Raw genomic sequence first — 115,343 nt, forward strand, 5'->3', positions numbered from 1 at the left:
CATTTATACACTTTTTAAATATATGGTTTTATATTTTTGCTTTGTGGCTTTATTTATATGGAAAATATAAAGTTGCGCTGTTTTTGGGAAATAACATTTATAAAATAAAAGTTAATTCAATAATAAATAAAACGGAGTTTATATTGAAGAATTCATATATCGCATTAGTCATTGGAAGTTTAATTTCTAGCAATGTTGCCCATGCAGCAAAACCAGGTGTGCCAACTATCGAGTGGGGTGAGTATAAATATATGCTTACCGAAATTGATAGCGAAGCGACAAGCTATAAAAATATCGTTAAAGCGCGTCATGATCATATAAATGCAACGGTTAACTGGGATGTATGGAGTGGCGAAGTTACGCACTCTAAACTATTACTAGATGGTCGTGTCGTTTGGGAAGGTCAGGGTAATACAGCAACCTTTGAACTATCAAAAGGTGGCACGTATGAAATGACAGTCCAAGCATGTAACGATGACGGCTGTAGTACCAGTGCACCTAAACAGTTGATGGTAGCGGATACTGACGGTAGTCACTTAAAGCCATTAAATGCGCCGCTTAAAGAAAATAACAAACCGCATACGAATACCACTGGAAAAGTAGTGGGAAGTTATTTTGTTGAGTGGGGCGTGTATGGCCGTAAATTCACCGTTGATGATATTCCAGCGCAAAACCTTACCCATATCCTTTATGGCTTTACTCCTATTTGTGGTGGGGATGGCATTAATGACAGTTTAAAATCTATTGCTGGCAGCTTTAACGCGTTACAAAAAGCGTGTGTTGGTCAAAAAGATTTTGAGGTATCTATTCATGACCCATGGGCTGCAATATCAAAACCACAGCAAGGAGTGAGTGAACACTCAGATCCTTACCGTGGTAACTTTGGTCAATTGATGGCGTTGAAAAAAGCGCATCCGGATTTGAAGATCCTTCCTTCTGTTGGGGGCTGGACGCTTTCCGATCCTTTCTTCTTCTTAGACGATCCTGCAAAACGTAAAGTGTTTGTCGATTCAGTAAAAGAGTTTCTTCAAACTTGGAAGTTCTTCGATGGTGTTGATATTGATTGGGAATTCCCTGGCGGTGATGGTGCAAACCCAGCATTAGGTAATCCAGAAAAAGACGGACAAACCTATGTAACCTTGATGAAAGAGTTACGCGCAATGCTTGATGAGCTATCGGCGGAAACTGGTCGTCAATATGAACTATCGTCAGCGATTGGTGCGTCAGAAAAAGGTATTAATCGTGTTGACTATAACCAAGCTCAGCAATACATGGATCATATCTTCTTGATGAGTTATGACATGTTTGGTGCTTGGAACAATGACAACCTAGGTCACCAGTCTGGTCTGTATAACGGCAGCCACCAACCAGAAATTAAACACACAGTTGATTTAGCGGTGAAAACGCTGCTAAACCAAGGCGTTGAACCCAAGAAGATCATCGTGGGCACACCATTTTATGGTCGTGGTTGGAAAGGTGTTCATGACGTTCAAGGCAATAACCCAATGACAGGAAAAGGAACTGGGCCTGTTAAAGGGACGTGGGAAGACGGTGTGGTTGATTACCGTGATATCGTCAATAACCGTTCTACCAATGGTTGGGAAAGCCATTACGATGCTCAAGCTGAAGCCTCTTACCAGTGGAATCCAACTACCGGTGAGTTGATCACCTACGACACGCCTCGCGCAGTGAAGGCCAAAGCACAGTATGTCTTACAACATAACTTGGGCGGCTTATTCTCATGGGAGATTGACTCTGATAATGGTGACTTGTTGAATGCTGTGCATGAAGGTTTAGGACATGGTGGCGATACACCACCAGTAAACCGTCCACCGATTGCCAACGCAGGTGCAGATCAAAAAGTCGTTGGCCCTGTTTATGTTGAGCTAGATGCTGGTAAATCTTACGATCCTGAACGTGAAGATATTACCTATACATGGACACAAATTAGTGGCCCAACAGTAAGCATTTTAAATAACAAAACAGTAGCGCCAACCATTGATGTTCCTGTTACTGACGTTGATACCAGCTATCAATTCCAGCTAACAGTTACAGATCCAGAAGGTCTGAGTGCAACCGATACGGTTACGGTTGAAAACAAGGTTCAGCATCAAAACCATGCACCAACTGTAACTATGGTGAAAAAGCTGAAAGTAGACAGTGGTGAGCAGTTTACGTTAACCGCAAACGCCAATGATCAAGATAATGATGCCCTGACGTATTCGTGGAGCATTCCTTATAACTTTGATGTGGTATCAGGTTTAGGTTCGTCTGAACTGACACTCAAAGCACCTATCATGGATAAGAAAACAACAGAAACGATTTCTGTCTTAGTCTCTGATGGTTCACTTGATGCGCATGCGGCTACTGAAGTGACAGTGAAAAAATATACTGACAATGACAACAATAATGGTGGCGATGATAATAACGGCGGTGACGACAATGGCAATGGCAGTTGCGATGTAATAACCGATCCGGATGCGGCGAATCATTCAGCATGGAGCGCGGCAATTATCTACAACACAGGTGACAAAGTTAGCCACAATAACCTTGTTTGGGAAGCGAAGTACTGGACGCAAAATAATGCGCCAAGTCAAACTGCGGATCAATGGAAGTTAGTGTCTGATATTGTTATGCCATGGAACCAAGACGTTGCCTACAGTGGTGGTGCGAAAGCGAGCTACGATGGCGCAATGTGGCAATCTCAATACTGGAGCAAAGGGCTTGTACCGGGTCAGGATCCAGTATGGGTGAACATCGGCTCATCGGATTGTAAGTAACCTTCAAGGGCTCACTCTGCGCTAGGGTGAGCCCTTTCTCAATAAACACCTTTTCATATTATTACAGTGCGCATGTAGCTGTGATAAGGACAAACACATCTAGTTATTAATTTAAGGAATATAAGAGGGATCTTATGAAATTAAAACTACTTACCATTTCCACCTTATTCGCATTAAGTGCTTCGGCATTTAGTGCTGAGATTTACGATCATACATCTACCTATCAGGCGGGCGAACAAGTGACATTTAATGGTCACCTTTATGAAGCCAAGTGGTGGGTTGCAGCAGGAGATGCACCGAACAAGAAAGTTGACCATGAATGGGAAAGTCCATGGAAACTGATTGCTGAAGGTGATGGTGTGACGCCACCACCGACTCCGGAACCAGATCCAACCCCTGAACCGGGGCCTGATATTTCTGGAGATTATGAACCGTATGTTGCGGGTAAAGCCTATAAAGCTGGTGACGTTGTTATAAACGATAACCAGTTGTATCGCTGTAAAGAAGGGCCAACCGCACCGTGGTGTTCAGGTGCGGCATGGGCGTATGAGCCGGGTAAAGGAACGGCATGGTTTGATGCTTGGAAAGCGATTTCGGAAGATGAAGTCGAACCGAACCCAAATCCGACACCAGAACCAACCCCAGATCCTGATCCGACACCGAATCCCGATCCCACTCCAAACCCTGATGGCTACACGGTGACGCAAGCACAGCTTGATGCGAAAGAAGCAGAGCTAACCAGTGATCCGCTATTAGAACAAGTTAAGCAGTCAATTCGTACCCGTGATAATACGATTGTTGAAGCTATTATGCCGGGTGCTAGTAACAACCCAGAAAACGTTAAGCGTGTAGAACACCTCATCGATGCTCATACTTGGGAATACTTATTCCCTAAGCGTGCACCTGAATACACTTATCGTCATTTTCTGCAAGCGGTGGGTAAATTCCCTGCATTTTGTGGTGAGTATAATGATGGTCGAGATTCTGATGCGATCTGTCGCAAATCATTGGCAACCATTTTCGCTCACTTTGCCCAAGAAACGGGAGGGCATACAGCGCATTGGGATGTACCTGAATGGCGCCAAGCCTTAGTTCATGTGCGTGAAATGGGCTGGGATGAAACCATGCGAGGGGGATATAACGGTGAGTGTAATCCAGAGATCTGGCAAGGTAAGCGTTGGCCTTGTGGTACGTTTGAAAATGGAGAATTCAAATCATACTTTGGCCGTGGTGCGAAACAGTTAAGTTATAACTACAACTATGGTCCGTTTTCTGAAGCCATGTTTGGCACGGTGAGAACCTTGCTTGATAAGCCCGAAATGGTGGCGGATACATGGTTGAACTTAGCTTCTGCACTATTTTTCTTTGTTTACCCTCAACCACCAAAACCTTCAATGTTGCATGTCATTGATGGCACTTGGCAGCCCAATGAGCAGGACAAAAAAGATGGTTTAGTGCCGGGATTCGGAGTGACAACGCAGATCATCAATGGTGGTGTGGAATGTGGTGGTGCAACGGAAATTCAGCAATCTTTAAATCGTATTGATTATTACGAAAACTTTACGCAGTTCCTACATGTACCGATTGCACCTGATGAAGTACTGGGTTGTAAAAATATGAAGCAATTCTCTGAAGCAGGGGCAGGGGCGACACTGACGTACTGGGAGCAAGACTGGGGCTGGTCATCAGAAACGCCAGATGGAAAATCGTATGCTTGTAAGCTGGTCGGTTACCAAACACCTTATTCAGCACTAAAACAAGGTGACTACACCTTGTGTGTCAAGGAGCATTTCCCTGACATTAATATTGTTGACTAATGGAGATAAATATTCGACAAATAACACTATTAAAAAACAGGTTAAGTAGCTAAATTTTAATTTTAAACGAACTCATTTTTAAGTTGAGTTCGTTTTTTTTTAAAGAAAAATTGGCGCTTATATTCGCTCTTATAATGGCAGTAAGCAGCGATTTTTTACTTTCCAATCCTAGTTTTCAATAGGTTAAGTGTGACTCTTGTCACTCTTTTTTAAATAAATATAAGGTTAAAATGAAAACTTATTCGCATTAGTTAATCTAATGCTAATTTGGTATTTTTCTCGTTTTTAAATTAAGTCTGCCTGATTATAATTCCCCACATAGCAACAAGGTCGAAGCTTATAAAACCTGACTTTGTGTGCTGTTTTAACTTTCTTAATACTTAATTTTCTGAGGAATTAACCATGTCTACAATCATGAATAAAATTATCAAACTATACGTACCTGTTTTCTCACCAATGTACAAAAGCAACAACATGGTGAAATAATTTGATAGGACTATTAGTAAATAACAATACTTAAAGGGCTTTGAAGATGAATTCAAAGCCCTTTTTATATTAATTATTTATTCAATGCGTTGGCGATGTCACGCCAGTCTGCAATTTTGAAGTTTTGATTTTGATCGTCATACGAGGCATCAACGTTATAGCCATCTTGAACAAGGAATAATCCTTTCGGGAAACGATCACTAATAGTGGTAGAAACAGCATGAATACCATCGGTTTCACTTGCACCATCTAAGCCATTATCATCATCGGCGGTGAGTGCAAAGCTGCCTTTGTATTGGTAGTTATTATCAAGATCGTAAACAGCATAAGTGTGGTTACCTTGGCTTGATATAATCAGTTCATTCACCGTACCGTCGTTGTAAATTGTTAGCCCTTCTGCGTCTGCAACAATCTGTTTGCCATCTATTTCAATAATGAATTCTCTGTCAGTTGAGCCTGCTTCACATTTGCCTAGAATTGGCGGTGGGTCTCTCAAGTTCAATGAATATTACAGATGATAAGTCTGTATTTTTCAGGATTCTATCGGCTTAACGTAATTGATTAAGCTCTTATTAAATATTCAGATGACACAATAAAAGTGTGTCATTATTTAATTTAACTTTATGGTAAAAAGTGCGAGCGTACTTTTAATCTTTCGATGTAAATAGCACCAAAAGCTTTTCTGTATGAGTATTTACGATGAGCTTTTTTTAGTCAAAGTAGAGATGGATTTACCGCTACTCGATAAAACTTGGTTCAATAGTGACAAAGAGGGAGCCACACTTTAGAACCTTTAATAAATGTCAGGAATTCAAACAGTATGAAGATCTACCCTCTAATTATAGTTTTCCTATGCGCAATAAGCCTTCAGGGCTGCGGAGGAGGAGGTGGCGGAGGCTCAAGTACCCCTATACCTCCTTCCCCAGAACCAGCGCCTTCTAAAATCACTCATTTAGATTTAGAACGGACATCGACGCCTGTGGTTTTAGGTGATGGAGACATAGTTTATGGTGAACAAATTACTTTTGCACTATGGGCTCAAGTCAGCGATGGTAACTCCCGTCATGTGGTCGATAATGTTGTTTGGTCTATCTCAGACCCTTCGCTTCTAGCTCCTACAAAAAAAGATGGGAGGGTAGTGTTCGGTAGTTTTACGGCATCTACAACGGCAAAAAATGGTGGAAAAGTCACATTGACAGCGACCGTGACAAATCCGGATGGTACGACGGTTGAAACCCATGTAATTCTAAACGTTATAGAGCTCGAACCTTTTAATATTGATATTATCAAAATGAATGATACTTCTGTAGATTCTGAAGATGATGTACCAGAGGGCTTTAAGAGTTCTGTTATGGCTAGGATCCAATGGAATAATGGCGTTTACACAACAGACAAAACTAAAGTGGAATGGGTGTTGACGGGATCGGCGTTTAAAAAAGCTGATAACACAAAAAGCGAGCATGGTTTTACTTATGAACCCCAAGACTCAGACAATACCCAAATAGGAGATACATCGGAATTGACAGCGAGTTTTCGAGGTGTGACTAGTGACTCCTTAACGTTGAGAGTCGCTAGCCCTACTTTAAAGAAAATTGTTATTGCTGCTAGTAGTCCCAATATTGGAAGAGACGTTGATTTACCCACTCGCACTGACTTATCCACCTCGGTACCTCGTGGACTAACTGTGTCATTTAGTGCGAGGGCTTTTTTTGATGGTGATTGGTCTGACAGAGATGTTACAGATCAAGTGAAATGGGAATCTACTAATTCTAAGGATTTTGTGGAAAACAAAAATGCTTTCCATGCGGTTGGTAATCCAACTAAACAAACGGACATCACGGCTCACCTCGATAGATACCCAGAAATTAAATCTAATTCTTATAATCTTAAAATAACAAACGCTCAGTTAACGAAGATAAAAGTCGATTTAAAACAAGGTGATAGCGAAGATGTTCCGCGATATATAAGCCGTACGTTAAAGGTCACGGGTACATTTAAAGGGGATGATACTGATGGTAATGCACAAAGTTTTGAGGAAGATATATCCGGTTCGGTAAAGTGCGCAAGTAGTTATGGCGACGTCTTTACGAACATTGATGAAGATACACCAACCCGTTTTCGAGCTGTCGGTGATCCCAATCAGTTTAGTATTATTACATGCCATCTACCGTCGTCTGAAATGAAAGGTAGCATTGAGTTAACTGTTGGTCCTGAAGATGTTACTAATGTGGAGGTTAAGGCTGATTATTTGCTAGATGTACCTAAAGGTCAGGAGCGATCTTTTAAGGTTCTTGCGAAATATCATGATGATAGTGATAAACTTCAGACGGAAGATGTCACTAATAATGCAGCGATAACTGCGATACCAGATGATTATAATTGGAGTTGGTGGGAGGGGCACAAAGTTGTAGCTGTTGGTGCTATCGGAAGCAAAACATCGGTTAGTGCTAGTTATCTCGGTATAGGTTCTTCCAACAACCTCACATTAACAATTAAAGAGGCGGAGGCCAGCCAAATTCCATATAACAATCTGTTATATATTGCACCACCTGGTCAATTAAAGACTTGGTCTGAGGCTAAGGATTATTGTAAAAAAGCCGGTGGAAGGCTTCCAACAGTGGATGAGTTGGAGACTCTCTCGACTTTGCATGTCGGTCCCAATTATGGTTGGCCTTATAACAAAGATGCTAATGGTTATAATGGGAAAGATGAGGGGGGTATGTATTGGAGTAGTGAAGTGGATAAGTCTCAAGATATCCCTCTTTATACAGCTGTGAACATTGCGACCGGAGCTAAAGGCGCAGGATATGACGGAGGACATGGCAATGATGTTAAGTACTCAGTCACTTGTGTGGAGCCCTAAGTTACTTATTCATAGCCTTTAAGTTAATGCGTATAAGATTTCTACATGACTCTCAGTTGTGTATATAGCTTAACAGCTAAATGACCGCCCACTGTGGCGGTCTTTTTTGTTTTAAAAAATACGTTATGTAGCAATTATCGCCGTGCAATCCGGCGTTGGAAGACAAGTTAAACAATCAAATTATATATAATGCTAAATAATATAGATTACGGTGTATTAATTTCACGACAAATTAAATATAAGCATTAATTAACAATCATCAATATTGATAATTAAGATTTCATTATCAATTAAATTAATCATTTTAAAAAAGTGAGTTTGTTTTCTATAAATTTAATATCTTTTTGATATTCAATTAAAAAATAAAATAGAGAAAATTTATATGTTATTTAATGCTCATACATTTAGTAATAATAAATTGTCATTAATTAATTAATACTGCTTCTTTCAGATATATTCGAACTATTAAAAATAAAGAAATGTTATAACATAACAATCCTGAGTTATTCACTCGGGATTAATAATGTCATGATTAGGAATAGATCGATGAAAAAGAAGTCTTCATTTGTAGCATTGATGACAACGCTGTGCGTCTTGTTTTCAGTATCAAAAGCAATGGCTGCAGAAGCGCCTATTGATGTAACAGTAAGTATTGCCCCACAAAAGTATTTTGTGAAAGAAATTGGCGGTCAAAATGTTGATGTCAATGTAATGGTGCCAGCGGGTGCTGAGCCAGATGATTACGAGCCAACACCAAACCAAGTTGTGTTACTTAACAAGAGTAAACTTTACTTTTCTATCGGTGTGCCATTTGAAAAAAGCTGGTTAAACAAATTCAAAAGCTCAGCAAAAGATCTAACGATTGTTGATACCCAGCAAGGCATTGAGCGTATGCCAATGGCTTATAACGACGATGGTGAGCGTATTCCTGCAACATCAGGCATTAAAGACCCACACATTTGGTTATCGCCAGCACTTGTGCGCATTCAAGCAATGAACATTCGTGATGCATTAATTAAGGTTGATCCTCAGCATCAGCAAGAATATCGCGAAAATTACCTGAAGTTCTCTAAAAAGATCAATCAAATTGATGATGCTCTAATTGCTATTACGGCGAAGATCCCAGCAGCACACAATCAATTTATGACTTACCACCCAGCGTGGGGTTACTTCGCGACAGATTACGGCTTACGTCAGCTTCCTATCCAAGATGAAGGTAAAGAAGCCAGTGCTCAACGTCTAAAATCACTGATTGATACAGCAAAGAAACAGCACATTAAAGTTATCTTTATTGAGCCGCAATTCTCGAAAGAGCAAGCAAAAGTTATTGCGAATGCAATTGGCGGCAAAGTGGTAGCAATTAACCCACTTGCAGAAGATTGGGGTAATAACTTGCTAACTGTTGCGAACGCGTTTGAATCTAACGTGAATCACTAAGAGTTAATAAATGAAAAAGATTGTAGATGTACAGAATGTCAGTTTTGCTTATAAGAACCATCAAGCATTAATTGACATAAACTTCGAGCTTTACGAAGGTCAACGTTGTGCATTACTTGGACCCAATGGCGGTGGTAAAACGACATTAGTCAAACTACTACTGGGTATATTATCGGGTTATCAGGGCAATCTAGCACTGTTTGGCGACCATCCCGGTCGCCATCCAGCGCTTATTGGGTATGTTCCTCAACAATATAAATTGAATCCAATATTACCTGTCACCGTAAAAGACGTTGTATTAATGGGGGCAAATGCTGCGCAGCTAAAAGATAAGAAATTGCTGTCAGCCTTATTAACCCAAGCATTACAACAAATGCATATCGAGCATATAGAGAATACGCTGTTTAAAGATCTTTCAGGCGGACAGCGTCAACGTGTGTTAGTAGCTAGAGCGTTAATTGCTCAACCTAAGTTATTAATACTTGATGAGCCAACCAGTAATGTTGATCCAAGCATGACAGCACAGTTTTTTGCCTTGTTATCAGCGCTGCCCAAAGATGTTGCGGTATTGGTGGTAAGTCATGACATGAGTATTTTAGAGTATCAGATTGATGTGATTTTAGGGCTAAACCAAACTATGAAAGTGCAGCAGAGTAAGGCATTAACGTCTGATATGTTGCAACACTTATACGGCGTGAACAGCCATTTTATTAAAGATCTTGTTCAGTCAACCACATCCAATAACGAACCAAGTCCTGCTTTAGTATGATCGAGCTCTTACAATATAACTTTATTCAACATGCATTAATTGCAGCAGTGCTTGTTAGCATTGTTGCCGGCATTATTGGCGTATTAGTCGTAACCAATCGATTAGTATTTCTCTCAGGTGGTATTGTTCACACGGCATACGGTGGTGTGGGATTAGCTTTCTATGCAGGTACAGCGGTAATGCCAACAACCTTGGTATTTACTTCGATTAATGCTTTGTTATTAGGGGCGCTAAGTCAGCGTAAACTAGAGCAGTTAGATATTTTTATCGGTCTGATTTGGTCGTTAGGCATGGCAATCGGCATCATTTTAATGGCGTTAACACCGGGGTATGGGGCAGATTTAAGCAGTTACCTGTTTGGTAGCATTCTCACCGTTCCAGTCTCGACGTTATACCTAATGGGGGGCAGTGTCCTGATCATTGGTGCCTACACGATTTATAACTATCGTTCGCTAGTCTTGATGTCGTTTGATGCTGATTTTGCGCAGAGTAAAGGCGTAAAAGTAAAACGCATGTACTTATCATTATTAGTGCTGGTGGCAATTGCTAGCGTGATCTTAGTGAAAGTGGTGGGTATTGTACTGGTGATGGCGCTGTTAACTATGCCAGCGTATATGGCGGCTCAATATACAAAATCCATGTTATCCATGATTTGTCACAGTATTTTATGGTGTCTTGGCTTTACGTTAACGGGGTTGATTTTCTCTTACCAGATGAATTTACCGTCAGGGGCAACCATTGTTGTTACCGCGTCTATTTGTTTAGCGTTGCAACTGGGGCTTAGAGAAACCCTGAAATTCTTCAAAAAAGGCGCAGTTCAAGCCGCTTAATGGTCCAGCAAGTAGAAGCACTCCTTCTACTTGCTGCCTATTCTATCTAGTGACGACTCTCTTCTTGTTATTCCCACGCGACCAACACTTTTTACATCCGTTGGTAGGCAGATTTTCTGCGTAATTGCACTGTAAATGTTACAAAGTGTAACGAGTAAATATTCGCAATTAGTATTACGTTATTGTTTTTAATTTCTTCAAGTTATTAGTCATCTGCTGATTTGATCTTCTTCGCGTCAAAAAAGTATCGTTGGTTATCAAAAAGCAATATTTTTCTGAAAGCAGATCTAAATTTTGAACGCTGTTCTATATTGGTGTCGCCAAAAAAATAACGATAGCTATGTCACAAATTTGAACCAATCAAAGACCGCTTCCGCGTGCCGTAATAACTTTCTGTTACATCTCGAAAAGTTGAAATTATACAAGCTCCGTTATGCTCCACGCATCTTAGGCGCTCTTATTAAAGTACACGCCTATCCAATGTCGATTTATGAGTAATAAAATGAAAAAAACATCTCTATTTGCATTGAGTGCAGTGGCACTGTCTTGCGCAATTAGCTTTACCGCTCACGCTGGTGACAAAATGGTTAACCCAGAAGGCGGGGTTGTTGTGGGTTACTGGCATAACTGGGCTGACGGCCAAGGTTATAAAATGGGTAACGCACCTGCGATGTCACTAAAAGACATTAACCCAATGTATAACGTGGTTGATGTTTCTTTCATGAAAGTTTACGACGTGGCTGAAGGCCGTATTCCTACGTTTCATTTAGATGCGGAAACGGGGTTAACAGAGCAGCAATTCATCGACCAAATTAAAGAGCTTAACGATCAAGGTCGCTCTGTGCTTATCGCACTAGGTGGCGCTGATGCGCACGTTGAAATGAAAACAGGCGACGAGCAAGCATTCGCTGATGAAATCATTCGTTTAACCGATTTATACGGTTTCGATGGTCTAGATATCGACCTTGAGCAAGCAGCGATTGATGCGGCTGATAACCAAACAGTTATTCCAGCAGCACTACGTATGGTTAAAGATCACTACCGTGCACAAGGTAAAAACTTCCTTATTACCATGGCACCAGAATTCCCGTACCTAACAGAATCTGGCAAATACATTCCTTACATCACAGGTCTTGAAGGTTACTACGACTGGATCAACCCACAGTTTTATAACCAAGGTGGTGACGGCGTTTACGTTGAAGGCATTGGCTGGATTGCACAAAGTAAAGATGAGCTAAAAGAAGAGTTCATCTATTACATGTCTGATTCCTTGATCAACGGTACTCGTGGTTTCACTAAGATCCCACACGACAAACTTGTTTTTGGTATTCCAACTAACATTGATGCCGCAGCAACAGGTTACGTGCAAGATCCACAAGATTTGTTTAATGCATTCAAACGCCTTGAAGCACAATCTCAGCCACTACGTGGTGTAATGACATGGTCTATCAACTGGGATATTGGTACTAACAAAGCAGGTCAAGCGTACAACAGCAGCTTTATTAACACTTACGGCCCGTTCATTCACAGCCAAGTACCACCAGTTGTTCAACCGGGTAAACCTGTGATCATGGGTGTAACGGATGCTCGCGTTCAGCACCGCACAAGTTTTGATGCAATGGCTGGCGTAACAGCAACAGACAAAGAAGACGGCACACTAACATCTGCAATTAACGTATCAGGCTCGGTAGATACGCAACGTGTAGGCGAGTATGTACTAACTTACTCAGTATCAGATTCAGACAACAATGAAACCGTATCACCACGTAAAGTAACCGTATTTAGCGCATTACCAACCTTCGCTGGTGTGGCAAATGCAGTTGTGAAAATCGGTGAAAACTTTGATGTAATGGCTGGTGTATCAGCATCGGATGCAGAAGATGGCGATCTAACGGTAAACATCAAAGTATCTGGCACAGTAAACACTGCGGTTGCGGGTCAATACGAACTTGTTTACTCAATCACAGACAGCGCAAACCAAACAGTAACCGTGAAGCGTACTGTGGTTGTTAACGATGGATCTATCGTATGTACTAACCCATGGAAAGCGGATGCAACTTACGTTGAAGGTGATGTAGTTAGCCATAACGGTAAAGATTGGCAAGCTGGCTGGTGGACACAAGGTGACGAACCAGGCACAACGGGTGAGTGGGGCGTTTGGCGTGAAGCAGGCGATAGCGACTGTGGCGGCGTTGTACCACCACAACCAGAAGCAGATTTCACCGCATCTCTATCTGGCGTAAACAGCAGCTACAAGATCACTAACGGCACAGCGACACTGAACCTGAATTACACCGCGAACAAAGCCAGCTCTGTACAGATTGATGTGATTGACGCAATGGGCTACCCAGTAAACGGCGGTAACTTCACGGCAGATTTTACAGCTAACAGCGCAATTAAACTGGTACTTGATAACGTTTCAGAAGGTAAACACTCACTACGCATGATCGCCAAATCAAAAGATGAGCAAGTGGAATCACGTCACCAGTTTGTATTAGAAGAGCAAGAAACAGTTGAGCCACCAGTAACCGACGTTCCTGCTTATGAAGCGGGTAAAGCGTACCAAGCGGGCGACCAAGTATTAGGTACAGACGGTAACGTATACCAATGTAAACCATGGCCTTACACAGGCTGGTGTGCAAATGCTTCATACGCACCGGGTTCAAGCCAATACTGGGCTGACGCATGGGATAAGCTATAAGCTTACCAATAGCTAAATAAACGAAAAGCCAGCATGTTAGTGCTGGCTTTTTTGTTGGGGAATTGCTATTTAATCGTGAGTTTATTTATATGCATTGATTAACAAACTGATTTTAAATGTCTTTCTCATCGTGTTGTATTTAGTCTGGTAAATATTAGGAGCTATAGCGAACGCAGAATAAATTAAACAGTGTTAAGACCTAATTTTAAGTATAGTGAATCACTTTTGACTTTTTTGTTAGCTATTTACTACATTATGCTCACTATCATAGGAAAAGTTGTATTTTCTTTCTATTTCTTCCCAGTCAACACCATATTTTTTAAAATATTCCATCTCAAATTCATGATCTATATGTCTACTTGAATTGCACCAGTCGCTGCTATCACCTTGTGCCAACATCATCTCACCATACTTTTTATAATCATGGAAAAGCATCAAACTCCTAACCATTCCCCACTCGTGTAGCCCACCATCCGATGATGCCTTATAGTATTTCTCTATGTCTTCAGGGATTATTGATTCTAGTTGACTTAATGTGTTCACTCCAAAGGTATTTAATTCTTTAACAAGGATACCACCTGTGTCATGTGTCGGTGTACCTAACTCTTCAATTAACGATGCAAATCTAGTGTGTAAATACTGACTTAATGTTGTTGAAGATATTGGTATTTCTAAGTTTCCGGTTCTTGTTCCTTCATCTACACTAGCTGATATATCATCAATTTGTTTAGAAATTGCATTAAACTCTTTATCTGCTAGTTCAAGCACTCCAGCTAGAATTTTGAATCTACGACTAAGTTCATCAGGTAGCTTTCCACTAAATTTATAGTTACGATCATGCTCTATTTCAGCCCACGCATGCTGAAGGATCGTTCTGATTTGAATTTCAAAACACTTGCCTTCATACTGCTTATATTCTGGTAGCTTTAACCTATCTTCTTTCAATTTAGCAACGTAGTGAACAGATTGATAACCGACTCTATCTAAACCTAAAGCTTTAGACTTATTGGAACTATTTTTTTCATCAATATCGAAGTTTTCTTCAATTATTCTTTGGATAGTCGTAATTTCATCTTCTACATAGGTAATAATTCTGATACCAGCAAAATCCTGAATTTGATTGATTGGGTCACTGTATTTTGCAGATTTTCCTTTATCCCTTACGCTCTCAATAGTCTTAACTCTAGATGTGACTATATGATAACCAATAGAGTTCATTTCAAAATATTCGATCAAAAAAGACTCGACCTTACCTGCTAACCTTTTAAAAATTGGTTGAGATTTTATATACCAATCGACTAACTTTTTATCACTCATATGTTTGAACTCTCCAATTTACTATGCAATTTATCACTACGGTTCCTACTAAAAATACGCTGAGCCTTATTATGATAAGTAAGATGACGTAGAAATTACCCTTTCAAGGCGTTGTTTTCGTGTTGCTACTATCAACAACCCACCCTCTGATAATTGCCGATGTTTTTATCCGATAATTCAGAGCTTTCACAGTGCGTTGTCTAGAAAATTAGATATCCGTCAGGTTTTATAAAACAGTTGGCTATCTTATGTACTACAAGTGGTTTAGGCTTATAAATTACTGTTATTGCTTGTTTGGATTGTTGGAAAGGAGAGCGTGGCAGGGCAATTAAAATAGAGATAAAGCCCTTATCTGAAAAGCATCATTTCACGCTAGAAGAGCAAGGTAACGGTTAAGTTACCAATAGCGAAATAAACAAAAAGCCAGCATAGCTTATGCTGGCGATATTGTTCAGACGAGTGTGTTTAACATACTTACATCGTACTGTGTTAGGTTTTTGTTTTGACGTGTTTTTTCAACGTAATCAGGGTTAGCAATTAACGGGCGACCTATAGCCACTAAATCAGCATCATTATTAAGTAGTGCCTCTCTCGCACTCTCTGAGTTATAACCGCCGCAGGCAATAACGCTGCCATGATAATGTTGACGAATATATTGTGTAACAGTGCTTTGTAAATGATCTTGATAGCTGTCATCGAACATACCGGTATGTACGTATGCCAAGTCATATTGATTTAATTGCTCTAATACATAATCAAAAACGGGTTTATCGCGATCGTCATGTTCAATATTCAAATAAGCAACAGGTGATAAGCGTACCCCTACGAATTGAATTTGCTGTTTAACGGCATTGATGACATCAAATAAAATACGGCTCATATTCTCGGGGTTTTGCCCCCAATGATCGCTACGACGATTCGTATCCCAATGGAGAAATTGATCTAATAAATAGCCATTAGCAGCATGTATTTCAACGCCATCAAACCCTGCTTCTTTGGCATATATTGCGGCTTTCGCAAAATCGTTAATCACAGTCTGAATATCAGCAGGCGTCATTTCTTTTGGCTCTTCATACTGCAAATTGTCCGTACGCTTTACACGCCCTGTAAGAGCAACCGCTGAAGGGGCTAATGGCTTGTTTCCATTAAGGTAAATAGGGTGTGATACTCGGCCTGTATGCCACAATTGGGCAAATATTTTACCGCCATTTTCATGCACTTTTTGTGTAACTTGCTTCCAGCCTGCAACATGTTCTTGGTTAAAAATAGCGGGCGAATTAGGGTAACCCTGCGCGGTTGGCGATATCATTGTACATTCAGTAATGATCAATCCCGTACTAGCTCGACGAGCATAATAGTCAGCCATCTCAGGTGTTGGGATGAAATCGTCTGTCGCCATGCATCGGCTCATTGGCGCCATAACAATACGATTTTTTAAGATCAGATCCTGACTAAGTTGATAGGGGCTAAATAAAATATCTTGTGTCATTACAGGTTACCTTTCTCGCTTTTATATCGTTCACAGTAGGCACATCGGTTTTATGTTGGATGATGATTGCGTGTGGTTACTGCGTGAGGGGGTGACTATATACCGACACAGAAAGGAATGTCAGACTGATAAAATGAATACCATCTATTCCATTTTGGAATCCAAAAGAGCCAGAAAATGTGCCATTATGTCTTTATCTTGAATAAGGGTGTAATGCATGGGGTAGGTAATGGATCAATTAGGCGCAATGCGAGCCTTTATTCGTGTTGTACAAACCGGGAGCTTTTCGGCTACTGCGCGTGAGCAAAATACAACTCAAGCAACAATAAGTAAAAAAATAGCTGCGTTGGAGCATAAGCTAGAAGGTAAACTGCTGACAAGAAGCAGTCGAGACCTTGCTTTAACTGAGGTTGGCGCTGAATATTATGAACGATGTGTTGCTATTATTAGTGAATTAGATGAGGCGGAATCTAATGTGCGAGCACATCGAGCATTACCTCAAGGGTTAATTAAAATCGCAGCACCTATTACCTTCGGCAATATTTTTATTGCGCCTATTATTTCTGAATTTTTAGCGCGTTATCCTGATATAAGTGTAGATTTAACGTTAAGTGATAAACATGTCGATATTATTAGTGAAGGTGTTGATGTTGCAATTCGAGCCAGAGAATTAGAAGACTCTTCATTAATAGCAAGGCGATTATTTGATAACCCTAATATTCTCGTTGCCTCTTCTGCTTATATTACGAAATACGGAGAGCCAGTAACACCAGAAGATCTTAATCAACATAATTGCATTATTTATTCGCTTTCTTCGACCATGAATAATTGGAATTTTTATAATAAAAAGATCAAAAAATCGGTCTCGGTAAGTGGCAATTTTAAGAGCGATAGTTGTGATGCTATTTTACGCTCTGTACTTGATGGTGTTGGCATTGCGTTATTACCTGTTTGGATGGTCGATAATGAAATAAAAGCTGGTCGATTAAAACAGTTAATGCCGTCTTATAAAACTCAACCATTACCTTTTCATGCTATTTATACTAACAATCGTTATGTTTCATTAAAGATCCGATGCTTTATTGATTTTATGAAAGAGAAGATTGAAAGCTCAGAGCGACTTAATTAATCCTTAATTTTAAAAATGGGGTATGTGTTTTTGTTATTACAGTATTTTACTCGATAAGAGTAAGGTAACGATTAATCCACCAATAGCGAAATAAACAAAAAGCCAGCATGATATATGCTGGCTTTTGTGTGGACCCTTTAATTGTATTTTTTGATGTTCTATGAAGCGTTATTTAGTTATTAATATTTGATCTATTTTGGGGCTGGAAATCCATCCAAATCATCGAACGGCATTATTTTCCCACTCCACTTACCTTCTTCTTGTTTTGCGACAACAATGAACTGACCATACGTTGTGCCAGGTGATCTGTATTTTAAGGGGACGACAACACCATCATCCATATGGATCGCTCCATCGATCCTTGCAAGCATGCAAACTCCTCTGGTTACGTTATCCTGCCTCAATTCAGAAGGTTGTATCTCGCCGAGAAAGTGCTGCTCACAAAATGGTCCTTCTAAAACAAGGTCAACCGTACCTGGCGTACTGTTTAGCACTGTATAGTTTGTATATGCAGCGAATGATGGAGCTGAAAATAGTAAAAAAGAGAGTGCAACAAAAAGAAGTTTTTTCATCACGTAGCATCCTTAATCAAGATTAGAGAATGGGCGACATGTTTCAAAGATACGCAATAGATATAATATATAAGTGGCATATAAAATATATGTTTAAGTTTTAAATTTGTATCAAAAATGAGACAAATTTAAGCAAAACAATTGATGAGTGCTAAGTTATCTGGCTTTTGGTTGTTTTTTGATGATATGTCGGTGGAGTTGAATTGTTATGTACTGTCAAGATTGTTAATCAAATTTGATATCAAAGCCTATCAATTCATTTACTGTTTTATTCTGCTACGTGAACACTAACTTTATTTCGTGCGTCTATTTCCAGTAATACTACTTCGAGTCAAAGTTTTTGATTGTTTTATGAGCGATTATTTTCGTTATCAATAGAGTGTCTATGATTACTTTATCTGTTGAAAGCGTGATTTTGTCCCTAATGGGTATATTTAGCTGGTCATATATTCCATTTATTAACACTAATTAAACCTTAGTCACAGAAATTTAATTTTATATCCATACAATTCACCGAGTTTCGCTTGTGAGCGAAAATGTTCGTTTTAGTGATGTATGGATAACAATGAGGCTCTGATGTTTGGGATATTCAAACCGAAGGCGCATATCGCACCTTTAGAAAATGGTAAGGTCGATAGCACCTATTCTCGTCTGCGATGGCAGTTATTTTTCGGTATTTTCTTCGGCTATGCAGGTTACTACCTCGTCCGTAAGAACTTTAGTTTGGCAATGCCATATTTAATTGATGAAGGATTCAGCCGTGGAGAGCTTGGTGTTGCTTTGGCTGCGGTGTCTATTGCTTATGGCTTATCGAAGTTCTTAATGGGGAATGTGTCAGACCGTTCTAACCCAAGATACTTTTTAACGGCTGGACTGGTTATGTCCTCGTTGGTCATGCTCTGCTTTGGCTTTATGCCATGGGCGACGGGTAGTGTGGCTGCCATGTTCATCTTATTATTTCTAAATGGTTGGTTCCAAGGAATGGGCTGGCCTGCGTGTGGACGGACCATGGTGCATTGGTGGTCTCGTAAAGAACGCGGCGAAATAGTATCGGTATGGAACGTTGCTCACAACGTGGGTGGTGGCTTAATCGGTCCAATGTTTATCCTTGGCCTTTGGGCATTTAATGACGACTGGCGTACAGCTTTTTATGTGCCCGCTCTTTTTGCTTTGCTAGTCGCATTTTTTGTTTGGTTAACCGTGCGTGATACGCCTCAGTCATGTGGTTTACCACCAATCGAAGAATATAAAGATGATTACCCTGAAGGTTACGATAAGTCGTTTGAAACGGAAATGACGGCGAAAGAAATCTTCTTTAAATATATCTTTAATAACAAGTTACTTTGGTCAATTGCGATTGCTAATGCCTTTGTTTATCTGATCCGCTACGGGGTGCTAGATTGGGCACCAGTATATCTAAAAGAAGCGAAAGGTTTTTCTGTCGATAAAACATCATGGGCTTACTTTTTGTATGAGTGGGCTGGTATTCCTGGCACCTTATTGTGTGGTTGGATTTCCGATAAGCTCTTTAAAGGGCGTCGTGCACCTGCCGGTATTTTATTTATGGTGTTGGTAACGCTGGCTGTATTGGTTTACTGGTTTAACCCAGCAGGCAACCCAACCATTGATATGCTAGCGCTTATTGCTATCGGCTTCTTAATTTATGGTCCTGTTATGTTAATTGGTTTGTATGCGCTTGAGCTTGCACCGAAGAAAGCAGCAGGTACTGCGGCAGGTTTAACAGGTCTATTTGGTTATCTTGGTGGTGCGGTTGCGGCAAATGCTGTGCTTGGCTACACCGTTGATCTTTATGGCTGGGATGGCGGCTTTATTATTCTAGTTGGTTCTTGTGTGACATCTATTGTGTGCTTTGTTTATGCACTGCTAGGTGAACGTGCAATTCATGAACGTAAAGCAAAAGAAAAAGCAGCATTAGCACAATAACTTTATTGAGGGGCGGATTGTCCCTCATTATTTAGCAAGGATATTATAATGAAAACAATCTCAGTTGGCTTAACTTTTTTAGCGCTTAGCTTATCAGCAGGGGCTATTGCAAATCCGCTTGTTATTGCTCACCGTGGCGCTTCAGGCTATTTACCTGAACATACACTTGAAGCGAAAGCGCTCGCTTATGCCATGAAACCTGATTATATCGAGCAGGATGTGGTGATGACGAAAGATGATCAATTAGTGGTACTGCATGATCACTATTTAGATCGCGTGACTGATGTTGCTGAACGTTTTCCTGATCGCGCTCGAAAAGATGGACGTTATTACGCAATTGACTTTACGCTCGCTGAAATTAAATCATTAAGGGTGACTGAAGGGTTTAATATCAATGCTAAAGGCGAGAAAGTCGCGGGCTTCCCACAACGATTCCCAATGTGGAAATCACACTTTACGGTACCTACTTTTGCGGAAGAAATTGAATTAATTCAAGGCTTAAATAAGACCTTAGGTTATCACATTGGTATTTATCCTGAGATCAAAGCGCCTTGGTTCCACCGCCATGAAGGGAAAGACATCTCTAAAGCGGTACTTAAAGAATTAAAGAAATACGGTTATACCTCACAAAGCGACAAAGTATACCTGCAATGTTTTGATGCCAATGAGCTAAAGCGTATTAATGATACCTTAATGCCTGAGATGGGGATGGATTTAAAACTTATCCAATTAATGGCTTACACCGATTGGAACGAAACCATGGTTTATAACGGTGATAAAGCGACGCCGTATAGCTACGATTGGATGTTCAAACCGGATGGTATGGCAAAAGTGGCGCAATATGCGGACGGGATTGGCCCTTGGAAACCGATGTTAGTGGATGATAAATCAACTCAATCGAACATCATTATTAAACCGTTAATGGCGCAGGCAAAAGCGGCGGGGTTAAAAGTACATCCTTATACTTTCCGTGCTGATGAAGGCCGTATTCCGTCATATGCAGAAAATTTCAATGGCATGCTTGATGTTTTCTACAATCAGGTAAAAGTCGATGGTGTATTTACTGATTTTCCTGATAAAGCAGTGGCGTTTCTTAATAATAATAAATAGAGCTACATAAGGGATTGGCCCTCTCGATTTGGGAGGGCTTTTTTTTGTTCAGCTTATTGTGGCAAATGGCTTTGTGCATAATGAATGATCGCTTGCGATATTTCTTTTAGTACGCCAGTTTCCAATTGCCAGTGATGCCAATAAATTTGGTTAGATAAGGTAAAATTCGGCGTTATGTTCACGAGTGTACCTTTTTCTAATTCCTCGATAATCTGTAATTTGGGGATTAAACAGTAGGCAATACCAGCAATGGCCATTTTGATAAAAGCTTCTGAACTACTGATTTTATGGTGGACGGTATTATCAAGATTTACATTAAAGTGCTGGGTAAGAAATTTCTGGTGTAGGTCGTCAAATTGATCGTAAGACACGGCTGGTGCTTTGGCTATCGTTTGGTTATTCACGCCGTTTTTGAAGTATCGCTGAGTAAATTCAGGGCTAGCGACACAAACGTAGTCAATACAACCTAAATAGTCGGCTCGACAGGACGGGATCGGTTGCGATTCGAGGCTAATTGCACCTGCCACTTCTCCACTTTTTAATTTTTCAATGGAGAGGTTTTCACCATAAATACTTAATGTAATTTCAACTTGTTTTTGTTTCATCACGTCTTGAAGTGACGGTAATAACCATGTCGCTAGGCTATCGGCATTGGTAGCGAGTGAAAGTTGAATAGGGCGTGCGCTCGTATCGTTTTCTAACTCTGGCAATATTTCATGTTCGAGTAATCTAACACGACGATATAACCCCAGTAGTTTTTTGCCTATTGCTGTGGGCTTTGGTGGTTGTTCTCTTATCAGTACAGGTTGAGCTAGAAACTTTTCTAATTGTTTTACGCGTTGTGAAATTGCTGACTGTGAAATGAAGAGGTATTCAGCGGCACGTTCAAAACTGCCTTGATGAATAATCGCATCTAAGGCTTCAATCCATTTGTAATCTAATCCTCGCATTTCACTCTCCTTGCTTTTGAGTCTCATCACTTACATAGGTAATACCACGGTTATAAGTAACTCTAATGTTACATTAAAATCATTAATTATACTTATCTCTTTAAACCTTTTATCTTCTCGGCTCTTTACGAATATTGATTTGATGTTGCTGAGGTGAATGATGAATTTTTGGGTTTTATTACAAGGTTTTGGCTTAGGGGCGTCAATGATCATTCCTATTGGTGCCCAGAATGCTTATGTCCTCAATCAAGGCATAAAGCGTAATCACCATTTAACGACAGCAACGATTTGCAGTTTGCTAGATACGCTGTTTATTTCCTTAGGTATTTTTGGTGGTGGTGCTATTCTCGCGCAACATGACATGTTACTTACCTCTGTAACATTAGGCGGCATTGCTTTTTTAACCTGCTATGGTTTGCTGTCATTAAAAAGTGCGTTCAAAAAAAACAATGCTAATGAAAAAAGTGGTGAAGTGGTTGCTCGCGGTCGTCGCGCTGTTATCTTAGGGGCATTGGCGGTGACAGTGTTAAATCCGCATTTATACCTTGATACTGTGGTGATTCTTGGTTCACTAGGTGGTCAGTTTGAAGGGAATGATCGTATTGCTTTTGCTGTTGGTACCATCATGGCATCGTTTGTTTGGTTCTATAGTCTTTCTTTAGGCGCGGCAAAGCTTGGACCTGTTTTATCACAGCCAAAAGTCAAAAAAGGCATTGATCTTTTAGTGGCGGCAATGATGTTTACTATTGCGATCATTCTTGCCAAAGAGTTGATGGGTAAGTATTGGTAAAAGTAAAAGAGATAGTGATATATGCAATCGTTACAGGAAATTTATGCGTTTAATACCCAACGTTTAAAGTCATTGGCTATCCCTTATCGAGAGTGGGAGCACGAAAGTATTCTGGATTTTGAAACCGATCAAAAAGTGGCTGCGAGACTTGGTTGGACGGGAGTGCATACGAAGAGCATCTTTATGAAATTTAAAGGTCATGGCTATGCGTTGTATTTGACGGATAAAGATTCGCGAATGGACTCGAAAAAAATAAAGACGTTAATCGGTAAGCGGCCTTCTATATGTACTGGCGAAGAAATGACTGCGCAGTTAGGGTGTTTACCCGGTGCTGTTTGTCCTGTTGGGCTACCTGAACATGTCGCTATTATTATCGATTCATCCTTGTATGCGTGTGAAGAGTTACTTTATACACCCGGTATACCGGAAATTACGCTTGGCGTGGCTGGGAAGCACTTAAAACAGTTATTAGGATCTGAATCTAATTCTATTTATGAACTGTAAATCACAGACCAAGATAAATAAATGCCAAGGGCTTTGAGTTTAATATTCAAAGCCCTTTTCTTTATTTGAAAAAGGGGAAACGTTATTCCGTTATTCATTAGGGACTATAATGCCTTCTAGTTATGTCAGCACCTTATAAGTAATAAGTACCGTTTTTATTTTTATAAACCTAAGGTTTACTCTTTGTTATAGACTGGATGAAAGCATGCTTTAGATATCAATGCTTTAATTGCGTTTTAATTAATATAAAAGAGGTTGAATAAGTATTTCTAGTCTTTCTATATTACCATCGAAACGTTTCGCTGAGTAAAGTGTGATCTAGTATACTTTTTTTCCTTAATATTGGTGATAAAGACCGATCATTCTCACATCTTATTGAACCGGGGATAGTCAAAAAAAATAGTAGGATTATCATGCTATCGAAACGTTTCGATGGGTTTTCTGTAAAAGCAATTATGACATAAAAACAGATACCGTTAGTGAGAAAACGTATAACTGAATGGTCGATAACATGAAAAAAAGCACCCTCATTAACTCAGAATTGTCTTATCTAGTCGCGACCTTAGGGCATACCGATGAAATCACTATTTGTGATGCGGGCTTGCCAATACCAGATCATGTGCAGCGTATTGATTTAGCATTAACGCATGGTGTTCCCTGCTTTTTAGAGACTGTGCGTGTGATGCTCTCTGAAACATGCATTGAAGGGGTGATCATGGCAGAAGAGTTTGCCCAAGTGAGCCCTGAACATCACCAAGCCTTGCTGGTTGAACTTGAGCTTGAACAAGCGAAAACGGATAAAAAAATTCATATTCAATACGTTACCCACGAACAGTTTAAACATCGCACGGAACAAAGCCGAGCAATAGTAAGAACGGGTGAATGTACCCCGTATGCCAATGTGATTTTTCAATCCGGTGTGATGTTTTAGTCAAGAGCGACGTTGAGGATAAATTATGACTCAGGCCATTCTACAATTGAATGATATCGAGAAAGCGTTTCCCGGTGTGAAAGCGTTAGATAGAGCTAGCCTTTCTGTGTATGCAGGTCGTGTAATGGCTCTTATGGGCGAAAACGGAGCGGGTAAGTCGACTTTAATGAAGGTGCTTACTGGAATTTACCAAATGGATGCAGGAAGTATTCATTATCAAGGTCAGCCTGCTGCATTTAACGGCCCACGTGATTCACAAGAAGCAGGCATTAGTATTATTCACCAAGAGTTAAACCTAATCCCTGAATTAACCATTGCCGAAAACATTTATCTTGGGCGTGAATTCACGGGCATGATGGGACGAATTCAATGGGGAAAAATGTATGATGAGGCTGATAAACTGTTAAAACGCCTTAACGTTAAGCATTCCTCAAAAACCTTACTGGGTGACTTAAGCCTTGGCGAACAACAAATGGTTGAGATTGCCAAAGCGCTATCGTTTGAGTCTAAGGTCATCATTATGGATGAGCCAACAGACGCCCTTACTGACAAAGAAACAGAATCGTTATTCAACGTCATTAATGAACTTCGTGAGCAAGGTTGCGGCATTGTTTACATCTCTCACCGTTTAAAAGAAATTTTTGAAATTTGTGACGATATTACTGTATTGCGTGATGGAAAGTTCATTGGTGAATGCCAAGTTAAAGATACCAATGAAGATGGACTGATCGAGATGATGGTGGGTCGTAAGTTGGAAGAGCAGTACCCACGTATTGCCGTAAAACATGGGGAAACTTGCCTTGAAGTATCGGGATTAACGGGCTCGGGTGTCGATGATGTTAGTTTTTCTCTAAAGCGCGGTGAAATTCTTGGTGTATCAGGGCTGATGGGCGCGGGGCGTACTGAATTGATGAAATTGATTTACGGTGCGCTACCTGCTGAAGCTGGTGTAATTAAGCTTAATAGCCAAGTTATTAAGCCTGCCACACCTCAAGACGGTTTAAATAACGGTATTGCCTATATCTCTGAAGATCGAAAAGGCGATGGCCTTGTTCTGGGCTTATCTGTAAAAGAAAATATGTCTCTTTGTGCTTTGGATAACCTAACAAAAGGTGTGCAAATTCAGCATAAAGAAGAAGTGGTTGCCGTTGATGACTTCATTAAAATATTCAATATCAAGACGCCAACACACAATCAAATTATTGGTAACTTATCCGGTGGTAACCAGCAGAAAGTTGCTATCGCAAAAGGGTTAATGACCCAGCCTAAAGTTCTTATTCTTGATGAGCCAACACGTGGTGTCGATGTTGGTGCTAAGAAAGAAATCTATCAACTCATCAACAAATTTAAAAGTGAAGGTATGAGTATCATTTTAGTCTCTTCTGAGATGCCTGAAGTGCTCGGTATGAGTGATCGCATCCTCGTTATGCATGAAGGACGAATTACTGGCGAATTCGATGCTAAAGAGGCAGATCAAGAACAACTACTCGCGTGTGCCGTTGGCAAAAATATGAATGAGGAAGCAGCATGAGCACGAATACGATGAATAAACCCGCTGAACAAAATCGTCAAAAGTGGTTTAGTAAAGAGTGGTTAATTGAACAAAAATCATTAATTGCATTACTTTTCTTGATTGTTGTTGTGTCCTTTTTAAACCCTAACTTTTTTACTGTCGACAATATTCTCAATATTCTTCGTCAAACCTCTGTTAACGCGATTATTGCCGTCGGTATGACCTTGGTTATTTTAACCGCAGGTATCGATTTAAGTGTCGGTTCAGTGCTCGCGTTATGTGGCGCATTGGCTGCCAGTATGATTGCTTTAGAGGTACCCGTTTTAATCGCAGTGCCAACGGCTTTACTTGCTGGCGCGTTATTGGGAGGGATTAGTGGTGTAATTATTGCTAAAGGTAAGGTTCAAGCCTTTATCGCAACCTTAGTGACGATGACATTACTGCGTGGTGTCACCATGGTGTATACCGATGGACGTCCTATCTCTACAGGTTTTACTGATACTGCTGATGTGTTTGCATGGTTCGGTACAGGTTATGCGCTAGGTATTCCAGTTCCTGTATGGCTGATGGTATTTGTTTTTGCAGGTGTTTGGTACCTTTTAAACCACACTCGTTTTGGTCGCTATATTTATGCTCTTGGGGGCAATGAATCTGCGGCTCGTCTTTCAGGTATCAATGTTGATCGTGTGAAAATTGGTGTGTATGCCATTTGCGGTATGTTAGCAGCACTAGCAGGCATTATCGTGACTTCTCGCTTATCTTCTGCTCAGCCTACGGCTGGTATGGGGTACGAATTAGATGCCATTGCAGCTGTTGTATTAGGTGGTACGAGTTTGATGGGGGGCAAGGGACGTATTATGGGTACGTTAATTGGTGCTCTTATTATTGGTTTCTTGAATAACGCACTGAACCTACTCGATGTTTCTTCTTATTATCAAATGATTGCTAAAGCTGTTGTTATCTTGCTAGCGGTTTTAGTCGATAACAAAAACAAATAATACGCTACGAATTATTACATAAAACAAATGAGCCAGATGACGTGTACTGGCTCGCCCCCTACAAAAGGACTAGAACGATGAAAAAAATCGCAACGCTTATTTCAGCAGCACTTATTTCTTCCACGGTGTCTTTCGCGGCGCAAGCGCAAGATACAATGGCTATTGTTGTATCGACGTTGAATAACCCGTTTTTTGTATCGATGAAAGATGGCGCGGAAGCTAAAGCAAAAGAGCTTGGATATAAGTTAATTGTACTGGATTCACAAAATGATCCGAGCAAGGAGCTATCAAATATCGAAGATTTAACAGTGCGTGGAGTGAAAGCTATTCTGATTAATCCGACAGATTCAGACGCGGTATCAAATGCCATTCGTATTGCAAACCGCGCTAATATTCCGGTATTGACTCTTGATCGCGGTGCACGCCGTGGTGATGTTGTTAGTCATATTGCTTCTGATAACGTTGCTGGTGGTGAAATGGCAGGCCGTTTCATTATGGAAAAAGTGGGGGAGAAAGCTAAAGTTATTCAGCTTGAAGGTATTGCAGGGACATCTGCCGCGCGCGAACGTGGTGAAGGCTTCATGAAAGCGGTGAAAGCCAACGACATGGATCTTTTAGCGAGCCAGCCTGCGGACTTTGATCGTACCAAAGGTTTGAACGTAATGGAAAACTTGCTGGCTGCAAACCCTGACGTACAAGCTGTTTTTGCACAGAATGATGAGATGGCACTGGGGGCACTTCGTGCGGTTCAAGCATCAGGTAAAAACGTCCTAATTGTGGGCTTTGATGGAACTGAAGATGGTATTGCTGCTGTTAAGCGCGGTAAATTAGCAGCGACGATTGCACAACAACCTGATTTAATTGGTGCGCTTGGTGTGGAAACGGCTGATAAAGTACTGAAAGGTGAAAAAGTTGAAAAGAACATCCCTGTACCACTTAAAGTAGTTACAGAATAAGATTTAATTCCTTTTATCGTTATTTCTTCATCACGATACAGAGTAACCCATTCTCTTGTTTGGGTTGCTCTTTCATACAGCTAACAATGTTGCACACTCAATGACTAAGCACTAATGGGTTTAAGTTTTTGATAGATCTTAAACCCATTACTCCTTTGACGTTAAAGGGTTAACAGAACTAAGGATTAAATAATGAGTAAGTTAGTAGTACTAGGTAGCGTCAATGCTGATCATGTTCTTCAAGTGCCTTCATTTCCTCGCCCAGGGGAAACTTTGCATGGTCGTAATTACCAAGTTATCCCAGGTGGTAAAGGGGCTAACCAAGCGGTTGCCGCTGCCCGCTTAAATGCTGATATTGGGTTTATTGCGTGCGTAGGTGATGATGCGTTTGGCATGTTAATGCATGATAATTTCGTCAAAGATGGAATAGATGTACGTGGTGTGAAAACCGAAGTTGGAACGCCGACAGGTATTGCGATGATCCAAGTTTCTGACTGCGGTGAAAATAGTATTTGTCTCTCAGCTGAAGCGAATAACAAGTTAACAGAGCAAGCGATTGAATCTGATTTAGACACAATTCGTCAGGCTGAATATCTGTTGATGCAATTAGAAACACCGATGTGTGGTATCGAAAAAGCAGCAAAAGTCGCTAAATTAGCCAATACGACAGTGATTTTAAATCCAGCGCCTGCTCGCGAATTATCAGATAAGTTGTTAGCGTGTGTTGATGTGATCACGCCTAATGAAACTGAAGCTGAAGTGTTAACTGGCGTAACAGTAACGGATAACCAATCAGCACAGCAGGCGGCGGATATTCTGCATGGTAAAGGAATAAAAACCGTAATGATCACTTTGGGGGCGAAAGGGGTATGGTTAAGCCAAAACGGTTCCGGCGATATCATCTCAGGGTTCCGTGTTGAAGCAACAGATACGACGGCGGCTGGCGATACCTTTAATGGCGCGTTAGTGACTGGTTTATTAGAAGATTTGGCTTTAGAATCAGCGATTAAGTTTGCTCATGCTGCCGCGGCGATCTCTGTCACTCGCTTTGGTGCGCAAACGTCTATCCCTACTCGTGAAGAAGTGGATTTTTTTTTAGCGCAACACGCCTAATTAAGGAGAAATAACTTGGCAACGATGAAAGATGTCGCGAAACTGGCAGGTGTATCTACCTCGACAGTGAGCCATGTTATTAATAAAACCCGCTTTGTCAGTGATGAAATTGCAGAGCGGGTAAATAAAGCTGCGAAAGAGCTCAATTACTATGCACCTTCAGCCTTGGCACGTAGTTTCAAAGTTAACCGTACTAAAACTATTGGTATGCTGGTAACAACCTCAACCAACCCTTTCTTTGGCGAAGTGGTTAAAGGGGTTGAGCGTCATTGTTACCATAAAGGCTACAGTTTGATTTTGTGTAATACTGAAGGTGATCACCAACGTATGCATGAATCAATCAATACTTTGCTGCAAAAGCGTGTTGATGGATTAATTTTAGTATGTGCGTCGCTAGAGGGTGAGCGTTTCGATATTTTTGAGCACTATGCTGATATTCCTGTCGTGGTAATGGACTGGGGACCGATGCTGTTCACCAGCGATAAAATTCAGGATAACTCGCTGCGTGGTGGCTATATGGCAGCGAAACATTTGATTGATTCGGGACACAGCGATATTGGTTGTATCACAGGTCCACTGGAGCGAAACCAAGCTAAAATGCGTTATAACGGCTATTTAAAGGCGATGGATGAAGCTGGCTTTATTGTTAATACATCATGGGTAGTAGAAGCGGATTTTGAATGTGAAGGTGGCTATAACGCCTTTATTCAATTGCATGAAAAAGGAAAGTTACCTAGTGCCTTAGTTGTAGCTAATGACATGATGGCAATGGGCGTGATTAATGCCGCGAATGAATTAGGCATTCAGATCCCTGAGCAGCTTTCTATTATTGGTTACGACGATATTCATATTGCGAAGTTTATTTCTCCGTCCCTTACAACCATTCACCAGCCTAAATATCGTTTAGGTCAAGCGGCTGTTGAGGCGTTACTTAAACGTTTAGATGCCCCTGATACTTTCCCGCAAGTAATTGAACTAGAGCCAACCTTAGTTGAGCGCAAGAGTGTGAGGAAGTTAGGTTTAGTTGGTTGATTGTTTGCAGCTTTGAAAAAGAATGAAATATCACACCCAGCATTAGATTAATGCTGGGTGTTTTTTTATTTACGAATATTGGATAACAGCCATTACAAGTACGACAACCATACTGCTTAACATAGGCACACATGTTCGTTTAACGACATCGATTGGCGTTAAGTCAGACATACCTGCAACGGTAATAATAACGCCAGCAACAGGTGACATTGTTCGACCGATACCAGCTGCAAATAAAATAGGAAGCAAGGGTAATAGAGGATTTACACCAAAGTTTGTCGCAATTTGCGGAACGATTGGAATAAATGCCATTACTGGAGCATTTCCTGAACCTGTAATAAAAGCGGTTAATAAAATAAAACCAGAGAAGACAATCACAATACCTGCAGGACCAAGATCGAAAGACTTAGCATTGCTAATCAGGGCGTTAATTGCGCCAATGTTGGTTAAACCTGCAGAGAAATATTCAGCGGCGATCATTAACGTTAGAACGCTCGCAAAGATCATACCTGTTCCTTTCAACCAAGCTTCAAAGTTATTGAAAGCACGTTGAACCGAACGGAAACGAATCGCTTCAATGAGAACACAAATTGTAATTGTCGACATCATTGCGATTGGAATCGTCATCGTTATTGATTCCATCACCATACTTGAAAAGCCGAATAAAAATACGAAAGGTAATACGGGTAGTAATGCGTAAAAGCCCGGTACCACATCGGTATTATCGTGTTCTTGTTCTAGTTTCTCGAGGTATTTACCGCGATCATCTGCGGGGTTATAGCCATCCTTTCGATCACAGTATCGCTGCCAAACAATATTTACAACAGGGATAATAAGTAATAATAACGCTTGGAAAATTGTTTGGTGGTGTACGACAAAATCCATAATTTCTACATTAATGGTGTTTGCACCAATGACGGCATTAATTTGTCCTGGACCGTACTCCCATGCAGTTGGAATAACGATGGTCGCAACTGCTGTTTTAGCACTGACACCTGCGTTTCGTAATACAGGATATAAAGTGCCCATTAGTAGTAAAGATAGCGATGTTGCACCTGTAATAAAGACATACATAATAGAGACAAATAGCAACACAAGGATCAATAAGATGTATGGGTTTTTTACTGCCATCACTGGGCGAGATGTCGCTTTTACTAGAGCTTGAGATGCGCCAATATGGTTTAAATAGGTTGAAACACCCGCTATAGAAACCAAGGTTAATCCGACTTTACCTAGTCGAGTGTTGGTTATTTCAGTAAACTTTTGCCATAAATCGAAGAATAGAGCACCTTGTGTTTGACCGTCAGGAAGAACAGGGTTGATGCCTGAAAGGGAAGCATAAGCTAGAAGGAATAAACCTGCGGTGATTAATGTTGCTTGAGGGTTAAACTTTTTTAGCATTGAATAGGCAACAAGCCCAACAATTGCAATCGTAAATATATATTCCATTTTAATCTCATTGTCCGATGATAAAAAGGAATATTATTGATGCCTGAATGGAATAAATATTGATCGTGAATAATTAATGTCATATCTATTACTATGCATTATGAAAAATGGAATGATCATCACTAATCTTGTAAAGATAGTGTATGAAATTAAATAAACTCTTGTTATAAAAAATTATTTTGATGATTTGTATTAGGTAACTTTAATTTTTTCTATATGATCAAGGTGTAGGTGATGCTGTATAATTATTTTTTGATCTCGGTCTAAAAAATACATTGTTGTCTTTAATATGACAAACCATAGCAACAGTACTATCAAAGATGTTAAGTTTACTGAATATAAAGATTTAATATTAAAAATATTTTGATATAAATAAAAAGCAGAAAGAAACCCAATAGCAATAAGAGAAATATCTTTATAGGTACTTAATATTTTATATGAGTTATCATTACGAAATTTATGGCAAATTAATTCTTCGTCAATGGTTGTAGATAATAATTGATATATTCTTGTTAGTGCAATGCATAGTTGTTGGTTATCAATATGCCTTAAAGATTGCTTTTCAACTTCATCTGTTACTTCTATGGCAAAATTTATAGCTATATAATTATTATTTGCTTTATCAATTAAGAGTTGAAGCTTATATACCAATTCTTTTTCTTCTGAGTATGCTTTTTTTTTAGAAAGTTCTAATTGATAAAAAATATCTTCTATTTCAGTAAGTATTTTAGAAGGGATGTTTATCATCAACATAATATGTACCTGTTGTACCATGTAAAAGTGATAGCTGTATTCAAATTAAGTGATTAATTGAATACAGCTATTTTTATTTCATCAAATAAATGCTAGGAGTGGAGAAATACAAAGTAAAATACCTGTAATGATAATCAAATTTGTTGATAATCCTTTGTACTTGTGAAGATGAGGGACTTTATATACAAGATAAGCAGGAATTAGACACCCAACAATACCAAAGACCGGCGAGCAAATTGAAGTAAAAGATAAAATCGGCAAGTTTAACGCAACGGCTCCCCATGAGATTAAAATAGTAAATACTACCGTCAATTTACTTACTAATTTCTTGTTTATATTTTCTCGTTTATATTTCCGCTCAAGAACATTCATTGCCATACCACTGCACGCTTCTTTGAATGCGAGGAAGACACCAAAGAAAGATGTCACAACAGCAAAAATATTAATGATTACACCTACAGCCGTCGCCCAGCTACCAGGGAAAAAGTGTGCAATCATAGCTAACGCAGAGATGTTCTCTTGCTTTGCATGCATAGCTTCATCTTGGCTTATGGCAAAAGTAAACGAAAGAGCAAAGAAAAAAACAGAAATGAAGAGTATGGTAAATGCAATTTTCATTGCTCTTGAAGCTTTATAGCGTGCTACTTCAATAGATTTTTCATGCGAACGGTATGAGATAACCATTGGACTCAATGATTGGATAAATAGAATAGAGGTTAATGTAAAAGGCAGTGTAATAATCGCATTTTTAATTAAAGGTTGCCAATTACCAACTTCAGGTATGTTACTTATATCCCATTCAGGAATCATTAGAACACCCATTAAAGCGACGAGGCTGATCACTGTGACTGCCATTACACCAGATATTTTAAAAAGAATTTTTTCACTTTTTGAACCAATAAAACATAACAAGCAAATAAGTCCTAACCCATAAAAGACATTATGATTTAAATGATGTTCTGTTATACCAAAAGAGTGTAAATATGAGGCACTGTCATTCGTCACTGATAATGCATAAACTAATACCCAAATAACAAGCATAATGAAATAAAGTGCACCAAGACATATTCCCCAGTTTTTTCCTAAATATCCAGAAATAACACCAGGATAATCTGTACACTCCTTTGATTCAGCTAACGTATTAATAAATAACTTTTGAAATAAATACATTGCTGGGTAACCAATAACAGACGATAGTAAAAATACCCACAACCCCATGACTCCTACTTGTACTGGAAGAAAGACAATTCCCGCGCCAATTGCCATTCCAATACTCATTACAATCCATCCAATATCTACGTTATCGAATTTGATTGCTTCCTTCCATTCCTCTTTCGTCATGTTCGCTTTTTGGTGTAATGGAATATTTATATCACTCGGTAGGGGAAAGGTATTAATTATCATTGCAATATCCTGTTATTAATTTTATGGATTATTCCCCAATATTATTAATGCTTTTTTAATTATATTTTTTCTTTATTGGTTAGGGTGTAATTAATATCACATAAAAAACTCAGGCGTATATGACAAATGTGATTAACATATTAAAAACAAAAATTAGAACATTTCATATATAAAATATTATATTTATCTAATCAGTTTATATTTTTTTGTAAGTGAGACTAAATTCAAAGCAACTAAATTTTACCTATGCAATAAGAGTCTCTGGTTATATCTTAAATAAATAATTGCACACTGTTCGATTGTATCGTATAGTACATCAAAAGAGAGCTATGCAATGACACGAGGTGTGTATGAGTCAATTATCTTTATTAAAAAAGCAATCCTTTCTGCCTTACTTTATTACGCAGGCACTGGGTGCTTTCAATGATAACCTCTTCAAAAATTTTCTATTACTCGTGATCGTATTTTCATCACTGTACAACCAAGCTGAAAGTGCAATGCTGGTGAATCTTGCCGCTGGTTTGTTCATTTTACCTTTCTTTCTTTTTGCACCATTAGGTGGGCAGTTAGCGGATAAGTATGAAAAATCACGGTTAATTAAGACGCTAAAACTGATCGAAGTAGGCGTAATGGCATTAGGTGCATGGGCGATACAAATGCACTCGATCCCTTTACTTTTGGGTTTATTATTTTTGATGGGGGCACAATCTGCCTTTTTCGGCCCCGTAAAGTTTGCATTGATGCCGCAACACTTAAAACAAAAAGAGTTACTTGCTGGTAATGCATTGGTTGAGATGGGGACATTTCTTGCGATCTTGGGGGGGACTTTATGCGCAGGTTTTATTTTTCATACTGAAGACAGTGCATTTACAGCCTCTGTTTGCGTTGTTGTATTATCTCTTTTTGGTTTTCTCAGTAGTCTTTTTATTCCCAAAGCATTGCCGAACAACGCTGAATTAACCATTAATTGGAATCCAATTAAGCAGGTTGTAAAAACAATACGTATTACTAAACAAAACCGCACTGTCTTTTTATCTATTTTAGCCATTAGTTGGTTCTGGTTTGTGGGGGCGACTTATTTAACTCAACTTCCACATTTTGCTAAAACATTTATTAGTGATGATCCTCAATATGTCACAATGCTACTGACCATTTTTTCAGTTGGTATTGCGCTAGGGGCGATCATTTGTGAGAAGTTATCTGGCGATAAGATTGAATTAGGTATTCTTCCGCTTGGGGCTTTAGGCATGAGTGTATTTGGCTTTGATCTGTATTTCTCAAGCCAGAATATTATCATCTCAAATTCAATGACTGTGGTTGATTTTACGCTTAACAATTATCGTTTACTGCTTGATTTAATGTTACTTAGTGCATCAGGAAGTATCTTTGTTGTGCCGTTAAATGCGTTAATTCAGCAGCGAAGTGAAAAAGAGCACCGTGCTCAAGTGATTGCTGGTAATAATGTTCTTAATGCATTGTTTATGGTTGGTAGTGCGTTATTCTCTATTGTGATGTTAACAGTCGTTCATTTATCAGTTCTTGAGCTGTTTCTTTCTATCGCGTTACTTAATGTGATTGTATCAATTTACGTATTTAGCCAAGTTCAAGAATTCTTAATACGCTTTATCGTGTGGATTCTTTCCCGTGTTCTCTACCGAGTGAAATCAACGGGACTTGAAAATATTCCTGAAACGGGACCTGCAGTTTTAGTGTGTAATCATGTTAGCTTTGTTGATGCAATTTTAGTGGGGGCAGCCAGTCGTCGACCTGTTCGTTTTGTTATGGATAAAAATATCGCGAATTTACCTGTGATGAAATATTTCTTTAAATGGGCGAAAACAATCCCTATTTGCTCCCCAAAAGTATCAACTGAAATTTATAATCAAGCATTTGATCAAATTGATAAAGAGCTTTCATCTGGCGAAATTATTTGTATCTTTCCCGAGGGTAAAATTACACGCACAGGCGAACTTAATGAGTTTAAACGAGGCATAGAGCATATTGTAAAACGTAACCCTGTTCCCGTTATTCCGATGGGATTAAAAGGAGTATGGGGTTCTATTTTTAGTCGTAGTGGACAATTTACCATTATGCGCGCGATAAAACGTTTTCGCTCTGAGCTTGAAGTTGTTGCTTCTACACCGATACCGGCAGAACAAATATCAGCCGAAAAATTAGAAAAAGTGGTTTATCAATTAGTGAATAATTAGTATTAGCCGAGTCGGAGTATCACAGTTAAAGCATTTGTAAGTGATAGTTTTATCTACGGTTTCTATTTGATCTAGCGCGAAAAAAACTCTTCCTATTGTCAATGATTTACGAAGGTGGAGTTTTATACGTATAGCTTTACGGGTGAGTGATAAGATCTCTAATACTCTTCGAGCTGTCGATTTTATATTCTGTTCTGTTCTTTACTCTTTTCATGAACAGCTACGTAATTGTAAGATATGTAAAAATGGTGGTTGTAATGTATTGACGGGAGATATTCCGACTTCACGCTTAGCAAATGGCTGTGCTGGTAACTCTTTGTTGTGAAAATTGAAAAATACACAGGACCTGTATTGCCATTGGCAGCATTTGATGCGCCAGCGATAGCGTAATGAATGTTGAAAGTATCAATATAAAATAAGCCGTAATTATGATTTACGGCTTATTTATCCATTAAGATTTTTAATAATTAGCTGACTTAGTATAGGTATTCGGTTAATAAACATCTTTAATAGAACTTGATTGATAAATGTCTTGAAATTATCGAAAAAATGTAACTAAATTCAAATTTACACTATAATCGAATAAAAGCACTAGCTGATAGGGATAGTAGTTATGTTTAATCTATGGAAAAAGAAACAAGTTGATAGGCCTGTATCAGGTACTGCATCTATCGCTAAGCAGCGTTTACTTGGTGAACTGCGTACGAACCGTATTCCATACAATGTTCAAATGATGAAAGATGAGCTATCGAGACTACTATCTCAATGGGCTTACATTAAAGACAATAAAATTGAGATTGTGAAAACAGCTGAGTCGAAATCACTATTGAAGATAAGATGTCGTTGCTCGTAATTTTAGAGCAACGTTATATTTATTTCTTTGCTTAATTTTTTACTTAAGCAGAATTTTACGCCATTCATATATTAAGCACTTTTTTAGCTGTCTTAACTTTTGTGCTGCTAATTTATACAAATATCTCTACTATTTTTTGCCATTCCTAACGGTTTTTACATATATTTGTTATCTTCTTCTTAAATATGCCGAATAATTGTTATTGATATATTTAGTTGTTTGTATGATTTATGTAACCGCAAGAAAACGTATGGGATAGTGTAAGTATGCAGAGATGGACGTTTTTCAAAAATAGAAGAATAAGCATTAAATCAATTGTTATTTTTCTTTTTATATTAGTTGCAGTTATTACTTCATCGATTGCGATTAGTTTACAGTATTACCATAGTAAACAAATGGCGCGAGAGCAGGCTAAGGTTAAGTATCAAATGCTAGCTGAGTCTGTCTCTGATGCTGTAACCGATGTTAGTGACGATGCAATTGCAACTGTAAAGTATCTCTCGCACTTAGGCACTATTCTTGATTCGCCATCTAAAGACGTTATTCGAAGTATTTTCACCAGTGTTTTAAAAGACAATCCTAGTTTTTATAGTGCCTTTATTGGAACAGATAAAAACTACGCCTATATTATTATTAACTTAGATTCTATGTCTAATGTCAGACGCAAAAATAATGCATTAAAGCAAGATCGCTGGCTGATTATCGAGCGCAGTGCTGATTCAAATGGTATGACACAATATGATTCTTTTTATGATGCTAATTTTAATTTACGGAAAAAAATAAAACGTAAAAATGTTTTTTCACCAACATTACGCTCTTGGTATATAAATGCTACACGTGGATCAGTTTTCCGTACTGAGCCTTATCTATTTTTACCTGAAGAGGTTACAGGTATTACTTATTCAACAGAAGTGCCTAGTACTAAAGGCAAGGTTGTTGTTGGTATCGATTTTACACTGTCACATTTTAATAAATTATTACAAGAAAATAGCGTTAGCGACGTTAGTCATAATTTCCTTTATTTACCATCAGGAGAGTTAGTGGCGAGTAGTGAGCCTTCTTTTAGACAACTGCCATTGCCAAAATCTAAACCTTTAGTACTAACGCCCAAAGAGAAAAAATTAATTAAAAAGACCCCTATATTACGTGTATCAAATCAGGAAAACTGGGCTCCAATAGATTTTACAATATCGGGGCGTCCTGCTGGGTTGATCCCTGATTTACTTTACATGGTGGGTCAATCTACAGGACTTGAGTTTGATTTTTTTAATGGTGCGGGATCGCAAGGCTTACAGCAGGCATATTCCAACGGGGTGCTAGATATTCTTACGTCTGTACCTGATATTCCAAATAATCAGGGGTTAGGTATTTTTAGTAAACCTTTGTTTAAATCTCCCTTTGCAATTGCGGTATCAGATAACAAGCATTACGAAAGGTTGCAAGATCTTAATGGTAAAAGCTTAGCAGTATTAAGCAATTGGCCAATTATCCCACTGATTAAAGAAAAATATCCTTTAATTAATATTGTGACTTATTCACATGTTGATCAAGCTTTAAGAGCTGTAAGTGAGGGTAAAGTTGATGCTTTCATTGATGTAGAAGCCGTGCTTAGTTATGTATCTGAGCAATTTATGATTAATAATCTGACATATCATACATTAGATATTGAAAACAGCTTTCCGTTATCATTGGTTCTGGCTCCTGAGAAAAAGCCTCTTTTAGATATTATCAATCGTGCGATTGAATCATTGACGCCTCAGCAGCAAAATTATTTACAGCAGAAATGGTTAAGCTCTCATGCGGAAGTGAATCGTAGGGGGATCGTTCCTTATGTAGAGTTAATCGATTTTGCTGCAGATGAGTCCTACCAGAATCAACTAATAGAAAAGAATAGTAATGATGATGACTATTTTTATTATGTACGCGATGTAAGACGTGGTAGACATGACCAAATATTTTTTGCTTCGATTGTACCCAAAGAATCGGTTTATGCTGCCAGCGAAGAAAAAATTCGTACATCTATTTATACGTCAGCTCTGTTATTACTTGTGTTACTTCCGTTAGCAGGATTTTGTGCAAAACCCATAGTTAAGCCAATTTTACGGCTTCGTGAAGAAAATAAAAAAGTGAAGTTGCGACATTATAATGATGTCACTGTGATCCCGACTCGAATCAAAGAATTTCATGATCTCTCGATGTCAATTTACACTGCTGCTGAATCTCTTCAAGAGCATGAAAAGCGACAAGAAGAATTTGTAGAGTCATTCATTCAACTTATCGCTCAAGCAATCGATGATAAGTCGCCTTACACCGCTGGGCATTGTAATCGCGTCCCTGAGATTGCGTTAATGTTTGCTGATGAAGTGGAGAAATCACAACAAGGACAATTTGCAGAATTCCGCTTTAATAATGATGCAGAGCGTCGAGAGTTTAGAATCGCAGCATGGCTTCATGATTGTGGCAAGATCACAACGCCTGAGCATATTGTTGATAAAGGGACGAAATTAGAAGCAAACTATAATCGTATTCATGAGATTAGAATGCGTTTTGAAGTGTTATGGCGTGATGCGGAACTTAATTACTTACAACATATTATCGATAATCCGCATGAACAAGAAATTGCATTGGCGACATTAAAGCAGGCGCAAAAACAGTTACAAGATGACTATAAATTTGTGGCTAATGCCAATGTTGGAGGGGAGTTTATGAGTGATGAGCATATTGCTCGTATACATGAAATTGCCAATAAAACATGGTTACGCCACTTTGATGATCACTTGGGGTTGTCGCCATTAGAAGAGCTGAGTGTATCAGCAAAATCGGAAACATTACCTGTTGAAGAACATTTATTGGTCGATAAGCCAGAGCACTGTATCAAGCGTATTAATGAGCTAAGTTTTGATCCTGCGTTTGGAATAAAAATGCAGGTGCCCGAGCTTCAATACAATCTGGGAGAGATTTATAACCTGACGATTAAACGTGGTACGTTAACAGCAGAAGATCGCTTTAAGATCAATGAACATATGATCAGTACAATTAAGATGTTAGAAAGTCTACCGTTCCCAGATGATCTTGCGCGTGTACCGCGTTATGCCTCAACGCACCACGAAACAATGAAAGGCACAGGATACCCTCGTAAGCTATCAGCAAAAGATCTCAGTACCCCTGAACGTATTTTAGTGATATCTGATATTTTTGAAGCGTTAACAGCGGCTGATCGCCCATATAAGAAGGCTAAACCATTAAGTGTTGCGATAGATATCTTGCACAAAATGGCATTAGATGAACATATTGATATGGAACTATTTAAATTGTTTTTATCAAGCGGTGTTTATATGCAATATGCTGAAAAGTTTTTACCTTCGAAGCAAATTGATAAAGTCGATATAGAGAAGTATCTTTCTAGTTAGTTATTTTGCGTAACATTTTTTTGATGTTTTTTTAAATATTAGCCCACATCATCCGGTGGGCTTTATTTTTGCTTTTTATTCTCATTAAACAGAGGTGTCTATTTTTTGGCTGATGTAATGCAATTAAAAAACACGCAGAATTCCATAACTTAAAAGTTAGATTTTATATTTGGTACGTAATGGCAGCTTTAAAATAAAAAACAGTGTGAACTTAGTGTTATAAATAATATTAATAACTTTAACTGTATGATTACTCTGTCAATACTGGTCATGTTTATTATTTAACTGAAATATATCGATATATTTCTTTTTATGTTGTTGTTTTATCCATTAAGTCAAGAGAAAAATATATCTTATATTTTTACTCTCGTCTGTGTTTATATACGCGCACCTTTAATACTTATATTGGTCGTAAGACTATAAGCATTGCTGATTTTTAACATGAATCAAAATTTAGATATTCAATGTCAAAAAACTATTCAAAACTATATTGATGACACATCAATATGGGAAAAAGGGTCAAACCGCTTTTGCCTGTCAATGACAAAGGTACAGTGGCGAATTTGGTTGTTGGCGACATTTGGAAAGTTTTTCGAAGGAATGATCGTGTTTATGATGGGGCTAACTTTGCCCTTGATCACGCTACAATTTCATTTAACAGAATTCCAAAAAGGTACCCTGAGCTCTTCAATACTATTCGGTATATTAATTGGCGCAAGTGCGTTAGGGGGATTATCTGATCTCTACGGACGAAAGAAAATGTTTATCATTGAGATGGCATTACTTTCTGTTTGCTTAGTCGGTATGGCATGTAGCCAATCTTATCTTACTATCTTACTGTTTAACTTTGGTATCGGATTAGCATTAGGGTGTGATTACCCAACAGCGCATTTAATGATTTCGGAAAGCATTCCGACTAAAAATCGCGGTAAGTTGGTACTTGGCGCTTTTGCTTTTCAGTCGGTTGGTGTTTTGTTGGGTATCCTCACGGGCATTATCGTACTGACTTATGCTGATGATATTAATGCATGGCGCTTAATGTACATATTGGCATTAGTTCCGTCATTGGCAATAACGGTTGCACGTTTCTTTATTCCTGAAAGCGCACACTGGCTAATGTCGAAAAAACGTGAGAAAGAGGCTGAAAAGTCACTAAAACGATTATTAAATCGTGATCCTCAATCTGATATGACATTGACGGTTGTACCGTGTCCTGAAGGTGAAGAGAACCATTCATGGTTAGGCGGCTACAAGAAACTATTTAAGCAAAAGTACCGGGCAAAAACGATTCTGGCTTCTGCTCCTTGGTTTATCCAAGATTTAGGTACATATGGTATTGGTATTTTTACACCTGTTATTTTAGCATCGGTGCTTGATCCACATGTCGTTGTTGCAGGAGATGCACTTCATAGTACGATAGCAAGCATTGTATATTCAGCGAAAGGTACGGCATTGATTGACTCCTTGCTTATTATTGGAGTGATCTGCGCAATTATTTATTCTGAATCGATTGGTCGTATGAAGTTGCAAATTTACGGCTTTATTGGTTGTGCGGTCGGTTTGGCTTTAGCTGCGTTGTCGATAAAGCTAAATAATGACTATCAAATTTATCTGCTGTTTTTAGGCTTTATGTTGTTCAATTTTATGAATAATCTTGGTCCAAATGCACAGACTTATTTAATCTCAGGCGAAGTGTTTCCAGTTAAAATTCGAGCTAAAGGCGCTGGTTTTGCGGCATCGATTGCAAAGTTGGGTGCGATCTTAACTGCGTTTTTATTTCCTATCTTAATGCATGAAATAGGGGTGTTTAATTTATTACTTTGTCTTGTTGCTACATCACTATTTGGTGCGTGGGTAACATATAAATATAGATTTGAAACATCAGGAAAGAATATCGAAAATATTTAGATTGATTACTAAAACTTGATAATTAGTAAAAATAGATATTGAAAAAGAGCGTAAGAATATTTCTTACGCTCTTTTTTATTTATTAATACTGTATTTGAACGCCGTATAATATATTTAATATTAAAGTTATCTTTTTTTATTACGCTTCATAACTGAACTTTTAGCTTTAAAAACAAACAAAGTTTATATTTTCTTTATATTTTTATTCGTAAATATTACCCTTTATTTATCTTTGCCTTGTTAACCTGCCTGCCTCTATTTAGTCATAAGGTACAGTGTTTCCCCAATATGGGATGTACATGAAAATCAACGATGCAAAATCAAAAACAGTCTTTATGGGTACTGACGTGCCTATCTATTGGGATTGTGTATGGTGATATTGGTACCAGCCCATTGTATGCCTTTAAAGCGATGTTTGAAGGTGAACATTCAATAGCCATTAACCAAGCAAATGTTTTTGGTATTCTCTCATTAGTTTTTTGGACCTTCGTGATAACGGTATGTATAAAATATTTAGCGTTGGTAACACGGGCTTCGAATAAAGGTGAAGGTGGCGTTTTAACATTAACCTCTTTAGCGCATAGTGTGGCGCCACCGCATTTTAAAAAAGGTATTTTATTTTTAGGTATGTTGGCGGCTGGTTTCTTTTTTGGTGAAGCCATTATTACTCCGGCGATGTCAGTGCTGTCTGCGGTCGAAGGGATCACTGTGATTAATCGCAGTTTTACACCTATGATCTTACCGATAGCTATCACGATTATTTGTGTTTTATTTGCCATTCAAAAATACGGTTCTGGAAAAATTGGGCGGCTGTTTGCACCTGTCATGCTGTTATGGTTTGGCACTATTGGTGTTTTAGGTTTACTAAGTATTATTAAAAACCCAACAGTATTAGATGCACTTAATCCTATTTATGCCATACATTTCGCTTTTAACCACGGTGCGGCAACCTTGTTTACTTTAGGGGTCGTTGTTTTAGCCGTTACTGGTGTTGAGGCGTTGTATGCAGATATGGGGCATTTTGGTATTAAGCCTATTCGTTTAGCGTGGTTTTTCATTGTCATGCCATGCTTAGTTTTAAATTACTACGGACAAGGTGCGCTAGTGTTATCACAACAGGTGGATATTGATAACCCGTTCTTTATGTTAGCGCCAGATATGCTGCGTTTACCTTTAGTCATTCTTGCTACGTGTGCGACTGTGATTGCCTCGCAGGCTGTGATTTCAGGGATTTTTTCATTAACTCGTCAAGCTGTGAATTTAGGATTTCTACCTCCAGTGCAAATCCACCATACTTCACATCAAGAGCAAGGTCAGATCTATGTTCCCTTAGCTAACTTTTTATTGTTTTTACTTGTGCTCACTGTGGTACTGACGTTTGGTAGCTCAGAGCGTTTAGCGGCGGCGTATGGGATTGCAGTAACGGCAACCATGTTAATTTCTTCCTTATTTATCCTTGTGGTTGCACGTTATATGTGGGGATGGAAGCTGGTCGTTGTTATTCAGTATGCGTCATTCATGCTGTTATATGATGTACTATTGTTTATCGCGACATCATTAAAATTCTCCGATGGTGGTTGGCTTCCATTAACAATAGGCTCAATTGTATTTCTTTTGATGATCACATGGTATTTAGAGCGAGAAAGGATCAGCCAATTAATTAAACAACCGTTGTCATCCGAAGCTATGGTTAATGAGTTAGAGCAAAAAGATTGGCCTCGCGCTTCGGGGACTGCCGTCTATTTCACTCGTAATGAAGAGTATGTGCCTGCCTCATTGGTCAATAATTTAAAATATAATGAAACCTTACATGAACGTAATGTACTCATGACATTTAAATACCCTGATCAACCTAGAGTGCATCCACTTAAACGGATTGAAGTAAGACAAATATCGCCTTCATTTTGGCAGATGATTGCGTATGTAGGTTATCAAGAATCGTTAGATATGGATCAAATATTCACAGCCTGTAACGGCAAAGGCTTTTCATTGCATGAACTTGATACGGTTTTCTTTATGTCATCCGAGCGAATAAAGTTGAAGCATACGACGTTATGGCATGATCTAAAAGCGAGGCTATTTATATTATTAAGCCGAAATGCGTTGAGAACTTCAGAGCGGCTACATGTACCGCAAGATAGATTAATTGAAATTGGGGTACACCTAGAAATTTAATTGCTTATTTTTGCCATATAAAGAGCTTCACGGTTATCCCATAAGTTTGGTGGTAATTGTAGAAGCTCTTTTTACTTTATCGATAATTCCCCTGAAGGTATTATTAAATGCTAACTATAAGACAAATAGCTTGATTTATGACGAATCGAACAAATTGGAATGATCTGAGCAAGACCGCTATTTTGTTGGTGTTCTATGTTTTGGTGACATACATTGGCGTAAAATTTCGTGATGTGATCATTGAAACTGATACCGCGATGCTATTGTTGCTACTTAACATTGTGAGTGGTTTTTGGTTAAGGCGAAAGTTTGCTTATGTGATCACGGCTCTCAGTATTGTTGCTTTTCACTTCTTTGTTTTACCTGAACATAATTCGTTTAAATTTCAAAACTATCAGCACATTATTACCTTTACCGTCATGGCTTTTAGTGGTGTTTTTGCGGTTAAAATAACGCAATCTCAGCAGCGTGAAATTAATAAAAATAAACAATTAAAATCTGAGTTAAAGAGTAATTATCATCTAGCATCAGAGTTGGCTTCGCTTAATGAAAGCCAAGCGATCGCAAGCTCAGCGATTGAACATTTAGAGCGAAATGGGCAGTTCAAAGCACAGATCTGGCTATTTTCTCCCACGCTTTTTTGTTTGGCCTCTCACGATAAGTTACAGCAAAGTGAGTACTATTCTGTGGTTGAACGCTTTATGTTGCGAGGAGAGCAATCGAGTGAAGTGCTATCAGCAGCTTTGGCATTATATCCACTCTGTGGGCAGTCAGGATTGTTCGGGGTATTAGTGATTCAAGCAGAGCAAGGGCAACTGTTTAACCCTATTTTAACCACACTTATCAGCTTATCCTTGTCACGCTCAGAAGCCAACAGTGCACTAACGATTGCGAAAGAAGCAAACCAATTAGAGCAGATGCGTAATACGCTATTAGCGGCAGTTTCTCATGATTTAAAAACGCCACTAGGATCGATTATTGGCACAGCAACCACTTTAAGTGACTCAACAATAAAATTGCCGATGGAAACTCAAAAAGAGCTATTACAATCTATAGCAGAGGAAGGCTATAGCTTAAATCGCAGTTTAACTAAACTATTAGATATTAGTCGTTATAGTACGAAAACCTTGATCCCTAATCGAGATTGGGTAGAGCCAGAAGAAGTGATTGGGAGTGCAACTAAGCGCATAGAGCAAGTTGTTAAGTTACATCCAATAAACTTAACGGGTGAAACTATGTTAGTTTCACTCGATTATGCGTTAATTGAGCAAATTATCGCGAATCTTATTGAAAACGCAGCCAAGTATAGCCCTGTTGGCGAAGCAATAGATATTACAACAGATTATCAAAAAGGGTGCTTTTCTATTGAGATCGCCGATAGAGGTTGCGGTGTTGCACCCGATGAAACTCAACGAATTTTTGAGCGTTTCTATCGCTCAGAGCACACTAAAGTCAAAGGAACTGGATTAGGCTTAGCTATTTGTAAGCTTATTGTTTCAGCCCACAACGGTACCATTAGTGTCTCGCCAAGGATTGGCGGCGGCAGCATTTTTACGGTAACCATTCCTTGTGATAAATATGATTTAACAGGCATTTATGAATAGCGATACTAAAATATTAGTCATTGAAGATGAAGCGCCAATTCGTCGCTTTTTAGATATTTTAACAACAGGACACGGCTATAGCGTTAAAACGGTAGAAACCGCACAAGAAGGGCTTAAGCAAATAGCGACTTGGAATCCTCACTTAGTGTTACTAGATTTAGGATTACCGGATGCTGATGGCCTAGAGTTTACCAAAGAGCTACGTACCTGGACTGAGACGCCGATTATAGTGATATCTGCTCGTGATAAAGAAGCTGATAAAGTGCAGGCATTAGATGCTGGCGCGAATGATTATTTAACCAAGCCATTCGGTAGTGAAGAGCTATTAGCGCGTATTCGAGTTGCTCTTCGCTTACATTCCCACAACACTGCGACAGAAGTGAGTCAATACCGTTTTGGTGATGTTTTACTTGATATGGCAATGCAAACGGTAATGTATAACGGTGAGAGTATTAAACTCACGCCTAAAGAATATAAAATACTCACCTTACTGGCAAAAAATATGGGTAAGGTGCTGACTCATAAGCAAATTTTAAAAGAGGTGTGGGGCGGTAATTATACTGAACATGCCCATTATGTCCGTATTCATATCGCTCAATTGCGTCATAAAATAGAAAAGTCACCCGCTCAGCCTCAATATATCATTACTGAAAACGGGGTGGGGTATCGCTTGATCAATGGAGAGATAGCCGACAATTAAAAGGGGGCGATTTTTGTTTAATATCGTTCTTTATAAAAACTTTATATGACTTAATGTATTTATTACATAAACCTTAGATCAAACTTTATACCATGAATTAAAGCTTTGAAGATAAGGTGGATATATGTTTTTTTATATTGAAATGACAGCAGCTGTGGTCTTTTTTATAGCTATGCTAACGCGTTCTTGTTTTTTAAAATCAACGTGGCAGCAACTGATGACTGTTGCGCTACAAGTTATTTCTGTGTGGTGCTTGGTTCATCTATTTTTAACCCATGTTTATCCTGAATTTTTGTTTGCGAAAAATGTGATTAGTGTGTGCTTTTCTATGGTATTTATCCTTGCAGGGTTAAAAGATCGCTATGAATCAGATGTTTACCTTAGTCATCAACCCAGCGCTGCGGCAAAATAACAGGAACTAACATCATGGGTGAAATCAGTATTGGCTAACTACTTATTGTTGCTGTTATTTTCGTATTGTTATTTGGAACAAAAAATTAAAAAACTTAGGCAGTGATTTAGGCTATGCATTAAAAGGTTTTCAAAATGCGGTTAAAGATGAGCCCGCTAAAGAGAAAACTGTCGAGAAAAGCGTGGTTGATGAAACGACTCGTTAGTACTTTTTACGATGTAAGTGCATAGTGCCAATTGTTTGAAAAATTCAATATTATTTTGTCTCTCTGTTTAAATTCTATTAATCCGTTATGGTAACTGCAGAATTTTTGAATAGGTATTTATCATGAAACGTGGATTGATAATAATCTTACAGTGAATAAAGCAGCGATCTTGCGTGTTGAATTTGATAGTTCATTTATTATAAATACCTTGTTACATGTAACTACAGTTAACTAGCTGTTTTACATGATCTTGTTTGTTGTTACGATTTATTGATGTTTAACTATCAATAAATCGCCATGTTTTAAATACTATTACCTTTTAATACAGCTAGTTACTGTAAACTATCTGAGTAATATTGCTGTTTGTTTCACTTCCGCTACTTAATGCCATATTTTTCCGTATTAACGTAGCATTTTGTGATTGAACTTTAGCTAACATTGCTTTTAGCTTTGCCACCTCAGAGCGCAATTCTCGATTACGCTCTTTATATTCTTTGAGTTCATGTTGCTTGGCATCACGCTGTTGACGAATACCTTTATTCACACCACCTTTGATGCGCTCTAATAGGTCAGGACAATCTCGATGAATCAACGCTCGACTGACACCCGCTTCTTCGGCAACAGCAGCCACACTCATTTTACGTTGCTCAGTGACAATAGTAGGGCGACCTTTTTCTATCCGAATAATGGCAAGCCGAACCGCTTTATGTGTCGCTTTTTCTTTTGGGTTAGACATTTTTTACCTCAATATGCTCTCTCTGATTAATCTCTTGCTTCATGACTTCAACATCAACTCCCAAAGCGGTTAATACCTTTTCACAACGTTCCATACCTTTTTGGGCTGCGGCTCTACCAGCCTCTCCAATATCATCTAGTTGCATCAGCTTCATTTGTTGAACGAGCATTCCCTCCCAATATGGCAAGTGTCGTTTATCGACAATGCCATGTTCGCAATCCTCAGATTTATCACAACGGCATTCGTCATCATTCGTACACCATGCAATGCCTGTTGAACGAATAGGGATAGAGCTAGAATAGGCTTTAGCCATATTTTGTAGAGAACCAAAGACTTTAATATGTTCGCCATCTTGACGCACTTTTTTGATCTTTTGAGCCATCCCGCCCCCTGCAATGGGGCTATCTAACTCAAACCAATCTTGCTTAATTTCTTCTTCAACCAGATATTTCTCTCGGAGCAATTCTTCAAATAGTTCCGCATCCAGATTATCGTTAAAGGCATATAAGGCGGTCATGGTAATAGACCAGTGCTTAAAGTGGTCTTTTAATGCCCTCAAATCACCCAATTCTGAATGCACGACATAATTAGCAAAGGTGCGTCTGAATTGGTGCGCTGCTAGATTCCAATCACTTTCTATTTGTTTGCATAAATTTGGCAACCTCAACTCTGTAATGGTATTTCCAGATAGGATGTTGAGGGCATTGTTTTTGCGCAGGGATTTCGATAGACAAATGTGGTCTGAAATCTGTTCAAGGCGATGCACTTCTGAATGGTCATTGCTTGCTTTCGCTTTTACTAAATCACGCTCAAGCTGCGCTTGAAGTGGCGCACTTAGACGACCAAGAATATCAATCGCTTGAGTAGCAATCTCTGGGGCAATCCATTCAGCTAACCCTGTATGCGTTTTTTCAGATACCGTTTCGATGTAGTAATAGGTGGTGTCATCTTTTGTTTCAGAGCGGTACGCCCCACGCTTAATGCCTAAGATTTCATGAATACGCATTCCTGTTGTGAATAGCAGCCAGAAAATACAACTATCACGCAGTAGCAAGGATTCTGTCTTTTCCGCTGATGCTAATATTTCATCTGCTCGGTCTAGGTAGGACTTGGTAAACTGACAAAGCGGGATTAACACCTCATCAGGGATAATCAAGGTTTTCGGTTTTTTTCTTGCCTCTTGTAAAGCCTCACCCACATACCCCGCTTGCTCACTAGCACTTGATTCAGACCAAGGGTGCTCTTTGACAAAATCAAACGTTTTGCAATAGCGATACAGGTCTTCTAAAGCGAGCAATTTCTGCGCTTTAGTGCCTGCTACCAATGGCTTGATTTCCCCCTTTCGCGTTGAGGTAAGGGTATTTACATACTTAACATAGGCATTGGACGTAAAAGCGGTGAGTCCATGTGTCACTGTGGTATCTGAACTCAAAACCCACTGAAAATAAGTGTTCAAGTTAATCAAAACACATTTCAGAGAGCTAACCGCCAAATTCTCTTTCATTTTGTTCCATACCACCCATTTTGCCATGCGCTTCATTTGGGGATCGGCAATGGTGGTAAAGTTAAGGTTCAATCCATTTGCACTGGTTGCTTTCGTGCCTTTACTGGCTGGAAATACCCATATGTCGTGCTCATATCGAGAGAGCGTTTGATACTCACCGTTGGCAACTTTAATGTAGGTCACGATACCCGTTAGACTACCATCAATGGCTCGCTCTAGTGTGCTATCGCTTGGCTTTGGACATTGCTGAGTAGCGAACTCAGCTTGCGTAAGTATTAACTCAACTGAACTCATTGTGTCACCTTTAACATATCGAGATTTTGCCAGTATGGGTGTGGATTGGTTCTTGCTCGTTCTTTTTCAGCCGCTACACGCTGCAATTGACCAAGTTTTGCAAACTCAGGGACAACTTCTTTATCCACAATTCTGAGGACATTCTTTAAATGGCGTTTCCAATCTTTACGTCCAAATTCATCACGGTTGCGAATAATCGCCCAATAAAAGCTAAAGAGCTTATATAAATCATCACCTGTGATAACGAAGCTCTTACAACGGAAACACCCTAGAAAGTCATTACAGAACGTGCCATCTTTAGGGGCTTTATCACCATGCTTAGGGTCTTTACAATGCCCAACAGGAACACTCGGCTCTGTGCTCGTTAACTCTTTGACTCGTATCTCGCCCATTAAGCCTAAATTTCGCTTTGATTGCTCAGGGGCTTGTAAATAGTGATCAAGCGTTCCTGTACCACTGTGCTTAGCTTGCCGTGCGGCAATCAGTAAGCTCTTTCCACTTAGCTCGTAGATGCCATTAATGAACGTCTTGCGAAAGCGGCTTACATTAAGCTTCATCGTCCGTCCATCTTCATCTTTTAGGTCGAACTGTTTGATGAATTTGTTGATGTATTGGTCAAGCCGTTGAATAGATAAGGAAGTGGCAGTGCCTCGCTTTGTGCCTCTACTCCCACTTGTAGTCTCATAGACAAACACTAAGTCGCTATTGGTCGCCTCTCTTATTAGGGCATTGCGCTCAATAATCGCCTCAATCAGATACGCCACATCGAGTTTAATTCCTTGCACTACCTCAAGTTCTTCTGATTTACGCAGATTGTGCAACTGCGTGGCGTTGCCTCGCTTTTTAAACACAGTCAACAGTTTGCGGCTCTCTTTAAGTGGGTGGTCGCTCAATGCTTCCGTTGTCATGTTAAGAAGCGGTGAGGTGTTGATACCCGTTTGAATTGCCACAGCCAATAAGCACACCGTTAATTCATAAGCTGACAGTGGTTCAGTCTTATTATAAATCGGCTTAATCGCTTGTTTGAGTGCAACCACCACCTTTCTTTTATCATGTTCAGTGAGTGGCTTTTGCCCTCCGCCACCACGCTTGTTTGAATTGGGAAAGGGGTTTCTAGGGAAGAAATCACTGTTTAGATTGATGTTACCAACAGCAGACCAGTAACCCTTTTCTTTCATGCGTGTCAGCAATGATTTGAGTTTTGAATAAATTTCTTTTTGACTGACAAACGTTAATTCGCTGCCTTTAAGGTGCAGTAAATACTGTTCGATTAACTCTGGCGTGAGATCCGCTTGCGTTAAGTCCTCACCAGTTGCACAGCGAAATAGCGCAAGGTATTCAGCAAAACAGGCAAAGCCTCTCGTTAGATAACAAATTTGCGTTTGCTCTGTAAAAGCATCGGTATTTTTTAGCAATGCTTTTGCGGTATAGAACGCTCGGTTGGTAATGTCGTCATAGCCCTTGCCATAGTACGGACTGAAATCGAAATTATGGCCATTACCACCACTTGAGCCGAGATTGGGATAGTTCACCACAGGGTTAAGTGGGCGAACAATCGCTTGATTTTGAGTCGCGTCAATTGTTGGTTCAACGACAGAGGTTTTCTTGAGCTTGTCTTTGTTTATGGTCAGGTTTTTTCGTTGTCTCGCCATACTTCACCTACACAATCGCATCAATTTGTTGTTGATATTCAATCGATAAGTCATCAACCAAGTCATTCACCAAGTGCAAATACTTCATCGTGGTTGTGATACTTGAATGTCCAAGCCGAGCTTGTAGGTACAGCAACGGCTCAAACTTGCTGGTTTTGCGCTCCAACAACCCTTTGAGCATGTGTGTTGCATACGTGTGTCTTAGCATGTGCGGTGATACATGAAAGGGTAAATTGAGCGACTTGAGAGCCTTGCCAAAGGCTGAGCCTTGAGAAGTCCACTCTTGACCATCAGACGTTAAAAACAAGCAATCTGACACCACTCCTGACTCTTGCTGTTTCTGAAATCGAGCCTCATTGACATAACGCCACAAGTCTTCCATCAGTCTTGATGGAATGTGTATTTTGCGCTCTTTTTTACCTTTAGTTCGTGAGATATTAACTTCGTAGTAAGCTCGGTTTCCTGTAGGTTTTCGTATTACATGCAATGGGAAAAGCAACAGCTCTTTACGTCTAATGCCTGTCTGTAGGCATAAACGAACCATCAGTTTCAAGGTTGGATTTTCAATCGCAGATAAAAGCTCTTGCACTTCAATAGCTGACAAAAATTTAGCTTTCTCTTCAGAGGTTTTCATCATCAAATCAGGGCTGTACTTCTTGCCACCGTTTCTTTCGGTATGAGCCAAAAACTGCTGCCCTTGGTTCGCTGAAACGGATTCTAGCGAGTAAGGCAATGATTTAAACCACTTACCGACACCATAAGAGTAAAAACGCACTATCGTCCTTAAATGCTGATTGGTTGTATTTACCGACATGTTAAAATCACGAACACAAAGGTCACGATAACCACTGACCAGCATTTCATCTTCACTGCTTTCAGAAATATCTCGCCAATCTAAATTATTCTGTTCACAGAAAGTCAGGAATTGGCTTAAATGATTACCATACGTCCACCAAGTGTTTTCACTATTCACTCGACCTCGTTTTAAGCACTCATAGATCAAGAACTGCATCGCCTCAACACACAGGTTTCCAGATTCAATCCCTAGACCTGAGTTATCAGTTTCCCAAGTTAGTAGGGGGAAGTTAGGGTATTTGACGCTTTCTATCTCAAAGTCAGATGTGGATTTTAGAATAATCATACGCACTCAATTTAACTGTATATGAATACAGTATAAGCGTGCAATTTATGCTTGGCTACTTAACAAACGATTTTTTATGCGTAGGTGGGCGTGTAACATTTTTCTGGACAAAAGTGAGCTTCGGTAACGTAACTATTAGAAACAGCAAAAGCATGGAAAGCCGTTAAACTGAGTGACCTTATTTGGATTGGATGAAGTAACGATAGAACTACGACATATCCAATAATATGCAGGCATAAGTTTGTTCTAGCACATTGAACGCAAAACTTACCTCGCATATCATACGGCTCACATAATAATAGAGTTGCTTATTGCATTGGGAGCACGAGTTGCAAGTTGTTGGTAGTAAGTGGTTTAAGGTAGATTTTCATTGTCATTCACCTGCCTCGGATGACTTTCCTAGGTCTGATAGGACACCTAGTTGTACTAACCGTGAATGGCTCCTTGGTCAAATGTCCAATGAGGTGGATTGTGTCGTACTGAGTGATCACAATACGGGTGACGGCCTAGATGCAATACGGACTGAACTGGAAGCGCTTAAAGTAGAGCACGAGGTGGGCGAGGATAACGGGTATCGGGACATTGTCATTATGCCGGCAGTGGAGCTTACCGCTGCGGGGAATGTGCATGTTCTTGCTATCTTGCATGATGACGCTACTTCCACAACCATTAGCGAGCTGGTAGGCAGCTGCGGACTTCCTTCCGTTCAAGGTAAAAATCATTCAATAGAACTGTCACGAGGTGCGCGCGGGATTGTTGAGGCTATCCATGCATTTCATTCACCGACTTTGGCGATTCTTGCACATGTCGACAAGGATAAAGGCGTATTTCAGAATGATAATCAAGGCTCAGTCAGTGCCGTATTTGATGCAAAACCAGACGCAATAGAGCTAATCGGCGATGTGGATGATCTTGACAACTATCAGAAGAAACTCATTGAGGATCTTGCTTGGTTAAAAGGGTCTGACGCGCATTCTATTGGTGAAATGGGACAGGGCTACACCTGGGTTAAAATGATAGAACCTTCCTTTGAAGGGTTAAAGATAGCACTGTCTGATCCAAAGCACTGTGTAAAGCGTGGACCTAAACAGCCACCAGCGATCCCATCGAAGCGAATCACTAAACTAACCTTAAAAACCAAGATGTGCCAAGACATCAGTGGTGGTCCCATCAATATCGAACTAAGCCCCTGGTATACCTCCATTGTGGGTAGTCGGGGTTCGGGTAAGTCAACGTTAATCGAAGCGATGCGTTTAAGTCTCCGTCGTGATGAACACCTTCCTCAGATACAGCAGAGCAATATTGATGCATTCAAAGAGGTGGGCCAGAACGGTGCGATGACACCTGACTCATTCGTCGAGCTTGAATACCATAAAGGTCAAGACCAATACAGGCTAGCTTGGTCACCGACAAAGACATCCTTTCAGCACTTCAAAAAGGAAAGTGAGCAATGGGAGGACGAAGACACCTTCAATACATCACGCTTTCCAGTGTCGATTTTCTCACAAAAAATGCTCTATGAAATGGCGACTAAGCCGAATTCATTTCTAAGCGTGATCGATGAGAGTGATACCGTAAATTATGCCAAGTGGGAACAAGAAAAGCTGGACCTTGAAACGAAGTATAAACAGCTCTGTTTTGAAGAGCGTGAAGCCCAGCGAGCTATCGGTAACCTCATCACCACTAAAGGCGATTTACAAGACGTTGATCGTAAACTTAAAACCTTAAAAGAAGCGGGATTAGAGTCGCTTCAACAGGCACTTGCAAGCGATAAAGAGGAATTAGGTAAGGCGGGAGACAGTAAGCAGAAAGTAGATGATTTAATCGAGGGGCTTGAGGGCATTTGTACCGAGAGCGCATCGGGAGCGATTGACAATCCAGAGTCCGACTTAGGTAAGTGGCAGCTCGAGGTTAATGAAATTCATGACACCCTGAGTGCTGCAGTTCTCGCGCTGATTGAAGAGTCGAAGGCCAAGTTGGTCAAGTCCACTGAGCAAGCCTATTATCAGACGATCAAGGGGCGAATTGAGGCTAATTCTGCTGATTTAAGCTCTAGGGTTTCGCAATTAAAGGATGCGGAAATTAATCACGAAGAGCTGAGTGCTCTTATGGACTCGCAAGCGGAATTGCAGGTTGCTCTAAGTAACGAACAAGGGTTGAAAGATGCCCTTGCGTTGGTTCAAGCAAACAAAGCTGAATTGTACGGGAAACTGGTCACGCACAGGGAGAATCTAACCAAAGTCCGTAACCAGTTCATTGAGGAGCTTGGTCTAACGGAACTTAGGATCAAAGTGCTTCCTCTAGCGTGTTCGAGTGAACGGTTAGTTAAGGGGTATCAGGCGGCCTCAGGAATTGAAAGATTCGAAAGCCACATTTTTGATGGAGGCACTCCGAATAGCTTATTGTTCGCGATGGAAAACTTGAACAAATTCAATCCTCAAAGCGCGGAGAAGCGATACACTGAGTTGGCCAAACTAAAGCGTTTCCATATTGCATGTGTCAAAAAGGAACAGAGTGATGACTATGCCTCGATCCATGGCGCACTAAGAGCTCGACTGGGGCAACTGCAGGATGAAAGGTTGGATGAGTTACATTGTTGGTTTCCTGACGATGGGCTACAGATTGAGTTCCAAGACTCAATGAAACAATTTCGTCAATTAGAAAGGGCTTCACCTGGCCAGAAGTCTGCCTCGATGTTGTCCTTTTTAATGTCATATGGCGAAGATCCGCTTATCCTCGATCAGCCTGAAGATGACCTAGATTGCGCTATGCTTGCGAGCTCTGTGATCCCTGCGATTTCAAATAATAAGAAACGTAGACAGTTAGTTGTCGTCACACACTCTGCGCCTATTGTGGTGAATGGCGATGCGGAGTTAGTGGTAGGGATGCAACAGCAAGCTCAAAGGTTGGAGCCTTACATTTCTGGAGGGCTGCAGGAAGAGGCGGTGAAAGGGTTTATATGTAACCAAATGGAAGGTGGTGAAAAAGCCTTTAGAACTAGGTTCAAGCGCATAATAGGTTAGATAAAGCAAACTAAAAAGCTCAGCTAAATGTTGAGCTTTTTAATTCCAAGCGTTTAAATCTAACAAACTTTGGGGCAAAAATGAGCCAGCTATGAAAGCTAGCTCGAAGTTGGACAAAACTTTGTTAGATAGGCAGCTCTATTAAGACTGGTTGATATTAGGAAAAGTAAGGTTAGTGTTATATACCGAAATACAAAAACACTGCATACCATCTTAAAGGCACAACCAAAAATGGAATAAAATGCCACGCGTTGCGAATCACTCTTAAACAGTTTGTTATGCGTTTCCTTCCAACAAGCTGCTGTCATACCATATATCTTCGTAACCATTGTTATCTATTAGGAAGCGGTAGCCAGGAGGCAAACCAAGATAAGCTTGCACTTGAGGTAAGTATTTAACTATATGCTCAACATGTAGCGGGTCAAAGAAGTCTGCGTTTGAAGATAACTCTTCACCACACCAGATATACCAACCATTAGTACCATTTCCGGGAGCGACTCTCATACCATTAATAGGAACCTGACTTAAGGTAGAGAGTGCAATTCCCAGTTTGCTACCAGCTTCCGGACGTTCCTTCTCTAAATCTTTACACTGATTATCCAACTCTTCCTCCTGACGCATAAAAGTATATTAATAAGCATTCTTATTTTCACGCAAAAATACACGCATAAAAAACCTTTATCATATTAGAAATAGTCTATATATATCATGAGGTTGATAACAATTTTTCACGCCTGACGGTCACGGAAAGGGGGTGATAAGTAAGAAATGTAATTAATACCCCTGATTACCTACAAAAACCAATCCATGTTCATACGATGAATAAGTAAAAGCTCTATACATAATGGGGCAGATATGAGTTAGCCAAGTAGCTAACTCATATCTACACATAACTCATATCTACCATCTGTGAAGATTCTGGACAGAAACGTGTTAGGCAAATTGCTTATTTAGGCTGGTAGTATTAAGAAAGGTAAGGGTAACGCCGCATAAAGTGGTGAGCAACGCAGACCACCGAACTTAAGGTATTGTGACGTAAACGCCAGTGTTGCAGCAAACCAAAAATACCGAGTGTTGCGAATCACTCTTAAACAGTTTGTTAGCTGTTGATTTGTATAAATGCATCGTTTTCATAGTAATACTTAACTGCACTTAGGAGCTCTCTAGAACTAAAATCTGTTTTCTGTTCATGTAGATTACTTTTTACACTTTGAAGGTCAGCTACGCTAAGGAAATTTTTATAGCCTTTCTCGATCGGATAAATTGGCTCATCATCGTCATCACGCTTTTCTTCTAGTTCATCATCAATGATGAGAATCCGTGATGACATGCAAATAGACTGCCCACAGAATATATAAGTACATAGATTCCATTCGAAAGATTCAATTTTACTCATTACCTTTTCAAGGTCTGACTCTAATCGCAAAAGATTTTCCTCATAAAAACAGCTAACGCTCAATTAAGGGGTGAACAACGCCGCTACCTGACCTAAGACATTGTGCCATAAACACTAAATTGGAGTAGAACCAAAAATGCCAAGCGTTGTGAATCCCTCTTAAATTGCTTGTTATGTTTTGAGTTCGACGCCGATACTTTTGTAGTACTCAGAGACCAACTCCCACCTTTGTTCTGAGTAATCATTAAACTTGTCTCTCCAATCAGGGCAGTTAGTGAAATAATCATCTGATACCTCTGTAAGATAGTTGTCAATTGCTTGAGCTGTAAACTCAACTCCTAGCTGCAATAAATGATTTTTGTAGTCCTGCAATATTCTTAAGGAATTGAAATCACTGGCCCGACGCAAGAGGTCATACATTGCAGAGTACCAGTTCATTGAGTAGGTAAAGAAATGATCCCACCCTTCCATATCTGCTATAGACTCAAAGTATGCCAACACAAAAACAGGCCATTCAACATCTGTAAGGTTCTCTTCTTGACTTAAACCTTTATCTAAAATGCTATCTATGTCGATGCTCAATACTCCTGTAAAAACATAACAGTATATTAATAAGCATTCTTACTTTCGCACAAAATATACTCATAAAATACCTTTACCATACTCGATATAATCGTTACATATTATGAACTTACTAGCATTTTTTACATTTACCGATTTAAAAGAGGGTATGAAAAGTAAGAAATGTAATTAATAAGTCTTATTAAATACAAACTGAAACATTAAATGATATAATTTTCAATTAGTTATGATTTCACTTCTGTTTTTAACAAGAAATATTTCTTATTAAAAACGGAACTAAATCGATAAAATCACCACTTTTCATTATAACTGTTGATATACACAGTAAATAAAACTACTCCCAAATCACATTAACACGATATGAATGAGTATTTGATCTAACACGTTTTGGGGCATAAATGAGTTTACCAATACCACTTCAACTAAACCTCAACCTATGAGTAAGATGCGAACCCTACAAGAACTAAGTTTTGGTTTCGTTTAGCTACACAACCGTAGATATCAATCACCATAACTAACGTTACACTTTTAGGGATTCATAACATTTATTATGTTGTTTTTTGCAGATCAAACGGTCATTAATATTTGTCTAAAGCAAGATGAGCTACATTTTTCATCAGAACAAGCTTATTACCTCGTAGAAGCTGATTTTGAGCGTGTTCAAACTGAGATTCAGGCGTATTTGAATAGTGAGTTATAGAAAATAGCGATGAGTTTTTGTATGCGTTTTAAACAGTAAATTGCACTAATTCTTATGAGCTGAGGTGTAATTCTTCGCGCTATCGTTTGAATGTGTAAAAGTTACGCATACGGTTTATGAGGCACTTTACAATTTAAAGTGTGATCGCTATCATACGCCGCACTTACGGAGAGATGGCTGAGTGGTTGAAAGCACCGGTCTTGAAAACCGGCATACGTTTATAGCGTATCTAGGGTTCAAATCCCTATCTCTCCGCCATATTTCATTGTTTAGCTGGATAGCTTGGCAATAACGAATTAATGTGCCGACTTAGCTCAGTAGGTAGAGCAACTGACTTGTAATCAGTAGGTCACCAGTTCGACTCCGGTAGTCGGCACCATTATTTCGGTGGGGTTCCCGAGTGGCCAAAGGGAGCAGATTGTAAATCTGCCGGCACTGCCTTCGAAGGTTCGAATCCTTCCCCCACCACCATTACAATTCCTCCTTAGTTCAGTCGGTAGAACGGCGGACTGTTAATCCGTATGTCGCTGGTTCAAGTCCAGCAGGAGGAGCCAAATAGAAAAGCCCGCAATTGATTGCGGGCTTTTTTTATATCTGCAATTTCAAACAAATCTATAAAAAAGATTATGTCATCACTCCAATTCCTGGGAGCAATTTTTGCTGGGGGAATTGTACGGTTGGTTCTTCCTGAACAAATCCTTTCAACAACCTACTGAAGCTGTGCCATCCATAGATATGTTGCTACCATCCCTATATCAGTCTGCTGAGGTTGTCCCCTCCGTGGGGAATTCCGTTGTCTTCAACCGTGTAAATATAATATCAACTGCGAGTGATATTACAGCAGATTGGAAGCAAAATTTTGAGTGTGCACAATATCTTTATCACGGCTTTATATGCAATGAGTTGTTTCTGTCTGATTTTTATTTTGTTCAACATGTATAAATATAAAAATGTGATTTAAATTATATAGTTACATTTATGTTGCAATCTATTCTATCGGTAGTCAGTTGTGTTTTAAATGATGGGTTTTAAGCATTATTGTTGATAATGTGAGCGCAGACAGCTCAAAGGTTGAGGAATTGTTTATTTTTGTTGCTGCTTTGTTTTTGCTATTTCATTTATATTAAATATGATTCATTCATGAATGTGTTGTTTTAATTAAAAATAGTATTAATAGAGAGGTTGTATGCACGACTTAATAACAGTCGCTATTACTGTGTTCATGGGTTTTTTCGCGATGATGAATCCCTTTGCGAATACGGCAGTATTTGTGGGAATGACAGGTGGAATGCCAGCAAAACAAACAAGAGCGATTGCATTTAAGGCTCTGGTTACGGCTTTTTGTATCATCACAACGTTCTGTTTTTTAGGTAAAGGGATCTTTAGTGTATTTGGTATTACACTACCTGCGTTACGATTAGCGGGGGGGATTTTAGTCTTTCTTGTTGGTTATCATATGCTACAAGGTAATACATCAAGCATGCATGCTGCAAAGGAAGAAGAAACATCCGATAGTGGTGCTGACATTGCGATTTCTCCATTGGCTCTACCGTTACTTGCAGGCCCTGGCACGATTGCAACGGCGATGAACTACTCTGCAGCTGGCGGGATGTTTCATATTCTTGTGACGGTTTCTGCCTTTGCTTTACTGTGTGTGATCACGTTCTTTTGCTTTATTTATGGCCCTAAACTGATAGAAAAAATTGGTCAAAGTGGGATCAGTATTATTACGCGCTTAATGGGCTTAATTTTAACCGTGATTGGTATGCAGATGGGGATCCAAGGGGTTCATGATGCAATCGTGTTATTCTCTGATGCTAAGTAAGATTCAGCTATATTTATAAACGAATGTGATGATTTATGAGATTAAGTCCATACACATATTTTATATGTATGGACTTAGTTTTATTAGACGAGGTATTGACCTTCCCTCTACTGGAACCTTTATGCTCATTACTCTTATTATTTAATGAATAGACACTGTATGAGCTGTTGTAACAAAGCCCCTAAAGGTGGTGCGTCCTTAGGTTTATTACTGAAATTTATTGGTGTTATTTTTTTATTGCTGCTGGTGGTTGCGTTTTTCAGTAATTAGTACGATAGCGTCGTTTATTTATTATCCCTGTTATTATGGGCGTGAGCATAAATAGAGCCCCCTTCTTTAAGTAGGTCTACGATTTCTGGCGTGATCTCTCGTGATATCGCCGGACATCCCCAACTTCGGCCTAGCATCCCAATAGCATGAATAACATTTGGCTCAGCGTAGCTTGCGCCGTGTAATACAATCGCTCGTTTTCGCGCATTTGAATTACTAGGGCTCATTCCATCTAATCGTAAAGAAATACCGTATTTACCATAATAAGCTTCACCAACACGGTAAGTACCTAAGCTGGTTTGCCTGCTGTTCACCGTGTTGGAAAATTGGGTTGCATACAGTTTGCCGCTGTTTATACCATGAGTGACAAAAGTTCGATGGAGTAGGGCTTTTTTCTCGATATCTATGATTAAAAATCTTTTAGAGTCAGAAGGCTGAGAGTAATCAATGATCGACATTATAGGTTTGTTGGCAACACGTAAATGCTCACGATAAGCATTGAGAAATATATCAAACTCAACGTAATTTTGGAGCTGAGCATGGTCGTAAACCTTCCAAGCGTGTGTTGCTCTCATTGCGTTAGCGTAATGACTGCTAAAAAGTAAAGATGCGATAATGAGATATTTGAGTTTTAGACGAAAAAAAAGTGAAAACATCATAACCCCCTCCCATATTGAACGTGCTTATTGGCTCTGTGATGGTATATAGAAGAGATGTATGAATATTCTGTGCCAATTATATAAAAGACAAGGCATTGTTTGCGCTATTCAGCGTGGGCTTGGTTGCAGTATACGATGGTTGAAAATAAGAGATGTCTTAGAAGTGAAAAAAGAAAACTCGCGCTAAAACGAGTTTTCTAAATGGCATTTTGCAAACAATAAAGCGAATTATGATCGCGCATGAGCGTAGATTGAACCGCCTTCTTTTAACAAGTTGACGACTTTTTTGGTTAACTTCATTGGAATGGCTGGGCACCCCCAGCTACGTCCAAGCATGCCTAATTTCTTTATGGTACTCGGCTCTGCGTATTTTGCCCCATGCAGCACAATAGCGCGTTTTCTTGCATTAGAATTTGATGGACTCATCCCATCAAGACGTAAAGAAAGTCCATATTTACCATGATACGCCTCAGCAACCCGATAAGTGCCTAAGCTGGTTTGTTTACTATCAACAATATTAGAAAATTGCGTAGCGTAGAGATTACCGCTATTGATGCCGTGTGAAACAAAAGTATGGTAGAGCAGTTTTTTCTTATCGGTATCAATAATAAAAAAACGGCGATTATTTGAGGGCTTGCTGTAATCAATAATCGACATGATCGGTTTATCTGCAACACGAACATGTTCTTTATAAGCAGTCATAAATATATTGAAGTCTAAGTGCTTCTTAAGTTTTGTTTCTTTATAAATGGCCTTGGCTTGCTGTTGTAATGAGGTCTTTGCATATCCGCTAGAACTAAAACTTAACAGTAAAATTATAAAAACACTCGTCCATACCTTCATCGTTGCTTCCTGCAAAAATTTAAAGTGCGGGCAATAGTTTGGTATTTGATTAGATTTTAAATAAAGCTGTGACTATTGATTTTTGGCTCAATAAGGCAAAAAAATACTTTTGTTACTAATTTTTGATACAAAAATGAATCATTTTTGATGATGAAATGGCTAAGTTGTTTAAATTCTGACTTATTGGTGATGTAAATATGACGTTATCAGTGAATCATCGGGTTTTATTATTAGCGTGTATGGCATGCTGAACAGTAAACGATGATGTGTAAATCGATAAGAGGAATAGTTCAATGGTGATTCAACCAGAAATTCAAGGCGTTGTGGCACGAACAGCGCACCCTTATGGTTGCCAGCAAGCAGTTCAACAGCAAATTGATTATGTACAGTCTGTTGCGCCGATCACTCAAGGTCCTCTTCGAGTATTAATTTTAGGTGCGTCATCTGGATTTGGGTTGGCGTCACGTATTGCGTTAACCTTTGGTGGTGCACAAGCGGAAACCTTGGGTGTCTCTTATGAGCGAGGTCCAAGTGATAAGGGAATAGGCTCTGCGGGTTGGTATAACAATATTTTCTTTAAACAAGCGGCTGAGCAACAAGGCTATATTGCTAAAAATATTGTGGGTGATGCATTTTCAGATGAAGTACGTCAGCACGTAGCGCAAACAATACGTGATGAGTTTGGCGGGCATGTTGATTTAGTGATTTATAGCCTAGCAACCGGTATTCGTCCCGATCCTGAAACGGGTGAGGTGTGGCGTTCATGTTTAAAAACAGTGGGTGAAAACTTTTCTGGCTATAGTGTTGATTTAGAAAACGATGAATTAGTCCCAGCAGAATTAACAGCGGCCAATGACGAGGAAATTTTCGCTACAACAAAAGTGATGGGCGGTGAAGATTGGCAACAATGGATAAACTTTCTGTTATCTGAAAATCTGTTAGCCCCAAAAGCTAAAACCTTGGCTTACTCATATATTGGTCCTGAGTCGACATATCCTATTTATCATCACGGGACGCTTGGTATTGCCAAGCAGCATTTACATCAAACCGCGATCGCAATTAATCAACAATTAGCTCAGATGATCAATGGTCAAGCTAACGTAGTGGTTTGCAAAGCTTTGGTAACAAAAGCCAGTGTCTTTATACCGACATTTTCGCCCTATATATTGGCGTTATTTAAAGTGATGAAGCAAATGGGAAATCACGAAGGGTGTATTGAACAAATGCAGCGCCTTTTTGTACAAAAAATTTATTCAGCGGCTGGTACTGAAAAGAAACAGAGTAATAATTCAGACGAACAATCAGATCTGGCTCTGATCAGAATGGATGATTGGGAACTAAAACCTGAAGTACAGTTACAAGTAAATAAATTAATGGCAGAAATGAATGCTGACAACTTTAGACAGGTTGGCGACTATGCTGGATACAAGTCAGCTTTTTTAGCCCTTAATGGCTTTGGTTTATCATCTGTGGATTATACTCAGCCTGTTGATATTGAAGAGTTATCAAAATTAGCGCCCTAATTATTGTAGGGTAACGGTTAATGCCTATATTCAAGGATTAATATGCGCCAATTAACGACTTTATTAGATCAATGGCTTAATAGCTTTAATAAAGTGATGGATGAAACTATTACCAGTGGCATTCCATTGACCGTACCAACGGTGAGAGAAGGTCTCGCTGCTATTACTCGTGAGCTAGTCACCGAGATTCCCGATATTGCGTTAATTGAAAACCTAACGATTAAAGATAAAGTGCCTATTCGCATTTATCACCCTCAACCAGAGACGGCACTCCCCGTATTAGTTTTTTTTCATGGTGGTGGGCATATGTCGGGTAGTGTTGAGGTTTACGATCCTATTTGTCGGAAACTAGCACAACATAGTCAGTTTATTGTTGTATCGGTTGAATATCCTCTGGCTCCAGAACATCCTTATCCTGCCGCGATTGATGATGGCTATTTGGTTCTACAATCGCTATTTCAAACTTTGATCCGCGCTGAATTAAATTTTATACCACAGCTTTCTATTGCTGGAGATTCTGCCGGTGGTGCTATTTGTGCCTCGTTAGCACGAATGGCACAATTTGATGATGATGTTGAAATTGCAAAACAGATTCTGATTTATCCAAGCCTTGATTACACTTTAAGCTTTCCATCTGTTAATCAAAACGGTATGGGATATTTGTTACAACAGTCTCGTATTGAATGGTATTTCTCAAATTATTTTCAACATAATGAAGATAGACGTAAGGCATCACCCGTTTGGGGACCTTACAGTATGGCGCTGCCAGAAAGCTTAGTGATCACGGCCGAGTTTTGTCCACTAAAAGATGAAGGTATCGCGTATGTCGAAGCGCTAAAAAAGCAAGGTGTAGAAACAGAGCATATCCATTTTGAACAAATGATCCATGCTTTCTTAAATATGGAAAACATAGTGAAGAAAGAGTGTGAGCAGGCTTATAAAACTATAGGTGTATTTCTTAATAAATAATTATGAATACATCTGAAAAAGAAAAGCCGTAATACTGAATTACGGCTTGATACTCGAGATGATTGTATTGCTTGCGTTATTCAAAGAACGATTCAAGTAGTGAATATAAGCCACGAAGTAGATCCATTTAACACCTTCCATTGTCAAAAATTAGCAACAGCAATCTGTGAGACATGCATCTCTGTTGCTCTATTCCAGAATAGATTTATTCGTTTTTTAGTCAATATTTGTCAGCGGGAATATCTCCGATAATGAAGCTTGATCACGATATTTGAAACTTTGCATTAGTGGTAATACTTATCAGTATTTTCCTTCCGCTACACTTAGGAAAGTAGTGGGATAAGGAGGTGCTAGATGTGGTTGAGTTCGAACTGTAGATATCTGTCTTCTTTACTTATTATTGTGACTTTTTCGCTATTACTTACCGCTTGTGATGATGATAGCCGCCAAGAGATAGCGCTAAATGCTAAAGGGTATCCTGATCTTAGTAGGGTTGTCGCATACTCTGCTACAACACCTAATCATTACCTTGCGTGCGCTAAAAATTATCGAAATAGTTGTTTAGTCAGCCACTTTCCACCGATAGGGTTAACGTTCAACACCGCAGTGACATTGACGGATATTGAGCAACGAATCTTTGTTTCTCACCCTTGGATGGCCGAACGATTTTTATCAGTATTAGCGTTGCTTCCGTCCGAAGTCTTGTCTTTATTTCGCTCCGTCAGTGCTATCGTAATTGCTGATGATATTCGTCCTTCTTTTTATAGTGCTAATACCGCAACCATTTATATTGATCCTCGTTACATATGGCGCAACGAGGAGGAGTGGCTAACTATTATTGCTAAACAAGACTTTCGTGATCAATTTCAGGCTAATGTACAGTTTCTGGCGGTAAGGCAAAGTGTCGATAGTGAGGGAAATTATGCGCCTTGGGTGAGCAATGAGTATGCCGAAAATAATACGATGCGTACTACCGAGCAGTTATTACCAGCTTTATTTAGGCTATTGGTACATGAATTGGCGCATGCTGTGGATGCGATTCCACCTGCATCCTTAATATCGCTTGATCCTCGTCGGACTATTTATCAAAACATCAGCTCGATCTCCCCATTAAATAAAGCTCTCTATGATCAGTTTCCACTGCAAGATGATATTTTATTTGATGCAGCCAATGTATTGTATGACGGCGTTACGCCAAGCTATGAGATTAGTACACTCACCGCTTCACAAGTTGGAGCACACTTTGAGGTTGAAGGTGCGAGTGATTTATATGGCTACAGTAACCGCAAAGAAGATATGGCAATGTTATTTCAGTCTTACATGATGTATGAGCATTTTGGACTGCAAGATAGGTTTTTATTTCTCTCACAAAACGAGGGTATAGCTCTGGGGTGTAATCGTTATACCGTGGAATGGGGACAAACAGGGCGTATGTTTGATCCTCTCGTCTATGAACGAATGATGTTAGCGGCTGAAATAATATTACAGCCAGCTCTCCCCGCTAGATCTACCCCAGAGCGTAAAGCAGTGCCGATCCCCGCAGGAACACCATGGTGTGAAATGATTGATGACTGAAGGAGGCCGCGAACACTGTTTGTATCTAACAGCATTCGCAAAATGATGGCGGAAATTAAATGTGGCGGATGCTTTATCGTATCTAGTTAAAGATTGCATGATAGAGCTAGTCCCAATCCCAATAACTACTTTCATGCTGTTGAGTAAATAACATTCTGTAGCCACTAATCGTATGATGACTGATGTTGGTCATGACTTTTTGAAATTGCTCTGTGGTGAGGTGAATAAGATTTTCATGATCACCAGCTTCAAGGTAAATGTTGTCGATATCAAACAGCATGTCATCGACGATCATATCAAGATGATAAATCTGCCCCAGATTTGGGATCGCGCCGGGGCGACAGTCTTGGAATAGTGTAGACAGTTCATGTTCACCAACTAAACAGTACTGTTTACCCGTAATTTTACTTACCTCATCTAGCATGACACGACGATTTGCGGGTATCACAGCCATAAGGTAATTGTGTTGTTGATCTTTTAATATGACAGATTTAGCCACCTTCATTGTGGGAACATGTGCTGATATTGCTGAATTAAACGATGAGTCGGTAGGACGATGGTGGATTAGTTTAAGCTCAATATTATGGTGTGATAAATATTGTTCGACAGAGATTGCTGTGGCCATAATTGCCTCCTCATATCTTCGCCTTAGTTTATTTTAAATACATCAAGATAACGTCGATTATCTGTTAGTTATACGCTAAACATAAACGCGACACTTAACAATAAGTATGGCAGCTATCTAATGTTGTATATGAGTTTATCAATAGAAAAATACTCTGAGATAGCACATTTTATTATTTAAATTGTTTTTCTAGTGAGAGTAACTGTTGCTTGATATGATTTCCCCCCGCATATCCGCCTAAATTACCACTTTTAGTGATCACTCGGTGGCAAGGTACAATAACGGATAAGGTATTTTTACCATTAGCGCTACCGACAGCACGACATGCTTTTGGATTATCAATCGCATTAGCTAATTGTTGATAGTGCCATGTCTGACCATAGGGAATTGTCGTTAATGTTTGCCAGACACGCTCTTGAAATTGGGTGCCTTCAAACGATAAAGGTACAGAGAATTGTTTTCTATCGCCAGCAAAGTATTCCGCTAATTGCTCTTCACATTGCAGCAAGATAGCATGATCTGGTTTTAATATCGCGTTGTGTAAAGAGGGGATAGTATGGCTTTCAAACCAAACTGAAAGCAGTGCATTGTCGTTTGCTGTGATAGTCATTTGCCCTAATGGACTATCAATGTGTTTGAAAAAGATATCCATATCGGCTTGCCAAATTAGAGGTGGGTGATGGAGTTATTATGGGGAATATAAAGTTTCAATTCAAACTTTGTTGTTTAGGTGTTAAAAAATATAGTAAGCGATAGAAAATGCTAACCTTGCATATAAAACAACAAGGTTAGCAGAGTATTATTATTTAACGTGTTGCTTTAAATAATCTAATGCGCCTTTAATTGCAGCAACTTGCGCCATATTACATTCTTCTTCTGTCACGCGCGGGCTATCAGGATAGACTTCAGTCGTCGAGGTATACAGCGCATCTGTTACGCTTGCACATAATCCTAATGCTTTTAATGGATAGTTAATTACACCTTCTTGGGTAATGGCTTCACCAATAATATTCCCGTTGTCATCAGGTGGCGCTATATGGGTCACGTGGCGGACTTCATCAATGATTGCAGTTTGGAAAGCATCTTGTGGGTTTTCAGTATCACCAACCACGTAGAAGCCATCAGGTACACTATCTTCAATATATTCTTTACCGTCACGCGCTGCTAATGCAGGGCGAAACTCGGACTCATCGGTATCCGTCGTTTCATGAAGATCAATATGCGCTAAAAATGATGTTTTTTGTTCTTGGACTAAGCGCATTAAAGCGGCTGATTCTTCTGCTGGGCTATTTGGGATGAATGAGCGGTTAGGATCAACAGTGTTAGGATTCCAACGGTTAATGGTTTCATAACCCCAAGGGCTCACACAAGGTGCAATAAGAATATTAAAATCATCACTATAGTGTTTGGCTTCTAAAGCGACAAAGGCGAGTGCGCCGTGGACACCGCTCGTTTCATAACCGTGAATACCACCGGTGATTAAAATTGTTGGTTTATTGCTATCCCAATTACGCGTTTTTATCGAAAAAAGAGGATATTTATCAGGGGCATAAGACAGAGCACCATACTGAGTGACATCAAAATCATTTTTCAATGCATCAATTTTTGTCACAACTTGCTCAAGGTAAGAACGTTTAATGGTTGTCTGTGCTAACCATTGTGCTTTTTCGTCGCTTCCCCAAGCTTTACCTGCTTCACCAATGTGGTAGGTAGATGACTGCATTATTACCTTCCTATTTTTATTTTTAAATTAAATAACTTTTTACATTATGCTTAAGTTTTTGGCAAATATGGTTTTATTCATAATTAATAGTGTTGCTGTAGATATAAGGTAAGTTTATATCGAAAAATAATAGACGAATATTATTTATTAAACTCAATCAGTAAGTTGCGGTGAATTAAAGGTTTTTGCTTTTTGATACAAGCAATGAAAGAGTCAATATTAAGTTGCAATAACAACAGATAAAAAAGTATTGTCATACAAATTAAAGGGGTTATATTGAATTCGTTGTCACAAATAACATATTAGGAAAAGACGATGAGTACTATCTTGAATGAATCACAAATTGAAGATGCAAAACAACACCTTACTCGTCCTCTAGCCACACCTACAGATTTAAGTGTAGACGCGACTAAAGAGATCAGTGGTGCACTAACAGCGATCCTTGCTGATGTTTATGCAATTTATATGAAGACCAAAAACTTCCATTGGCATATGAGTGGTGCACATTTCCGTGATTATCACTTAATGCTTGATGAGCAAAGTGTTCAATTGTTTGCAATGACCGATGATATTGCCGAACGTGTCCGTAAAATTGGTGGTAAAACCCTACGTTCTATTGGTGAAATCTCACGTATGCAGCGTATTTTAGATAATGATGCTGATTACGTTGAACCTGCGGATATGCTTGCTGAACTTTGTAGTGATAACAAACAATTAGCAGCTGAACTTCGTGCCGCACACACTTTATGTGATGATTGTGGTGATTATTCATCAGTGAGTATGATTGATGATTGGATCGATCAAACCGAACGTCGTGTTTGGTTCCTTTATGAATCATATCGTCATTGATAAGAACATCTGTCTGTTACGATAGAAAATGAAGCTTCTCTATAAAATATAATAGAGAAGCTTTTTTATTATATTTGTAGCAAGTTGCATTGATTAATAAAGAATAAAAAGAAAAGCATCAAATAATAACGATGAAACAAAGCGTTATGTTTGAAAAAAGTTGGTTTATTTTTTGCAGATATTCATTATTCACAGTGGGAGAGATGAATGAGTATTGTTGCAGGTGTGATTTCAGAATCTTGGACTTCAGATTTATTGCTCATAAAAAAAGAGATCGCTCAACATTTATCGCGTAATCCAACCGATATAAGGCATGAGTATTTCGATAATCATTTGTATTTTTGCCGAGTCGCCATTGATTGTCATCGAGAATCGAGCTGGGCTGAAAATCATTTGCGTTTTTCAATGGTACTTGGACATACCTTAATGTCTACTTCATTAACTCAAGATGTTAATACTCTTTTGCAGCAGAGCCTCTCAAATTTTCCACAATTATTGGCTAAGGCTCAAGGTACCTATTGCGTGTTAGATTATAACAAGCAACGCCGTGAATTAACCATTTTCGCCGATAGTTTAGCAATACGTCCGCTTTATTATATGAAGTATAAAGGGAGCGTGATTTTTAGTTCATGTTTACGTTTATTCGATGAATTAAGTGTGACGTTAACAACCAACCTAGCTGGGGCGACTGAATACGCCGTAATCGGTTATCCACTTGGCAATAAAACCCAATATAATGAAGTGTACTCTATACAACCGGGAGAAAAATTAACCTTAACAAGTACTTCACTTATTAAAGAGCGGTACTTCCGTTGGTCAGATATGCCGTTTAATAGTATTAATGATAATGAGGGAACACTTCAGTTAGATCATGCTTTTAAACAAGCGGTCGATCTAGCAATAGGTAATGATCTTCATGCGATCAGTACACTGTCGGGTGGGTTAGATTCTCGTGTAATTGTTGCTGAGTTGTTAAGGCGTGAAATAAAATTAGAGTGTATGAACTTTTCCTATCAACGTTCTCAAGATGAGGTTTATGCCGAAGTTTTTGCTCAATGTCATGATTTTCCACTGCATATTGTGAATGTCAGTGATACCCAAGAGCAGAGTATTGAGCAACGTTTAGGGCATTATTGGCGAGCAACACAATATCCATTTTATCAGCAAGTGGAGAGGCCTAGGCTAGTATGGTCGGGTAATGGTGGCAGTGTATGCATTGGTATGGTGTTTTGTGATGACAATATTCTCGCCGCATGTGCCAGTGGTGATCCTTTTGCTGTAGCAAAAGCATATTTAAAACATCAGCATGCTTATATTCCTAAAAGAATGGTAAAACAAGGTGCGAAATTGCAGCGGCAATTAGAGCAAAATATTGTTGAATGCTTATGTCAGTACTCACACTTACCTCTAGATAAAGCTTTTCAACTCTTTTTATGGGAAAACGATCAACATCAACATATCGCTCCTGCACTAGAAGATATGGATAAATTTCGATTAGATTTTCATTTACCGTTCTACAGTAAAGCGATGCTGAAGGTGATGTTTGCGTTACCCGTTTCCTCTGCAGTAAAACATCAACTCTATATGAAATGGCTGAATCAGTCGTATTCAGAAGCGTTACTTACGCCATGGCAAACCTATCCGGGACATTTACCTTGTCCGTTAAAAAATAATCTATTACCGCCGTTAAGCCAGTGGCAGTTAGCGTCTAATGTTAGAAATAAACTGGATCTGCTGAAAATAGGTGTCAGCACCTTATTTGATGAGAAAGGTGAGTTTTATAATCGTCATTATTTAGGGGCTAATTGTATTCTAACAGCATTAGGTTTATACCGTGGCGAATCGACTTTGAATGTTGTTAAGCGTATGAATCAAGTCCTGAAATCCCCTCATTAGTAATCATAGGCAGAGTTAGCTAAAATACGCAGCCTAGTTATCGACAGTGATGAGTTCTGCGTTATATGCGATTTTTAAAACTATCTGTTCACCCTGATCTTTCCAATATTGACTTTAATACAACGGACTTAGCTATATTTCAACGCGATGCTGCAAGAGCCATTGTATTACATGGTGAAGATATTTTGATGTTATACACAGAGCGTTATCATGATTACACCTTACCTGGTGGTGGCATTGACGCTGGAGAAGATAAAGTCGAAGGATTGATTCGAGAATTACAAGAAGAAACCGGCGCAAGAAATATTCGAGACATTAAAGCGTTTGGTCAATATGACGAATATCGCCCTTGGTACAAGTCAGATCATGATGTGGTTTATATGAAATCATACTGTTACGTTTGTACTATTGATAAAGAGTTAGGCGCAACTCGCTTTGAAGATTACGAAATTAAAAATGGCATGAAGCCGGTATGGATCAATATTTTTGATGCGATAGCGCATAATGAAGAGACGATTAAACATTCTGAGAAAAAGGGGATGTCGATTGAGCGTGAAACCTTTTTATTGAAACTGATAGCAGAAGAGCTAATAACCGTTAACGCATAAAAAACGGAGGCATTGAGCCTCCGTTGTATTGAGATTAATCGGTGAATTATTTCACTTTCTTAAATGTCACGGTGTGACGTTCAGAGCTGATGATCAATGTGTTCTGGTTCACTAGGTAATCTGATGGACCTGTTAGCATTCTTTTTACGAATCCATCAACAATAGCTTGTTCGTTTTGAATACACATTTTACGGGTCGATGCTAAATTTTTAGTCAGTAAATTCTGACCAGTTAGTGTTAGCTTGCCTTTCAATGTATTACAACCGTGGTAAGTGACGGTTAAATTATTATCAATCACTAATTCTGGCTGCTTAGGTAATACATCTACAGGCTCTGAATGCCCATCAATCGCCATTACTGCCCATGTGCTTGGAAGCGCAGCAGCATCTTTAGGAGAAGAGCTACAACCAGTTAATAGTGATGTCAGTAAAAGTGTACTTAATAAAATCTTTTTCATTATATTTCTCATGTCGTACAGCAAGAAGGTGCGTTAGATACAGATGTTGACGATGATAAAAAGACAACGGTCAATAGTCAGATGTGTCAATAATAACGCAATGTTGTTCTGTGTCTTGCTTACAAAAGTCAGATGAACATTAAAACTAAACAAGCCATGAAGTGTGACAAATAACCGTAAAAATGTAAACGGCATCTTTTTTTATTTATATGTTTTTATTAATTCATAAATATATGAATAATAGGTGTAATCATGATTATTAAGGATAATTATTTAATGCAGAAGGTTACGCTAAGTTCACCCACTGGAGATAAGTATATAACACCATCAAAAGTGGTATGTGTTGGTCGAAATTACGTTGAGCATATCCACGAGTTAAATAATGAAATTCCTACGCAACTTGTTTTGTTTACGAAACCCAATTCTGCTATTTCTCAACAACTCAAAGCTAAGCATAGTAACGATTCGGTACATTATGAAGTTGAAATTTGTTTTATGTACCAACAAGGTCAGTTTATGGCTGCGGGAGTGGGAATTGATTTAACAAAACGTGAATTGCAAGCGACCTTAAAACAGAAGGGCTTACCGTGGGAACGAGCAAAAGCGTTTGATGGGTCCGTGCTTTTTAGTGATTTCGTGCCACTTCCTAATATTGCTGATACGGAATTTGAAGTGGTGTTTGAACAACAACAAGACATTTTACAGCGTGGCGTTAGCTCTCAAATGATCACAAAACCTGCGGCTATTTTGCAGGAGATCCAATCATTCATGACATTAGAAGATGGTGATATTGTTATGACGGGGACACCAAAAGGTGTCGGCGAAGTAAATGCTGGTGGGCATTACACTGCAAGCCTTTATATTGATGGGCAGAGAGTGGTCGCCCAGTCATGGGATGCGGCATAGCGTTATAATAATCTGATTTTTAATTTACAAAAATTTCGCATATTTACAGCTAAGCATTGTTACAATACTTAGCTGTTTTTCTATGTGAAGAAAGTAATGTTTCAGCAAGAGCATGTGATTAAATTAGCAAATATGAAAATGCCGTTTGGTAAGTACGCCGGTCGAATCCTTATCGATTTACCTGAAGAGTATTTATTGTGGTTTCAGAAACAAGGCTTTCCTGAAGGTGAGTTAGGTATGCTGATGGCTTTGGCGCTTGATTTTAAAATTGAAGGTCTAGAAAGCGTGATTCGACCATTGCGCAAAGACTAAGCGTCGTTTCAATACAGATAATAGAAAAGATTTTTAAATGAAAAAAGTACTCTCATCTATATTACTGTTTTTTGGTGGATTGACACTGTCAGGTTGTGCCCAGCATTATGCGGTAATCAGTGATATTCCGTTTGCTGATGCTAACTTTAAACGTTGCGTCATTTTGCAAGGTAAAGCATATAGTGAACAAATTACTGAGTTGAAATGTGACGGTTTACATATATCAAAAATTAAAGAATTGAGTAATTTTCCGAACTTACAGCAGTTAGATTTAGCGAATAATCACTTAACTCAGCTTGATATTAGTCATAACCCTAAATTAGAGCTGCTTAGTGTTGAACATAATCAGCTTAGCAAATTGAAAACTAAATATAATAAACAATTAAAAGTGCTAAATGTAAGCTTTAATAACTTAACATCTCTTGACGTGAGAAAAAATAAAGAACTCACGTATTTAAATTATTCGGGAAATCATATTAAAGATGTTGATATTAAAAATAATCCAAACTTATTAGCACCTTATGATAAAATCTATGTCACTAATGGCCCATCTAATTAATTTTTTCAAAATCAGTAAGGAAGTCATTTTATGTTTAACGGGATACATCATGTTGCGATCATATGCTCTGATTATCAGCGATCTAAGTACTTCTACAGTCAAATATTAAAACTAGAGATCATCAATGAAACTTATAGAGCGCAACGCCAGTCGTACAAACTAGATCTACGTTTACCAGATAATAGCCAAGTTGAACTGTTTTCTTTTCCCGATGCTCCCCAAAGGCCCAGTTATCCAGAGGCTCAAGGGCTACGCCACCTAGCGTTTTCAGTTGATGATGTGGAATCTGTTGTGGCATATCTAGTTGATCATGATATTGAAGTAGAAGCTATCCGCGTTGATGAGTTAACGGGAAAGAAATTTACTTTTTTTAGCGATCCTGATGGATTACCACTTGAGTTGTATCAGTCTTAACTTTGAGAAGTGTGGGTTTTTAACTAACAAATATATGCATATAAAGGTATATTGTGTTGGTTAATAATTAAACATTGGAAGGGATGTGATGCGCAGAATTATATTTAATCAGAAAGGTGGGGTGGGTAAATCAAGTATTACCGTAAATTTAGCAGCTATTAGTGCGGCGAAAGGGCATAAGACATTAGTGATAGATCTCGATGTCCAAGGTAATTCAAGCCACTATTTAGGGTATGATATTAACCAAAAGGGCGATAAAACCATTGCTGATTTACTCAATCAAACTGCCTCTTGGTTTTCAATGGCATCACCAACACTGGATTACCCCCAACCGACCGATTATGACAATTTATTCCTCATTCCATCGAGTCCCAAATTAGATAAATTAGAGCCAGAATTAGAACGCCGCTATAAGATCTATAAGTTACGCGAAACTTTAGATGAATTAGAAAAAGAATATGAACATATTTATATTGATACCCCGCCAAACCTAAATTTTTATACTAAGTCGGGATTAATTGCGGCGCATAACTTATTGATCCCATTTGATTGTGATAGTTTTTCACAACAGGCATTGATCAATTTAATGGATAACTTAGCAGAGCTTCGAGACGATCATAATCGTGAGTTATCATTAGAAGGTATTGTGGTCAATATGTTTAATGCTCAGGCAAACTTTCCTCGTCAGATTATTGAAAGTGTTAAAGAGTTAGGCTTTCCAGTCCTAGAGCCTTACCTACCTCAATCGATCAAAATGAAAGAATCACATTTTCAACAAATTCCGCTTATTCATTTCTTACCAAAACATAAGTTAACCGAGCAATTCTCTCTATTACATCAACAATTAAGTAATGTTAAACAAGCCGTTAAAAATTAGCAGTCTTTGCCATTACTTAAAATAAAAAAGAGCGAGATTGATACTCGCTCTTTTTTAATAATCATCTTTTTGGGGAAAATACTTTTCGTATTCTTCCATAAAATCTTGTCGAATTTCTTGCTCTAAATGCGTTGCTTGCTCAGTTGGACAAAATAACATGAAGTGAACAATTTGTTCTCCTGTCGCACCACTACTGATATGGATGTGTGGTTCTGAGCCGGGTAAATCAACACCTGCATGTTTTTCTATCATGCTGTTATAGCGACGAGCAACGTCAATAAAATCTTCACAATGGTGCTCTATTTTTTTGACCATAGTTGGCAGTAAAGGATAGAGGTTGAGAAAATTGGGTACTACGATAGAAAAGTTATGGTAAACATAACGCTTCATAAAATTAAGGTTTTTTACTGGGTAAGTGAAAAACATGCTATTGGGTAAGGTTGCTGTTTTTCCGGTGTAATGATACTGACCATGATGAAGATCGATCTCTTGGATTACCGTTGCCATCATATTGTGTTCGATGACTTCGCCACATAACTTGCCCACTTCAATCCAGTCACCGATTCGAAACGAACGTGAGCTTGCGCGTTGAATTGCCCCTGTAATACAAAGAATAATTTCTTTCGATGCGACAACAATGGCAACCGCGATCGCTGTGACAGATAATGCAAACTCATTAATTTCTGAGCGCCAAAGGATGAAGAGTAAAAGGATAAGAATAGAAAAGGTGCCATTTTTGGTTCGAGACATCCATTTTCGTTGTTCTTCTGAAAGAAAGAGTTCTTCCCCCCGAATTTTGGTCAAAACCAGACGACGGATCAGTGAAATAATCACAATGATCAGAGCACTTAGTAGTAATTTGTGTGCGATGAGGAAATTAATAACTTCCATAACCTTATCCATCGTTATTCCTTTTTATCTCAATACATCAATAAAGAGTTATATCAAAAAAAACAGATGAATGTGTTAGAGAAATCAAAACTTTACAGAAGTGGGTATAAGATAAATAGGTATTTGAAAATGGTGTATAGAGAAAGAGAGATAAAAAAAAGAGCGATAAGCTCCTTTAAAAAGATGATGAGATCTTATTTATTATCGCGTTTGTATAATTCAGTAAAAGAACGTTGGTAAGCGACGGCAATTTTTTTGATGATGTTCTTAGTCATAGTTACAACCTGATACTGTATAAAACGAGATAAAAGTAATTAAAAAAGTAGATTTAGAGGCGTTTGACTCTCTTGTTGACGCGCATTATACGTATGTCATAAATTCGGGGGAATGAAAAAAAATAGAGATTGAGATTAGTTTTACTAATGTATTGTTTATTATCTGCTTGGTTAAGTTTATTTAATTAAAAATCAATATCTTATTTTTATCGTTTACCGTTTTATTAGTGTGTAAGTTATATATTTCCATAGGGAGTTAATACTTTATTGATAATTTTAATTGAGTTTTAATTGTTAACTTAATATGAGTTTTTTGATGAAAGTAGCCATGTTAAAGGAAATAGTAAGTGAAGTGTTCAAAAGAGCATGTTAATTGGTTAGATTTAGAGCTTTATATCCATGTTAGTGTTTTCATTGGGTGTTTTTTATACGGAGGTGATGGTGAACAAAAAAGTATGGACACAGCTCTGAAGCCATAGCACAAGCATGTAATGAGTTTGTGGTGTTTAGCTCAGTAACGGTTGCCTCTTTATTTGCTGGCTGGCTTAATAACACGGTTGGTTGGTATCAGCTTAACCTTATCGTCATTCCATTCATGTTCGTCATTATTGCCATGTTATTTATGTTTAAACCTAAATTAATTGTTTCGTTTTAACTTCAAAAGTAACGCTATGTTTATGATTATTTATCGTAATTTTAAGAACTTCAGTCTAAGTTTGATTAGGATAGAATCATAAAATGTAGAGAACCTCTGAGTATGAAAAGTGACATAATTCTTATCGGTAAGGGCGAAAACAAAATAGGGATCCACCCTAAATATGCCAATCGTCATGGTTTTATTGCTGGAGCAACAGGTACAGGTAAAACGGTAACCCTTCAGTGTTTAACTGAGGGTTTTTCATCCCTTGGTGTGCCCGTTTTTCTTGCTGATGTAAAAGGCGACTTATCAGGTATGGCGAAGGCTGGTACTGATAACGCAGTTGTTCAAAAACGTTGTCGTGAAATTGGAATTGATGATTTTCAATTTACTTCTTTTCCCGTTGAGTTCTGGGATTTGTTTGGGAAAGAAGGGGCAAAAATCCGCGCCACATTAGAAGACATGGGACCGCTATTATTAAGTCGTTTGTTAGATTGTAATGATGTCCAAGAAGGATTAATTAATTTAGCGTTTGAATATGCAGAAGAAAACCAAATGCCGATGCTGGATTTGGATGATTTTTCTACCGCACTAAATTACTTAGGCGATAACTCAAAACAACTAGGTGGGATGTACGGACGTATCAGTAAGTCCTCTATTGCTGCTATTGAGCGGCGTTTATTGGGCTTTAAACGTCAAGGTGGTAGCGAGTTTTTTGGTGAGCCAGCATTGGATTACCATGATTTCATGAAAACAGCCGTAGATGGTCGAGGCATTATAAATATTCTGGATGCCAGTACTTTGATCCAATCACCAAAGTTGTACTCAACCTTCTTATTATGGTTGTTGTCTGAGCTTTATGAGAACCTACCGGAAGTCGGTGATCTTGATAAACCTAAATTTGTGTTCTTTTTCGATGAGGCTCATCTACTGTTTGATGATGTACCGAAAGTCTTCTTAGATCAGATTGAGCAAGTGGTACGTTTGATTCGTTCTAAAGCGGTAGGCATCTATTTTGTAAGTCAAAATCCAACCGATATTCCAGACTCAGTATTAGGACAATTGGGTAATCGTATTCAACATGCGCTACGTGCCTATACCCCAAAAGAGAGAAAAGCCGTAAAAGTTGCAGCTGAATCATTTAGGGATAACCCAAATTTAGATGTTGTTAGCTTGCTGGGTGAATTAGGCGTAGGTGAAGCATTAGTATCAGTATTAGGAGAGGGCGGTGTGCCATCGGTAGTTGAACATGTCACAATTCGCCCTCCGGAGTCGCAAATTGGTCCTATTAATGCTGATAAGCGCATTGAAATGATAAACACCAGCCAGTATTTTCAGCAATATAAAGTAGCAGTGAATCGTGAGTCAGCCCATGAAATATTAAACAAACGCACAGAGCAGAAAAAGCAACAAGCTGAACATGAGAAACAGGAACGTGCAAGTATTCGAAAACCTCGTCGCTCTCAGCGTCAAATATACACTGAATCGTTTATTAAAACCTTATTAAGGCAACTTGCGAATGCAATCGTAAGAGCGTTATTCAAGCGGCGTTAATTTTATGACTCAATCTCTTCTGTGTTATCGACAAAAGGGAGGGTGTAAATCTTATATTGTTGTCGATAAATATGTTACTGCGACCATGGCTTTTTTATAAGAAAAGCGTAAGGTCTTAAGCTTCTATTTTTAAAGGACAATAGTAGACGTGCATATTTTTACAGATAGAAAAAAAATCCTGATTGATACGCGAAGTTCTGATGAGTTCTTAGCGGGTCATGTTGAAGGTAGTGTATTTATTGGATTTGGCGGGAAACAATTTAAATGGTGGCTTGAATTAATGCTACCGGATAAAGACATTCAATTAGATGTTATCGCCTCGCCTAATTATCAAGATCAAGTAAAAGAAACATTGCAAGCACTAGGTTATACCCATATCCGTTTTCAAGCACTTGAAGGAACATTGTCTCAAGTTGAACACATATCTGCTGAAACGCTAGTAACGAAGGCATCAGAGCTAAATATTTTAGATGTGCGTGAACAAGATGAAATAGCAAAAGGTGCGCTACCTAATGCTGAGGCATTACCGTTATCCGATATTTTGCAAGGCAAACTGCCTTCAGAGAAAGATAACTTTGTTGTCCATTGTGCTGGCGGATACCGTTCTTTGATTGCTATCTCATTGCTGAAATTACTACGACAATGCCATTTTATTCAAATTGATGGCGGTCTCTCTGCAATTAAACGCCATATGTAACCGTTTTATATAAACCAAAGTCATTGATAAATAATATTTATTGATATTATTTTTTATAAAAGTTATCGATGGCTTTGTTTCTCTCCTTCTAAAAAAACTTTTTTTTCACATAAAAACAGCTTTTCGATGAGCATTTTTATTACGCTCCAAATGTTATCAAAATGTTGTTGATTGTTTGCCTCTTGTTGCAAAATCCATGAAATATACAAATTATTGTACGAATATTTGTGCAAAAGAATTGATACCTGACTTATTTTTTTTGAAAAATAGCCAGTCTCTGAAATGCTGAATACATGTTTCTACTTATAAAAAAAGTCATACCCTGTACCAGACGTAGAAGCATTATATGCTTAATGTTGAGTATAAATTCAAGGATTGAGAGATAGATTATGATTCGATTTAACCTTTGTGCAGCAGGAATATCCCTTGCACTGTCTGGCGCTGCTTTCGCGGCACCTACGGCACCAAGCATTGATCTGTATGGTTCTAACAACCTTCAGTTCTCTAAAATTGAGCTAGCAATGGAAACAACATCTGGCTATAACGACATGGTTAAATACCATGACAAAGCTAAGATTAATGTGAAATTTAACCAATGGAGTGGTAAATCAGGCGATACTTACAACATCTATTTTGATGGTGAAAAGGTAGCATCTGGTCCAATCAAAGGTAGTCAAACCACAGCTTCTTTTGAGTATGAGCAAGGCGGCTTGTATCAAATGGAAATCGAAGCGTGTGACGAAACAGGATGTGCGAAAAGCGCGCCAGCACAAATCACTATTGCAGATACAGATGGTTCACACTTACCTCCTCTAGCAATGAATGTTGACCCAAACAACAAATCATATGATACCGACCCAAGTGTAGTGATGGGTACGTATTTCGTTGAGTGGGGTATCTATGGTCGTGAATATACAGTAGATAACATTCCTGCAGACAACTTGACCCATATTCTTTATGGCTTCATCCCAATTTGTGGTCCAAACGAGTCTGTGAAATCGGTAGGTGGTAATAGCTTCAACGCATTACAAACTGCGTGTAAAGGTGTTGATGATTACGAAGTTGTTATCCATGACCCATGGGCTGCATTCCAAAAGAGCTTTAAGCAAGCAGGTCATGAATATAGCACACCTATCAAGGGTAACTATGCAATGCTAATGGCATTGAAACAGCGTAACCCTGATCTGAAAATTATCCCGTCAATCGGTGGTTGGACATTGTCTGACCCATTCTTTGATTTTGTAGATAAAGCAAACCGTGACACATTTGTTGCATCTGTTGAGAAATTCCTAAAAACGTGGAAATTCTACGACGGTGTTGATATTGACTGGGAATTCCCTGGTGGCGGCGGTGCTGCAGCAGATCGCGGTGATGCGGTTAAAGATGGCCCTGCTTACATTGCTTTAATGCGTGAACTACGTGCGATGCTTGATAAGCTAGAAGCTGATACAGGTCGTACTTATGAGCTAACATCAGCAATCGGTGTTGGTTACGATAAGATTGAAGACGTTGATTATGGCGAAGCTATCCAATACATGGATTACATCTTCGCAATGACATACGACTTCTACGGCGGTTGGAACAACGTTCCTGGTCACCAAACAGCACTTTACTGTGGTAACTTCATGCGTCCTGGTCAGTGTGACGGTACTGGTCTAGATGAAAATGGCGAACCATACAAAGGGCCAGCATACACGTCTGATATTGGTATTCAGTTACTGCTAGATCAGGGCGTTCCTGCTAACAAACTGGTTCTTGGTGCTGCAATGTATGGTCGTGGTTGGACGGGTGTAACACCTGATACACTAACAGACCCAACAGATCCAATGACAGGTACAGGTACTGGCAAACTGACGGGCAGCAAAGCTCAAGGTGTTTGGGAAGACGGTGTTATTGATTACAAAGGCATTAAATCATACATGCTTGGTGCTAACAGCCAAGGTATCAATGGCTTTGAATATGGTTACGACGAGCAAGCAGAAGCACCGTATGTGTGGAATCGTTCAACAGGTGACTTGATCACATTTGATGATGAGCGTTCTGTTAAAGCTAAAGGTAACTACGTTAAATCACTTGGTCTTGCTGGTTTATTCTCATGGGAAATTGATGCGGATAACGGTGATATCCTAAATGCAATGCATGAAGGTGTATCGGGCGCAGTGATTGATAAACCAAACAAAGCTCCAACAGCAGCAGCTGGCGCAGATCAAACTGTTTCAGGTCCTGCATCTGTAGCGCTTGATGGTTCAAGCTCGAAAGATTCAGATGGTAGCATTGTTAGCTATGCTTGGGAGCAAGTATCAGGTACTGCGGTAGCATTAACTGGTGCTGATTCTGCTACAGCAAGTTTTGCAGCTGCAGAGGTAGTAGAAGCTGAGCAATTAACGTTCAAACTAACAGTGACAGATAACAAAGGTGCATCGGCATCAGATACTGTTGTTGTCACTGTAAACCCTAAAGATGTTGTCGTACCACCAACAAACACGGCTCCAGTAGCAAGTGTAACTGCACCACAATCAGCGAACGCTGGCGATGTAGTTGTTGTTGATGCATCAGCTTCTTCTGATGCAGATGCGGGTGATACGCTAACGTTTGATTGGACATTACCAGCTGGCGTTAATGCAACAGTTAATGGTTCACAAGTACTATTTACTGCGGCTGAGTACACGCAAGACACTAACTTAGTCTTTACTGTAACGGTATCTGATGGTGAAGCAAGCTCAAGCGCTTCAGCGACAGTTGTTGTTGCTAAACATACAACGGTAGAGCCACCTGTTGATACATGTGATAACGCATGGGATGCAGCAACAGTTTACACTGGCGGCGACCAAGCGACTAAAGATGGTAAGGTTTGGGAAGCTAAGTGGTGGACACGTGGCGAAGACCCTGCGAAATCTGGTCAATGGGGTGTATGGAAAGAAGTTGGCGTAGCTAACTGTCAATAAGCGTAAAATTAATGAGCTGGTAATAGTGCAGTAACCTATTCATCAGCCATTACAACATGCTTTAGTAATCATCCCTTGAGACGTAATCAGTCTCAGGGGATTTTTTTATTGAGCGGATAAAAAAGGCGCTAAGCATTAAGCAAAGCGCCATTAAAGTATTGATTACATTATGTTAGATAATGTATTAACGGCTAAGGAATGCGTAGCCAGTTGTAAATGCTGCTTCTTGGAATTGACGTAAACCGGTATCACGGAAATCAATCGCCATTGGATTACGTTTTAGCTTTTGCTTAATGTCAGCATTGGTCATGAAGTTAACATCAACATCTGGAATAAGCTGGATAGCCGATTCTAATTTAAAGCCTACTGCGCTACCTGCAAACTTGCCACGCGTTTCACGGTTACGGATCACAACCTTATCTACTTGGTAATCATCCAGTAGTTTTTTAAATGCGAATTGGAAATCACGCATTTGTTGGTTATCTAGAGAATCTTCCATGATGAACTTTTGTGTACGACATTGTGGAATATCGAACATGCCATTTTGAAGTGAAAGAAGGCAAATAACCGCTTCGTTACTACGTAGTTCAACAGCACAAATTTTCATGTTAACACCTGAATCTGAATATTTTGGCGGTTATTGTAGGCGAAAAAGTGATTCGCTGTTAGTACCGATTGCATTTTTCTTATGCCTTTCTATCCAGACGAAGGTTAATAAAATATCGATAAATTAAATAAGGATAATAAAACCAGAAAACTGTTCCATATTTCTATATTTATGACGTTTTAATCAGTGTAATTGCACCGATAATGGTGAAATAGGGAAGGGAAAAATCGCATTTATTCTGTTTTTAGTTACGGTTCTTTTTAGCAAACTGAGTATAGTTTCTAGAGAGGAGAATCGTTATGACTATAACGAATGTGATGTCGCAGTTTTACCTTCAACGTCTTAATGATACTGAAAATAAAGAAGAATATGATGCGATAACCAAAATGCTTACGTTATGTAACTGGGTACCACGTGTTCAAGATGAAGAAGAATAAGTATGTAGTTAGAAACCGCCAATAAAAAGAACGATATTGGCGGTTTAAATTCAATTCGTATTAGCTACGTTTTGCAGGTGTGTACGAACGACCTGCGGCTTGATACGTTTCTTTATCGTTAATTTCAAAGGTCGTGTAGAAGAACCATGCAATGAAGCGCATCAGCTCATCATTAGCATTCATTACCCACTCGGCAAATTCTTCTTCTTCGCCTTGGTCGTTTTCTTGGGTGAAAACGTGGTAAATACGCTGTTGTCCGTCGATTTCAGCAAGACTAAAGTGACCAATCATTGCTGCTGCTGTTTCTGCAATTTCAGGCTCATCGTTGTCTTTTAACGCATTTAGGATCGCTGAAACGCTATCGAGTGCTGCCAATTCTTTTACTAAAATCTCAAATTCTTCTTGTTGCATGCTTAATATCTCTGTGACGTTTTCCGCTATTGTAATCGTAATTAAATCGACGACCTAATTTTTCCATAGAAAGAGGGATTATGGCCTTAATTGTTTTTCGGTTGAGTATAAATTGGGCCTAATAGTTCGAGTTGGGTCAGGTACATACGCATATCGAATTCTAATTGATGATAGCAAGGTTCCATGTGACAACATAATGCATAGAATGCTTTATTGTGTTCCTTCTCTCGTAAGTGTGCCAATTCATGAACTACTATCATACGCAGGAATTCAAGTGGCGCTGATTTAAAGACGGAGGCAATACGGATTTCATGCTTGGCTTTTAGTTTACTTCCATGGACGCGCGAGATGAAGGTATGTAGACCTAGTGCGTGATTAATAACGTTGATCTTATTATCGTAAGCCACTTTACTGATCGGAGCTGATTTTTTCAGATAGGCATTTTTAAGCTCAACGACATAATCATACAGTGCTTTTTCTGTTTTGATGTTATGTGGCGTCGGGTAGCGCTTTAAGAGCAGTGTCTTGAGCGTATCATTATCGATAAGCTGTTGTACTTGCTCAGTAAGATGAGTTGGGTAACCCTGTAGATATTTTAGTGGCTGCATAACGTGACAAAATAGATAAAACGGTCATGCTATAAGTTGATCGCATTTGAGGCAAATAAAATATCTACTAGATGTAATTATATCTATAATATCAAAGTGATATCTTAATCGTTTTAGAAGGCTCTCTGTATGTCATTGCGTGTCCCACCTCCAATATTATTGTTATTATCCGTGTTAGCTATGTACTTACTTTCTCGCTTTTATCCGATTCTAACCATTGACTTTAGTGGTAAGAGTTTACTGGTTTCGGTGTTGTGTTTTATTGGTGTTATTCCGGGATTTACAGCAATAATTGCGTTTGCAAAGGCCAATACAACGATTGATCCCCGCTATCCACAAAAAACATCACGGTTGGTGACGACCGGTATTTATCGTTTTACCCGTAACCCAATGTATATAGGTTTAGTTTTTTTCCTATTAGCCGCTGCTTTTTATTTTTCCGCGCTGAGTTGCTTTGTGATCGTGCCTATTTTTATATGGGTGATGAATAATTTTCAAATAGAGCCAGAAGAAGAGGTATTACTCGCTATGTTTGGTGATGAATATTTGCAATATTGCAGAAATGTTCGTCGTTGGTGTTAATGCGTTAGATTATATTAATTGAGAATAGAGAGTGTAAGAAAAATAACGGTTTACCTCGACGTTATTTTCCTTACACTTGCGATCACGTTAGTTTATTACTTAGTAATAAAGAGACAAAAGAAAACTGAGGGGAAACAAATGAGCAAAGCGAAAATTGGTATTGTTACGGTAAGTGATCGCGCAAGTGCAGGCATTTATGAAGACATTTCAGGCCAAGCGATTATCGATACGCTAAATGATTATTTAACCTCAGAGTGGGAGCCTGTTTATAAGGTGATCCCTGATGAGCAAGATGTGATTGAAGCTACACTTATTGCAATGGCAGATGTGGAAAACTGTAGCCTTATTGTTACAACAGGTGGCACAGGCCCAGCTAAGCGTGACGTAACGCCTGAAGCGACTGAAGCGGTTTGCGATCGTATGATGCCTGGTTTTGGTGAATTGATGCGTGCTGAATCACTTAAGTTTGTACCAACTGCGATATTGTCTCGCCAAACTGCGGGTTTACGTGGCGATAGCTTAATTGTTAATTTACCAGGTAAGCCTAAATCGATTCGTGAATGCTTAGATGCTGTTTTTCCTGCGATTCCATACTGTATTGATTTAATGGATGGCCCATTCTTAGAATGTGATGAAGCCGTGATAAAGCCTTTTAGACCAAAGCAGAAGTAATACAGTGCTATAAATAGAAAAGTAACCTTATGGTTACTTTTTTATTTAGTAATACTCAAAATAGCAATGTATATATATACAGTTGTATTTGTTTTCATATCTTTCTATTGTTATTTTTGTGTAAATGAAATTAGTACTTGCTCACGAAATTAAGCATAATATAAATATCAATTCCAAAATTATTTATTCATATTTTCAAAACTGAAATTCAAAAAAAACACATCAAATTTAAAATCATTTAAAAACATATGGTTAGTAATTTTTTTGTTTTTGAATATATTCTTAAACTTATATTTGATGCCTTTTTGAACAGTATTTGAGTTTATATTAATCATTTGTTTTTCAATTGCTATTATAATATTCTATGCAACCAAAGAGAAACATCTCTGATATTTATTACACATACTGTGTATTTATCCATTATATAAATAAAAAACCATGTTTTATGGTTTTTAAAGCAGGCTCGAATATGGATGTTAAACAAAGCTGGGGTTTTATTTCAATTTCAATTGGCGTTGTATCGCTATTATGGGCAAGTATTTCTTTAAGTGGTATGGTCGGACAAGAGCATGTACTGATGGAAATGGGATCATATATTCATGCGAGCAGCACTAATTTTCCAAATTCAAATTATGCAGAAAAAGTTTTAGCCGCTGAACGTCATAAAAACTTTGTGGTGTTATTAACAGGTCTTGTTATGGCATTGATCGGCTCGATCATGGTTAAAGGACGATTTAACAAGTTTTAAATTACTTTTTCTTAAGAGATATACCGCAACTATGCATGTTAAAAGTACATTGTTGCGGTATATAAACCGATATTACTGTGCAGATTGTGGTGTTACGTCTTTGGGTACGTAAGCTTTTGTTCCCCAAAGAGGCACAGTTGATAAGCTATGCTTGTAGCTGCCTGATGTTTCTTTTGTTGAGTATGATAAATACATCAAAGTTTCAGAAGCAGGATCATAAATACGACGAATCTTCATAGTTTTGAAGAAAATACTTTTCGACTTTTTAAATACCACTTCACCCGATTTTGATTTATCTATTTTTGCAATCATATCAGGTGTGATTTCACCTGTTTGACGACATGAAATCGATGAATCGGATGGATCCGCTAAGCTTAAATCTGCCTCAATACTTGCTATATGACAGGTAACACCTGGCACTAAGGGGTCGACTAAAGTATTTAATTTAATATCTTTGGTGGTAAATACCCCTAGTGATACATCGCCAACTTCATTATCCGAACAACCACTTGTTAATAGCGCTGATGCTACCAGTCCTGCAGCCATTATGGCTTTTCTCATTATTCTCTCCTTGGTCTATTCGCTGTAATCGATATGTTTTTATTTACGACAGATCGAATACATAGGTTTATACGTGAAAAATGTCTTATTTTCACTAAACGTTTGATATTGAGACCACATCTTAAGGTTTTGCTATTTTTAGGGCAAAAAAAACCGAGATACGGCTTGAGTAACTCGGATAAGTGGCGCTACAAGGCTCCAAATTAAAAACATTTGTTAGAGGGAATGCATGAAAATCGAACAATGTTAGTCATTGTTGATAGTTGTACGAAAAAAAAATAAGAAAAGTTTAAATTTATTTTTATTTGATTATCTGTTTGTTTATTAAGTGTTTTGTAGGGTTAGGGGAGGGCTTGTTAGATTTAAAAAATGTTATACTTATAACGTTTTTTCAAAATTGTGCTTTTCAGAATGAATAAATACACATAGGATAAATGTAACGGTATTGTTACAGGGAAATTTGTTAGGGACTTCACAGTTACTGTCTATGGGAGGATATTATGTCGAATATTCTTACTTTTCCAGTAAAAGAACAACCGAGAGAACGGACACCTTTAGAAACCATTGTTGAGCAGGAACTGCTTGATTTAAATGCTGATCAATACATGATTGATGTCGTTTTAGAGCGAATGGAGAAATTTTTGGCTCTAGCATCTTTTGAGTTTGATTTAAAAATGAAGGTATCAAAGGAATGTTTAGATGAAATGCACGAGAACGTATTTCCTGCTATATCGGAAATGCAAGCGTCAGTTCGTGACAACATGAATGAAATTCTGACAGAACGTGTATTACATGAGATCCGTCTTTATAATCTTGAAATGCAAGCAGTAAGATAATATATCCATTTTTTGAGTATCTACTTTGTTACAGATAGCGTTTATAAATAATCTACCGTCATAAAGCCACTTTAAACAGTGGCTTTATTTTTGTCATTAAAACGGCAATAGATTGAAACCCTTTCGTCATTTATCCTTTTTATACTGACACCAAATTCTGTGATTTGCGGTGAAAGTATGGAAACGAACACGCCTTTTTTGCTTCCAAGAAAAACGCCATTAGGTATTGCTGAGAATGTAGCTGAATGGATTACAGGACTAAAGCAGCTTAATCAGTATTATTTAAAACGCCCCATTGATTCAGATAGAACAACTTTTGTGCGCTATGCGTTGGAATCATTAGGGATTGATTATCAGCTCCAACAAGGCTCGGTACAAACAATCCCACAGCAAGGATCAACGTTGATTGTTGCGAATCATCCTCTTGGTGGTGTGGAAGGTATTATTCTAGCTGAGCTTCTTCTCTCAGTGCGTGCTGATATAAAAATTTTGGCTAATGAATATTTAAAAACGGTGCCTGAATTAGATTCCTTATTTATTGGCGTCGATGTTTTTGAAAATCAATCCACAGTAAAAGCGAATGCAAAAGCAGTAAGAGAAGCACATCATCATCTTGCAGAGGGGGGCTTATTACTGGTATTTCCTGCAGGAGAAGTATCGACTAAAGATCAAAAAAAACGGTTAGTCGATAAAAGTTGGAATCGCTCCGTAAGTCGCTTTATTCGCCGTCATGAAGCGGTTGTTGTTCCAATTTTTATTAATGGTGAAAACAGTAAAAAGTTTTATTTAGCAGGGAAAATTCATCCATTATTACGTACTGCGATGCTTGGGCGAGAGATGCTAAATAAACGCCAACAATGTATAGGGCTAGCGATCGGTGAAGCTATACATTATTCGGAAGTGAAGAATATTAAAGATGACTATCAACTAGTTAATTACTTACGGCTTAATACTTATCTTTTAGGTTCAAGCTATTTATCTCAGTCAACAAAGCAAGAAACAGTATCGAACCCTGAAATGGCGACGATCCATCCTCCTATCCCAGCTCAATTATTAGCCGCAGAAATTGCACATTTGCCTCATGATCAGAAGCTTATTGAAAACTCTCGTTTTGATGTCTATTGCACCACAGCAGCAGACGCACCACATTTATTGAAAGAAATTGGTCGAGTGCGAGAAATTAATTTTAGGGCTGTTGGGGAAGGCACTGGAAAAGCATTGGACTTAGATCGGTTTGATGACTTTTATTATCATTTATTCGTATGGGATAAAGAGCAACAGCAGTTGGTTGGTGCATATCGCCTAGGAGCATCTGATCAAATCATACAACAGCAAGGGATAGAAGGTTTATACTCAAGAACCTTGTTTAATTATGATCAGGCGTTAGTGAAGCAGTTAGGTAAATCATTAGAGTTAGGGCGATCTTTTGTTGCTCAGCCTTATCAGCGTAGTCTTAGCGCATTATTGTTACTGTGGAAAGGAATATGCGAGTTTGTATACCGTCATCCTCAATATACTCACTTATTTGGCCCTGTGAGTATAAGTAATGACTATAGTTTAGAAGCCCGCCAGTTATTAGCCGCTAGTCTAGAGGTACACCATTACGATCAGCAGGTAGCAACGTTGGTAAAGCCTAGCTATCCTTTACCGAAAGGGGAGCGTTGTTATCATCACCCCGACATATTGGCAGCGCTTACTGATATTCAACTGCTCTCAAAAGTTGTGAGTCGATTAGATAACGACAACAAAGGTGTTCCTGTCTTATTAAGGCAATATCTAGGATTAAATGGCAAGCTACTTTGCTTTAATGTTGATCCTGCTTTTAATGATGCGTTGGATGGTTTAATTGTGGTTGATTTACGTCAGGTAGCAGAAAAGACGCTTGCTAAGTATATGGGGCTAAAAAAGACCAAGCAATATATTGCCTATCATCGATAGTGATTAAATCGATTATTTTCATAATGGGATAGCTTTACTATCAAGCTATCCCATTTTCATGGTGCGGAAGAATGCCTGTTATTTACTGATTAGGTTGCCATAACTTTTCAGCTCGTGTTCCGATAAACCAAAAGCTAAGTGCAAGTATCGCAAAGAAAAGTGCTTTATGGATCTCGCCCCAAAAATACGTGAAATACTCGGTATACAGCACAACTAACATAAAAGTAATACCGAATGTACGCGTCATAACATCATTAGCTTTTATGCCAATAACAATTGCGATAGTACAACAAGTTAAAGCTAAAAGGCTCCATGCCCATAATTCCACTTGTTTTATCTGTGACCACTCATGAAAACTGTCATAGTTACCGAATATAGTCAGTAGCCATAAAAAAGTGAAAAAATAGAACAGTCCAGCAAAACGCGTTGCTTCTGTTAGTGGCTTTACTATTTTTATTTTTGGAAAAAATAGACTAATTAAGATGATGATGGCGCCAAAACAAGTAAATTGCAGCGGAATATTCATTCCTAAAAAGAGGTAATGGCTATCACTTAAATAGGACGTTTCTGAGAGTAAATAAAGCCCTGCACTTAGTAAGAAAAACAACCAAATTAGAACCGATCTTAACTTGATACCTAACCCACAATAGATGATGGCAGGAATAGCAATATATAGACTTTCTCGCCAATGTTCAGCGAATGATGTTTTACTTAAAAAGCCGACAGAAACAGCCGTGAGTAAAACACCAAAAAAGAAAATTGCTTCATTGCTAATACTTTTTTCAGGGAATTTAGTACGCCTTCTAACGCCGAGATAGTATAAAGCGGCGGATAAAAACGCGGTAAAAATAGTTAAAACACTGGCTGGAGTATTAATCAATTTGGCCAATAACGACATTAAATAGTTATCAGCAACTAATAAAATGACGGAGAGGATAAAACAAGCAATAGCTATCCAGAATGAATAAACAGCAAGCAGTTTCCAGTCAAAATTTGCGACTTGATAACTTTGTCGTAAGTGCTCACTTTGTTCCATACTTACAAGTTTTTCTTGTTCCCAGTGCGTAATGGCTTCATCGAGGATTTGTGCTTTTCTTTTATTAAGCTTAAGTGTCATTTCACTGTCCTAGTAACAAAAGGCGTGCAAAGCGATCTAAATAAGTTAGAACGCCATTTATTATTAAGCGAGAGGTTGCTTTGATAAACACTGACGACATAAGCAGCGCCCTGAAGGGCAATCTTCAGTATCGCGTTTATCTAATTCGAAACACCAACACGTTGCCTTTCCTGCACTAATATCGCAATGTGCGGGTTCATGACATTCAGGGCAAGAATGAGTATCAGGTTCCCCTTTAATTTCAGCCATAACTGATTCTCGCTTGGCATCATCAAAGTTTTGCCATTCGATAACTTCTTTCATGGTGCGTAAGCAACCACTACAGATACCATCACTATTCTTACACTTGGCAACACATGGGCTTTTCACTACAAGATCCCTTATTTACGTTAATTTTTGATGCTGGCGAGTATAACAAAAACATCACTTACTCATAGCGTAGCTTATCAACAATATACTGAGCGATAGGAAAACATGACGTAGCAGCTGGTGAGGGTGCGTTGCATACAACAAGACTTAATGCTGTTTGATGAAACATAAAATCATCAATCAGTTGACCTTTTTTACTCACCGCTTGAGCTCGTATCCCACAAGGATAAGGTTGTAAATCAGAAAGTGTTAATTGAGGGTAATAGGTCTGCACTTTAGCTAAATAAGAGGGTTTCCATACTGCTTGAGTAAACTCTGTTAATGCTGATGATAAGTGTTTATATAGCAGAGGATATAGCCCTTTAAAGCTAAGTAAGTCCAAACTATCTTTAAGATTAAACATTGGTGAATCATAAGCTTCACGCGCAAAATTGAGGACGGCATTAGGTCCAACAGTAATGCTGCCATCGATCATTTTTGTTAAGTGGATCCCAAGGAAAGGCAAGGAGGGATCTGGAACAGGATAGATTAAATGGTTAATTTGATCGTTGTGCTTGTTTGGGAGTTGATAGTAATCGCCTCTAAAAGGAATAATAGAAAATGAGGGTTGAGTACCAAGCATAGAAACAATTCTATCGGATTGTAGTCCGGCACACGCAATTAATTTACCCGCTAAGAATGTTTTAGTTTTACATTTAATAGCAATGCTATCAGTTTTTTCTTCTATTGCTTCAACGGTTTGATTAAAAATAACATGTCCGTTGTGTTGTCGGATCAACTCAACAAGTTTTTGACAAATCAAATGATAATTAACGATAGCAGAATCTGGGACAAAAATAGCACTAATACCTGTAATATTAGGCTCTTTTTGTTTCAGTGCATCTTGATCGAGAAGGGTGATATTAATATCAAGATGAGCAGCTCGTAATACTAATTGTTGTAAACGTTGTTGCTCGGTTGGATTTGTGGCAACGACTAATTTTCCGCATTGTTCGAAAGGAATATCAAATTCATTACAAAAGGCTTTAATAGCTTGATTACCACGAAGACAAAAATCACTTTTTAAGCTGCCTGGAGTGTAATAAATACCAGCATGTATGACACCGCTATTGTGGCCTGTTTGATGGAAAGCTTCATGAGCTTCTTTTTCGATAACCCATATCTTTTTTTGGGGAAAACGTTGTTGCAGTTCCCATGCTGTACTTAATCCAATTATTCCAGCCCCAATAACTAGAAAGTCACAATCTAACACTAAAACCTCCCATTGATATGGTGATACCTAATGAGAGTATCATAATGCTATTTACTATACGGTGTTGTTATTAAGTAGGTATCATGATGAGGTTGTGATCTCATACAATGAAAGGTCATCACAGATATTATCAATTGAAGCAATAGAAAGTTTATCAACAGGACACATACCCACTTTAAGCATAACCTTTGCAGGACCTGTGATGCTTTTACTGTGGCGTCCATAAATATGTTTGAGCTGTAATCGGTTAAAACCAAATTCTTTTAGACGTTCAACTGCTTCGGTACAATACCCGTTCCCCCAGTAAGGAACACCAATCCAATAGCCTAATTGACCACTACCGTTTTGTATATTTTCAAGTCCAGCACAGCCAATCAGCTGGTGATTTGTTTTTAACGTTATCGCAAAGATCGCTGAGCTCTGGCTGAGCCAACCAGCTAAATGTTTACCAATCCATTTACCCGCCATACCGTCAGAGTAGGGGTGAGGAACACTGATAGTACTATTGGCAATATCGATATTGCCTGCTAAATGTTGAATTTTTGTCGCATCTGATAATTGTAGCGGACGAAGAATTAATCTGTCAGTTGTTAGTTGCGGTTGTGATTGGTACATAGTCTTGAAGTTCTCTCAACGTAGTCGTAAATGCAATTAAAGGCATATTGTTGAGCTATTAAAACGAATTTTGATATGTACGTCCTCGATTTGATCAAAGATTGCGCAATAAGAGGCGTGTTTATGAGTAGAGAAAATCAAAAATGTAGAATTGATCGCGATTATGCTGATGCGGTTATTTGATGCGGACTTTGGTTGGAATGTCTTTTTTCAAAGTGGTATTACGTGAATAAGCGTTGACTGTCGTTGTGGAGCTCCACATATCTTCGCTGTGTTGAATCACATTTGCTAGTGCTTGTTTTAAGAAGTTTTGTATTTGAAGCTTAATTAACCAGCCAGTGCCTTTAATTTTAGGGGAAAAAGTAATGTGATAATGAATTTTACTTTGGGTTGCATTGATACTTTTAAACTTTATCCACCCACCATGTTCATTCACTGGAGCCCCCTGAATTATTTGGTAGTGAATGTGTTCATTTTCTTTAAAATCAATAACTTGTTCTTGATACGTAAATGGTCCTTGAATTACCTCTCGTATAGCACCAATCCCATTAATCTCTGGCTTTCCTGAGCGAATCAACGAGTATTTAGCATTAAAAAAACGCCCTAATTTAGCGTGATCAGAAAGTAATGCAAAGAGAACGGTTTTAGGCACATTAGCGGTTAGCTCTAAAGTAACGGTATGAATCGTCATTATCGTCTCCATAGTACTTGATTGCATTTAACATATCATTAACAAGTGATTCTTGGAAGTTAAAGTGTAAGCCTTAAGGGGATTTTTTTACTCTCTCATGGCATTAAAAGGAATGGAATCTCATAATCTCAATAATAAAAAGTGAAAAATGGCAGTTTTGATTAAATTTTTTTAGAGGAAAGCACGTTGATATAAACTGTCTATTTCTATGAAATATACTTATTTTGCAATGAGTTAAGGTTGTCATTAATAGGATGTGATCACTTGTATAATAAAATAAAGAGTTGAATCACAAAAATAATCTATTTTAGTGGTTGTCAAATGAGCGAAAGATACATATATTGAGTCATCGATATAAATTGTTCGAGGTTTTTTAAGTAAGAAAACGTAGCTGATGATATTTAGCTATGGTTGCATTTCAATACTTCCTATCGAACCCATATCTATAAAAATCATTTTAATAATCTACTGTGAACTTTTCTGATAGTTCGCAGCCTAAGATATATTAATAAAAAAGATGTTCACAAAAAACTATTGCGATGTCATTTTTATGTCACATCAAGTTGTTTAAGTAGAACAGATAAGTAAAGAGTAAGAACGGTATTAATTTTAGTGATATCAACCTTACTCATATAAGATTAATGAGAGGTTTTAAATGAAAACACGTAACCGTAGACAGTGGTTTTACTATAAAAATCAAACTACTAAAGTTGAAAAAGCATAATCAATGCTAACAGAACGGCTTTCTTTTAGGTGATTCAGAAAGTCTTATACATTTAGAAAATTCCCAGCTAAATGTTCAAAATCTTAATAATGTAAATTTAAATACTTATTGAGTATCAGTGGCCAGAAATAAATGAATATTTCTGGCTTTCTTATATTTTAAATTCTCATTTAATAATATTTAAATAAATATTGAAATCAAAAGGCAAACGTTTGCTATTTTAAAAAATTAAATAATCCAATGGCTTGTTAATTGATAATACGCCCTTTTATTTTTGCATTATCTGGAATGCTTGTTATTTGAGTACCGTTAATGTGGATATCGCCATCAACGATGATTTGATTAGGAAGTTTAGTTATTTTGCTGTTGTTTAAGTAAAGATCCCCTTTGACATAGAGGTTATCTGGAAGTTTTTGGATTTCAGTTCCCATTAAACTGAGATCTCCCTTTACTCTCATACCATAGTTAAGCTCTTTAATTTTTGAATGAGCAAGGTTAACGAATCCATCGACGTTAAATACCAAGGGGAGATACTCAATTTCAGTGTAAGCAAGATTAAGATTACCATTGACAGTCAGGCTACGTGGAAGTTGTGAAATTTTGCTTTTTTCAAGGTTCAAATTACCACTGATCACGAGAGGATCGGGCAATTGTATATCTCCACTATTTCTTAATGAGAGATTGCCATATGAATCGACATAGTTCAGTAAGTGAATAGGTGAAAGAACATAAGCATATAGTGGCGCAGAACTTCCTAGCAATAAAACAGTGGCGATCGTATGCAGAGTTAATCGTGTTTTTAATCGTTTTTCCATTATTTCGTCATTCGTAATGTTTGAGTTTGGTTGCTCACGAGTTATGTCCATACTATTGCTATCGTGTTTAAAGGGCTTAACTTTAGTTATTACTTTATAAGTAATGAATTTTTGTGATTAGAGTAAATAGCGAAAGACTATTTTGGAACCAAGCTCAACATAAATGAAACATTTATTCCCAAAAGTCTTAGCTGACAGTCTAGCGATAAATAAAAAGCATAGTGATGAACTAGAGATCGACTTTATATTTTATTGTTTATATGGATTGTCATATATTTTGAAATAAATACTTACACTTGAAGTGCTTTTTAGGCGCTTAAATTCAGCCTCATTCAGTTTGCATTTACCTAATAAAATAGTGTTTTATTCGTTAAGTTTTCATACAGGAGAAATACTTTAGTTTTGTTGCTAACGAAAAGGCAAAGGCATTTTGAAAGCCAATTAACCTTCCCCTTAGGTTAATGACTTTCATTTATAACAATAAGTTAGGAATAAAATCATGAAAAAGTCTATTTTATCTACATTGGTATTAGCAGGCATTGTATCAGCACCAGCGATGGCAACAAATGTGGAAAAATTTATGGGTGGTGGTGTGGGTTATCAATTAGATAACTTTAAAGACGCTGCTAAAATGCATAGTGAAGATGCTAGCTACCAAATCCGTGGTGGTGTAATTGTCGATAACCACCATCGTTTAATGGCGACTTATGGTTATAAAAAAGACAAATTTAATTTATCTGAAGCTGGTGCAGACAGTGTGAAAGCAAAGCATAAGCAAGATCTGTATTTAGCCTCTTATGATTACCTAGTACCAGTCACTTCTAATATTAACCTTTTTGCTGGTGCGTCAATGGGTGCTGCTCACAATATAGTGACACATAAGGAAGATGGTAAGAAGAGCTCTACTGATTTTGTTTGGGGCGGACAGTTAGGTGCAATGATGCAGTTAACTGATAATATTTCATCAGATCTTACCTACCGTTATCTTGATCAAAATTACAAAGCAGATGGTGTTCGTTTAAAAGGAACAGAGCAAGTCGTTTGGAGTGTTGATTATAAATTCTAATAAATTTAATCTTTTATAAAACTTAGCACCTCACCTAAAGTGGGGTGCTATACGATGTAGAAGCTAAAAGGTAAGCAATAAAATTATTTATTTGTTGTGATACTATAATCTGAATCACTACCACTAAGCATAAATGTATTGTCGATAAATCTTTTTATCCTGCCATTTTCAAGTTCGGATTGTTGCATAACACGAAAAGTTCTCTTGATTCCTTCTGCATCTATGGAGTGAGATAAATGCGTGTCTGTTATCTTAGTGCCGTCTTTTGAGGTAAAAAAGTTAACTACTTCAACTTTAACCTTTGCATTCTTTTTCAACCAGACCATACGTTGCTTAAAAGCATCAGCATCATATTCTTTATCATTAATATTGATATAGCAATCTTCCGTAAAATAATGATGAAACTTTGATGTGTCAGGATTGATTAATATTTCCTGATATAACTTCTCGTAAGTTTTTATATTATCCCAGTCAGGAGCTCTTGATTCTGTCATTGAGTGTACCTTTTGTTGTTTTATTAAAGCTGTGGTTACTTTAACAGACTGTTTTATTTTGTTTTGATAGTACACGACAATTGCTAGTGATTTTTCGCCAAAGATTAAGCGACATCTTTAGTCATTATATCTGTCAATGTTACTTTTAATTGATCGTTAAATGCTCTTTTAGGGGGATCTTGTTCTAGATAAGTCGCTTTTTAGGAAGATACACAATGACGAAAATATGAATTCAGACAAAGTCGTATTATGATATGGCGCGTTTGAGATCATAGGCAGTAATAGTGAATAAGCAAAAGTTATTAAATCAGATACAAATTAGGCTACAACAAATATTAGAAGCGGCGACTGAAGCGGCTTTACGTGCCTATAATACGGCGACTGATGATGAAAATGTTGCGGAAAATCAATATGACACATTGGCGCTTGAAGCGTCTTATTTAGCGCATGGTCAGGCACAAAGAGTAGAAGAGTGCAAAGCCGATATAACAGCTTATCAAGTATTACAAGCTAACTTACCTAAAGCCTTTGATACTGTACTACTTGGGCATATTGTAACGTTAGCTGATGAAGATGATAACGTGCGTTTTGTTTTTCTGGGCCCCAGCTCTGGTGGACTAGTCGTAACGTTTGATCAGTATTCTGTCACGATAGTGACACCAACTTCGCCATTTGGTGATGCATTGATTGGTCGTGAGATCGGTGAAGAAGTCGATGTTCATATTGGTGATAAAGTCACTTGGTATGAAGTCATGGCGATCAATTAAATCATTTTATTTAAAAGTATCTCGGTATTTTTGATAATACTGATAAATATGCTCAATAAAGAGTTTCACTTTCATTGGTTGCTGCTTGGTATACGGATATACCGCATAAATGCCTAATGATTTCGCAACATAATCAGTTAGTACTTCAACCAAGTCACCTTTTTTCAGATCTTCAGCGACTAATACTTTGGGAATGTAGACCAAGCCTTGTCCGTGTAGCGCCGCGCCTCGTAAAGCAGAAGCGTTATTAGTGGTAAAGTTGCCTTTTACTCTAAGGGTATGAATGCCTAATCTATCTTCAATTAGCCATTCGTTCGCCCCTGTTTCTTGAAAGCTATAACCCAGACAGTTATGTTTTTCTAAATCATAAGGTTGTGTTGGTTTCCCGTATTGCTTGATATAACAGGGGGATGCACATATCACCCAGCGAGCTTGAACTAATTGACGGGCAATAAAGCTTGAATCTGGCATTGCACCTGTTCTTATCGCAATATCAAACCCTTCCTGTACTAAATCAACAAAGCGATTGTCGAGATCCATTTCAATATGAATATCAGGATATTGACGGCTAAACGCTGCAATTGCTTCGGGTAAAATAAGCTCGCCAGAAATGGTAGGGACTGTAATACGGATCTTACCTGTTAGACTTTCACCTAATCCACTCATTGCATCTTCTGCATTTTGAACCGCATTGTAGACTTCTCTCGCATGATGATAAAAAACATCACCGGCTTCTGTCAGTGTCAATTTGCGCGTAGTCCGATAAATAAGCTGAACGCCTAACGCTTGTTCAAGTGCTGTGATACGTTTGCTTACCACCGATTTTGTTAAGCCAATATGCTCGGCAGCCTTGCTAAAGGAGCCTTTATCAATTAGATGATAAAAAAGGAGTAGATTATTCGTTGTTTTCATCTATTGGTGTACTTTTTTCAACAAATATGTGAATTAGGCAATATATATCAACTATACAGAGCAAAGTAGAATATACCTATAAAAAATAAAACGATTAACTCGTATACATACATGGAGCCATGATGCAGCAGCCCTACCTTGAACTGATTGCGCAACTAGAACAACAAATAGATAAAAGTCGCATTATCACCGATCCAACACTCGCACTGGCCTATGGTACCGATGCCAGCTTTTACCGTTTAACGCCTCAAGTAGTCCTTCAACTGGATAATTTGCAAGAGGTGATCTTTGCCGTTAAAACGTGCTATGAGCGCCAAATTCCAGTGACATTTAGAGCCGCTGGTACTAGTTTATCTGGCCAAGCCCAGTCCGATTCTGTGTTAATCACGCTGACTCGAAATTGGCGAGATTATGAAATACTAAATGATGGTGAACAGATTTGGCTCCAGCCGGGAATTATTGGTGCTGAAGTCAATGCGTATTTAGCGCCATTTGGTCGTAAAATTGGCCCAGATCCTGGTTCAATCAATACCTGTAAAATTGGCGGTATTGTTGCTAACAATGCATCAGGTATGTGCTGTGGTACTTCAGAAAATAGTTACCGTACAGTTGCTGGAATGACGGTTGTATTAGCAGACGGCACGGTACTAAATACGTTAGATAGTGCCAGTGTTGAAGCTTTTAAACTCAGTCATGCAGAAATGATTGATGAATTAATGACACTTGTTACCCAGTGTCAGGAAGACAGTGAGCTGGCAGACAAGATCCGCCATAAATACCGTTTAAAAAACACCACAGGTTATAGTCTTAATTCGCTGATTGACTTTGATGATCCAATTGACGTTTTGCAGCACCTTTTCATTGGTTCAGAAGGCACATTAGGTTTTATTGCTGACGTAACTTACAACACAGTTGTGAATCATGCACACAAAGCATCTGGGTTGTTTGTTTTTAGCGATATTGAAATTACTTGCCTTGCGGTAAGTGAGTTGAGTAAAACTTCAGTCGCTGCGGTTGAATTAATGGATAGCCGTTCTTTAGCTTCTGTTGCCGACAAGCCGGGAATGCCAAGTTTTATCGCAGAGCTTGGTGAAAAAGGAGATACTGAAGCCGCGGCATTATTGATTGAAATTCATGCTGAGAATGAGGCTGCATTACAGCAACAAATTGAACAGTTGCTAGCTATTATTAATGGTTTCTCACCGATTGCTCAGGTTGATTTTAGCCGTGATACCAAAATCTGTGAGCAGTTATGGGGGATCCGTAAAGAGCTATTCCCATCTGTGGGGGCTGTGCGAGAGACTGGAACCACAGTTATCATTGAAGATGTTGCCTTTCCGATTGAACAATTAGCCCCTGCGGTACGTGAACTACAGGAGTTATTTACTCAGTTCAATTACCACGAAGCGATCATTTTTGGTCACGCATTGGCGGGAAATCTACACTTTGTATTCACTCAGTCATTTGATAGCCAAGAAGAAATAACGCGTTATAGTGATTTTATGGATGCAGTGGCTCAGTTAGTGGCCGTTGATTATAAAGGATCTTTAAAAGCAGAGCATGGCACTGGGCGTAATATGGCTCCGTTTATCGAGCTTGAGTGGGGCGCTGATGGCTATCAATTAATGCAAAATATTAAACGTATTTTTGATAAGCGTGGCATTTTAAATCCTGGTGTGATCATCAATGAAGATAAAGAATCACATATCAAAAACTTAAAAGGGATGCCAGAAGCGGATGAGTTGATTGATAAGTGTGTTGAATGCGGTTTCTGTGAGCCTGTTTGTCCTTCTCGTAATTTATCGTTAACACCACGCCAACGTAATACAGTATTTCGTGAAATTTCTCGCTTAAGGAAAACTAACGAAGATCCTAGCCGTCTTGCTCAGATGGAAAAAACCTATCGTTACTACGGCCTAGATACCTGTGCCGCAACAGGATTATGTGCCGATCGTTGCCCTGTTGGGATCAATACCGGCGATCTTGTTCGTAAATTACGTCAAAACCATACAGATAAAGCAAAACAAATTGCGAATTGGACTGCGGATCATTTTTCAACTGTTACGTCAGTGGCTAAAACAGGTTTAACCGTCGCAAATGGAATGCATAAGGTACTTGGCACTAATAAGATGCGTAAGTTGACGAAGGCTGCTTATGAATTGTCAGGTCATCGTATTCCGATGTGGTCTTCACATATGCCTGTAGCGGTAAAATCCACTGAAATATTGAAAGTTAAAAAAGTGGGTCGTGAAAAGATAGTTTATTTCCCGAGTTGTTCTGCACGTACAATGGGTACTGAAGCGAATGCAAAAGATCCTCGACCTTTAGTTGACGTGACGATTTCTCTGCTTGAAAAAGCGGGCTATGAGGTTGTTATGCCCAAGGATTTGAACAATCAATGTTGTGGTATGCCGTATACCAGTAAAGGTTTTCCTGAAACGGCAGCGAAAAAGGCACAACAATTAGAAAATGCGCTATGGGAAGCGTCTAGCCAAGGAGCCTATCCTGTATTAATGGATACCAGTCCTTGTGCAAGTACAGGAAAAGAAACACTACGCAGTGAAATTAAAATCTATGAGCCTTTCGAATTTGTCGCAAATTATGTGTTGCCAAAATTAACCATAACACCGCAAGAAGATCCTGTGATGTTACACATTACCTGTACATCACGCCGTAAAGGGTTAGCTGGGGTGATGGAAAAAGTCACAAAAGTTTGTGCGAAGACAGTGATTATTCCAGATGACATTACCTGTTGCGGTTTTGCTGGCGATAAAGGTTTTACCAAACCAGAACTTAACGCAAGTTCATTAGCGCCTTTAAAACGTCAAGTACCAGTTGGTTGTACTGAAGGTTATTCAAATAGTCGTACTTGTGAGTTAGGGCTATCTGAACATAGCGGGATAGAATATCGCTCAATTCTATATTTAGTTGATAAAGTCAGTATGTAAGTGATGAATTTTTAAATAAAAACGCTGATATGAAAGTATCAGCGTTTTTTTATGTTTAATGAGAGTTATTTATAAAATAATGCTGTTTACCTAGAATACAATTTCAAATGATTTATTTTGATATATTACATTGCATAAATGATTAGCTGAAAGTTAAGAGAACATGTTGTTTTTTCGTATACTATTAGATCTCTTACTCTATTTAGATATATAGAATAGATTAGCCGGTAGGTTCTTTTCGGGTTTGTAATTTATACGTTATTACTCATCTAACGATGAGTAAATATTCAGCTATGGATTATAAAATCCACATAATATAAAGGGTTTAATATGCATTTTCACTCAACTGCTCGCGGTATTTTAATTAACGATGATGCAGTGCTTGTTACCCGAGTTAAAGGTGATGATAAAACATTTTTACCTGGTGGACATATTGATGCAAAAGAATCAGCAGCGACAACGGTGATTCGAGAATTGAATGAAGAAGCGAATTTAAAGGTTAACATTGCTTGTTTTTTGGGGGCCGTAGAAAACAATTGGCATATAGGGCAAGAATTAAATACTGAACTATGCTTATTATTTTTATTGTCGTCAGAAACAGATAATGATCTTGACACTATTAAGAGTTGTGAAGCTCATATCGATTATTTTTGGTTAAAAAGAGAAGATCTGGTAACGAGTAATTTATACCCATTAGCATTAAGAGAGTGGCTAATGTCTTCGCAATTAGAATTTACAAAATCCCAACCTGCATTTTGGGGTAGTGATTTGTAAATACGTGGTTTATCACAACAATATATTTATCATCTAGACTCAAATTTAGCGATATTTCAGCTAAATAGGATATTTTAATGGCAACGACTGATAACTCGCCGTCTGAACAACTTCAGACGCCAGAAAATGATTCACATCTGTTCCGTAATCTATTTATTTTTGTACTTTTAGCTGCACTGTTAGGGACGGCTGGGTATTTTTATATTCGCCATCAAAAGTTATATCCAGCGACTGATGATGCCTATGTCCATGCCAATACTTTATATGTTGCACCACAAATTAGTGGCAAAGTTCTTACGGTCAATGTGAATGATTACCAGCATGTAGCGGAAGGCGATTTATTATTATCGATTGATCCAGCTCCATTTGAAATAGAGTTAGAAAAAGCAAAAGCTGCGTATGAAGTTGCGACACAAGAAAATAAAGCGACAGATGATGCAATTTTAGCGGCAAGTGCTAATGTGCGATCAGCAGACGCTACGCTTGTTGATGTGCAAAAAAGTTATCGTCGAGTGATGGATTTAGTGAATCGCAAATTATTACCTTTACAGCAAGGTGATGATGCAAAAGCTAAATTAGCCTCTGCTCAAACAGCATTAGAAGCTGCGCGCGCTAACATGAGCCAGTTAATTAACCAGCAAGGCGCTAAAGGTGATGAAGCGCCTCAGGTTAAACAAGCGGCGGCAGCATTAAGCCAAGCGACGTTGAATTTATCCTATACTAATATCTATGCTCCACATGATGGTAGTTTAGGTAAGGTGAGTGTCCGTCCTGGCAGTATTGTATCGCCTGGATTATCTGTCATGCCTTTGATTGAAGATAATACGGCGTGGCTTCAAGCTAATTACAAAGAAAAGTCGATTGGTTTATTAAAACCAGGCATGAAAGCTAGTATTGTTTTAGACATGTACCCAGATGTGACATATCAAGGCCACATTATTGCATTATCACCAGCAAGTGGTTCATCGTTCTCCTTACTCCCTCCTGAAAACGCAACGGGTAACTGGGTTAAAGTACCTCAACGTTTTCCTGTTCGTATTCAATTTGATGATTTAAAAGGTAAGCCTTTACTTCGTGTTGGAGCGAGCGCGGAAGTCACTATTGATACGTTAGCAGAGACTAAGTAATGACGGGTGCTACGTTAACGCCAGCCAATCGGTTGTTGATCACTTTTGCTGTCATGTTATCCGCCATTATGGTGCTGTTAGACATGACTATCGCGAATGTTGCTTTGCCTCATATGATGGGAGCGTTAGGCGTAACTTCAGAGCAAGTAACATGGGTGTTAACCTCATATTCGATGGCAGAAGCGAACTTCATCCCTTTAGCGAGCTATTTGGCGCTTAAGTTTGGAGTACGTAAATTGTTGCTCTTTTCTGTTGCCGGTTTTGTGGCTATGTCTGCTTTATGTGGACAGGCTGACAGCCTTGCTGAAATGGTAACTTTTCGAATATTCCAAGGCGCGTTCGGCGCATCAGTCATCCCCTTATCACAATCTATCATGGTGCAAATTTATCCGCCTGAAGAACGTGGTAAAGCAATGGCGTTATTCAGTGTTGGGATATTATTAGGGCCTATTTTAGGCCCAACCGTTGGCGGTGTCATTACCGAGAATATGGATTGGCGCTGGATTTTTTACGTTAATGTACCCATTGGTTTGATTTGTTTATCTCTGCTTTATTTCTTTGTGAAGTTAGATGGACGCGGTAAGAGCAAACTAGACTGGCCTTTAGTGATAGGTATGACTATCGGTATTGGGCTGTTACAAATGGTATTAGACAGAGGTAATGAAGAAGGGTGGTTTGAATCTAACTTTATTCTGTTCTCTGCGGTGATCAGCGTTGTCGCATGGATTTTCTTTATCGCGCGATCATGGATCACGAAAGGCGATGTCGCTCCTATGTGGCTGCTTAAAGATAGAAACCTTGCTGTTTCTTGTTTAATGATGGCTGGCTTCTCTATGGGGATGTTTGGTATTACCCAATTACAACCTATGATGCTAGAACAGTTACTGCATTATCCTGTAGAAGCAACAGGGTTTGCCATGGCGCCAAGAGGATTAACCTCAGCTATTGTATTACTAGTGATTGCTAGATTTATGGATAGATTAGATCCTCGTATGCTAGTAGCAATAGGGCTCGGTTTTAATATCCTTGGTACATACTTAATGATGCAGTATTCAATGAATATTGATTATTACTGGGTAGTAATGCCATCGATTGTTCAGGGGTTAGGGATGGGGCTTGTATTTGCACCATTAAGCCAAATGGCATATCGAACATTAAGTCATGCAGATACAGTTGGTGGTGCGGTTATTTTCAACCTTTGCCGAACCATTGGTGGTTCATTTGGTATATCTATTGTTAATACGTATTTTACTCGTACAGAGCAACGAGAGTGGCATGCTTTAGGGGCGGATTTAACATTAACTAATCCGCAATTGCAGCAGCAGGCAATGATGCAGCATACAACAGTCACGGATCCTCATTTTATTGCCCAAATCAGTGAGCTATTACATCAGCAATCAACATTGCTTGCTTTTGTTTATACCTTTGGATTTATTTTTGTATCTTACATTGTGCTGTTACCGCTCTTAACACTGTTCAAGTTTAAGAAAACACAATCAGTGCCTAAGAATGTAAATATACATTAATCGAGTGATAGGAAAAAAGCAGATCAATAATTGATCTGCTTTTTTATAGATGATATGTGTATTAAGTTATTTAAAATCAAATATTTATAATTTATTTTGGTTTTTTTTATAAAAAACAGTTTACAGTCAATACGTTTAATGTGATTATGTTCTCGCTCTGTTGTTCAGAGTTATTAATAAAGAGTTAAGTTAAAGAAAATCTCCAGAAGTATCTTCGTTTAGTTGTACCTTTGTGTTTCCTTCGCTTCATCATATTTAATAATTCAAGCTTTCAGTGCATCGCAATTTTGCGATATTTTCTATGAATTTTATATAAGGGACACATTATGTCTAAGTCAACTGGTATCGTTAAGTGGTTCAACGAAGAGAAAGGTTTTGGTTTCATTACTCAAGACAACGGCGGTGCTGACGTATTCGTTCACTTCCGTGCTATCGCTTCTGAAGGTTTCAAAACTCTTGCTGAAGGCCAAAAAGTGTCTTTTGAAGTAGAGCAAGGCCAAAAAGGTCTTCAAGCTGCAAACGTTGTAGCTCTTTAATTTTATAGTCTCTATAAGATTTCTAAGTGGTGTAACTTGTTACACCACTTAATCTAAAATACCTTCTGCGCTTCACTCTTCGAAATACTCTACTATTCTTCGTTTTACTCTTTAGCAGTTTTGCTGATCGCTATACTCATAATCTTCATTAAAAATTCATTACGCTATAAAACTGTTGATATTTAGCTTTACTATCGTGATAGCTAGAATTCATCAACGCTATAATTTAAAGAGGTATATTATGATTATCAACTTCAATGTTAATGATCTTAGCTGGAATGCATCTGTGCATCAGTTAAATAGTGATGTATTGCGCCGACATGTTTTAATTAACGGTAAGCTAGATACATTAGATGTCAACTTTACGTACTGTGAAGAATCAGAAAAAGGCATTATTACTAATCACAATAATAAAGAGATTGGGCATTTTTCAATTATTGATTAAGGTTTAGAATAACATGCTTGTGAGTCATGGTTTATTTAAAAGAGAGAGGCAGAACGGGGTGTCTGCCTTAAACTTAACTATCGAATAGTTTCGGTAGTAAGTAAAAATGAGCGCCTGACTAATTTGGCTAACATCGATTTCCTTTTCTTTCCCACTCTTGCCAACAACAATCACTTCTTGCCCTTATTTATTCTGTACCTTCCCCCCTTTGTTAATAAAAATATTTAACACCATACTGATACGATAAGGTGCATCCAATGATGTCATTACACATCATTATGATGAAAAGCAGTTCTCTCATCGTATTGACTCTCTCAATGATGCTCCTTCTATGAACGGCTTGATGTTCAACATACTTATCTTGTCGATGATCCTGACGTATCTATTTATATCTCCCATTAAAAATTATATGTAGGCTACTTACTTGATGAGCGTCATTCATTATGTGTTGTAAAGAGCTAGGTTGATTTTGGCACTGAATTGATAAGCAAGGCAGGGGTAAAGTGGTTAGCGTTATAAAAAAGCTGCAGAACGGTGCGCTCTACAGCTTATAAATAAGCCAGTAAGATCTTAATGATTTTCAGCTAGCTGTTGTTCTTGTGCCTGATGACGTGTCGAATATAGTTTATAGCTCATGATAACAATCACTAGCGCTTTAATGATCATCATTTGTGGATTGCCATAATATCCCGCCATACCAACAAAACCTGATGTCAGCATTAACATGCGATAATTTTTCAGTGATGTCATATAAAGTGCAGCAACAATAACGGCTAAATCTAAATATTGTAATGCGACAGTAATCGTTGGCTCTGCAATGAAGGCACTAATAGCAACATAAGTTATATAGATAATAGCTGATGCCATAATTGCAGCGAGTGTGTGAACTATTGCCTTCCCCGTTTTGGTGAAGTCTTTTACATAGCGGTAAGCATTAATCGCATTAACGGAAAGGTTTAAAATTACTTTCGGCCACCATCCCATTAGAATTGACCAAACAGTATCATTTGTTGCAGATGCAAAAGCAGCATAGCGAGTGAATTTCATGCTGTTAAATATAGTAAGCAGGATATATAAGACGACGGAAGTCCAGCCTAATACTTCTTTTAATAGATCAACCAATGTAAATATCTCTCAGTGATGTCATTGATAGTAATGACATTTAATAGTGCTTGATTCTGTTTTTTAACGTTTAAGCAACATTAATTACTTGTTTTTACGCTAATTTCGAGGGATCCTACCACAGTTGTCATTTCCATGACATTAGATGAAGCTTCATATTTCAACTAATTTCTTCTTATAAAGAATGAATTAAATGTGCTGAGTTCACAGAAATTATATCTTGTGCGGCGAATCGTTATTTTTGATTGGTACGTATAAATACGCAGCGTTAGTTATCGTTTAAGTTATTGATAAATAACAGTTTAAATTTCATCGGTACGATTTTATACGTGGTTTGTTTTTTGTTTTTATTAACGATTTTTAACTTTTAATCCGTAGTCCTTCTCATTTTATCTTGTATAGCGTTAAGCCAAAGTATGTTTGAACATCATTTTGTAGCCTAATCATATAAAGCAAGGATGAGTGAATGACTATTATTGGTAGCGTAGTGAAACGTGTGGTGAAAAAAAGCCTAATCGTTACACTTGGGTGTGTTGCTATGTTGGCAACAAGCGCACAGGCATCAGAAAAAGTATACCGTTTAAAATTAGCTGAAACATGGGGACCAAATTTTCCGATTTTTGGTGATGCGACCAAGAACATGGTGGCGATGGCAGAAAAAATGTCTAACGGTCGTTTGAAAATTCGTATTGACTCTGCCAATAAGCACAAAGCACCACTCGGTATCTTCGATATGGTGAAATCTGGTCAATACGACATGGGACATTCAGGCTCGTATTACTGGAAGGGGAAGGTTCCAAACACTTTATACTTTACCTCTATGCCTTTTGGTATGACCCCTGCTGAGCAATATGCGTGGTTTTACCATGGTGGTGGTATGGAGTTGATGGAGCAAGTCTATTCACCTCATAACTTGCTTTCATTTCCTGGCGGTAATTCAGATATTCAAATGGGGGGATGGTTTCAAAAAGAGATCAATACCGTTGATGATCTGAAAGGTTTGAAAATGCGAATCCCTGGTTTTGCTGGTGAAATTCTTGCTGAAGTCGGTGCTAAGCCAACCAATATTGCACCAGGAGAGCTATATACTTCACTTGAGCGAAATACCATTGATGCGCTTGAGTGGGTAGGCCCATCATTAGATTTGCGTATGGGGTTTCATAAAATAGCGCCTTATTACTACACAGGCTGGCATGAGCCAGGGTCAGAATTACAGTTCTTAGTCAATAAGCGTACATGGGAGCGTTTACCTGCTGATCTGCAAGAGATCTTACGTGTTGCAATGCGTACAGCCGCTTATGACATGTATACCCAAGCTACTCATGCAAGCGGTAAAAACTGGTCAACAATTCAACAAACCTACCCTGATATAAAAGTGAAAGATTTCCCGCCAGCAGTAATGAAAGCATTACGTGACGCGAATGATCGCCTCCTTGCACAACATGCAGAAAAAGATGAACAAGCAAAAGCGATTCAAAAATCACAAGCGGATTATCTAAATCAGGTACGTTCATGGACTAATATATCTCATCGTGCCTACCTTAATAGCCAAGCGCAATAAGTCTGTTTAAATAAGGACGTTATTATCCTGCCATTTATGCATATAAGATCGCTGTTATGCGTATTTGGTGGGATTCCATGGAGTAAGGAATGAAAAGTCTGATTACGCTAGAGCGTTTTTTTAATCGTATTGGTGATGTACTTGGTTGGTTCGCCAGTATCCTATTTTTATTATTATTAGTTAATGTCGTTTATGACGTTGTTATGCGCTACGTTTTTAATGATGTTTCCATTGCCCTTCAAGAAATGGAATGGCACCTGTTTTCTGCTGTATTTTTACTTGGTGTTCCTTACGCGATCCGTTCTGCGGGACATGTTCGTGTTGATGTTTTTTATGAGCGTCTATCCCGTAAAAGCCAAGCGATCATTGATATTTTAGGTACACTTTTCTTTCTACTACCTTTTTGTTTACTGGTGACATGGTATGGCATTGATTTCGCCAAAGAGAGTTATGCATTAGGCGAAACATCTGGCGATCCTGGTGGTCTTGCTTATCGATGGATAATTAAAGCAATGATCCCTCTTTCATTTGGCTTAATGGCGATCAGTGGCTTAGGGCTGGTTGTTCACTCATTAAATACCTTATTTAATCCGCAGCATGCGGCATTAAAACAAGATCAGTAAAGGAATACGTCAATGATCGGAATCGTGATGTTTTTTGTCGCATTATTTGCCTTATTACTGGGCTTTCCTGTGGCATTTACTTTCGGCGGAATAGCCTTAATTTTTGGTGTTTGGGCTGAAGGTTTCGACATGTTTGCATTTATGCCTTATCGCATTCAGTCAATCATGGAAAATACGGTACTTATGGCGGTGCCACTGTTTGTTTTTATGGGCTTAGTACTACAGAAAACCCGTTTAGCGGAGCAATTATTAGAATCGATGGGGCGTCTGTTTGGTGGCGTTCGTGGTGGTATTGCTATTTCGACTGTATTAGTCGGTGCATTATTAGCGGCATCAACGGGTGTGGTAGGGGCATCTGTTGTTGCGATGGGGCTTATCTCATTACCCGTCATGCTCAAATATAATTACGATAAAGGCCTTGCGTGTGGAACCATCTGTGCTTCGGGGACATTAGGACAAATTATTCCACCATCGATTGTATTAATATTATTGGGTGATGTGCTAGGTGTCCCTGTTGGTGATTTATTTCAGGCCGCTATTTTACCGGGCTTTGTATTGGTAGGTGCGTACGTCGCTTATATTTTAATTTATGCCAAGCTTAACCCTGAAGCGGCGCAGCCAATTGAGCGTGATGACAGTATTAGTCGATCGCAAGAGGTTTTTACTGCTTTAAAAGCGGTTATTCCGCCATTAGCGTTAATTATCGTAGTGCTAGGTTCTATCTTTGCAGGTATTGCAACGCCTACAGAGTCTGCTGCATTAGGTGGATTTGGCGCGATTGTGTTAGCCATTTTATATCGCATGTTTAGTTGGAAAATGATCTATGAGGCAGCAAAAGAAACGGTAAAAGTCACGGCAATGGTCTTTGCTATTTTGTTAGGTGCGACCGCATTTTCGATGGCATTTACCTACACGGGTGGTGATTACTTAGTTGAAGAATGGATGATGGCGCTACCCGGTGAAAAGTGGGGATTTTTGATCATCACTATGCTGGTTATTTTAATTCTTGGTTTCTTTATCGATTTTGTTGAGATCTGTTTCATTATCGTACCGATTTTAGCGCCTGTTGCTGAAGCTATGGGATTAAATATGACTTGGTTTGCCATACTTGTCGCGATGAACTTACAAACTTCATTTTTAACACCGCCATTTGGCTTTAGTTTGTTTTACTTGAAAGGTGTTGCACCTGCAGGTGTCACGACACGTGATATTTACCGTGGAGTTATGCCATTTATCGCTATTCAAATTGCGGTACTGGCTTCTATTTTGATCTTCCCGAATTTCTATGGCATGGGTTAATATTGATAATGTGATCTATAAAAGTAAAAAATGATAATAAGTTGTTAATATAAGCTGGTGGTAAAACATCAGCTTTTTGCTGTTTGGAGGTCTCTATGCCATTAAAAGCAAAACTGATCTTATTAACCTTATTACCGTTACTGATTGTGACCGCCAGTATCAGTTGGATATCGATTTATCAGGCAAAAACTTTAGGCCAGAAAGAAGTTACTGTTTTTCGTGATAGTTTAATTGATGCTAAAGAAGCCGCATTGAAAGATAGCGTAGATCTTGCCTTAAATGCCATCTCTCATATTTACCACGATTCTACAATTGATATTGATTTAGCGCAGCAGCGTGTTAAGGCAATATTGACTAATTTACGTTATGGAAAAGACGGTTACTTTTTTGTTTATGATAAAAATGGAGTCAGTTTAGTCCATCCGATCATGCCTGAGTTGATTGGTAAAAATCTTATTAATATACAAGATGAACAAGGCGATTATTTAATTGCGTCTTTGTTATCACAAGCACGAAGTGGGGGCGGCTATCATCAGTATTTATGGCAGAAACCATCAACGGGAGAAACGGTTACTAAGTTAAGTTATTCCGCATGGTTAGATAAGTGGGATTGGATGATTGGCACTGGACTCTATATTGAAGATGTTAGCCAAGATGTTGCGACTATGCAGCAAGCGATTAACCATAATATTGATACGATCTTCTTTTCCATTGTGGTGATATTAACAGTAACTGTCGCAGTAATTATCGTGATTACACTGGCAATTAACTTACATGAACATCGATTGGCTGATAGAAATCTTAAAGAGTTAGCGCATAAAACGGTGCTATTTCAGGAAGCTGAAAAAAAACATGTCGCACGAGAATTACATGATGGGATAAACCAGCTATTAGTCTCAAGTAAATGTCACTTAGAGTTACTTAGTCTTCAGTCCATTGATGTAAAGTTTGTCGATTACCTGAATAAATCGATGCATTCATTAACATTAGCGATTAATGAAGTAAGACATATTTCTCATAAATTACGCCCCAGCTCTCTGGATGATATTGGTTTAGAAGCGGCACTCACAACATTATTGCAAGACTATCAATCTCACGCCGGTACATCAGTTGATATGTTATTTGATACAAAGGCTGGAAAGCTAGATTCTGATGTTGCAACAACACTTTATCGGGTTGTACAAGAATCACTGAATAATATTGTTAAGCATGCAGATGCGACGCATGTTGAAGTGCATTTGAAACAACTTGGAAAGTTATTGCAATTGATCATTCGAGATAATGGAAAAGGATTTGATAGCCAAAATCGTTATCATTTAAAAGGGATTGGTTTGCGAAATATGCGCGAGCGAGTGGAGTTTATTGGTGGCGAATTTGATCTTAATAGTGAGCCCGGATTTGGTACTGAACTTACCGTATTATTAAACTTGGATGGTTTAGTGTATGACAGAACAAACGATTAAAATTGTGATAGTCGATGATCATCAAGTGGTGATTGATGGTTTTATGGCAAGGTTACAATTAGAGCCTGATATCGAGGTCATTGGTACTGCAAGTAATGGTTTAGAGGCACTAGATACCGTCAGTTATCTTCAACCTGACGTTATTTTAATGGATATCAGTATGCCCATCATGAACGGTATTGATGCAACAGAGCAAATTAAAAAAACACTGCCTAATGCAAAAGTATTGATGCTGACGATGCATGATAACCGTGAATATATCATGAAGGTGATGCAGGTTGGTGCAATGGGCTATATGTTGAAAGAAATTTCGGCAGAAAAAATGGTTCAAGCGATTAAAACGGTGAATCAAGGAGCGACATATTTTTGTGAAACGACGAGCCAAACCATTTTTACTCAGACATCTTCACCAGTGAAAAGCCTTGATATTAATCCTTTGAGTCGCCGAGAAGAAAGGGTACTTAAACATGTCGCACAAGGATTAAGTAGTAAGCAAATAGCTAAAACATTAGAGATTAGTTATCGGACCGTTGAGACGCATCGTCAGAATATTAAACATAAGCTTGAATTGCATTCAACAGCCGAGTTAGCGAAATATGCATTAGAAAAAGGGCTTATTGAATAGTATTGCTAATGTACTCTTGAGCGTTATTTGAAATGGTCGTACAGATAATAAGCACCTGATAAAAATAATGAATAAAGATGTTTACAAGCTCAGCTTAACTACGTATTATTCGCGGCATTGGAGAGATGGCTGAGTGGTTGAAAGCACCGGTCTTGAAAACCGGCATACGTTTATAGCGTATCTAGGGTTCAAATCCCTATCTCTCCGCCATATTCTAGAGATTCGATATTATCGGGTTTCATAAAGAATTGGAGCGGTAGTTCAGTTGGTTAGAATACCGGCCTGTCACGCCGGGGGTCGCGGGTTCGAGTCCCGTCCGCTCCGCCAATACAACGAAGCCCCGTCAGCAATGACGGGGCTTTTTTGTATCTAAAATTTGATTGTTGTTGGTATGTCTTGATGCACCTAGCCGAGGTCGAGAGCCCCGCTGGAATGCCAGCCCAGCCGTTCCGCCAATACAACGAAGCCCCGTCAGCAATGACGGGGCTTTTTTGTATCTAAAATTTGATTGTTGTTGGTATGTCTTGATGCACCTAGCCGAGGTCGAGAGCCCCGCTGGAATGCCAGCTCAGCCGTTCCGCCAACACAACGAAGCCTCGTCAGTAATGACGGGGCTTTTTTGTATCTAAAATTTAAACTGTTGTTGGTATGTCTTGATGCACCTAGCCGAGGTCGAGAGTCCCGCTGGAATGTTAGGGCTTCTTAATGCAGAAAACCTGCCATTCACACTGTAAATCAATAGTACAGTAAAAGCCAAACAACGACCTGTTTGGCTTTAGAGGTTGGTTTATTCGCCGTTATATTGTAATTCTAACGCTTGAGCTGTTTGATAGCCTTGATGTGTTTGTAACTGCTCTGCGTAACGTTGAATATTTGGAAACGCAGCTAATACGCCATAGTTACCAAGGATTTCAGCAATAAATGACATCATGAAATCGGCACCCGTTAAACGCTCTTCTATAAGGTAAGTTTTATCAGCTAACCGTTGATCAAAATATTGCATTACTTTCTGAGTTTCCATGTCAGCATAATCGCCAAGAAAATTCATTTTGGCACCATCTTTGGTGACAAACATCTTTAAAAGTAACGGTAAAATAGCTGAACTTTCGGCAAAATGTAGCCATTGGATATAATCAATATAGGCTTGAGTGCCACGTTCAGGCATAAATTTACCTTTACCATAAGTCACAATTAAATATTCTGTGATAGCGCCTGATTCGGTAATGATCATTCCGTTATCTTCCAATACCGGTGATTTACCAAGTGGATGAACACTCTTAAGCTCTGGTGGCGCAAGAAATGTGACTTTGTCTCGGCAGTAAGGTTGAATTTTATATTCAACACCTAGCTCTTCAAGTAGCCAGATAATACGCTTTGAACGAGATTGATTAAGATGGTGCAATATGATCATGATAAGTCCTTTTTAGGTTTAGTTAGCTAACTTTAACTACAACTTTGCCGAAGTTTTTACCTTCAAGTAAGCCAATAAAAGCTTGTGGAGCTTGCTCTAGGCCTTCGACTCTATCTTCACGGTAATGAATTTTGCCTGCAGCAAGCCATTGCGACATTTGTTGTGCAAATTCGTCATAACGGTGAGCATAATCGTCAAAGATAATGAAACCTTGCATCTTGATACGCTTAACCAGTAGTTGTCCCATTAGCATATTCATACGATCTGGACCGTCTGGAAGCGATGTTGCATTGTATTGAGAAATCAAGCCACAAAGCGGAATTCGTGCACCTGTATTAAGTAGAGGAAGCACTGCATCAAAGACTTTACCGCCAACATTTTCATAATAAATATCAATGCCATCGGTACATGCATCCGCTAATTGTTGCGCAAAGTCAGCAGCACGGTGATCAATACATTCATCAAATCCTAATGTCTCTTTTGCGTATTGGCATTTTTCGTCACCACCTGCGATACCAACAACACGACAGCCTTTTATCTTACCAATTTGACCAACCATAGATCCTACTGCGCCAGTTGCTGCAGCAACAACGATAGTCTCACCTTGTTTCGGTTGGCCGATATCGAGTAGCCCCATGTATGCGGTAAAGCCAGGCATACCCATTACTCCTAATGCATAGGATGGGTGAGTGGGGTGCATTCCTAACTTTATTAATCCTTCACCATTTGAAACGGCATAATCTTGCCAACCAGAATACGCTAATACCCATTCACCCACTTGATACTCTGGGTGGTGAGAAGCCGTTACTTGGCATACCGTGCCACCGACCATCACTTCATTAATACCTACAGGCTCAGCATAGGATTTTTTATCACTCATACGTCCACGCATATAAGGGTCGAGTGAGAGATAAACGGCTTTAAGTAGTAACTCGCCTTGTTGCGGGGTTGGGATCGATGTTTCTATTAAATGGAAGTTTTCAGGTTTTGGTGCGCCTACAGGACGAGAGGCTAATAGTAGTTGGCGATTAGTGGCTGTCATTGCTGATTTTCCTTTTCAATTAGACCAGTCGTCTAGTTGTTATTTCAAAAAATCCCGCCTTATCGCATCGCTAATGTGCTGATAGGCGGGCGTAGTCTTATCAATACTGCGGTTTATCGATATTACGTGTCTTGTCGATAATTATTTTGGGAGCAGTAGTGTTTGTGTTGTTGTTAATGCTTGCTGTAATCCTGATAAATCGTGACTCAGTTTGTTGAGTAAACTTGCTCCAAGCCATAAATTATAAAGAGTTTGGGCGGTTATATGGCTGTCGCAGATCGCGATTGAGCCATCTTTTTTTCCTCTTTCTATCGTATTGGCGATTAAAGCGACAACACTATCTGCTCCTTGCTTTAATGCTTCTCGCATAGGCTCGGAGAGATCGGATACTTCTGCACTGAGCTTTACCACCAAACATTTATTGGCATTACAGATGCCGTTTTCAACTTTGATCCATAGCTTGAAATACTCATTGAGTTGTTCAAAGCCTGTGCCTTGCTCGTTTTTTAATACCTGAGCGACACGTTGTAAATAATGATGAAAATAAGAGTGGATCAATGCTTCACCAAATTGCTCTTTAGATTTGAA

General features: G+C 38.8%; 101 protein-coding genes and 6 tRNA genes (1 of these 107 running past the window's edge). 69 read left to right on the top strand and 38 right to left on the bottom strand.

The window, feature by feature from the left end; genetic code table 11:
- Nucleotides 1–143: 143 nt before the first annotated feature.
- Together CTN01_RS07465 and CTN01_RS07470 are read left to right on the top strand one after the other, a co-directional pair.
- On the top strand, nucleotides 144–2,780 hold the full coding sequence (locus CTN01_RS07465) for a glycosyl hydrolase family 18 protein (RefSeq protein WP_045149274.1): 2,637 nt from the start codon (nucleotides 144–146) through the stop codon (nucleotides 2,778–2,780).
- A gap of 134 nt (nucleotides 2,781–2,914) precedes the next feature.
- Nucleotides 2,915–4,597: a glycoside hydrolase family 19 protein gene (locus CTN01_RS07470; protein WP_045149275.1), complete on the top strand. Its 1,683-nt coding sequence runs from the start codon at nucleotides 2,915–2,917 to the stop codon at nucleotides 4,595–4,597.
- Nucleotides 4,598–5,156: 559 nt separating this feature from the next.
- On the opposite strand, the gene CTN01_RS07475 is transcribed toward CTN01_RS07470, so the two are convergent.
- On the bottom strand, nucleotides 5,157–5,585 hold the full coding sequence (locus CTN01_RS07475) for a phytase (protein WP_244156061.1): 429 nt from the start codon (nucleotides 5,583–5,585) through the stop codon (nucleotides 5,157–5,159).
- Between the two features lie 318 nt (nucleotides 5,586–5,903).
- Between CTN01_RS07475 and CTN01_RS07480 the strand changes: the two genes are divergently transcribed.
- From CTN01_RS07480 to CTN01_RS07500, 5 genes are all read left to right on the top strand, one after another.
- Nucleotides 5,904–7,946, top strand: coding sequence for a hypothetical protein (locus CTN01_RS07480; RefSeq protein ID WP_045149277.1), 2,043 nt, complete (start codon nucleotides 5,904–5,906; stop codon nucleotides 7,944–7,946).
- Between the two features lie 546 nt (nucleotides 7,947–8,492).
- A complete protein-coding gene (locus CTN01_RS07485) occupies nucleotides 8,493–9,383 on the top strand; it encodes a metal ABC transporter solute-binding protein, Zn/Mn family (RefSeq protein WP_045083657.1) in 891 nt (296 codons plus the stop codon).
- Nucleotides 9,384–9,393: 10 nt separating this feature from the next.
- Nucleotides 9,394–10,152, top strand: coding sequence for a metal ABC transporter ATP-binding protein (locus CTN01_RS07490; protein WP_005363886.1), 759 nt, complete (start codon nucleotides 9,394–9,396; stop codon nucleotides 10,150–10,152).
- Nucleotides 10,149–10,982, top strand: a complete 834-nt coding sequence (locus CTN01_RS07495; protein ID WP_045149278.1) for a metal ABC transporter permease — start codon at nucleotides 10,149–10,151, stop codon at nucleotides 10,980–10,982. Before CTN01_RS07490 ends, CTN01_RS07495 begins: the two co-directional genes overlap by 4 nt.
- Before the next feature lie 502 nt (nucleotides 10,983–11,484).
- The gene (locus CTN01_RS07500) at nucleotides 11,485–13,683 is read left to right on the top strand and encodes an immunoglobulin-like domain-containing protein (RefSeq protein ID WP_045149280.1); all 2,199 of its coding nucleotides are present in this window, start codon (nucleotides 11,485–11,487) and stop codon (nucleotides 13,681–13,683) included.
- Nucleotides 13,684–13,920: 237 nt separating this feature from the next.
- Here CTN01_RS07500 and CTN01_RS07505 read toward each other — a convergent pair whose 3' ends face one another.
- A complete protein-coding gene (locus CTN01_RS07505) occupies nucleotides 13,921–15,000 on the bottom strand; it encodes a GTP pyrophosphokinase (RefSeq protein WP_045149282.1) in 1,080 nt (359 codons plus the stop codon).
- A 451-nt stretch (nucleotides 15,001–15,451) separates the two neighbouring features.
- The gene (locus CTN01_RS07510) at nucleotides 15,452–16,489 is read right to left on the bottom strand and encodes an alkene reductase (RefSeq protein ID WP_045149283.1); all 1,038 of its coding nucleotides are present in this window, start codon (nucleotides 16,487–16,489) and stop codon (nucleotides 15,452–15,454) included.
- 229 nt (nucleotides 16,490–16,718) lie between these two features.
- Here CTN01_RS07510 and CTN01_RS07515 point away from each other — a divergent pair, with 229 nt between their 5' ends.
- The gene (locus tag CTN01_RS07515; protein WP_045149284.1) at nucleotides 16,719–17,618 is read left to right on the top strand and encodes a LysR family transcriptional regulator; all 900 of its coding nucleotides are present in this window, start codon (nucleotides 16,719–16,721) and stop codon (nucleotides 17,616–17,618) included.
- A gap of 191 nt (nucleotides 17,619–17,809) precedes the next feature.
- Here the strand turns inward: CTN01_RS07515 and CTN01_RS07520 are convergent, their stop codons facing one another.
- Nucleotides 17,810–18,190: a hypothetical protein gene (locus CTN01_RS07520; protein ID WP_045149286.1), complete on the bottom strand. Its 381-nt coding sequence runs from the start codon at nucleotides 18,188–18,190 to the stop codon at nucleotides 17,810–17,812.
- 576 nt (nucleotides 18,191–18,766) lie between these two features.
- Here CTN01_RS07520 and glpT point away from each other — a divergent pair.
- Both glpT and glpQ read left to right on the top strand, forming a co-directional pair.
- A complete protein-coding gene (gene glpT, locus CTN01_RS07525) occupies nucleotides 18,767–20,134 on the top strand; it encodes a glycerol-3-phosphate transporter (RefSeq protein WP_045149287.1) in 1,368 nt (455 codons plus the stop codon).
- 48 nt (nucleotides 20,135–20,182) lie between these two features.
- On the top strand, nucleotides 20,183–21,244 hold the full coding sequence (gene glpQ / locus CTN01_RS07530) for a glycerophosphodiester phosphodiesterase (RefSeq protein WP_045149288.1): 1,062 nt from the start codon (nucleotides 20,183–20,185) through the stop codon (nucleotides 21,242–21,244).
- Nucleotides 21,245–21,297: 53 nt separating this feature from the next.
- Here the strand turns inward: glpQ and CTN01_RS07535 are convergent, their stop codons facing one another.
- Nucleotides 21,298–22,194, bottom strand: coding sequence for a LysR family transcriptional regulator ArgP (locus CTN01_RS07535; RefSeq protein WP_045149289.1), 897 nt, complete (start codon nucleotides 22,192–22,194; stop codon nucleotides 21,298–21,300).
- 160 nt (nucleotides 22,195–22,354) lie between these two features.
- Between CTN01_RS07535 and CTN01_RS07540 the strand changes: the two genes are divergently transcribed.
- The 8 genes from CTN01_RS07540 (at nucleotide 22,355) to CTN01_RS07575 (ending at nucleotide 30,031) form a co-directional block, all read left to right on the top strand.
- Nucleotides 22,355–22,984: a LysE/ArgO family amino acid transporter gene (locus CTN01_RS07540; RefSeq protein ID WP_045149290.1), complete on the top strand. Its 630-nt coding sequence runs from the start codon at nucleotides 22,355–22,357 to the stop codon at nucleotides 22,982–22,984.
- A 21-nt stretch (nucleotides 22,985–23,005) separates the two neighbouring features.
- Nucleotides 23,006–23,488: a YbaK/EbsC family protein gene (locus CTN01_RS07545; protein WP_045149291.1), complete on the top strand. Its 483-nt coding sequence runs from the start codon at nucleotides 23,006–23,008 to the stop codon at nucleotides 23,486–23,488.
- A 511-nt stretch (nucleotides 23,489–23,999) separates the two neighbouring features.
- On the top strand, nucleotides 24,000–24,419 hold the full coding sequence (gene rbsD, locus CTN01_RS07550) for a D-ribose pyranase (RefSeq protein ID WP_045149325.1): 420 nt from the start codon (nucleotides 24,000–24,002) through the stop codon (nucleotides 24,417–24,419).
- 25 nt (nucleotides 24,420–24,444) lie between these two features.
- On the top strand, nucleotides 24,445–25,950 hold the full coding sequence (rbsA, locus tag CTN01_RS07555; protein WP_045149292.1) for a ribose ABC transporter ATP-binding protein RbsA: 1,506 nt from the start codon (nucleotides 24,445–24,447) through the stop codon (nucleotides 25,948–25,950).
- Nucleotides 25,947–26,930 (top strand): ribose ABC transporter permease, encoded by a 984-nt coding sequence (rbsC, locus tag CTN01_RS07560; protein ID WP_045083673.1) that lies wholly within the window; start codon nucleotides 25,947–25,949, stop codon nucleotides 26,928–26,930. Before rbsA ends, rbsC begins: the two co-directional genes overlap by 4 nt.
- Before the next feature lie 77 nt (nucleotides 26,931–27,007).
- Nucleotides 27,008–27,886, top strand: a complete 879-nt coding sequence (rbsB, locus tag CTN01_RS07565; protein ID WP_005363948.1) for a ribose ABC transporter substrate-binding protein RbsB — start codon at nucleotides 27,008–27,010, stop codon at nucleotides 27,884–27,886.
- A gap of 192 nt (nucleotides 27,887–28,078) precedes the next feature.
- Nucleotides 28,079–28,999, top strand: a complete 921-nt coding sequence (rbsK, locus tag CTN01_RS07570; RefSeq protein ID WP_045149293.1) for a ribokinase — start codon at nucleotides 28,079–28,081, stop codon at nucleotides 28,997–28,999.
- A 15-nt stretch (nucleotides 29,000–29,014) separates the two neighbouring features.
- Nucleotides 29,015–30,031 (top strand): substrate-binding domain-containing protein, encoded by a 1,017-nt coding sequence (locus tag CTN01_RS07575; protein ID WP_045149294.1) that lies wholly within the window; start codon nucleotides 29,015–29,017, stop codon nucleotides 30,029–30,031.
- 69 nt (nucleotides 30,032–30,100) lie between these two features.
- Here CTN01_RS07575 and dcuC read toward each other — a convergent pair whose 3' ends face one another.
- From dcuC to CTN01_RS07590, 3 genes are all read right to left on the bottom strand, one after another.
- Nucleotides 30,101–31,480, bottom strand: a complete 1,380-nt coding sequence (dcuC, locus tag CTN01_RS07580) for a C4-dicarboxylate transporter DcuC (RefSeq protein WP_045083676.1) — start codon at nucleotides 31,478–31,480, stop codon at nucleotides 30,101–30,103.
- 192 nt (nucleotides 31,481–31,672) lie between these two features.
- Complete coding sequence (locus CTN01_RS07585; protein ID WP_045149295.1) at nucleotides 31,673–32,233, bottom strand: hypothetical protein; 561 nt, start codon at nucleotides 32,231–32,233, stop codon at nucleotides 31,673–31,675.
- A gap of 81 nt (nucleotides 32,234–32,314) precedes the next feature.
- The gene (locus tag CTN01_RS07590; RefSeq protein ID WP_005363959.1) at nucleotides 32,315–33,637 is read right to left on the bottom strand and encodes an SLC5/6 family protein; all 1,323 of its coding nucleotides are present in this window, start codon (nucleotides 33,635–33,637) and stop codon (nucleotides 32,315–32,317) included.
- A gap of 350 nt (nucleotides 33,638–33,987) precedes the next feature.
- Between CTN01_RS07590 and CTN01_RS07595 the strand changes: the two genes are divergently transcribed.
- From CTN01_RS07595 to CTN01_RS07630, 8 genes are all read left to right on the top strand, one after another.
- Nucleotides 33,988–35,847, top strand: coding sequence for an MFS transporter (locus CTN01_RS07595; protein ID WP_045149296.1), 1,860 nt, complete (start codon nucleotides 33,988–33,990; stop codon nucleotides 35,845–35,847).
- A 613-nt stretch (nucleotides 35,848–36,460) separates the two neighbouring features.
- Nucleotides 36,461–36,700, top strand: coding sequence for a hypothetical protein (locus CTN01_RS07600; RefSeq protein WP_045149298.1), 240 nt, complete (start codon nucleotides 36,461–36,463; stop codon nucleotides 36,698–36,700).
- Between the two features lie 266 nt (nucleotides 36,701–36,966).
- The gene (locus CTN01_RS07605; protein ID WP_045149300.1) at nucleotides 36,967–40,110 is read left to right on the top strand and encodes an HD domain-containing phosphohydrolase; all 3,144 of its coding nucleotides are present in this window, start codon (nucleotides 36,967–36,969) and stop codon (nucleotides 40,108–40,110) included.
- 441 nt (nucleotides 40,111–40,551) lie between these two features.
- Nucleotides 40,552–42,018: an MFS transporter gene (locus tag CTN01_RS07610; protein ID WP_005363968.1), complete on the top strand. Its 1,467-nt coding sequence runs from the start codon at nucleotides 40,552–40,554 to the stop codon at nucleotides 42,016–42,018.
- A gap of 312 nt (nucleotides 42,019–42,330) precedes the next feature.
- Nucleotides 42,331–44,193 carry a potassium transporter Kup gene (locus CTN01_RS07615; protein WP_045149301.1) on the top strand — a complete coding sequence of 621 codons (1,863 nt, stop codon included), beginning with the start codon at nucleotides 42,331–42,333 and terminating at the stop codon, nucleotides 44,191–44,193.
- Nucleotides 44,194–44,330: 137 nt separating this feature from the next.
- Entirely contained in the window at nucleotides 44,331–45,797 is a 1,467-nt protein-coding gene (locus tag CTN01_RS07620; protein ID WP_045149302.1) for an ATP-binding protein, read from the top strand.
- Nucleotides 45,790–46,497 (top strand): response regulator, encoded by a 708-nt coding sequence (locus CTN01_RS07625; RefSeq protein ID WP_045149303.1) that lies wholly within the window; start codon nucleotides 45,790–45,792, stop codon nucleotides 46,495–46,497. Before CTN01_RS07620 ends, CTN01_RS07625 begins: the two co-directional genes overlap by 8 nt.
- A 124-nt stretch (nucleotides 46,498–46,621) precedes the next feature.
- On the top strand, nucleotides 46,622–46,909 hold the full coding sequence (locus CTN01_RS07630) for a hypothetical protein (protein ID WP_045149304.1): 288 nt from the start codon (nucleotides 46,622–46,624) through the stop codon (nucleotides 46,907–46,909).
- A 533-nt stretch (nucleotides 46,910–47,442) separates the two neighbouring features.
- Here CTN01_RS07630 and CTN01_RS07640 read toward each other — a convergent pair.
- From CTN01_RS07640 to CTN01_RS07655, 4 genes are read right to left on the bottom strand one after another with little or no spacing between them, the layout of a single operon-like run.
- Nucleotides 47,443–47,850 (bottom strand): hypothetical protein, encoded by a 408-nt coding sequence (locus tag CTN01_RS07640; RefSeq protein ID WP_045149305.1) that lies wholly within the window; start codon nucleotides 47,848–47,850, stop codon nucleotides 47,443–47,445.
- Nucleotides 47,843–49,648, bottom strand: coding sequence for a site-specific integrase (locus CTN01_RS07645; protein WP_045149306.1), 1,806 nt, complete (start codon nucleotides 49,646–49,648; stop codon nucleotides 47,843–47,845). Before CTN01_RS07645 ends, CTN01_RS07640 begins: the two co-directional genes overlap by 8 nt.
- Entirely contained in the window at nucleotides 49,645–51,300 is a 1,656-nt protein-coding gene (locus CTN01_RS07650; protein WP_045149307.1) for a hypothetical protein, read from the bottom strand. The genes CTN01_RS07645 and CTN01_RS07650 overlap by 4 nt, the downstream gene beginning before the upstream one ends.
- 7 nt (nucleotides 51,301–51,307) lie before the next feature.
- The gene (locus CTN01_RS07655) at nucleotides 51,308–52,441 is read right to left on the bottom strand and encodes a tyrosine-type recombinase/integrase (protein ID WP_045149308.1); all 1,134 of its coding nucleotides are present in this window, start codon (nucleotides 52,439–52,441) and stop codon (nucleotides 51,308–51,310) included.
- A 329-nt stretch (nucleotides 52,442–52,770) separates the two neighbouring features.
- Between CTN01_RS07655 and ppl the strand changes: the two genes are divergently transcribed.
- Nucleotides 52,771–55,464 (top strand): anti-phage protein Ppl, encoded by a 2,694-nt coding sequence (ppl, locus tag CTN01_RS07660; RefSeq protein WP_107342128.1) that lies wholly within the window; start codon nucleotides 52,771–52,773, stop codon nucleotides 55,462–55,464.
- A 276-nt stretch (nucleotides 55,465–55,740) separates the two neighbouring features.
- Here the strand turns inward: ppl and CTN01_RS07670 are convergent, their stop codons facing one another.
- The 3 genes from CTN01_RS07670 to CTN01_RS07680 form a co-directional block, all read right to left on the bottom strand.
- Entirely contained in the window at nucleotides 55,741–56,067 is a 327-nt protein-coding gene (locus CTN01_RS07670) for an immunity protein Imm33 domain-containing protein (protein WP_244156062.1), read from the bottom strand.
- A gap of 496 nt (nucleotides 56,068–56,563) precedes the next feature.
- Entirely contained in the window at nucleotides 56,564–56,923 is a 360-nt protein-coding gene (locus CTN01_RS07675; protein WP_425258951.1) for a DUF7716 domain-containing protein, read from the bottom strand.
- A gap of 108 nt (nucleotides 56,924–57,031) precedes the next feature.
- Nucleotides 57,032–57,442, bottom strand: a complete 411-nt coding sequence (locus CTN01_RS07680; protein ID WP_045149313.1) for a hypothetical protein — start codon at nucleotides 57,440–57,442, stop codon at nucleotides 57,032–57,034.
- Between the two features lie 550 nt (nucleotides 57,443–57,992).
- On the opposite strand from CTN01_RS07680, the gene CTN01_RS22745 reads away from it, so the two are divergent.
- From CTN01_RS22745 to CTN01_RS07710, 6 genes are all read left to right on the top strand, one after another.
- On the top strand, nucleotides 57,993–58,142 hold the full coding sequence (locus tag CTN01_RS22745) for a hypothetical protein (RefSeq protein ID WP_155395458.1): 150 nt from the start codon (nucleotides 57,993–57,995) through the stop codon (nucleotides 58,140–58,142).
- 167 nt (nucleotides 58,143–58,309) lie between these two features.
- Nucleotides 58,310–58,400, top strand: a tRNA-Ser gene (locus CTN01_RS07685).
- 45 nt (nucleotides 58,401–58,445) lie between these two features.
- Nucleotides 58,446–58,521: transfer RNA gene (locus tag CTN01_RS07690), tRNA-Thr, on the top strand.
- A 7-nt stretch (nucleotides 58,522–58,528) separates the two neighbouring features.
- A tRNA-Tyr gene (locus CTN01_RS07695) sits at nucleotides 58,529–58,613 on the top strand.
- A gap of 7 nt (nucleotides 58,614–58,620) precedes the next feature.
- Nucleotides 58,621–58,696: transfer RNA gene (locus CTN01_RS07700), tRNA-Asn, on the top strand.
- Between the two features lie 632 nt (nucleotides 58,697–59,328).
- On the top strand, nucleotides 59,329–59,967 hold the full coding sequence (locus tag CTN01_RS07710) for a MarC family protein (RefSeq protein ID WP_045150014.1): 639 nt from the start codon (nucleotides 59,329–59,331) through the stop codon (nucleotides 59,965–59,967).
- Between the two features lie 284 nt (nucleotides 59,968–60,251).
- Here the strand turns inward: CTN01_RS07710 and CTN01_RS07715 are convergent, their stop codons facing one another.
- Both CTN01_RS07715 and CTN01_RS07720 read right to left on the bottom strand, forming a co-directional pair.
- Nucleotides 60,252–60,896 (bottom strand): murein L,D-transpeptidase catalytic domain family protein, encoded by a 645-nt coding sequence (locus tag CTN01_RS07715; RefSeq protein ID WP_052666704.1) that lies wholly within the window; start codon nucleotides 60,894–60,896, stop codon nucleotides 60,252–60,254.
- A 228-nt stretch (nucleotides 60,897–61,124) separates the two neighbouring features.
- Entirely contained in the window at nucleotides 61,125–61,739 is a 615-nt protein-coding gene (locus tag CTN01_RS07720) for a murein L,D-transpeptidase catalytic domain family protein (RefSeq protein WP_045127962.1), read from the bottom strand.
- A 293-nt stretch (nucleotides 61,740–62,032) separates the two neighbouring features.
- On the opposite strand from CTN01_RS07720, the gene fabV reads away from it, so the two are divergent.
- From fabV to CTN01_RS07735, 3 genes are all read left to right on the top strand, one after another.
- A complete protein-coding gene (fabV, locus tag CTN01_RS07725; protein ID WP_045150013.1) occupies nucleotides 62,033–63,262 on the top strand; it encodes an enoyl-ACP reductase FabV in 1,230 nt (409 codons plus the stop codon).
- Nucleotides 63,263–63,304: 42 nt separating this feature from the next.
- Complete coding sequence (locus CTN01_RS07730; RefSeq protein ID WP_045150012.1) at nucleotides 63,305–64,231, top strand: alpha/beta hydrolase; 927 nt, start codon at nucleotides 63,305–63,307, stop codon at nucleotides 64,229–64,231.
- A gap of 354 nt (nucleotides 64,232–64,585) precedes the next feature.
- Nucleotides 64,586–65,806 (top strand): hypothetical protein, encoded by a 1,221-nt coding sequence (locus CTN01_RS07735; protein WP_045150010.1) that lies wholly within the window; start codon nucleotides 64,586–64,588, stop codon nucleotides 65,804–65,806.
- A gap of 106 nt (nucleotides 65,807–65,912) precedes the next feature.
- Here the strand turns inward: CTN01_RS07735 and CTN01_RS07740 are convergent, their stop codons facing one another.
- The 3 genes from CTN01_RS07740 to CTN01_RS07750 form a co-directional block, all read right to left on the bottom strand.
- On the bottom strand, nucleotides 65,913–66,431 hold the full coding sequence (locus CTN01_RS07740; protein ID WP_045150009.1) for a YbaK/EbsC family protein: 519 nt from the start codon (nucleotides 66,429–66,431) through the stop codon (nucleotides 65,913–65,915).
- 172 nt (nucleotides 66,432–66,603) lie between these two features.
- Nucleotides 66,604–67,083, bottom strand: a complete 480-nt coding sequence (locus CTN01_RS07745; RefSeq protein ID WP_045150007.1) for a methylated-DNA--[protein]-cysteine S-methyltransferase — start codon at nucleotides 67,081–67,083, stop codon at nucleotides 66,604–66,606.
- A gap of 150 nt (nucleotides 67,084–67,233) precedes the next feature.
- Entirely contained in the window at nucleotides 67,234–68,154 is a 921-nt protein-coding gene (locus CTN01_RS07750) for a M14 family metallopeptidase (protein WP_045150006.1), read from the bottom strand.
- A gap of 315 nt (nucleotides 68,155–68,469) precedes the next feature.
- On the opposite strand from CTN01_RS07750, the gene CTN01_RS07755 reads away from it, so the two are divergent.
- The 3 genes from CTN01_RS07755 to CTN01_RS07765 all read left to right on the top strand — a co-directional run bounded on the left by CTN01_RS07755 (nucleotide 68,470) and on the right by CTN01_RS07765 (nucleotide 71,507).
- Nucleotides 68,470–69,003, top strand: a complete 534-nt coding sequence (locus tag CTN01_RS07755) for a Dps family protein (RefSeq protein ID WP_045150005.1) — start codon at nucleotides 68,470–68,472, stop codon at nucleotides 69,001–69,003.
- Nucleotides 69,004–69,210: 207 nt separating this feature from the next.
- A complete protein-coding gene (locus CTN01_RS07760) occupies nucleotides 69,211–70,899 on the top strand; it encodes an asparagine synthase-related protein (protein WP_045150004.1) in 1,689 nt (562 codons plus the stop codon).
- A gap of 65 nt (nucleotides 70,900–70,964) precedes the next feature.
- Nucleotides 70,965–71,507: an NUDIX domain-containing protein gene (locus tag CTN01_RS07765; protein WP_045150003.1), complete on the top strand. Its 543-nt coding sequence runs from the start codon at nucleotides 70,965–70,967 to the stop codon at nucleotides 71,505–71,507.
- Nucleotides 71,508–71,553: 46 nt separating this feature from the next.
- Here the strand turns inward: CTN01_RS07765 and CTN01_RS07770 are convergent, their stop codons facing one another.
- Entirely contained in the window at nucleotides 71,554–71,964 is a 411-nt protein-coding gene (locus CTN01_RS07770) for an META domain-containing protein (protein ID WP_045150002.1), read from the bottom strand.
- A gap of 276 nt (nucleotides 71,965–72,240) precedes the next feature.
- On the opposite strand from CTN01_RS07770, the gene CTN01_RS07775 reads away from it, so the two are divergent.
- The 5 genes from CTN01_RS07775 to CTN01_RS07795 all read left to right on the top strand — a co-directional run bounded on the left by CTN01_RS07775 (nucleotide 72,241) and on the right by CTN01_RS07795 (nucleotide 75,032).
- A complete protein-coding gene (locus tag CTN01_RS07775; RefSeq protein WP_045150019.1) occupies nucleotides 72,241–72,870 on the top strand; it encodes a fumarylacetoacetate hydrolase family protein in 630 nt (209 codons plus the stop codon).
- A 96-nt stretch (nucleotides 72,871–72,966) separates the two neighbouring features.
- A complete protein-coding gene (locus tag CTN01_RS07780; protein ID WP_005364029.1) occupies nucleotides 72,967–73,182 on the top strand; it encodes a DUF3820 family protein in 216 nt (71 codons plus the stop codon).
- Nucleotides 73,183–73,219: 37 nt separating this feature from the next.
- Nucleotides 73,220–73,741 (top strand): leucine-rich repeat domain-containing protein, encoded by a 522-nt coding sequence (locus CTN01_RS07785; protein ID WP_045150001.1) that lies wholly within the window; start codon nucleotides 73,220–73,222, stop codon nucleotides 73,739–73,741.
- A 30-nt stretch (nucleotides 73,742–73,771) separates the two neighbouring features.
- The gene (gene gloA2 / locus CTN01_RS07790) at nucleotides 73,772–74,155 is read left to right on the top strand and encodes an SMU1112c/YaeR family gloxylase I-like metalloprotein (protein WP_045127976.1); all 384 of its coding nucleotides are present in this window, start codon (nucleotides 73,772–73,774) and stop codon (nucleotides 74,153–74,155) included.
- Between the two features lie 88 nt (nucleotides 74,156–74,243).
- Complete coding sequence (locus CTN01_RS07795) at nucleotides 74,244–75,032, top strand: ParA family protein (protein ID WP_045150000.1); 789 nt, start codon at nucleotides 74,244–74,246, stop codon at nucleotides 75,030–75,032.
- 54 nt (nucleotides 75,033–75,086) lie between these two features.
- Here CTN01_RS07795 and CTN01_RS07800 read toward each other — a convergent pair whose 3' ends face one another.
- Nucleotides 75,087–75,935: a mechanosensitive ion channel family protein gene (locus CTN01_RS07800; protein WP_045149999.1), complete on the bottom strand. Its 849-nt coding sequence runs from the start codon at nucleotides 75,933–75,935 to the stop codon at nucleotides 75,087–75,089.
- 765 nt (nucleotides 75,936–76,700) lie between these two features.
- Here CTN01_RS07800 and CTN01_RS07805 point away from each other — a divergent pair.
- From CTN01_RS07805 to CTN01_RS07820, 4 genes are all read left to right on the top strand, one after another.
- Entirely contained in the window at nucleotides 76,701–76,853 is a 153-nt protein-coding gene (locus tag CTN01_RS07805; RefSeq protein ID WP_208598948.1) for a hypothetical protein, read from the top strand.
- 102 nt (nucleotides 76,854–76,955) lie between these two features.
- Nucleotides 76,956–78,389, top strand: coding sequence for a helicase HerA-like domain-containing protein (locus tag CTN01_RS07810; RefSeq protein ID WP_045149998.1), 1,434 nt, complete (start codon nucleotides 76,956–76,958; stop codon nucleotides 78,387–78,389).
- Nucleotides 78,390–78,537: 148 nt separating this feature from the next.
- Nucleotides 78,538–79,086: a rhodanese-like domain-containing protein gene (locus tag CTN01_RS07815; RefSeq protein ID WP_107342130.1), complete on the top strand. Its 549-nt coding sequence runs from the start codon at nucleotides 78,538–78,540 to the stop codon at nucleotides 79,084–79,086.
- Between the two features lie 389 nt (nucleotides 79,087–79,475).
- On the top strand, nucleotides 79,476–82,031 hold the full coding sequence (locus CTN01_RS07820) for a glycosyl hydrolase family 18 protein (protein ID WP_045149997.1): 2,556 nt from the start codon (nucleotides 79,476–79,478) through the stop codon (nucleotides 82,029–82,031).
- A gap of 184 nt (nucleotides 82,032–82,215) precedes the next feature.
- Here CTN01_RS07820 and CTN01_RS07825 read toward each other — a convergent pair whose 3' ends face one another.
- Nucleotides 82,216–82,638 carry a DUF3010 family protein gene (locus CTN01_RS07825; protein ID WP_005364059.1) on the bottom strand — a complete coding sequence of 141 codons (423 nt, stop codon included), beginning with the start codon at nucleotides 82,636–82,638 and terminating at the stop codon, nucleotides 82,216–82,218.
- A gap of 299 nt (nucleotides 82,639–82,937) precedes the next feature.
- Between CTN01_RS07825 and CTN01_RS22750 the strand changes: the two genes are divergently transcribed.
- Nucleotides 82,938–83,075, top strand: coding sequence for a hypothetical protein (locus tag CTN01_RS22750; protein ID WP_167335203.1), 138 nt, complete (start codon nucleotides 82,938–82,940; stop codon nucleotides 83,073–83,075).
- A gap of 60 nt (nucleotides 83,076–83,135) precedes the next feature.
- Here the strand turns inward: CTN01_RS22750 and CTN01_RS07830 are convergent, their stop codons facing one another.
- Nucleotides 83,136–83,486, bottom strand: coding sequence for a hypothetical protein (locus tag CTN01_RS07830; protein WP_005364069.1), 351 nt, complete (start codon nucleotides 83,484–83,486; stop codon nucleotides 83,136–83,138).
- A gap of 86 nt (nucleotides 83,487–83,572) precedes the next feature.
- Nucleotides 83,573–84,094, bottom strand: a complete 522-nt coding sequence (locus tag CTN01_RS07835) for a M48 metallopeptidase family protein (RefSeq protein WP_045127979.1) — start codon at nucleotides 84,092–84,094, stop codon at nucleotides 83,573–83,575.
- A gap of 129 nt (nucleotides 84,095–84,223) precedes the next feature.
- On the opposite strand from CTN01_RS07835, the gene CTN01_RS07840 reads away from it, so the two are divergent.
- The 3 genes from CTN01_RS07840 to CTN01_RS07850 all read left to right on the top strand — a co-directional run bounded on the left by CTN01_RS07840 (nucleotide 84,224) and on the right by CTN01_RS07850 (nucleotide 86,096).
- Entirely contained in the window at nucleotides 84,224–84,676 is a 453-nt protein-coding gene (locus CTN01_RS07840; RefSeq protein ID WP_045127980.1) for a methyltransferase family protein, read from the top strand.
- 138 nt (nucleotides 84,677–84,814) lie between these two features.
- On the top strand, nucleotides 84,815–85,348 hold the full coding sequence (mog, locus tag CTN01_RS07845; protein WP_045127981.1) for a molybdopterin adenylyltransferase: 534 nt from the start codon (nucleotides 84,815–84,817) through the stop codon (nucleotides 85,346–85,348).
- 469 nt (nucleotides 85,349–85,817) lie between these two features.
- A complete protein-coding gene (locus CTN01_RS07850; RefSeq protein WP_045084895.1) occupies nucleotides 85,818–86,096 on the top strand; it encodes a hypothetical protein in 279 nt (92 codons plus the stop codon).
- A gap of 72 nt (nucleotides 86,097–86,168) precedes the next feature.
- Here CTN01_RS07850 and CTN01_RS07855 read toward each other — a convergent pair whose 3' ends face one another.
- A complete protein-coding gene (locus CTN01_RS07855; RefSeq protein ID WP_045149996.1) occupies nucleotides 86,169–86,657 on the bottom strand; it encodes a CreA family protein in 489 nt (162 codons plus the stop codon).
- A gap of 500 nt (nucleotides 86,658–87,157) precedes the next feature.
- Here CTN01_RS07855 and CTN01_RS07860 point away from each other — a divergent pair, with 500 nt between their 5' ends.
- Both CTN01_RS07860 and CTN01_RS07865 read left to right on the top strand, forming a co-directional pair.
- Nucleotides 87,158–87,493 (top strand): hypothetical protein, encoded by a 336-nt coding sequence (locus CTN01_RS07860; RefSeq protein WP_005364081.1) that lies wholly within the window; start codon nucleotides 87,158–87,160, stop codon nucleotides 87,491–87,493.
- A 177-nt stretch (nucleotides 87,494–87,670) separates the two neighbouring features.
- The gene (locus tag CTN01_RS07865) at nucleotides 87,671–89,431 is read left to right on the top strand and encodes a bifunctional lysophospholipid acyltransferase family protein/GNAT family N-acetyltransferase (protein WP_045149994.1); all 1,761 of its coding nucleotides are present in this window, start codon (nucleotides 87,671–87,673) and stop codon (nucleotides 89,429–89,431) included.
- Nucleotides 89,432–89,513: 82 nt separating this feature from the next.
- Here the strand turns inward: CTN01_RS07865 and CTN01_RS07870 are convergent, their stop codons facing one another.
- The 6 genes from CTN01_RS07870 to CTN01_RS07895 all read right to left on the bottom strand — a co-directional run bounded on the left by CTN01_RS07870 (nucleotide 89,514) and on the right by CTN01_RS07895 (nucleotide 95,014).
- Nucleotides 89,514–90,548 (bottom strand): hypothetical protein, encoded by a 1,035-nt coding sequence (locus CTN01_RS07870; protein ID WP_107188359.1) that lies wholly within the window; start codon nucleotides 90,546–90,548, stop codon nucleotides 89,514–89,516.
- A gap of 63 nt (nucleotides 90,549–90,611) precedes the next feature.
- Nucleotides 90,612–90,917, bottom strand: coding sequence for a DUF1289 domain-containing protein (locus CTN01_RS07875; protein ID WP_045149993.1), 306 nt, complete (start codon nucleotides 90,915–90,917; stop codon nucleotides 90,612–90,614).
- A gap of 58 nt (nucleotides 90,918–90,975) precedes the next feature.
- Nucleotides 90,976–92,169 (bottom strand): L-2-hydroxyglutarate oxidase, encoded by a 1,194-nt coding sequence (lhgO, locus tag CTN01_RS07880; RefSeq protein ID WP_045132184.1) that lies wholly within the window; start codon nucleotides 92,167–92,169, stop codon nucleotides 90,976–90,978.
- A gap of 81 nt (nucleotides 92,170–92,250) precedes the next feature.
- Nucleotides 92,251–92,784, bottom strand: coding sequence for a GNAT family N-acetyltransferase (locus CTN01_RS07885; protein WP_045127984.1), 534 nt, complete (start codon nucleotides 92,782–92,784; stop codon nucleotides 92,251–92,253).
- 175 nt (nucleotides 92,785–92,959) lie between these two features.
- On the bottom strand, nucleotides 92,960–93,475 hold the full coding sequence (locus CTN01_RS07890; RefSeq protein ID WP_107342131.1) for an SRPBCC family protein: 516 nt from the start codon (nucleotides 93,473–93,475) through the stop codon (nucleotides 92,960–92,962).
- Nucleotides 93,476–94,447: 972 nt separating this feature from the next.
- Nucleotides 94,448–95,014 carry a hypothetical protein gene (locus CTN01_RS07895; protein WP_244156094.1) on the bottom strand — a complete coding sequence of 189 codons (567 nt, stop codon included), beginning with the start codon at nucleotides 95,012–95,014 and terminating at the stop codon, nucleotides 94,448–94,450.
- Nucleotides 95,015–95,513: 499 nt separating this feature from the next.
- On the opposite strand from CTN01_RS07895, the gene CTN01_RS07900 reads away from it, so the two are divergent.
- Nucleotides 95,514–96,080, top strand: coding sequence for an outer membrane beta-barrel protein (locus CTN01_RS07900; protein WP_052666699.1), 567 nt, complete (start codon nucleotides 95,514–95,516; stop codon nucleotides 96,078–96,080).
- A gap of 83 nt (nucleotides 96,081–96,163) precedes the next feature.
- Here the strand turns inward: CTN01_RS07900 and CTN01_RS07905 are convergent, their stop codons facing one another.
- Entirely contained in the window at nucleotides 96,164–96,574 is a 411-nt protein-coding gene (locus CTN01_RS07905) for a hypothetical protein (RefSeq protein WP_045149991.1), read from the bottom strand.
- 284 nt (nucleotides 96,575–96,858) lie between these two features.
- On the opposite strand from CTN01_RS07905, the gene CTN01_RS07910 reads away from it, so the two are divergent.
- Complete coding sequence (locus CTN01_RS07910) at nucleotides 96,859–97,341, top strand: GreA/GreB family elongation factor (protein ID WP_045149990.1); 483 nt, start codon at nucleotides 96,859–96,861, stop codon at nucleotides 97,339–97,341.
- Between the two features lie 6 nt (nucleotides 97,342–97,347).
- Here CTN01_RS07910 and CTN01_RS07915 read toward each other — a convergent pair whose 3' ends face one another.
- The gene (locus CTN01_RS07915) at nucleotides 97,348–98,253 is read right to left on the bottom strand and encodes a LysR family transcriptional regulator (protein ID WP_045084996.1); all 906 of its coding nucleotides are present in this window, start codon (nucleotides 98,251–98,253) and stop codon (nucleotides 97,348–97,350) included.
- 122 nt (nucleotides 98,254–98,375) lie between these two features.
- On the opposite strand from CTN01_RS07915, the gene CTN01_RS07920 reads away from it, so the two are divergent.
- The 6 genes from CTN01_RS07920 to CTN01_RS07945 all read left to right on the top strand — a co-directional run bounded on the left by CTN01_RS07920 (nucleotide 98,376) and on the right by CTN01_RS07945 (nucleotide 105,609).
- Complete coding sequence (locus tag CTN01_RS07920) at nucleotides 98,376–101,201, top strand: FAD-binding and (Fe-S)-binding domain-containing protein (RefSeq protein WP_045149988.1); 2,826 nt, start codon at nucleotides 98,376–98,378, stop codon at nucleotides 101,199–101,201.
- 330 nt (nucleotides 101,202–101,531) lie between these two features.
- The gene (locus tag CTN01_RS07925; protein ID WP_045127987.1) at nucleotides 101,532–101,975 is read left to right on the top strand and encodes an NUDIX domain-containing protein; all 444 of its coding nucleotides are present in this window, start codon (nucleotides 101,532–101,534) and stop codon (nucleotides 101,973–101,975) included.
- Between the two features lie 77 nt (nucleotides 101,976–102,052).
- A complete protein-coding gene (locus CTN01_RS07930) occupies nucleotides 102,053–103,102 on the top strand; it encodes an HlyD family secretion protein (protein WP_045127988.1) in 1,050 nt (349 codons plus the stop codon).
- Entirely contained in the window at nucleotides 103,102–104,628 is a 1,527-nt protein-coding gene (locus CTN01_RS07935; protein WP_045149987.1) for a DHA2 family efflux MFS transporter permease subunit, read from the top strand. The genes CTN01_RS07930 and CTN01_RS07935 overlap by 1 nt, the downstream gene beginning before the upstream one ends.
- Nucleotides 104,629–104,954: 326 nt before the next feature.
- Nucleotides 104,955–105,164, top strand: coding sequence for a transcription antiterminator/RNA stability regulator CspE (gene cspE / locus CTN01_RS07940; RefSeq protein WP_005364106.1), 210 nt, complete (start codon nucleotides 104,955–104,957; stop codon nucleotides 105,162–105,164).
- A gap of 241 nt (nucleotides 105,165–105,405) precedes the next feature.
- Complete coding sequence (locus CTN01_RS07945) at nucleotides 105,406–105,609, top strand: hypothetical protein (RefSeq protein WP_045149986.1); 204 nt, start codon at nucleotides 105,406–105,408, stop codon at nucleotides 105,607–105,609.
- A gap of 570 nt (nucleotides 105,610–106,179) precedes the next feature.
- Here the strand turns inward: CTN01_RS07945 and CTN01_RS07950 are convergent.
- Nucleotides 106,180–106,731, bottom strand: coding sequence for a hypothetical protein (locus CTN01_RS07950; protein ID WP_045149985.1), 552 nt, complete (start codon nucleotides 106,729–106,731; stop codon nucleotides 106,180–106,182).
- A gap of 466 nt (nucleotides 106,732–107,197) precedes the next feature.
- On the opposite strand from CTN01_RS07950, the gene CTN01_RS07955 reads away from it, so the two are divergent.
- The 7 genes from CTN01_RS07955 (at nucleotide 107,198) to CTN01_RS07985 (ending at nucleotide 112,629) form a co-directional block, all read left to right on the top strand.
- Nucleotides 107,198–108,292 carry a TRAP transporter substrate-binding protein gene (locus tag CTN01_RS07955; protein WP_045149983.1) on the top strand — a complete coding sequence of 365 codons (1,095 nt, stop codon included), beginning with the start codon at nucleotides 107,198–107,200 and terminating at the stop codon, nucleotides 108,290–108,292.
- An 89-nt stretch (nucleotides 108,293–108,381) separates the two neighbouring features.
- Entirely contained in the window at nucleotides 108,382–108,915 is a 534-nt protein-coding gene (locus CTN01_RS07960; RefSeq protein ID WP_045149980.1) for a TRAP transporter small permease subunit, read from the top strand.
- A gap of 12 nt (nucleotides 108,916–108,927) precedes the next feature.
- Nucleotides 108,928–110,214, top strand: a complete 1,287-nt coding sequence (locus CTN01_RS07965) for a TRAP transporter large permease (RefSeq protein WP_045149978.1) — start codon at nucleotides 108,928–108,930, stop codon at nucleotides 110,212–110,214.
- 95 nt (nucleotides 110,215–110,309) lie between these two features.
- Nucleotides 110,310–111,677: a cache domain-containing protein gene (locus CTN01_RS07970; protein WP_005364113.1), complete on the top strand. Its 1,368-nt coding sequence runs from the start codon at nucleotides 110,310–110,312 to the stop codon at nucleotides 111,675–111,677.
- Entirely contained in the window at nucleotides 111,658–112,302 is a 645-nt protein-coding gene (locus tag CTN01_RS07975; RefSeq protein WP_045149977.1) for a response regulator transcription factor, read from the top strand. The genes CTN01_RS07970 and CTN01_RS07975 overlap by 20 nt, the downstream gene beginning before the upstream one ends.
- Nucleotides 112,303–112,421: 119 nt before the next feature.
- Nucleotides 112,422–112,512: transfer RNA gene (locus CTN01_RS07980), tRNA-Ser, on the top strand.
- A gap of 40 nt (nucleotides 112,513–112,552) precedes the next feature.
- Nucleotides 112,553–112,629, top strand: a tRNA-Asp gene (locus CTN01_RS07985).
- 460 nt (nucleotides 112,630–113,089) lie between these two features.
- On the opposite strand, the gene CTN01_RS07990 is transcribed toward CTN01_RS07985, so the two are convergent.
- The 3 genes from CTN01_RS07990 to CTN01_RS08000 all read right to left on the bottom strand — a co-directional run.
- A complete protein-coding gene (locus tag CTN01_RS07990; protein WP_045149976.1) occupies nucleotides 113,090–113,713 on the bottom strand; it encodes a glutathione S-transferase family protein in 624 nt (207 codons plus the stop codon).
- Between the two features lie 22 nt (nucleotides 113,714–113,735).
- The gene (locus tag CTN01_RS07995; RefSeq protein WP_045149975.1) at nucleotides 113,736–114,755 is read right to left on the bottom strand and encodes an NADP-dependent oxidoreductase; all 1,020 of its coding nucleotides are present in this window, start codon (nucleotides 114,753–114,755) and stop codon (nucleotides 113,736–113,738) included.
- 141 nt (nucleotides 114,756–114,896) lie between these two features.
- Nucleotides 114,897–115,343, bottom strand: partial view of a TetR/AcrR family transcriptional regulator gene (locus CTN01_RS08000; protein WP_045149974.1) — the 3' portion only. It continues 141 nt past the right edge of the window; 447 of the gene's 588 nt are visible here — the last part of the coding sequence; the start codon falls outside the window, past its right edge — the gene reads right to left on this strand; its stop codon occupies nucleotides 114,897–114,899.

Source organism: Photobacterium angustum, assembly GCF_003026365.1.
GTDB lineage: Bacteria > Pseudomonadota > Gammaproteobacteria > Enterobacterales > Vibrionaceae > Photobacterium > Photobacterium angustum.

Bases quoted from the DNA above. Each gene is read 5' to 3' on its own strand.
- CTN01_RS22750 (WP_167335203.1), top strand. From the start codon at position 82,938: ATGACTATAACGAATGTGATGTCGCAGTTTTACCTTCAACGTCTTAAT.
- CTN01_RS07925 (WP_045127987.1), top strand. From the start codon at position 101,532: ATGCATTTTCACTCAACTGCTCGCGGTATTTTAATTAACGATGATGCA.
- CTN01_RS07830 (WP_005364069.1), bottom strand. From the start codon at position 83,486: ATGCAACAAGAAGAATTTGAGATTTTAGTAAAAGAATTGGCAGCACTC.
- CTN01_RS07505 (WP_045149282.1), bottom strand. From the start codon at position 15,000: ATGAGTGATAAAAAGTTAGTCGATTGGTATATAAAATCTCAACCAATT.
- CTN01_RS07730 (WP_045150012.1), top strand. From the start codon at position 63,305: ATGCGCCAATTAACGACTTTATTAGATCAATGGCTTAATAGCTTTAAT.
- CTN01_RS07750 (WP_045150006.1), bottom strand. From the start codon at position 68,154: ATGCAGTCATCTACCTACCACATTGGTGAAGCAGGTAAAGCTTGGGGA.
- CTN01_RS07720 (WP_045127962.1), bottom strand. From the start codon at position 61,739: ATGAAGGTATGGACGAGTGTTTTTATAATTTTACTGTTAAGTTTTAGT.
- CTN01_RS07770 (WP_045150002.1), bottom strand. From the start codon at position 71,964: ATGAAAAAGATTTTATTAAGTACACTTTTACTGACATCACTATTAACT.
- CTN01_RS07735 (WP_045150010.1), top strand. From the start codon at position 64,586: ATGTGGTTGAGTTCGAACTGTAGATATCTGTCTTCTTTACTTATTATT.
- CTN01_RS07900 (WP_052666699.1), top strand. From the start codon at position 95,514: ATGAAAAAGTCTATTTTATCTACATTGGTATTAGCAGGCATTGTATCA.
- CTN01_RS22745 (WP_155395458.1), top strand. From the start codon at position 57,993: ATGTTGTTTTTTGCAGATCAAACGGTCATTAATATTTGTCTAAAGCAA.
- CTN01_RS07600 (WP_045149298.1), top strand. From the start codon at position 36,461: ATGTTTAATCTATGGAAAAAGAAACAAGTTGATAGGCCTGTATCAGGT.
- CTN01_RS07645 (WP_045149306.1), bottom strand. From the start codon at position 49,648: ATGAGTTCAGTTGAGTTAATACTTACGCAAGCTGAGTTCGCTACTCAG.
- CTN01_RS07825 (WP_005364059.1), bottom strand. From the start codon at position 82,638: ATGAAAATTTGTGCTGTTGAACTACGTAGTAACGAAGCGGTTATTTGC.
- CTN01_RS07490 (WP_005363886.1), top strand. From the start codon at position 9,394: ATGAAAAAGATTGTAGATGTACAGAATGTCAGTTTTGCTTATAAGAAC.
- CTN01_RS07515 (WP_045149284.1), top strand. From the start codon at position 16,719: ATGGATCAATTAGGCGCAATGCGAGCCTTTATTCGTGTTGTACAAACC.
- CTN01_RS07870 (WP_107188359.1), bottom strand. From the start codon at position 90,548: ATGACACTTAAGCTTAATAAAAGAAAAGCACAAATCCTCGATGAAGCC.
- CTN01_RS07470 (WP_045149275.1), top strand. From the start codon at position 2,915: ATGAAATTAAAACTACTTACCATTTCCACCTTATTCGCATTAAGTGCT.
- CTN01_RS07895 (WP_244156094.1), bottom strand. From the start codon at position 95,014: ATGGAAAAACGATTAAAAACACGATTAACTCTGCATACGATCGCCACT.
- CTN01_RS07860 (WP_005364081.1), top strand. From the start codon at position 87,158: ATGTCGAATATTCTTACTTTTCCAGTAAAAGAACAACCGAGAGAACGG.
- CTN01_RS07620 (WP_045149302.1), top strand. From the start codon at position 44,331: ATGACGAATCGAACAAATTGGAATGATCTGAGCAAGACCGCTATTTTG.
- CTN01_RS07840 (WP_045127980.1), top strand. From the start codon at position 84,224: ATGTCATTGCGTGTCCCACCTCCAATATTATTGTTATTATCCGTGTTA.
- CTN01_RS07630 (WP_045149304.1), top strand. From the start codon at position 46,622: ATGTTTTTTTATATTGAAATGACAGCAGCTGTGGTCTTTTTTATAGCT.
- CTN01_RS07990 (WP_045149976.1), bottom strand. From the start codon at position 113,713: ATGATCATATTGCACCATCTTAATCAATCTCGTTCAAAGCGTATTATC.
- CTN01_RS07625 (WP_045149303.1), top strand. From the start codon at position 45,790: ATGAATAGCGATACTAAAATATTAGTCATTGAAGATGAAGCGCCAATT.
- CTN01_RS07590 (WP_005363959.1), bottom strand. From the start codon at position 33,637: ATGATAATTAATACCTTTCCCCTACCGAGTGATATAAATATTCCATTA.
- CTN01_RS07640 (WP_045149305.1), bottom strand. From the start codon at position 47,850: ATGTCTAACCCAAAAGAAAAAGCGACACATAAAGCGGTTCGGCTTGCC.
- CTN01_RS07965 (WP_045149978.1), top strand. From the start codon at position 108,928: ATGATCGGAATCGTGATGTTTTTTGTCGCATTATTTGCCTTATTACTG.
- dcuC (WP_045083676.1), bottom strand. From the start codon at position 31,480: ATGGAATATATATTTACGATTGCAATTGTTGGGCTTGTTGCCTATTCA.
- CTN01_RS07915 (WP_045084996.1), bottom strand. From the start codon at position 98,253: ATGAAAACAACGAATAATCTACTCCTTTTTTATCATCTAATTGATAAA.
- cspE (WP_005364106.1), top strand. From the start codon at position 104,955: ATGTCTAAGTCAACTGGTATCGTTAAGTGGTTCAACGAAGAGAAAGGT.
- CTN01_RS07975 (WP_045149977.1), top strand. From the start codon at position 111,658: ATGACAGAACAAACGATTAAAATTGTGATAGTCGATGATCATCAAGTG.
- CTN01_RS07500 (WP_045149280.1), top strand. From the start codon at position 11,485: ATGAAAAAAACATCTCTATTTGCATTGAGTGCAGTGGCACTGTCTTGC.
- CTN01_RS07585 (WP_045149295.1), bottom strand. From the start codon at position 32,233: ATGTTGATGATAAACATCCCTTCTAAAATACTTACTGAAATAGAAGAT.
- CTN01_RS07820 (WP_045149997.1), top strand. From the start codon at position 79,476: ATGATTCGATTTAACCTTTGTGCAGCAGGAATATCCCTTGCACTGTCT.
- rbsA (WP_045149292.1), top strand. From the start codon at position 24,445: ATGACTCAGGCCATTCTACAATTGAATGATATCGAGAAAGCGTTTCCC.
- CTN01_RS07800 (WP_045149999.1), bottom strand. From the start codon at position 75,935: ATGGATAAGGTTATGGAAGTTATTAATTTCCTCATCGCACACAAATTA.
- mog (WP_045127981.1), top strand. From the start codon at position 84,815: ATGAGCAAAGCGAAAATTGGTATTGTTACGGTAAGTGATCGCGCAAGT.
- CTN01_RS07545 (WP_045149291.1), top strand. From the start codon at position 23,006: ATGCAATCGTTACAGGAAATTTATGCGTTTAATACCCAACGTTTAAAG.
- CTN01_RS07495 (WP_045149278.1), top strand. From the start codon at position 10,149: ATGATCGAGCTCTTACAATATAACTTTATTCAACATGCATTAATTGCA.
- CTN01_RS07745 (WP_045150007.1), bottom strand. From the start codon at position 67,083: ATGGATATCTTTTTCAAACACATTGATAGTCCATTAGGGCAAATGACT.
- CTN01_RS07520 (WP_045149286.1), bottom strand. From the start codon at position 18,190: ATGAAAAAACTTCTTTTTGTTGCACTCTCTTTTTTACTATTTTCAGCT.
- CTN01_RS07610 (WP_005363968.1), top strand. From the start codon at position 40,552: ATGAATCAAAATTTAGATATTCAATGTCAAAAAACTATTCAAAACTAT.
- CTN01_RS07935 (WP_045149987.1), top strand. From the start codon at position 103,102: ATGACGGGTGCTACGTTAACGCCAGCCAATCGGTTGTTGATCACTTTT.
- CTN01_RS07615 (WP_045149301.1), top strand. From the start codon at position 42,331: ATGCAAAATCAAAAACAGTCTTTATGGGTACTGACGTGCCTATCTATT.
- CTN01_RS07890 (WP_107342131.1), bottom strand. From the start codon at position 93,475: ATGACGATTCATACCGTTACTTTAGAGCTAACCGCTAATGTGCCTAAA.
- CTN01_RS07865 (WP_045149994.1), top strand. From the start codon at position 87,671: ATGGAAACGAACACGCCTTTTTTGCTTCCAAGAAAAACGCCATTAGGT.
- CTN01_RS07995 (WP_045149975.1), bottom strand. From the start codon at position 114,755: ATGACAGCCACTAATCGCCAACTACTATTAGCCTCTCGTCCTGTAGGC.
- CTN01_RS07945 (WP_045149986.1), top strand. From the start codon at position 105,406: ATGATTATCAACTTCAATGTTAATGATCTTAGCTGGAATGCATCTGTG.
- CTN01_RS07930 (WP_045127988.1), top strand. From the start codon at position 102,053: ATGGCAACGACTGATAACTCGCCGTCTGAACAACTTCAGACGCCAGAA.
- CTN01_RS07855 (WP_045149996.1), bottom strand. From the start codon at position 86,657: ATGAGAAAAGCCATAATGGCTGCAGGACTGGTAGCATCAGCGCTATTA.
- CTN01_RS07655 (WP_045149308.1), bottom strand. From the start codon at position 52,441: ATGATTATTCTAAAATCCACATCTGACTTTGAGATAGAAAGCGTCAAA.
- CTN01_RS07785 (WP_045150001.1), top strand. From the start codon at position 73,220: ATGAAAAAAGTACTCTCATCTATATTACTGTTTTTTGGTGGATTGACA.
- CTN01_RS07850 (WP_045084895.1), top strand. From the start codon at position 85,818: ATGGATGTTAAACAAAGCTGGGGTTTTATTTCAATTTCAATTGGCGTT.
- CTN01_RS07955 (WP_045149983.1), top strand. From the start codon at position 107,198: ATGACTATTATTGGTAGCGTAGTGAAACGTGTGGTGAAAAAAAGCCTA.
- CTN01_RS07540 (WP_045149290.1), top strand. From the start codon at position 22,355: ATGAATTTTTGGGTTTTATTACAAGGTTTTGGCTTAGGGGCGTCAATG.
- CTN01_RS07765 (WP_045150003.1), top strand. From the start codon at position 70,965: ATGCGATTTTTAAAACTATCTGTTCACCCTGATCTTTCCAATATTGAC.
- CTN01_RS07835 (WP_045127979.1), bottom strand. From the start codon at position 84,094: ATGCAGCCACTAAAATATCTACAGGGTTACCCAACTCATCTTACTGAG.
- CTN01_RS07970 (WP_005364113.1), top strand. From the start codon at position 110,310: ATGCCATTAAAAGCAAAACTGATCTTATTAACCTTATTACCGTTACTG.
- CTN01_RS07780 (WP_005364029.1), top strand. From the start codon at position 72,967: ATGTTTCAGCAAGAGCATGTGATTAAATTAGCAAATATGAAAATGCCG.
- CTN01_RS07715 (WP_052666704.1), bottom strand. From the start codon at position 60,896: ATGATGTTTTCACTTTTTTTTCGTCTAAAACTCAAATATCTCATTATC.
- CTN01_RS07510 (WP_045149283.1), bottom strand. From the start codon at position 16,489: ATGACACAAGATATTTTATTTAGCCCCTATCAACTTAGTCAGGATCTG.
- gloA2 (WP_045127976.1), top strand. From the start codon at position 73,772: ATGTTTAACGGGATACATCATGTTGCGATCATATGCTCTGATTATCAG.
- CTN01_RS07595 (WP_045149296.1), top strand. From the start codon at position 33,988: ATGAGTCAATTATCTTTATTAAAAAAGCAATCCTTTCTGCCTTACTTT.
- CTN01_RS07775 (WP_045150019.1), top strand. From the start codon at position 72,241: ATGCAGAAGGTTACGCTAAGTTCACCCACTGGAGATAAGTATATAACA.
- CTN01_RS07485 (WP_045083657.1), top strand. From the start codon at position 8,493: ATGAAAAAGAAGTCTTCATTTGTAGCATTGATGACAACGCTGTGCGTC.
- glpQ (WP_045149288.1), top strand. From the start codon at position 20,183: ATGAAAACAATCTCAGTTGGCTTAACTTTTTTAGCGCTTAGCTTATCA.
- CTN01_RS07920 (WP_045149988.1), top strand. From the start codon at position 98,376: ATGCAGCAGCCCTACCTTGAACTGATTGCGCAACTAGAACAACAAATA.
- fabV (WP_045150013.1), top strand. From the start codon at position 62,033: ATGGTGATTCAACCAGAAATTCAAGGCGTTGTGGCACGAACAGCGCAC.
- CTN01_RS07960 (WP_045149980.1), top strand. From the start codon at position 108,382: ATGAAAAGTCTGATTACGCTAGAGCGTTTTTTTAATCGTATTGGTGAT.
- CTN01_RS07795 (WP_045150000.1), top strand. From the start codon at position 74,244: ATGCGCAGAATTATATTTAATCAGAAAGGTGGGGTGGGTAAATCAAGT.
- CTN01_RS07480 (WP_045149277.1), top strand. From the start codon at position 5,904: ATGAAGATCTACCCTCTAATTATAGTTTTCCTATGCGCAATAAGCCTT.
- glpT (WP_045149287.1), top strand. From the start codon at position 18,767: ATGTTTGGGATATTCAAACCGAAGGCGCATATCGCACCTTTAGAAAAT.
- CTN01_RS07535 (WP_045149289.1), bottom strand. From the start codon at position 22,194: ATGCGAGGATTAGATTACAAATGGATTGAAGCCTTAGATGCGATTATT.
- CTN01_RS07650 (WP_045149307.1), bottom strand. From the start codon at position 51,300: ATGGCGAGACAACGAAAAAACCTGACCATAAACAAAGACAAGCTCAAG.
- CTN01_RS07755 (WP_045150005.1), top strand. From the start codon at position 68,470: ATGAGTACTATCTTGAATGAATCACAAATTGAAGATGCAAAACAACAC.
- rbsK (WP_045149293.1), top strand. From the start codon at position 28,079: ATGAGTAAGTTAGTAGTACTAGGTAGCGTCAATGCTGATCATGTTCTT.
- CTN01_RS07760 (WP_045150004.1), top strand. From the start codon at position 69,211: ATGAGTATTGTTGCAGGTGTGATTTCAGAATCTTGGACTTCAGATTTA.
- rbsD (WP_045149325.1), top strand. From the start codon at position 24,000: ATGAAAAAAAGCACCCTCATTAACTCAGAATTGTCTTATCTAGTCGCG.
- CTN01_RS07710 (WP_045150014.1), top strand. From the start codon at position 59,329: ATGCACGACTTAATAACAGTCGCTATTACTGTGTTCATGGGTTTTTTC.
- CTN01_RS07605 (WP_045149300.1), top strand. From the start codon at position 36,967: ATGCAGAGATGGACGTTTTTCAAAAATAGAAGAATAAGCATTAAATCA.
- CTN01_RS07810 (WP_045149998.1), top strand. From the start codon at position 76,956: ATGAAAAGTGACATAATTCTTATCGGTAAGGGCGAAAACAAAATAGGG.
- rbsC (WP_045083673.1), top strand. From the start codon at position 25,947: ATGAGCACGAATACGATGAATAAACCCGCTGAACAAAATCGTCAAAAG.
- rbsB (WP_005363948.1), top strand. From the start codon at position 27,008: ATGAAAAAAATCGCAACGCTTATTTCAGCAGCACTTATTTCTTCCACG.
- CTN01_RS07740 (WP_045150009.1), bottom strand. From the start codon at position 66,431: ATGGCCACAGCAATCTCTGTCGAACAATATTTATCACACCATAATATT.
- CTN01_RS07905 (WP_045149991.1), bottom strand. From the start codon at position 96,574: ATGACAGAATCAAGAGCTCCTGACTGGGATAATATAAAAACTTACGAG.
- CTN01_RS07885 (WP_045127984.1), bottom strand. From the start codon at position 92,784: ATGTACCAATCACAACCGCAACTAACAACTGACAGATTAATTCTTCGT.